A 113,022-nucleotide genomic window follows, 5' to 3' on the forward strand; every position below is an offset into this window, starting at 1 on the left:
CCGGACCGCCGAGCTTGCCGCCCAGCGCGCTTTCGAGTGCGCTCCTGAATTCGATATCGCGTGCCTTGTAGTGCGGCGTATCGGCGTTGGCGATGTTCGACGCCAGCTGCTGCTGGCGTGCGGCACGCACGCCGAGGGCGGCTTGATGCAGGTTGAGATGTCGGTCGAGAGGTGTCGGCATGATGTGCAGTCCATTGCAGCTATCGTGCCAATGACTTTAAGCGCCGAGGTGCGGCCGGAAACGGCAAAAAAGGACTGTTCGCACCCCGCCTTTCCTCGTCTTCTGCCGCCCCTGAGCGGCAAGGTTTGCCGTACGAACCAGCGCAACCCGCCTTCAAACCCTTGCCGGAAAAGGATTTTCGCGGCGGCAGTGGGCGCACGGCTCGCGCCCGGCACGGCGCAGCGGAACAGAACCGTGCTTCACCCGCTATTTCCGGCATCGACCTTGCAAGCAGCGTGATCGAATGCGTCCATCGCCAGGAGATCCGCCCATGTTCCGTCGTCCTCTGCTCATGCTGCTGCTTGCGCTGTGCTCCAACGCGCAGGCACAGACCTCACCGGAGGCGCTGCGCGCTACCGTGAGCCAGTTCCTGACCGCGCAGGCGGCAAGCATGCCGGGCAAGGCCGTAGTCGAAGTCGGCCAGCCGGACGCGCGTATCGCGCTGGCTGCCTGCACGGCGCACGAGGCCTTCCTGCCACCAGGCGCCCGGCCCTGGGGCCGCGTCAGCGTCGGCGTACGCTGCGTCGCCGGCGCCAGCTGGACCGTCTACATCCCGTCACGCGTGCGCATCGAGGGTGACTATCTCGTCGCGGCGCGCGCACTGGGCCGTGGCCAGGTGGTGGCCGACGGCGATTACGCCTTCATGCGCGGCGATCTGACGGACCTGCCGCCGAACATGATCACCGATCCGCAGCAGGTCATCGGGCAGTCGGTGAACGTCGCCATCGGCGCCGGCCAGCCGCTGCGCGCCGACTGGCTGCGCGCACCGGTCGCCGTGCAGCAGGGCCAGATCGTAAAGCTGTTCGCACGCGGCAACGGCTTCTCGGTCAGTCACGATGGCCGCGCGCTGGCCACCGCGCAGTCAGGCCAGACGGTGCAGATACGCACCGGCAGCGGCCAGGTGGTGAGCGGCGTAGCACGTCCGGGTGGTCTTGTCGAAGTGATGTATTAGGGTCTGTTGCCATTGAATCGCGAACCGCGTTTGCAGCGCGCGAGGCACGGGCAAGGCGTGCGACGAAGTCGAGACTGGCCGTCTCGACAAGGAGCGCAACGCAGTCCGTGCCTCGCACGCTGCAAACCCGAAGGGCGCGAGTCCCGATGCGCCCAGCTCCGCGTTGGGCCTCCTGGCCTGACGGCCAGTCAGCCGGCGTCGGCCCGCCTTGATCTGGACGCATCGGGATTCGCGCGCGGCACGCGATTCAACGGCAACAGACCCTATGGGAACTGTTCGACGGTCAGCCGCGTCGGTGCTTGATATAGTGCTCATCAAGCATCGGTGTAAGACGGCTCCCTACAAAAAGTTCTAAAGTTTTGTCGTGTCGTCGTCGTAATACCGATCGAACGTCTTCTGAAAGGGTTCATCGTGAAAATCGACGGAACTGGAAAGCCGCTTGGTCCGACTTCAACTTCGACCACGCGCAACTCGTCGGGCAACACCCCGACCAATTCGACTTCGGCCACGCCTTCCGCGGGTGCCCAGGTCGATGTTTCGAGCACCTCCTCGCGTCTGCGCGAGCTCGAATCGACCATTGCCAATGTGCCGGTGGTCGACAGCGCTCGCGTCGATGAAATCAAGCAGGCCATTGCCGACGGTCGCTTCAAGGTCAACGCCGATCGCGTGGCCGACAGCCTGATCGAAAGCGTGCGCCAGATGCTGAATACGCGCCCGGCGACCTGATGACCCAGAACGAACTGGCCGCGCAGATTTCCGCGCGACTGTCCGTACTGATGACCGAGGAGGTCGCGTCCTTGCGCGCGGCCATCGGCCATCTCGATGCCGAGCGCCGCGCGCTCGAATCCGGTGACGTCGATACCCTGCCCGTGCTTGCCGCACGCAAGTCGGAGGTCTACGGCCGCCTCGCGCAGTTGGGCGATGCGCGCACGGCGCTGCTCGCGCGTGCCGGCGTGAAGCCGGCGAAGGCCGACATCGACGCACTGTTCGCCAGCGGACCGGAATGGACCGCCTGCCGCAAACCTTTTGCCGACCTGCTCGAATTGGCCCGCGAAGCGCACGACGCGAATCTGGCGAACGGGTTGATGATCCGGGCGCAGATGAAGTCCAGTCAGCAGGCCCTCGCCGTGCTGATGTCGGCCGCCGAGCAGGCATCGACCTACGGGCCTGACGGTCAGTCGATGGCACGCACCAGCCGTCGCTCATTCGGCAGCGCCTGAGCACGGCGGGGCGCAACACCCGCTTACACCCGCAAAACGTGACTTGACCCGGCGACACAGCGTGTTTGCCGGTGGCTGTCATCGTGGCCGCCTGTTCCACAGCCCAGGCCACATGCCATGCCCGTTTCCCGCACCCTTCCGCTGCTCAGCCTCGTGCTGCTGATGACCGCCTGCGCCTCCGCGCCAGACGACGACTTCGACCGCTCACGACGCGGGCCTCCGGCCGAGGCGCACAACGGCGGCAGTGCCGGTGTCGTCGACGATCTGCAGACGCAGTTGGCCGAGGTGGAGCAGCGCTTGTCGCTGACACCGCTGCAACAGCCCTTGTGGGAGCGCTACCGCGAGACGATAGGCGCGCTGATGGCGGACCAGCTGCGACTGGACCCGCGTCCCGTCACACGCATCGACGCGGTGAAGCAGATAGGTCGCAAGGTCGATGTGGTTCGCAACCGCCTGGTCGCGATGGAAGACATCGCCGAGGCGGCGGAACTGCTGTACGGCACGCTCGACGCCGACCAGCGTCGCGTCGCCGACCGACTGCTGCCAGGCACGGTGCCGGCGCTGTACTCCGGCCTGCCGGGGCGGGGAGCAGAGGACGGGTCGGCGCGCGACCGCCGTGGCGAGCGCGGAGGACCACCGCCGGGCGGACGCCGCGAGCGGGCGCAGTGATCAGAGCCTGGGGAAACTCGAGCCGAGGCTGCCCTCGGGCACCTCGACCGGTGCGTTCGCCGGTGCGCCATTGAGCGCTGCGCGGTCGGTCGAGTATGTTTCGATGCGAATGGACACGCGACGATTCTTCGCCCGCCCCTCTTCGGTTTCGTTGCCGGCAATCGGCCGCTGGTCGGCAAGACCTGCCGCGGTCAGCCTTGCCGGAATGATGCCCTGCTCCTCGAACACCTGGGTCACCGCCGCCGCGCGCAGCGCAGACAGCGACCAGTTCGACATGCCGCGCCCGGTGGCTGGCACGTTGTCCGTGTGTCCTTCGATCACCAGCGGAAAATCGCTGTACAACAGCACGCCGGCCACCGCGGCGATGATGTCGCGCGCCGCCGGTTCCAGCGTCGCGTCGCCGCGGCCGAACAGGAAGGTGGCGTCGAGATCGACCGTGATGCCGAGCGCGCCGTCGGTGACGGTGGCCTGGCCGTCCCGCGTCAGTGCCGACAGCGCCTGCGTCAGCTCGGTCATCGTGCGCTGCGCACGTTCGCGCCTCTCCTTTTCCTTCGCTGCGGCACGCGCCTGACGGACCTGGTCGAGCTCGATCTGCAGCGCACTGCGCGGCGGCGCCACCGCCGGCAGCTCGATCAGCTGCACGCCGTCGCGGGCCGAAAACGCGCTGTTCAGCGACGCACTCAGCACACGGTACTTGCTCTCGCTGACCTGGGAAATCGCGTACATGACGACGAAGAAAGCGAACAGCAAGGTGACCAGATCGGCGTACGACACCAGCCAGCGGTCGTGATTCTCGTCCGACTCCGGCACGTAGCGACGCTTGCGTGGCGCGCTCACTCCGGCACCTGGGCAACGTAGCCGAGCAACCTGCCCTCGATAATGCGCGGGTTGTCGCCGTTGGCGATGCCGACCAGGCCATCGACGAAGATTTCGCGCACCGCGATGAGCTGTGACACGTGGGTCTGCAGCTTGCGACCGATAGGCAGGAACACCAGATTGGCCGCACCGACGCCGTAGATGGTGGCGACGAAGGCGGTGGCGATGCCGGCGCCAAGCCGGGTCGGGTCACCAAGGTTCTCCATCACGTGGATCAGGCCCAGAACCGCGCCCATGATGCCTATGGTCGGCGAGTAGCCGGCGGCCGAATCCCACACCCGCGCAGCCTGGCGCAGCGTGTTCTCGTAAGTGGTGATCTCGACTTCCATCACCTCGCGCAGGCGGGTCGCATCGGCGCCATCGACCAGCAGCTGCACGCCCTTGCGGAAGAACGGGTCGGATTCGTTGCTGACCTGCTTTTCCAGCGCCAGGATGCCCTCGCGCCGCGACAGCTGAGCCCAGGCGACCAGTCTGCGGATCATGTCGTCCGGCACCTGGGATGGCGCGACGAAGGCCCAGCGCCCCATGCGCATGCCGCGCATGAAGATGGGAAAACGGGTCTGCAGCATGGTCGCGCCCAGCGTGCCACCGAGCACGATGACGAAGGCGGCCGGCTGGAACAGCGAAGACAGGCTGCCGCCCTCGAGCACCTGCCCGAGCATGATGGCAGCCAGACCGAGCAGCAGGCCGGCGATGCTGATGCGATCGACGCGCACGCGTACTCCGCTCAGCCGCGCGCCGCGATGCGGCTGCGCAGGCGGGCGATCGCCTGACTGTGCAGCTGGCAGACGCGCGATTCGGACACGCCGAGGATTTCCCCGATCTCACGCAGGTTCAGGTCTTCTTCGTAATAGAGACCCATCACGGTCTTTTCACGGTCCGGCAGATCGCCGATGGCACGCACCAGCACGTCGCGCATGTTCTTGTCGAGCAGTCGTTCGAGCGGATCGAGGTCTTCGGTGCCGACGCTGTGGCGGTCGAGGTAGTCATCGTCGTCGCCGTCGGTGAAGTCCTCGAAATAGACCAGCTGATAGCCGCGCGCTTCCTGCAGCATCTTCTGGTACTCGGGCAGCGGCATGCCGAGCGATTCGGCCAGTTCGCCTTCGGTCGGCTGACGGCCCTTCTGCTGTTCCAGCGTGTGGATGGCCGTTTCGATGCGCCGCATGTCGCGGCGCAGGCTGCGCGGCAGCCAGTCGTTCTCGCGCAGGCCGTCGAGCATGGCGCCGCGGATGCGCTGCACGGCATAGGTTTCGAACTGCGCGCCCAGCCCTTCCTCGTAGCGGCTCATCGCGTCGAGCAGGCCCAGCATGCCGTTCTGGATGATGTCCTCGACCTGCACGCTGGCCGGCAACTTGGCCATCAGGTGGTAGGCAATGCGCTTGACCAGCGGCGCGTAGTGCTTGGCAAGCTGATCACGGTCCAGTGTTCCGGATGCGGTGTACATGTTTCGTCCTCTGCTGCGGGTCGCTTGTGCAGTCAGGCCACTTGGGCCGGGAATCCGTCTGCACGCCCTCCCCGGTCGCTGCGGTCACCCGCGAGCGCGTCGTCCAGGGCCGACAACATACCGGCTTTCTCCGCCTCGCGGGTCACGAAAAGCTTTTCGGCAAGATCGCGCCCGATCTTGAGGGCATCGTCACCCGCGGTGGCGAAAACCGGGCGCTGGTAGCCGCTCGGCAGGCAGCCCAGCCAGTGCAGCGCACTGCCCAGATGTTCGCTCACCACGCCATTCAGGCTGGCAAAGGCCTGACGGGCGTCGGCCACCGAGCGCGCGCGGCTGACGCCGACATGCACCGGCCGGGCCGCGCCGCCGGTCACCGGCGCATTGCCGGCGAGGTGACGCTTGATCAGCGCGTAGGCGGCGGTGATGCTGACGCCGGAGGCGGCGGTGATCACCGCCAGCCGGTCGGCTCGACGGGCCAGCGCCGACAGCTGACCGTCGTCGAGCGCGCAGTCGATCACCAGCAGTTCGGTATCTCGGGTCAGTTCGACCAGCGCTTCGTCCAGCGCCTCGGTCTGCAGGCGGTTCAGCTGTTTCGACGCAGCGGCGAGACGGGCTGCCGGCACCACGGCCACGCCGTGTTGCGAGGCGATGCGCACCGAGGCGAGCGCGACGTCGCGGTTGATCGCCTGCAGCAGGTCGATGCGCGAGGTCAGACCCAGCCGCGCGGTGGCCGAGCCGGCGCCCTGGTGTTCGTCGATCAGCGTCACGCGCAAGCCGCTGCGGGCCGCTTCGATCGCGGTCGCCAGTGCGATCGAGGTGCTGCCGACGCCATCCATCGCGCCGGCGAAGGCGACGCGCTGCGTCGGGTAGCGGCGGAACATGGCGCGCAGGCCGGCCGCCTGGTCGTGCATGAAATCAGCCACGGCTCACCTCGCTGCGCATGTCGCGACGCGAGGCAGCCATCAACAGGCCGGCGTCCTGCGGTGAGAGGTGTTGCGACGATTCCTCGCCGGCTGCACGCAGCGCGCGGTGCATCAGGTAGGCACGGTTGGGCAGGTGCAGATCTTCCGGCACGCGCTGGCCGTTGGCGACGTAGTAAAGCGGCAGTTCGTGGCGCATCAGCACATCGAGCACCGGGCCCAGCGTGACCGATTCATCGACCTTGCTGATGATGGCGCCGGCCAGATCGGCGCCGCCATTCGGCGACGAATAAGCGCGCACCACATCGTCCAGCGCGTCAGCGCGGGCGACCGAATTCAGCAGCAGCAGACGGCGTACGTCGCCACTCGACGACAGCATGGCAATCTGCTCGGCGACGGCGCGATCGCGCTGGCTCATGCCGACGGTGTCGATCAGCACCATGTGCTTGTCGCGCAGCTCGACCAGCATGCGACGCAGGTCGGAGGCGTCGCGCACCGCATGCACCGGTACGCCGAGGATGCGGCCATAGATGCGCAGCTGTTCATGGGCGCCGATCCGGTAGCCGTCGGTGGTGAGCAGCGCCACCTTGTCGGCGCCATGGCGCACGACGCAGCGGGCGGCAAGCTTGGCAGTCGTGGTGGTCTTGCCGACGCCGGTCGGGCCGACCAGCGCATAGACGCCGCCGCGGTCGATGATGTCGGCGTCGGAATTCAGCGTGATCAGGTCGCGGCCGATCAGCGTGCGCAGTTCATTGCGCGCGGCAGCCAGCGAGTCGGAACTGCTGAGCTGGTCGAGCAGACGGTAGGTGGTCACTGCGCTGAAGCCGGATTCGAGCATTTCGGCCGCCAGCGTGGTCTTGATCGGCGAGCTGCGCGACATTTCGCCCCAGGCGAAGCCGGCCAGCTGCTGTTCGAGCATGCGGCGGATGCTGCCCAGTTCCTCGCGCAGTGCGGCGTCGAGCTGCGGCGCCGGCTCGGACGCTTGCGCGGCGTGACGCGGTGCGGTCTCGACAGCCGGTGCGGCACGACGCTGCGGCACTTCAGCGTGCGCGTCGAGGTGCTCGTTGGCCGGCGCCTGCTGACGGCCGCGCGCCAGATCGCGCAATTCGCTCGGCGTCGCCGGACGCGGCTTGTACGGCTGCCAGGGCTTAGGCGCCCGCACTTCCTGTGCCGGAGCCGGCGCCGGCGCCGGTGCGACCTTGCGCGCAGCCACGCTGCTCGACAGCGTCACCTCGAAATCCTCGTCGCCGTAGGGCCGGGACGAGGTCTGAAATGCCGGCGGCGCCTCGGCGCGCGCGACGGGCTGCGCAGCAGCGCGCGCCACCGGTGCCACCGGCGCTGCAGCCGGCTTCTTCGTCGGTGCAGTCATGGCCTCCAGCGCATTCGCCGGCAGCGCGAGTATTTCCACGCCGCCCTCGACCGGTCGGTTCGACAGCACGATGGCGTCGGGGCCGAGATCTTCCTTGATGCGGCGCAGGGCGTCGCGGGCGGAGGCAGCGAGATATTTGCGAGGCGTCATGATTTGACTCCGATGACAGAGGTCACCTTGATGGTGCGTGTTTCAGGAACTTCGGAATTTGCGAGCACCTTCAGGCTGGGCACCGCCCGGCGCAGGAAGCGCGACAGCAGCCAGCGCAGCGGCGCCGGCACCAGCAGCACGGCGGGCAGACCCATTTCTTCCTGGTTCTGCGCGGTACGCGCCACTTCATTCATCAGCGTGTCGGCCAGACCCGGTTCGATCACCGACCCGTCGCCGCCGCCACCGAGCGCCTGACCGATCAGGCGCTCCAGACCCGGGTCGAGCACCATCACCTGGACGTCGGTGTTGCCCGGGAACAGCTGCTGCACGATGGCGCGACCCAGCGCCACGCGGACGCGCGAGGTCAGTTCGAGCGGGTCCTGCGTACGCGGCGCGTACTCGGCCAGCGTCTCGACGATGGAGCGCATGTCGCGGATCGCCACGCCCTCCTCCAGCAGGCTCTGCAGCACGCGCTGCACCACCGCCAGCGGCAGCGCCTTCGGCACCAGATCCTCGACCAGCTTGGGTTGTTCGCGACCGACGTGTTCCAGCAGCGCCTGCGCTTCCTGACGGCCGAACAGTTCGGCGGCGTGGGTCAGGATGAGATGGTTCAGGTGGGTGGCGATCACAGTGGCCGCGTCGACCACGGTGTAGCCAAGCGCGTGCGCCTGTTCGCGCAGGCCCTGTTCGATCCACACCGCCGGCAGACCGAAAGCCGGATCGCGCGCTTCGCGGCCCGGCAGCGAGCCGGCCACGCGACCCGGGTTGATCGCCATCAGGCTGCCCGGATAGGCCTCGCCGCTGCCGACATCGACACCCTTGAGCGTGATGCGGTAGCCGTTGGGCTTCAATTCGAGGTTGTCGCGGATGTGCACCGGCGCGGTCAGGAAGCCGATCTCCGCCGCAAACTTCTTGCGCAGGCCGCGGATGCGCTTCAGCAGTTCGCCGTCCTGGCCGCGATCGACCAGCGGAATGAGGCGGTAACCGACCTCGAGACCCAGCGTGTCGACCGGCACGACATCGGTCCATGCCGCTTCCTGCTGCTCGGGCGGCGTGACCGACTGCGCCGCCGCCTGCTCGGCCGCCTTCTTCTCCGCCGCCTCCTTCACCTTGGGCGACGCCGCCTTCTGCACTCCGTGCCAGGCGAGGTATCCGAGGCCGGCGGCGATCAGCAGGAAAACGAAATTGGGCATGCCGGGGATCATGCCCATCAGGCCCATGATGCCGGCGGAAATGCCGAGCACGCGCGGATCGCCGAACAGCTGACCGATCACCTGGCCGCCCACATCGCCATCGTTGCCGACGCGCGACACGACCAGACCGGCGGCGATCGAAATCACCAGCGCCGGGATCTGCGCGACCAGGCCGTCGCCGATGGTAAGCATCACGTAGGCCTTGGCGGCGCCGCCGGCGGTCATGTCGTGCTCCATCACACCGATCAGCATGCCGCCCACCATATTGATGAGCAGGATGAGGATGCCGGCGATCGCGTCGCCACGCACGAACTTGGACGCACCGTCCATCGAACCGTAGAAATCCGCTTCGTCGGCGATTTCCTTGCGCCGCCGGCGCGCTTCGTCCTCACCGATCAGGCCGGCGTTCAGGTCGGCGTCGATCGCCATCTGCTTGCCGGGCATCGCATCCAGCGTGAAGCGGGCGCCCACCTCGGCGATCCGGCCAGCGCCTTTTGTAACGACGACGAAGTTGATGACGGTCAGGATGATGAAAACGATGATGCCGACCGCGTAGTTGCCGCCGACCAGGAAGTGGCCGAAGGCTTCGATCACCTTGCCGGCCGCATCCGGGCCGGTGTGACCTTCGAGCAGAACGACCCGGGTGGAGGCCACGTTCAGCGACAGGCGCAGCAGCGTGGTTACCAGCAGGACCGACGGAAATACCGAGAAATCAAGCGCCTTTGTCGTATAGAGCGCCACCAGCATCACCATCACCGACATCGCGATGTTGAACGTGAAAAACACGTCCAGCACGAAGGTGGGCAGCGGCAGCACCATCATCGACAGGATGAGGACGATGAGCAGCGGCGCGGCCATCTGGGCGATGTTCGGGGAACCGATGACCTGACGGAACGAGAGGGACGTAGCCATGACGACATTTCATCGCAGGTGACGTCCATCAAACCGGAGAAAGAAGAGGGGTTTTCCCCGGCTATTGGGTCGACTGGATTGTTACGCAGCGCAAAACGCCCTTACAAACAGGGGGCGCTCCTGTTCACGTCGGCGTGCGTTACTTGCACTGTCGCACCCCAGTCCCAGGAGACTACAGATGAACGCCCCGGCCCGTGCCGCTTCAGCCAGTTCGCTTCACCCCGCTCTGTGGGTGGCCGCTGTCTCGGTCACCGCCTTCAGCGCAGTCGGCATCGCCAAAATGTCCGGCTTGTTCGAGCCGGCCACGCCGGCACCGGTGGTCGCGGCCGCCGCACAGACCGGCACGACGCCGGCTCCGGCAATCCAGGCTGTCGCCGCCGCCGAACCCGCTCAGCCGGTCGCCGCCGCCGCTGACAAACCCACCGATAAGCGCAGCGAGAAGCCGGTCGTCAAGGCTGTGGCAGCGAAGAAGGTGCATGTCGCCGACGCTGGCGAAGCAGGTGTGGTCAAGGTCGCGGAGCGGACCTACGACTCGGGCATCGATGTCATTCCGGCGCAGCCGCGCACTGCCTACGAGCAGACGCTGCCGCGCAGCGAGGCCGATTACCGCGCTCCGGCGCCGGTTTGTGCCGACTGCGGTCTGGTCGAATCGGTACGCGAGGTGAAGGCGCCGGCCGACCCCAGCGGTCTGGGTGCTGCCGCCGGCGGCGTGGTAGGCGGTCTGCTCGGCAACCAGGTCGGCAAGGGCAGCGGGCGCACGATCGCGACGCTGATCGGCATTGCCGGTGGCGCCTATGCCGGCCACCAGGTCGAAAAGACGCAGCGCACGACCTCACGCTGGGAAGTCGGTGTGCGCATGGAAAACGGCGAGTACCGCACGGTCACGCTGGACGCGGAACCGGTCTGGCGCACCGGCGACAAGGTCAGACTGCAGGGCAACCGGCTCGTCATGGCCGACTGAACACAGGTTTCCTCCTTCCTCTCTCTGAGGACCCCTTTCGGGCACCCGCGTGGTGCCCGTTTTTTTGCCTGTTCGCCCGAGTGCTGCCCGGCTCAGGCCGCCGTGCGGAAGCGGCTCACCTCGCCCTGCAGCTGTTCGGAGAGGCTGGCCAGCTCGCTTGCCGAGCTGGCAACCGACGCCGCCGCACTGGCGTTCTCCTCGACCACCTGCACGATCTGCTCGACGCGCCGCGCCAGATCCTGGCTGGCTACGGCCTGCTCCTGCAGGCCGCCAGACACCTCGCCTATCGTGCCGGCGACCCGCCGTGCGTGCGCATCGATGTCCAGCACCTTGGCCCGTCCCTGCTCGGCCGTCGCCAGACCCGCGTGCACCCGCTGAACCGTGCTCTGCATGGTGCTCGACACCTCGGTCGCGCCGCTCTGGATGCGCGTCACCATATCGGTGATCTCGGTGGCCGAGCGCGCCGACTGTTCGGCCAGCTTGCGCACTTCGTCGGCGACCACCGCAAAACCCCGCCCCATCTCACCGGCGCGCGCGGCCTCGATCGCCGCATTCAGCGCCAGCAGATTGGTCTGGTCGGCGACGTCACGGATCACGTGGACGATGCGGGTGATGTGCGCCACTTCGCTACCCAGTTCGAGCGCGCGCTGGGCGCTGCTCTCGATACCCTCGGTCACCTCACGGATCTGCCCCACCATGCGGCCGATGTCGCCAGCGCCGTCCGAGGCGTGCTCACCGGCCACGTGCGAGGCGTCGCGTGCTTCGTTGCTCAGCTCGCTGACGTGGGTGATCGAGGTCGACAGCTCCTCCAGCGAGGCGGCCATCGCGGCCGCCAGTTCCGCCTGCGAATCCGAGGCGAGCCGCACCTGCTGGGTGGCGCCGGACAGGTGGGCGGCCGAGTCACCGAGCTTGCCGGTGGCCTCGCCTATCGTGCGCACCATGCCGCGCAGCGACTGCTGCATCGACTGGACCGCGCGCAATACCTGCGCGGGCTCGCTTTCGCCCTCCGGTCGCAGATCGGTGGTCAGGTCGCCGTCGGCGATCCGCCGCACCGCCGACAAGGTATGGCCGAGCTGGCTGGAAATACTGCGCGTGATGATGAGCGAAACGACGATTGCAGCCACGATGAACAGGGCACCGGCGATCAGCACGGCGCGCGTCAGTGCGTTGGCCGAGTCTTCGAGCGCCGCGATGGCGCTGTCGTTGCGCAGTCGAACGCGCTCGCGCAGCGCCATCGACGCCTCATTCAGGGCAATCGCCGCCGGGCCATGCGTCGAATGCAGCAGTTCGTTCGCCTCAGTGTTGCGATTGACCAGTCCCAGGGCCAGCACCTCCTGCGAAATGCCGCGGAAGGCCTGCAGGCGCTGTTCGAGCTGGGCAAACAAAGCCCGCTCGGCCTCCTCGCTGCCAGGCAAGGCGACCAGTGCGCCGAGGCGCTTGACCGCCTCGTCGGCCTTGCCGACGTAGCCCTCCAGCTCGACACGCACCTTCTGGATCGCGGCGTCTTCGGTTTCGATGATGGCGCTGCGCGAATAGACGCGCACCCGCTGTACCGCGTCGTTCAGATCGGCGATCGCATCGACCTTGGGCTGGGTCAGCGCGCGGATTTCGTGCGCGCTGGCACTCATGCGCACCGACTGGATTTCAATGAAAACGGCCACCGCAATGAAGATCAGTGCGATCAGACCGAAGCCGAGCGCAAGACGGGTGGAGATTCTCAGGTTCTTCATGGAGAGTCCCTCAGGAGCTGATTGTGTGCATGAAACTCAATGACTTAACGGCTGCTGCACACAGCGCTTGAGGCGAGAATTCATCTATTCGACATACGGTCGGGCAGGACCCTTGTACGGCAGGTCAGTCGCTGCCCGGGTCCATGTCTTCCGGCACCGGCAGGTCGCCGGGCATCTTCGGAATGTCGCCGCCGCGGGCAAAGGCGTCGTTGAGCTGGTACACGTAGGCCAGCACCTCGGCCACCGCGCGGAAAAGCCGCGCCGGCACTTCCTGCTCAAGTTCGCAGTGCTTGTGCAGCGCGCGCGCCAGCGGCGGTGCCTCGACCAGCGGCACGCCGTGCTCGCTGGCGACGGTACGGATGCGCAGCGCCATCTCGCCCGCCCCCTTGGCGACCACGCGCGGCGCACCGCCGCGTGCCGCGTCGTAGCGCAGCGCAACCGAGTAGTGGGTCGGGTTGGTCACCACCACGTCGGCCTTCGGCACATTGGCCATCATCCGGCTGCGCGCCATTTCGCGCTGTTGCTGGCGAATGCGCCCCTTGACGTGAGGATCGCCTTCCTGCTCCTTGAATTCCTGGCGCGCCTCCTCCTTGGTCATCTTCAGTTCGGAGTGGTAGTGCCAGAGCTGGAAGGGCACGTCGATGGCGACGATGAGCGCCATGCCGGCGACCAGCAGCAGGGTGGCCGTCATGATGAGGTCGCCGGTGGCGCCGAGCGCAACGTCGACCGGCGCACCGAACAGTGCGAACAGCTTCTCGTGGTCGCGCATGACCACCCAGGCGGCGACGCTACCCACCAATGTCGCCTTGCCGATGCTCTTGCCCAGCTCGACCGCCGCCGTGGACGAGAACATGCGCTTCAGACCGGCAGCCGGATTCAGTTTCGAGAATTTCGGTTCGAGTGCCTTCGGCGCGAAGTTCCAGCCCGCCATCAGGAAAGGCGACACGAAGGCGGCCAGCATCAGCGCGATGAACAGCGGCGCCAGCATCAGCAGGGCATCGGTGGAGCGCTCGATAAGCAGCGCGAACATCGCCGCCGGATCGAAGATCGCGCGCCGGTCTATGGTCAGGCCGTCGCGCAGCAGATCGGCGCTGCGCGGCCACATCCAGCCGGCGAGCGCAGACATGCCGGCGACACCGGTGATGGTGACGAGAAAGGTAGCCAGTTCGCGGGAGTTGGGCACCTGCCCTTCTTCGCGCGCCTTTTCCAGTCGTCGCTGTGACGCTGGTTCTGTCTTTTCGAGATCGCTTTCTTCTGCCACGTGCGCAGACCCGGTTCGGCAATGCGCAGGATGATGCGCCGGAGGGACCAGCGGCAATCGGCGGAACAGCGGCCGAAGATCACCCCATCTGCGACCGCGGTCGGGTCAGTCGTGACAGGAATGTGTGTGGAGTGGGCGGCGCGAAGCGGCAGCCCGGAGCCTGCGTCGCCAGCCCTGCAGTACGCGCCGGGCCGGCCGGAAGACGCGCCTGCGGGGGCCGACTCAGGTCGAGCCGCGCAATCCCTGACGCAGCGAGGTCTGCAGCGCCGACGTTTCTCGGTGCAGCGCCATCAGGCGCTCGGACAGCGCGAGCAGGTAGTCCTCCATCATGCGCGACAGCTCGCGCACCGACTGATTGGGTGAGCCCGCCATCGCCCGGCTGGCATCGATGCGAACCTGCAGGTCGCGCAGAACTGCCTGCTTGTCCGGCGGGCAGGTATTGATGAATTGTTCGATCACGCGCCGTCGCTCCGCGAAATAGGTCTGGGGATCTGAATGGGCCAGTTCCTTCCAGACGTCAAAATCGAAGTCCTGCTCAGGATTTTTCGACACTCGGTGTCCTCGCCTGCATCAATCGTGCTTCGGCGATTGGAACAGACAGTGATCGATCTCAGCGCGGCAGCGTTTCACGCGCCGCAACCAGGCGTGCCGCCTGCTCGACGCCCTGATAGGCGAGCTGACCCGACAGGTCGGGGCACAGCGCATCGGTATTGACCATGTCGAGCGTGGTCTGCACCCAGGCGCGCACTTCCTGCGCGCGCATGAAGAGGCCTCGTGCGTCGGCTTCGGCAGCTTCGCCGGCGAGATTCATCGCGGTCACCATCGCCTCGTTGCCGAGCGTTTCGATCGCATCCATCAAACGCATGATTTCAGCGTGATGGGCCTGGATGCTGGCCGCAGGCAGCATCGCGGCGGCGGGGAACGGCGACGAAATCGGCTGGATCAGGGTAGCTTCGGCCATGGTTTGACTCCCTCTGTAGCGATCGGCGAAGTGCCGGGTATGCTTTCTTATCGACCCTCGAACTGAAGTCTTTAGGGGCAGAGAGATTGCGAGGCAGACAGCCCTGAAACCCAGGCTGGAAAAGGAAAAGAGCCCGCCCGGACCAGGCCCGGGCGGGCTCCTTGAAACAGCGTTGAAACAGTGGTCGTCAGGCGGCGCGGGCGACGTGACCGATCAGGCTGGAACGCGACACACCGCGCGTGTCGCCCATCGAGCCCAGCAGCTCCTTCATGTCGAGGATCAGCACGATCTGGCCGTTCGACAGCGTGGTCACACCAGCCACGCCCTTCGGACGGAAGTCGTCCAGACTCTTGATCACCGCGTCCTCGCGGCCGGCGAAGTTGTCGATCGCCAGGATGAAGGACGACTCGGCAGACTGCATCAGCACGCCGTACTGCGGGTGATTCTTCTGCGGCCAGCCGAGCAGGCGGGCCAGCGGCAGCACCGGCATCACTTCGCCGCGCACCACCATGGTGGCGCGACCACCGACTTCCTGGATGTCTTCGTGCTGGATCGGCAGGATTTCGCGCACCATCGACAGCGGCACCGCGAAGTGCTGCTCGGCCAGACGCACCAGCAGCACCGGCAGGATGGCCAGCGTCAGCGGCAGCGAGATGACGAAGGTCGTGCCCTTGCCCTGCACCGAGCGGATTTCGATCGAACCGTTCAGCTTCTGGATGTTGGTCTTCACTACGTCCATGCCGACACCGCGGCCGGACACGTCGGACACGGTGGCGGCGGTCGAGAAGCCGGGCAGGAAGACGAGGTTCAGGCTCGAACGCTCGTCCAGCGTGTTCGCTTCCTCATCGGTGATCAGACCCTTCTCAAGCGCCTTGGCACGCAGACGCTCGGCATTCATGCCGCGGCCGTCGTCGGCCACCATGATGACGATGTGGTCGCCTTCCTGGCGCGCTTCGAGGCGTACGACCGACTTGCCCGGCTTGCCTTGGGCCATGCGCTCATCCGGCGTCTCGACGCCGTGATCGACCGCGTTGCGGATCAGGTGGATGATGGGATCGGACAGATCCTCGATCATCGTCTTGTCGATTTCGGTCTCTTCGCCGACCAGCGCCAGCTCGACGTCCTTGCCCAGGTTGCGGGCGAGGTCGCGGGCGATGCGCGGGTACTTCTGGAACAGGCGACCGATCGGCTGCATGCGGGTCTTCATCACCGCGTTCTGCAGATCGGACACCAGCAGGTCGAGCTGGCTCACCGCGGCATCGAGTGCGTGCAGCGTGTCGCTGTCGCTCTTGCCGGCCAGGATGTCCGCGCGCAGCGAGGTCAGGCGGTTCTTGGTCAGGCCGATCTCGCCCGAAAGGTTCAGCACTTGGTCCAGACGCGAGGTATCGACGCGGATCGAATTGTCGCGCCCCTTCTCGGCGTCGCGACGGCCGCTCGGGGCGGGTGCGCCCGGACGGTCGCCAGCGCGGCGACCGAAAGCGGCGTTGACCACGGCGGCCACTTCACCGTCGTTGGCAGAACGGGCTGCGGCCGGCTCGGGCACCGCCTGCGGGGCGGACGGCACGACGCCGGTCACGGCCTGATGCAGCGCCACCCAGTCGGGTTCGGCGCCCACCGGGGCCGGCGCGGCAGTCGCGACCGGCTTCGCCACCGGGGCAGCCGGTGCGGCAGCCTTGGCAGGCTCGGCAGTCAGTTCGCCGGCCAGCGCGGCGCGCAGGCGGGCCATCAGGTCGGGATCGGCAGCGGTGGGCTGCATGCCGCGCTCCAGCGCGCCGAACATGTCGCGCACGATGCCGGTGGCGTCGAGAATGACGTCCATCAGCACAGGCGTCACGTTCATCTCGCCGTTGCGCAGCTTGTCGAATAGATTCTCGGTCAGATGGCAGAGGGCGACCAGTTCCGCGGCATTCAGGAAGCCTGCACCGCCCTTGATGGTGTGGAAACCGCGGAAGATCTCGTTCAGCAGGCCGCGGTCGCCCGGGGTCTTCTCGAGATCGACCAGCTTGTTGTCCACGCCGGACAGCAGGTCGGTTGCCTCGACCAGAAAGTCCTGCAGCAGATCTTCCATTCCCTGAAAGTCACTCATCTTTCGCTCCTGTGGCGACCGGATCATCGATCCGTCCGCCCAACTGCACCTGTTGTCACGGTCCGGCAGAAACGGCGTTCTGCCTCACCGACCTTGTTGTGCGTCCATCCTTCGCCAGTCTCAGAAGCCGAGGCTTTCGAGCAGGTCGTCGACCTGTTCCTGGCTGGTCACCACGTCGCTGCGGCCTTCCGAATTGATGACCGGTCCGTTTAGCAACCCTTCCGGCGCTGCGGCGCGCTTCTCCGCCGGCATGGCTTCGATCAGCACCTGCAGCAGGCCGCTCTCCAGCTGTTGCGACATTTCTACGATTTTCTTGATGACCTGACCGGTCAGATCCTGAAAATCCTGCGCCATCATGATTTCGTTCAACTGCGCACGCGTGTCGCGGGCGAAGCCCGGCACGTCGCCGAGGAAGCCTCGCGTTTCGGTCGCCAGCGCCTTGAACTCATCGACCGACAGTTCGTTGCGGTAGAGCTTTTCCCAGCGGTCGTGCAGCGCACTGGAGCGCTTCTCGACGTCGTCCTGCAGCGGGATCGCCACGTCGGTCGCGTTGAGCACGCGACTCGCCGCGTTCTCGGTCATCTGGGCGACGTAGTTCAGGCGGCTGCGGGCATCCGGCATCTGCTGCGCCACATCCTCCAGCGCATGGTCGTAGCCGAGCTGGCGCAGCGTGTCGTGCAGCTGGCGGGCGAGATGTCCGACCTTGTTGAACACGTTTTCGCAGCTGTGTTCGAGTTCATGCGACTCGTCGACGGCGTGCGAGGTGGTGTATTCGGTCGCTACGGTGTCGAACAGCGCCTCCAGGTCGGCGGAATCGCCGCCGACGCTGTTTACCGCCTCGGGTACGACTTCGAGACGCACCTTCTGCGGCGTCTCGCTGGCAATGCTGTCGAACAGGGCCTGCAGATCGTCGGAATCGCCAGTTTCGTCAAGCTTCAGCTTCTTCACGGTTTCCTCTCCCGATGCAGGCTCAAGCGGCCTTCTGGTTCATCTTCTCGAAAATCTTGTTCAGCTTTTCGCTCAGCGTGCCGGCGGTGAAGGGCTTCACGATGTAGCCCGACGCACCGGCCTGGGCAGCCTCGATGATGTTTTCCTTCTTCGCTTCGGCCGTGATCATCAGCACCGGCAGGGCTTTCAGCGCGGCATCGGCACGGATGGCGCGCAGCAGCTCGATGCCGGTCATGTTCGGCATGTTCCAGTCGGTCACCACGAAGTCGAATTCGCTGGCCTTGAGTTTCTGCAGCGCAATCACGCCGTCCTCGGCCTCGTCGACATTCGTGAACCCGAGTTCCTTCAGCAGGTTGCGCACGATGCGGCGCATGGTCGAGAAGTCATCGACAACGAGAAATTTCATCTTGGGATCAGACATGGGGCCTACCTCTCTCAGGCTTTATGTGTTGCCAGCAGCGGACGCAGCGTGTCGGCCAGTACTTCGGCATCGAACTTCGCCACGTATGCGTCCACCCCGACGCTCTTGCCCATCGCACGGTTGGCTTCCGACGACAGCGACGAGTGCATGACTACCGGTATGTCGGCAAAACGAGGGTCATTCTTGATATTGCGGGTCAGCACATAGCCGTCCATCTCAGGCATTTCGGCGTCGACCAGGATGAGGTCGATCTCGTCGGTCAGCGGAGCGCCGGTGGCCGACGAATGCGCCGCCATGCCCTGCAGCCGGGACCAGGCCTCGGCGCCGTTGGTGGCGTGCTTGTGTTTGATGCTCAGCCGGTCCAGCACTTCGGCGATCTTCTTGCGGGCAACCGCCGAGTCATCGACGAAGAACACGTTCGGCTCGTAGTTGCCGCCCAGCGGCGGTATGTCGGTGATGGCGGCCTCTCCGAAGGTGCCGGCCATGATGCTTTCGACGTCCAGGATGGACACCAGGCGGCCGTCGTCCAGTTCGGTGATGGCGGTGATGTAGAGCTGTTCGCTGGTCACCACGGACTCAGGCGCGCGTACGCGGTCCCAGTCGACGCGGATGATGCGATCGACCTCGTGCACCAGGAAGCCCAGCGTGCGCTTGCTGTACTCGGTCACCATCATGGCGCCGCCCATGCCTTCGGGCGCACCGTCCAGATTCATGATGCGCGCCAGCGACAGCACCGGAATCACGTTGCCACGCAGCGAAATGAGGCCTTCGACGCCGCCCGGCATATTGGGGGTCGGCGTTACGGTCGGGGTGCGGCTGACTTCACGTACCTTGAACACATTGATGCCGAACAGCTCGTGCGTGCCGAGCGAGAACAGCAGGATTTCCATCTTGTTCGAACCTGCCAGCTTGGTGCGGGCATCGACTTGTTCGAGCAGGTTCTGATCGGTTCTGTCCATCGTCTGTCTCCAGTCTCGTTCAGGCGGCGGCACGGTCGCCACCGTTGCCGCGGCGGATCAGGCGGCTGATCGTTTCCGCCAGGCGCTGCGCCTCGAACTTCGAAACGTATTCATCGACGCCGACCGAGCGGCCCAGCTGCTGGTTGGAACCGGAGGACAGCGAGGAATGCATCACCACCGGGATGCCGGCGAAGCGCGGATCGGCCTTGATGTGCTTGGTCAGGATGTAGCCGTCCATTTCCGGCATTTCGACGTCGGTCAGGATCATGCTCACCAGATCGCTCACCTTGCGGCCGCTGGCATCGGCGTACGAAGCGATCTTCTTCAGTTCGGTCCACATCTGCGCGCCGTTGATCGCGCTGACGTAGCGCACGCCCATCAGGTCCAGCGTGCGGGTGATCTGGTTGCGGGCGACCGGCGAGTCGTCGCAGAAGAAAACGGTGGCGCCTTCGATACCCAGCGGCTCGATGTCCTTGAACGCGAGGTCGTTGTCGATATCGGCGGTTTCCGACAGGATCTTCTCGACGTCCAGCATCATCACCAGACGGCCGTCGGCCAGTTCGGTGACGGCGGTCACCAGGCCACCGAGATTGGCGGTCAGCATGGCGGGCGGCACGCGCATCTGCGACCAGTCCAGGCGCAGGATGGTATCGACCGATTCGACCAGGAAGCCCTGGGTGTGACCGTTGTATTCGGTCACGATCATCACGTCGCGCGGCGTTTCGCTGGGGAACTGGGCGAACTTGGCCAGATCGACCACCGGCACCAGCGCGCCACGCAGGCTCACCATGCCTTCGACGGCCGGCGGCATTTCAGGCGCCGCGGTCACCCCCGGCGTACGCATGACCTCGCGCACCTTGAACACATTGATGCCGAAGGTTTCGCGCTTGCCCGTTCGCGTATCGACGCCGAGCGAGAACATCAGGATTTCGAGCTTGTTGGTACCCGCGAGCTTGGTGCGGGCATCGATATTCTTGAGCAACTCTGACATGTCGGCCTCGTCTGTCTGGTCAGTGGCACGAAAAAAGCGGGGGTGATGCTGGGTTTACGGCAGGGGTCGGAAAGTCTTGAACGCAAGGTGACGATGCGGTGACGGGCACGCCGACGGTCAATCCCAGTCGGCGCGCAGCCCTGCTTCACCCATCGACGACCGACGAGAACTTGCTGACCGCCTGTACGACCTCACGCGCACCGTTGCTGATGCGTTTGATCGCCTGTCCGGCGCTACCGGCCAGTTCGACGCCGCTGCCGGCTTTCACCAGGCTGGATTCCATGCTCACGATGGCGCTGCGCGTGCCATCCTGTATGCGCTGCACCATGCCGCCAATTTCGGCCGTGGACAGGCTGGTCCGCTCGGCCAGCTTGCGCACCTCGTCAGCCACCACGGCGAAGCCGCGGCCCTGCTCGCCGGCACGGGCGGCCTCGATGGCGGCGTTGAGCGCCAGCAGATTGGTCTGGTCGGCGATCTCGCGGATGGTCTTGACGATGCTGGTGATCTGGTCCGATTGCTTGCCCAGTTCCCCCACCCGCTCTGAAGTGAGCTGCACAGTTTCCGCAATGGCCTGCATTTCCGAGGATGCCCGCTCGATGATGGCCGCGCCCTCGGTCGCGATGGCATCGGTTTCGGTGGACACACGCCAGGCAACGCGCGCGCTCTCCTGCTCCGCCAGTTGCTGCACCTTCTTTTCGGTAACGTCGGCAGCGAATTTCACCACCTTGTAAAGCTTGCCGTTCGGATCGAACACCGGGTTGTAGCTGGCCTCCAGCCATACTTCACAACCATCACGCGTGACGCGCCTGAAGTCGCCTGCGACGAACTCGCCGGCGTTCAGACGCAGCCAGAAGGCCGCGTACTCGGGTGATTCCGTCAGCTCTGCCGCGCAGAAAATGCGGTGGTGGCGGCCGACGATCTCCTCCTTGGTGTACCCGACGGTCTTGAGGAAGTTGGCATTGGCGTCGAGGATGGTGCCGTCGGGGGTGAAGGAAATGACTGCCATCGAACGATTGATCGCGTTGAGCAAGGCGGTGGCTTCGCTCTCGGCCCGCACCTTGTCGGTGATGTCGCTGGCCACCTTGACCACCTTCACCACCCGGCCGTCGGCGCCCAGCACGGGGTTGTAGCTGGCTTCGAGCCAGATTTCACGACCGTCGCGGGCGACCCGCGGAAAGCGGCCGGACACGAAATCACCTCGCGCCAGGCGGGCCCACATGTCGGAATAGGACTTCGACGACGCATATGAGGGCTGACAGAAGCTCCGGTGGTGCATGCCCGGAAGCTCGGACGCTGCATAGCCCATCACACGGGCGAAGTTGGCGTTCGCTCCGATCACCTTGCCGTCCGGTTCGAACTCGATGATGGCCATCGAGCGGTCGATGGCATCGATCAGTGCTTTCGCCGCAGCCGCCCGTATTTCACATTCACCGAGACGCGCTTCAAGTTGCCTGCCTTTGTTCCCGAACATGTTCTTTTCTCCCCTGTCGTCTCCAGCATGCTGGACGTATGAAGTTGCCCGGGCTCACCGGACACGGTCGGCGCAGAACTGCGATCGCAAGGGAATAACGCCCTCAGGGTGTAAGACTTAAGTTATATCCCTGCTCGAAGTAAGGAAATTTCACGGTACCTGCCGGGCACGCACCTCGGAAAGCAGAAAAGCCCGTACCGGCAAGCCGGCACGGGCTTTTCGCGATGTTGCGATGCACTCAGACGCGGAAGCGTGCGCCCGCCTCTTCCAGCCCCATCGCCAGTGCGCGCAGGTGCTGCGCCTCGCTGGCCATGGCGGTGATGGCCGAGCTGTTCTCTTCGCTCATCTGCGCGATCTGCTCGACCGAGCGCGCCACGTCGTGGCTGGCGATGGTCTGTTCGCTGACCGATTCGGCGATGCCGGAAATGCCCTGCGAAGTCGAGGCCGCCGCGTCGGCAGCACGACCGAGCGCGCCGACGACCTGCGACAGCTGGTTGCGTGAATTGTCGATCGCCTGCACACCACGGCGCACCACGCTCTCGACGCCGCCGGCGCGGGCGTCGAGCGCGCGCGTCACTTCTTCGATCTGCTGTGCCGACACCGCCGACTTCTCGGCCAGCTTGCGCACCTCGTCGGCCACGACCGCGAAGCCGCGGCCCTGCTCGCCGGCCCGCGCCGCCTCGATGGCCGCGTTCAACGCCAGCAGATTGGTCTGTTCGGCGATGTCCTTGACCTGGCGGGTCATATCGCCGATGGCACGGGTGCTTTCGATGAAGGCGCCGGCCGCCTGCGAAATCTCGCCCACCACGTGGCCGACCGCATCCAGTTCGTGGCTCACCGCATCGATCGCATGGTGGCCCTGGGCCGCTTCTTCGCGGCTCGATTCGGCGTGGCGGCGCATTTCCGCAGCACTGTCGGACACGCTGTTGATCGACACCGACAGTTCCTCGATCGTGGCTGCCATGGCCGACGCCGACTGGCTCTGGCCGGCCGAGGCCTCGCTGATCTGCTGGGTTGCACTGGCCAGCGCCATCGTGACCTGGCTGACCTCACCGGCCGACGACTTCACGCGGGCGATCAGACCGGACAGGCTGTCGGCCATGCTGTTGAAACTGTTGGCGATGTCGCCGAACTCGTCCTGGCTGGCGACCCGGATGCGCGCCGTCAGATCGCCTTCGGCCAGACGGCGGCCACCGTCTATCGTGTGGCCGATCGCATCCTTCAGCGACGCGTACAGGCCGAGCGCCAGATAGACCGACAGCAGCAGGCCGGCGGCGAGCAGCACGCAGGTCAGCGTCAGATCGACCATCAGTCGCTCCGAATGCGCATTGATGCCGAGGTCGGCGGTGTCGAGCAGTACGGTCATGGTGCCGACCGACGCCTCGACCGGCACCGAAGCCCGGGCAAACACCTCGGCCGGCGGCAGATCGAAGCGCTGCGCCTTCAGCGACGCATTCAGCATTTCGGCGGTCGAAGCAAAGGCGGCCCGCAGCTTGTCGATCTCGGCAGCAACGCGCGGCGCGTGTTCGGGCGCGAAGCTGCGTACGCGTTCATTCACCCGATCCATCGCAGCGACGCGGCGGGCGGCCAGCTGCAGCAGCGCGCCCAGCTCGATCGCCTCGTCGGGCGTCACCGTGCCGCGCGCACTGATAGACGCGGCACGGCCGCGCAGCCGTGCCAGATTCTCGACGGTGAAGGGCGCGACGTTCACCGCGGCCTCGACCAGCGTGAAGGTATCGGGATAGGGATCGAAGCTCATGCCCGACCGATCGGATACCGAGCGGAAGTCATTCAGCAGCGTGTCGATCATCGTCGAGTGGCGGGCGAAATTGGCCGCGCCGGTCGAACCGCTCATCTGCTGCCGCACCGCCGTCCACTCCCCGGACAGGCGTTCGATCTGCGCCTGCTGCACGAGCAGTTCCGGATGGGCGGCATTCAGCGCCTTCAGCGCGTCGAGGCCGCGTGCGACCTCGGCCGCCTTGGCGTCAACCTTGGGTGCCTGCGAGGCGTCGCCATTGAGCATTGCCGACGACAGTCCGCGGTGCTGCTGCACGGCGGTCATCGTGACCAGCAACGCACGCAGATACTCGGCGCCGATGTGCTCGCGTTCCATCATGCGCAGACTGTCCAGACGGGACATGGCGACAGTGGTGGCAAGTGCCGCCAGCATGGCCAGCAGGATGCCCATCACGAGCATCATCTTCGGAGCGAACCGCAGGCGCGACATCAGGGCGCGGGCGGGGAAAAGCAGGGCGTTCATGGTTTCTCCTCGGTCGGCCGGGGCGCGCGGCACTGCGTGCATTGGCCGGATACGGTGTCGAGGCGGGCTCCCCGGGGTCGACACCCCTTCACGACCCGCCTGAGTCAGTTACGGCAGCGTGATACCCGGGTTGAGGGGACTTTCTGCAATGCAGCATTCATTTGACGTGAATCAAATGCAACGGGGCGCCCGCAGGCGCCCCGTCGTCCCTACCGCGTGCCGGCGGCGGTTCAGGCCGCGTAGCCGATGCGGAAGCCGCCCCATTGCCGACCGCCGACGAAGATGGGTGCCGAAATGTCGTGCACCACCTCGCCGGTGTCGCGGCGATAGGTCTGGATCAGGAAAGGCTGGCTGTGCGCACCGCAGCGACGTCCGACCGGGTCGTCGAAGATGCGCTTGGTGCGGTTGCCGGCGATGTCCTTCTTCTCGTCGCCGGTCAGCGGCTGCGAGAAGCGCTTGTTGTGCGTCGGGAAATAGCCCTTGCGGTCGACCGCACCGGCGTAGATCAGGCCGGCGTGCCGGTCGAGCAGCGGTTCCTGGATCGCCGGGAAGAGTCGGTCCGTCAGCGCGTCGAACTTGGTGCTGTACTTGGTCGGCTTGGTACCGGCGATGGGCTGGTAGTTCTCGTCGAACAGGTCTTCCATCCTGATTTCGCCGCGCTTGACCGCCGCCTCCAGGCAGGCACCGATCCGCTGCGCCGCATCGGCCACGATGTCCGGCATGCGGGCATGCGCAGCCACGGCCTGTTCGCCGTAGCTGCCGAGACGGAACACCTGCGACAGCTCGGCCAGATTGCTCGACAGCACGTCCAGCCGCGACGCCTCGGCGGCGGTCGAACTGGACACCTCGCGGTTCGATTCCGCCATCGCGAAAATGCGCTGCACGTGCTGCTCGACCTGTTCGCCCAGCGCCCGGTTCTGACGCATGGCTTCGACCGTGCCGCCCACGCGCTCCAGCGTCGCGTCGGCACATTCGCGGATGCTTTCCAGCGTGGCCACCGCCTCGCTGGTCAGGTCAGCGCCGGTGCGCGCCTCGACCGCGCTGGCGCGGATGACCGACGCGGCGTCGGCGGTTTCGCGCTGCACGGCGGAAATCATCGAATGGATCTGGCCGGTGGACGCCGCCGTCCGCTCGGCCAGCTTGCGCACCTCGTCGGCCACGACCGCGAAGCCGCGGCCCTGTTCGCCGGCACGTGCCGCCTCGATGGCCGCGTTCAGCGCCAGCAGATTGGTCTGGTCGGCGATCTCGCGGATCACCTGCACGACCGAGCCGATCTCCTCCGAGCGCTTGCCCAGATGTTCGATCTGGCGCGCGCTTTCCGACACGCTGCCGGCAACGCGGGCCATTTCCTCGGCGACGCGACTGACCACCTGCGCACCCTTCTGCGACAGCTCGCGCGATCGGGTCGCATCGTCCACGGTGCCGGCGGCCGCTTCGGTCGCCGTCTCCATGCTCATCTTCATGTTGCCGACGTCGCCGCTGGCCGCCTGCGAGGCAGCGCATTGCTGCTCGGCCGAGCCAGCGACGCGCTCCGCCCCCTTGCCGAGGCCGCTGCAGGTGTCCTGCAGGCGCTGCGAGGTGAACAGCATCTTGGCCATCGCCGCGCTGAACTCGGTGACCAGGCGGTTGTAGCTCTCTGCCAGTCGCGGCAGCGCACCGCCGCCACGCGCGTCGAGACGATAGGTGAGATCGCCAGACATGCGGGCTTGTTCGAGACCGGCGACCATGGTTTCGAGCGGACGCTCGAACATCAGGACGGCCGTTGTGCGTGCAATGAAAGCCCCCGTCGCGGCCAGGGCCGCGGCAATCAGTGCGCCGCTCAGGGTGAAGGCCGATGCGCTGTACGCGTAGAGGCCGAGGTGGGTGATCAGCAGTGCGGAAAAAAGGCCCAGCCAGGGCAAAATGCTGCGCGTCGCTGCGCGCTTGCTTGTTGTCATCGTTCCTCTCCTGTCCGGTAAGGGTCTTTCCGCGTCGCGCAAGCCCCATCGCCCGCGCGGCATGGTCGGACCCTGGGCATCGTGTGCCTGTCCGTGGTGAAGAGAGTTACGACCTGAAGCGTCCGAACTTGAGACGCTTGGCGTGGCAAGGCCTCGGCTAAGGTCCGGCCAGCCTCAGGTGATGGTGAACAGCTTCTGGAAATTGGCGACCTCGATGACCTGGCGTACCGGCGCACTGCAGTTCACGAGCCGCACCACGCAATGGGCGGCGCGTGCCTTGTCGCGCAGCATCAGCAGCATGCCCAGGGCCGAGCTGTCGAGATAGGTCACCGCAGAGAGGTCGATTTCCAGCGTGTCGATGGCGTCGCCCGCCATCATGCGCTCGGTGGTTTCACGGAATGCGCGATGCGAAGAGAAGTCGAAGCGGCCACCCAGCGAGATGCGGGCAAGTCGGTCGATGACGGAGGTGCGGATTTCCATGCGTGGTCTTGATCAGTGAGTGGTTGAATGAACGACGCGGCGATGGCTCATCCGTGAGCCGCGAGCCGGCGCCCGCCCTGCAATGCGGCGACGATGCGCTCGGCCACCTGGGTCAGTGGCGCCACCTCGCAGCAGGCGCCGATCTGCGCTGCCTCGCGCGGCATGCCATATACGACGCAGCTTTCCTGGTCCTGCCCTATGGTCCATGCGCCAGCGCGGCGCATGGCCAGCATGCCCTGCGCGCCGTCCTTGCCCATGCCGGTCAGCAAGGCGGCGACCGCACTGCCGCGAGCGTGCTGGGCAGCCGAATTGAACAGCACGTCCACCGCCGGCCGGTGCCTGTTGTAGGGCGGCGTCTGCAGCAGTTCGCAGACATAGCCGGTGCCACTGCGGCGGATTTCCAGATGCGAATGCCCGGGCGCCAGATAGGCATGGCCGGGCAGGATTCGTTCGCCCTGCTCCGCCTCCTTGACGCGGACACGGGCCAGCGAATCGAGGCGGCGGGCGAAGCTCGCGGTAAACATTTCAGGCATGTGCTGCACCATCACGATGCCCGGCATGTTCGCCGGCAGGCGGCACAGCACTTCCTTGATCGCTTCGGTGCCACCGGTGGAGGCGCCTATGCAGACGATGCGGTCGCCCCAGGCCGACGTGGCGGCGGCGGGCGCTGGCCGGGCAGCAGCAGCGGGCGCGGGCTCGGCCGGCGCGGCACGCAGCACTTTCAGTCGCGCGCCGTAGGCCGCGCGGATCTTCTCGTGTATTTCCTGCGCGTAGCTGACCGGCAGCCCGGCCAGCGATCCGCGTGGTTTGGCCACGTAGTCGACGGCGCCCAGTTCGAGCGCCTGCAGCGTCGTTTCCGATCCCTGCGCGGTCTGGCTCGAAATCATGATGACCGGCATCGGACGCAGCCGCATCACCTTGTCGAGGAATTCCAGGCCGTTCATGTTCGGCATTTCGACGTCCAGTGTGAGCACGTCGGGCGACGTTTCCTTCACCTTCTGCCGGGCCACCGCCGCGTCGGGCGCCGTGCCGACGACTTCCATGTCGGGCGCCTGATTGATGATCTCGGTCAGCACCGCCCGCATCACCGCGGAATCGTCGACCACCAGAACCCTGATCTTCATTCCATGCTCCTCCGTGCCCCCGATCAGGAGAACAGCTCGATGTCGCCCGAGGCGTCGTCGCGGGCGAGTCTTTCCTGGTACTCGCGTTCGCGGCGCGCCAGCGTATCGTTGTTCACGCGGGCAAGCTTCTTCATCAGCACACGCCCGGCGTGCGGGAAGAAGTAGATCTTCCGGGCATGACTGTCCAGCAGATCCTGCGCCAGCACCGGAATACCCTCGTTGGCCAGATAGTCGAGCACGAAATCGGCATTGCGCTCGCCGACGTTGGCATTGGCCAGCGTTGCCATCACGCGCCCGCCACCGAACACCTTGGCCTGCAGCGCCGAGCGACGTGCTCCGGCCTTGATCAGTTCGTTTACCAGCAGTTCCATCGCGTAAGCACCGTAGCGTGCCGAGCGGCTCATCACGCCGCTGCCGGCATCCGGCAGCATGAAATGATTCATGCCGCCGATGCCGCGCTCTGGATCGCGGATGCAGGCGGCGACGCAGGAGCCGAGCACCGTCACCAGCAGCATGTCACGGGTGGTGACGAAGAACTCGCCCGGCAGGATCTTGACCGCCTCGCGCGAGAAGTTGCGGTCGTAGTAGCGCTGCGCCGCCTGATGCTCGATCAGGCCCGGGCCATGGCTATCGACCGCCGTCAGCGCGCGCATATACCGTCCTACCCAGATTGCGGAACAGGTCGACCGCGTGCGAGAAGCTCTCCGAGTGGCCGGCAAACAGCAGCCCGTCGGGTCGCAGCAGCGGCACGTAACGCTTGAGGATGCCGTACTGCGTGGGCTTGTCGAAATAGATCATGACGTTGCGGCAGAAGATGGCTTCCAGCGGCCCGCGCACCGGCCAGTTCGGTTCGAGCAGGTTCACCCGGGTGAAGCGGATCAGCCGCTGCAGTTCCGGACGCACCCTCACCTCGCCGGAACGGCTGCCGGTGCCGCGCAGGAAGTATTTGCGCACCAGTTCCGGTGACAGCTTCTCGATGCGCTCTTCGCCATAGACGCCCGCCTGGCCCTGCGCCAGCACCTGGGTGTCGATGTCGGAGGCGATGATTTCGACTGGCGGCGTCATCGAGCCGTACAGCTCGCAGCAGGTGATGGCGATCGAATACGGCTCCTCGCCGGTCGAGGCGGCGCTGCACCAGATGCGCGCGTTGGGCTTGCCCAGCTTGGTCAGGTGCTGCTTCAGCAGATCGAAGTGGTGGGCCTCACGGAAGAAGGAGGTGAGGTTGGTCGTCAGCGAATTGACGAAGGTTTCCCATTCGGTGCGGTCGTTGCGCTCCAGCCGGCGGATGTAGTCGGCAAAGGTTGCGTCGCCGGTGGCGCGCAGCCGGCGGGCCAGCCGGCTGTACACCATGTCGAACTTGATCGGCGACAGCGAAATGCCGGCGTACTGGTGAATCATCTTCGCGATGCGATCGAAGTCCTCACGCGTGAAGCTGAACTCGCGCGTGCTGCCGGTCAGTGTCTTCACTTCGGACAGCTGGCGCGTGATCTGCGCTGCCGAGTGCGTGGTCATGCTTGCCTTGCTGCCTGTGTTCACGATGCAGATTCCATGTGGAACGACGATTCAGTGACTGCCTGCGTTCAGAACTCTTCCCAGTCCTCTTCGGCCAGGGCCGACTGCGCCGTCGGCGCAATGCGCTTGACCTTGCCCAGCGCACCGCCGCGCGAACGCGGCAGCACCGGCTCGCTGTTCGCCGCCTCGCGCGCCGCCTCGAACGACGCGGTCACACGACCGCCTTCGTCCAGCTTGAACTGGCCCACCGCGCGCATCAGCGAACGCGCCTGCTCTTCCAGACTTTCCGCCGCCGCCGCCGCCTGCTCCACCAGCGCCGCGTTCTGCTGCGTGACGCCATCCATCTGGCTCACCGCCTGCGTCACCTGCGCGATCCCCGACGACTGTTCCTGGCTCGCCGATGCAATGTCCGTCACCAGTCCCGTCACCTGACGGAAGCTGTCGACCACCTGTTCCATCGTCGCGCCCGCCTCGGCCACCAGCTTCGCACCGCCATCGACACGCTCGACCGAGTCGGCGATCAGACCCTTGATCTCCTTCGCCGCCTGCGCGCTGCGCTGCGCAAGGTTGCGCACCTCGCTCGCCACCACCGCGAAGCCCCGACCCTGTTCGCCCGCGCGCGCCGCTTCCACCGCCGCGTTCAGCGCAAGGATGTTGGTCTGGAATGCGATCGAGTCGATCACGCCGATGATGTCCGCGATCTTCCGGCTCGAGTCCTGGATGTCCGACATTGTCAGCACCACCCGCTTCACCGTTTCCGCGCCGCGCATCACCGCTTCGTTGCTCTGATGGCCCAGCTGGTTCGCCTTCTGCGCACTTTCCGCGTTCTGCTTCACCGTCGCGTTCAGCTCTTCCATCGAACTGGCCGTCTCTTCCAGCGAGCTCGCCTGCTCTTCGGTGCGCGAACTCAGGTCCGCGTTACCCGCCGCAATCTCCCGCGCCGCCGTGTTGATCGCTTCGGTCGAATCCTTGATCCGGCCCACCACCTCCCGCAACTTCTCCACCGTCGTGTTCGTGTCGTCCTTCAGCTGGGCGAAGGTGCCGGCGTATTCGCGCTCGATCTTGCGGTTCAGGTCGCCACTGGCCATTGCGTTGAGCACATTGGCGACATCGCTCAGACCGTCGGAAACCTGCTGCACCAGTCCGTTGAGACCTTCGGCCAGCTGGCGGAAGAAGCCCTGCTTGCCGTCCACCGTCAGGCGCTGCGAGAAATCGCCTTCGCCGGCGCTGCGCACCAGATCGGTTACCTCCTTCTCGATCGCCACCTCGTCGGTACGGTCCAGCCACTCACCGACCGAGCCGAGGCGCTGGCCTGCGGCATTGGTGATCGGGCTGGTGGTGAGCTGGTAGAGGCGACCGCCGATGACGATCTCGCTCCTTACCGTGCTGGACAGCGAAGCGAGGCGGCGACGCGCCGCTTCCGGATCGTCGTAGAACACGGTGATGTCGCTGCCGATGAAGCGCTCGGCCGAAAACTGCGGCAGCTTCCTGCGGATGTCCGCTTCGGTGCGGCGCAGCGTGTCGATCAGCGTCTTGTTCGCATACAGCACCTTGCCATTCGGATCGGCGATGCGCACATTGGTGGTGACCGAATCGAGCGCCTCGCGGATGCGCAGGTTCTCGTCGGCCACGCGGCGCTCCTCGGCCATGTCGGCGCCGAGCTTGATCTTCATCGTCTTCATCGCGTCGAGGATGGCGACCATCTCGTCGCGGCGCGTGGTGTCGACATCGACGTCGAGCCGGCCCTCCGCCATGCGGCGGACGATGGCTTTCACGTCGGCGATCGGCCGCAGTATCGAGCGCAGCAGCAGCCAGGCGCCGACCGCTGCGATCAGCACGCCCATGGCGAGCAGCGCCGCCATGACGGCGAAGGCCGACGACGATTCGCTGCGCACGTGCTCGATCTCCGAGCCGGCGACGCGGATCTGCAGATCGACCAGTTCGCTGATCTTGCCGGAGATCGGATCGATCACCGGATACAGGTCCTGCACCGTGTAGGCGGTCAGCGCCGCCATGTCCTTGCTCGCCATGATGGCGGCCAGCCGCTCGATCGACGCGTCGGCGGTCTTCATCAGCGGCACGGCCTGATCGACCAGCGTCTTTTCCTCCGCCGTCATCTGGCTGGCGCGGTAGCTGTCCCAGTTCTTTCCGATGGCATCGCGCGCCTGCTCGAGATTCTTGCTGCCGGCGGCGAAGTCGATGTTGCCGTTGCGCACCTTGTGCGCGGTATCGACGATGTTCACCGCATACATATCGGCAACCACCTTGAGCTGCTGGGTCGGCACCACGCGATCGTTGTAGACCACCTTCAGGGTCGCTTCGTTGTTCTGCAGCGCCCGCATGCCGGTGGCGGCTATGCCGGCCATCGCCAGGCCGAGAATGCCGACGATGGCGAACATGCGCGCCTTGATGCTCAGATCGGCAACAAGACGTGTCGACGAGAAACCGCTCCGGACCACCACGCCGTCGCGGATTGCCAGCCCCTTTGCCTGACCTTCGCGGAAAGCACGGTAGGCGCTCTCGGCCGCGGCGATCTGCTCGCGCGAGGCGCGTGTGCGCACCGATATGTAGCCGGTCACGACGCCGCTCTCCAGCAGCGGCGTGGCGTTGGCGAGCACCCAGTAGTGATCGCCGTTCTTGCAGCGGTTCTTGACCAGACCGGTCCACGGGCGCTCCGCCTTGAGGCAGCGCCACATGTCGTCGAAGGCTTCGCGCGGCATGTCCGGGTGGCGCACGATGTTGTGCGGCTGGCCGACCAGTTCGGCCTCGTCGAAGCCGCTCACTTCGACGAAATCACGGTTCGCGAAGACGATCCGGCCCTGCAGATCGGTACGCGACACGAGATTGTGTCGCTCGGTCAGTTCGACCTCACGCCCGGTCACCGGCGAATTGTTGCGCATGACGTACTCTCCTGCCTCCCTGCTGATCGATGTGTCGCGTGGTCTGGCCGCGCGTTCAGAACTCTTCCCATTCCTCTTCGGCGAAGGCCGCCTGCGCCGTCGGCGCAATGCGCTTGACCTTGCCCAGCGCACCGCCGCGCGAACGCGGCAGCACCGGCTCGCTGTTCGCCGCCTCGCGCGCCGCCTCGAACGACGCGGTCACGCGACCGCCTTCGTCCAGCTTGAACTGGCCCACCGCGCGCATCAGCGAACGTGCCTGCTCTTCCAGACTTTCCGCCGCCGCCGCCGCCTGTTCCACCAGCGCCGCGTTCTGCTGCGTGACGCCATCCATCTGGCTCACCGCCTGCGTCACCTGCGCAATCCCGGACGACTGTTCCTGGCTCGCCGACGCGATGTCCGTCACCAGACCCGTCACCTGACGGAAGCTGTCGACCACCTGCTCCATCGTCGCGCCCGCCTCGGCCACCAGCTTCGCGCCGCCATCGACACGCTCGACCGAGTCGGCGATCAGACCCTTGATCTCCTTCGCCGCCTGCGCGCTGCGCTGCGCAAGGTTGCGCACCTCGCTCGCCACCACCGCGAAGCCCCGACCCTGTTCGCCCGCGCGTGCCGCTTCCACCGCCGCGTTCAGCGCAAGGATGTTGGTCTGGAATGCGATCGAGTCGATCACGCCGATGATGTCCGCGATCTTCCGGCTCGAGTCCTGGATGTCCGACATTGTCAGCACCACCCGCTTCACCGTCTCCGCGCCGCGCATCACCGCTTCGTTGCTCTGACGGCCCAGCTCGTTCGCCTTCTGCGCACTTTCCGCGTTCTGCTTCACCGTCGCGTTCAGCTCTTCCATCGAACTGGCCGTCTCTTCCAGCGAGCTCGCCTGCTCTTCGGTGCGCGAACTCAGGTCACTGTTGCCCGCCGCAATCTCCCGCGCCGCCGTGTTGATCGCCTCGGTCGAATCCTTGATCCGGCCCACCACCTCCCGCAGCTTGTCCACCGTCGTGTTCGTGTCGTCCTTCAGCTGACCGAACAGGCCGCTGTACTGGCGATCGATGCGCCGCGTCAGGTCGCCGCCCGATACACCGCTCAGTACCGCCGCCACGTCCGACAGGCTGACCGACACCTGTTCCACCAGACCATTGAGTCCCTCGGCCAGCTGGCGGAAGAAGCCCTGCTTGTCGTCGACCGACAGCCTTTGCGTGAAATCGCCCTGCCCGGCAGCCACCACCACGTCGGTCACCTGCCGCTCGATGGCCACCTCTTCTGTGCGGTCTATCCATTCGCCGACGGTGCCGATGCGTTCTCCGGATGCGCCGATGATGGGTGTCGATACGTAATCGAATACGTGATGACCGATTACCAGTTCAGCTTGATTACCGCCCCCGACGGTCGTACGCGACTTGCGCACGAACTCGGGATTGGTGCAGATGGCGGTGATATTGCTGCCGATGAAGTTTTCGAGCGAGAAGCCGGGAACATGACGACGCAATTCATCGGCGATGCGGGTAACCGTACCGAGCATCGCGCGGTTGGCGTACAACACCTTGCCGTCGTTGTCGGCAATGCGCACATTGGTGGTGACGAAGTCGAGCGCGGTGCGCGCGCGCAGATTCTCCTCGGCGATGACCCGCTCGCGCTCCGCGCGCGCCTGCAGATCGGTGCGCATGCGCTCCAGCGCCGACATCAGCTGACCGACTTCATCCTGCGTGCCGGCGTCGATATGGCGGTCGAGCACGCCTGACGCGATCTCGTTGGCGTGACTGCCTGCAATGCGCAGGCGGCCGGCGATGCTGCGGCCGAGTCGCACGCCGATCACACCGATCACCGCGGCGATCAGCAGCGCGATCAGCGCGACACGGAGCGCTTCCTGCAGCACCAGCGCATTCACGTCATCGACATAGATGCCGGAGCCGACGATCCAGCCCCAGGGCTCGAACTGGCGCACATAGGACACCTTGTCCACCGGTTTGTCGGCACCCGGCCGCGGCCACTGGTAGTCGACGAAGCCGGCGCCACCCACCTTGGCCACCGCGACGAATTCGACGAACAGCGCCTTGCCGTTCGGGTCCTTCGACCCGCTGAGATCCTTGCCGTCGAGTTCAGGCTTGGTCGGGTGCATGACCATGCGCGGACCGAAGTCGTTGATCCAGAAATAGTCCTCGCCGTTGTAGCGCATCGTGCGCAGCGTGTTCATCGCCTGCTTGCGCGCCTCCTCCTGCGTCAGTTCGCCGGACTGCGCGCGCTTGTGGAAGGCATCGACGACGCCCCAGGCCGATTCGACCGCGAAGCGCGCGGCATTCTTGCGGTCCTCGATCATGGTGCTGCGCATGCCGGCCAGCAGTACCGCGGCCAGCAGCAGGATGCCGGCCAGGCTGGCGGCAACGATGACCATCAGTCGCTGCTGGACGGTCAGGCCGCGCGCGGCGGCGGGGGATGCGGAGTGGGAATCCATGTATGCCACCTTCAGTGAACCTGATCGTCGACCAACGCCATGTCGGCCGACAGCATGAGCTTTTCGATATCGACGACGATGAGCATGCGCTCGTCGATGGAGCCGAGACCGTGGATGTAGCGGGTGTCGAGGCTGGACGAGAATTCCGGCGCCGGCAGGATCTTCGACGATTCGAGCGCCAGCACGTCGGATACCGAATCGACCACCATGCCGACGACGCGACCGCCGACATTGAGGATGATGGTGACCGTGAACGGGGTGTACTCGACGACGCCGACACCGAACTTGATGCGCAGGTCGACGATGGGAACGATGGTGCCGCGCAGATTGATCACACCCTTGATGAAGGGGGGGGCGTGCGCGATGCTGGTGACCGTGTCGTAGCCGCGGATCTCCTGCACCTTGAGGATATCGATTGCGTACTCTTCCTCACCCAGCGTGAAGGTGAGGTACTCCTGGGCGTAACTACCATCCGTGCCGTCGTCCGGCCGGTGCGACACCGCCTGCGCCGCTTGCATCATCGTGAACTCCCTCGCTGCGATTACTGAAGTTGTAACGGCATGCAAGACTGGCGCCTTGAGGCTGGGAAGCACCTAATTTTGCGGTGCGCAAGGCGGGAGAACGACGAGGACGCCCCCGCCCGACCACTGGCCGGCGGGGCATCGGGGAGGACGCGGATCAGGCCGCAGCGGCCAGACGCCCGCGTGCCGATTCGACCAGCGACGGCACGTCGAGAATGAGTCCGACGTGACCGTCGCCCATGATGGTGGCGCCGGAAATGCCGGCCACCTTGCGGTAGTTCGCTTCCAGGCTCTTGATCACCACCTGGTGCTGACCGACCAGTTCATCGACGAACAGCGCGATCTTGTCGCCATCGGCCTCGAGCACGACCAGGATGCCGCGTTCGAGATCGGTGGTGCCGCCGGCGAGGCCGAGCGCGTCCTTCAGCGTCAGGATGTTCAGGTACTCGTTACGCACCTGCACCAGCCGCGGCTCGCCGCCGACGCTCTTGATCATCGCCGCGGTCGGCTGCAGCGATTCGACCACGTAGTTCAGCGGCACGATATACGTGTCAGCGCCGACCGCGACCGACATGCCGTCGAGGATGGCCAGCGTCAGCGGCAGGCGCACCGTCATGCGGGTGCCGACGCCGGTCATCGACTCGATGTCGACGCGACCACCCATCGCGGTGATGTTCTTCTTCACGACGTCCATGCCGACGCCGCGACCGGACACCTCGGTCACCTGGTCGGCGGTCGAGAAGCCTGCTTCGAAGATGAGCCCCCAGACGTCCTGGTCGCTCATGCCGTCGCTGACCGGCAGGCCGCGCTCGCGTGCCTTGGACAGGATGCGCTCGCGGTTCAGGCCGGCGCCGTCGTCACCGACTTCGATGACGATGTTGCCGCTCTGGTGCGAAGCCTTCAGCGTGATCGTGCCCTCGCGCGGCTTGCCGCGCGCCTCACGCACATCCGGCGTCTCGATGCCGTGATCCAGGCTGTTGCGCACCAGATGGGTGAGCGGATCGGCAATGCGCTCGATCAGCCCCTTGTCCAGCTCGGTCGATTCGCCGGCGAGCACCAGACGCACCTGCTTGCCCAGCTTCTGCGACAGGTCGCGCACCACGCGCGGAAAGCGCGAGAACACGGTGGACATCGGCATCATGCGGATGGACATGACCGATTCCTGCAGGTCGCGCGTATTGCGTTCGAGTTGCTGCACGCCATTCATCAGGCGCTCGAACTCGACCGGATCGAGCTTGGATGCAGCCGACGCCAGCATGGCCTGCGTGATCACCAGCTCGCCGACCAGATTGATGATCTGGTCCACCTTGTCGACGCCGACACGGATGGAGGTGTCGCCGCCCGTCGTCTTGGCGGTCCGCGTTGCTGCCGCGGGCTTTGCCAGCTCCGGCGCACTGTCGGCAGCCGGTGCGCTCGGGTTTGCCACCGGCTGCGCCGCCAGCGGCAGCACCGCGGCGGATTCGACCGGCAGCGGCTCGAACAGTCCGAAACTGTCGTCCGCCGCAGCCGTTGCCGGCGCGACCGTGGTCGGCACACCGGGTGCCGCGTCGAAGAAGCCGAAGCTGTCGTCCTGCGCATCCGCGGCAACAGGTGCCGGAGCATCGAAGAAGCCATAACTGCCGTCGCCGGCATCGTCTGGCGTGGCCGGCGTCGCGTCGAACAACCCCCACGCGTCATCGACAGCAGCAGCCGGTGCGGACGCCACTTCGCCTTCGGCGTAGCTGCCCGGGCTGGCGATGAACTCGACGATGTCGCGCACTGCGGCGGCGTCGACGCTGTCGCCCAGCTGGCACTGCCAGCGACCGGCGGCGTCGATCGACACGTCGACGACGCGGCTGCCGAGCGCCTCGAGCTCGGCGCGCATGTTCTCCATCACACCGGCCGCATCGGCGCAGCTCTGCGGCAGCAGGAAACTGAAACGGAAACTGGACGGCAGTGCCGACGCCGGAACCGGCTGCGGATCCTCGTCGGCAACCGATACCGGATCGGTATACAGCCGCTTGATCGACGCACACACCTCGGCCACACGTGCCATGTCGGCCGCGCCCTCGCCACGATGCGCCGCCACCAGGTCGCGCAGCAGGTCGCCTGCTTCGAGCGAAGCGTCGACCATCGCCGCGGTCATCACGACCTCGTGCTTGCGCACGCGGTCGAGCAGAGTTTCGAGTTCGTGCGTGACCTGGGCGAGGTCATGGAAGCCGAAAGTGCCTGCACTGCCCTTGATCGAATGCGCGGCACGAAAGATCGCGTTCATTTCCTCGTCATCGATGCTCTGCAGATCGATGTCGAGCAGCATCTGCTCCATGTTCGCCAGATGCTCCGCCGCTTCCTCGAAGAACACCTGGTAGAACTGGCTCATGTCCACCGTCATGGACTGTCTCCCCGCGCCAGGTAAGGGTGGATCAGCCGATGACCTTCTTCACCACTTCGACCAGCTTCTGCGGGTCGAAGGGTTTGACCAGCCAGCCGGTCGCACCGGCGGCGCGCCCCTGGGCCTTCATCGCGTCGGACGATTCGGTGGTCAGCATCAGGATGGGCGTGGCCTTGTACTGCGCCATGCTGCGCAGGTTGCGGATCAGCGTCAGGCCGTCCATGCGCGGCATGTTCTGGTCGGTCAGCACCAGGTTGACCGACTTGGCCTTGGCCTTGTCCAGACCGTCCTGGCCGTCGACGGCCTCGATCACCTCGTATCCCGAGCTCTTCAGCGTGAATGCCACCATCTGACGGATCGACGCGGAATCGTCGATCGCAAGCACGGTTTTTGCCATGGTACTTCTCCTTCAGAACAGTTCTATTTCGCCTTCTTGGTAGGCCTTCTGGGCCACCGGATTCGTGCTGTCTACAACCGCCAGATGCGCCAGCGCGTCATCGACACGCTGTGCAAGTTCGGGTGATGCATGGCCCAGCGCCGCCGCACGGGACAGTTCGCGCACGCTGGCGCACACGCCGTCGATCGCGTCGATGCGCTTCTGCACGTGGCCGATCAGCTGCGCGGTCATGTCCTGGAACTGCAGCGAGGTCACGGCGTGCGCCACCGCCTGATCCACACGCTCGACCGACGCGCCGAGGTCGACGATGGACTGCTGGCGACGTTGGTGCAGCATTTCGAGGCCGCGCACGACGGTTTCGACGCGCGTCTTCGACTCCAGAGCGAAGGTCATGTCCTGGCCGGCCATGTTGGCCAGCGCGGACTCTGTCATCTTCACGTTGGCCTGCACGCGATCGACCAGGGTGACGATCTGCTGGCTGAAGTCGCTGGTGCGCGCCGACAGGTCGCGCACTTCGTCAGCCACCACCGCAAAACCGCGTCCAGCCTCGCCGGCGCGCGCTGCTTCGATCGCCGCATTCAGTGCGAGCAGATTGGTCTGTTTGGAAATGCCGCCGATCTCGCCGAGCAGTGCGCGCACGCCCTCGGTTTCGCGGGCAATGCCCTCGGTCAGCTCGACCAGTTCCATGCCCAGCTTGCTGTTGTGGACCACGCTGTCGACGACGCGCTGCATGGTGCCGGAGGTTTCATCGACGAAGCGCGCGAAGTCGAACTGCTGACTGCCGTCGCCGCCGGTCAGCGCCATCGCCGTCTCGCGCTGGCTCGTGGTTTCGCCGTGCATGTTGTGGAAGCTCTGCGTGAGTCCGGCAATCGCCTCGCACAGCAGTTGCTGCACGCGCGTCAGTTCCTCGTTCATCCGGCTGCATTGGTCATGAACCGAGTCGGAGCTGCCCACCACGCGCTGATGCGCAGCGTCGGGTTCGGCCCTGACGCTGTGCGCCTCTTCCGGTGCGTCCGGTGTCGGACGACCGGACAGCAGCACCGTCAGCGTCCACAGCATCGCGGCAGCGGCAACGGACGCCAGCACGGGCAGCATGGACTGCGGCGCCAGCAGGGCGGCGGTGCCCGCACACACTGCGGATCCGGTCCAGGCGGCAAGAAGAGCGATCGGTTTTATTTTCATGACATCGGGCATCGATAGGCAACGATACGGACTGACTTCGATCTTTACGGCGGTACCGGGCGAAACTTGATCAAGGTGGCGTCACCGCGCCCGCCGCCCCGGCCACGTCCTCCACGTTGACCGAACGTCCGTCCGACAGCATCGCCTGCTCGGTATCGCGGTTCAGCACGATGATGCTGATGCGACGGTTGATCGGGTTGAACGGATCGTCCTTGTCGAACGGAATGATGGAGCTCATGCCGACCACCCGCAGCACCTTGTCCGGGTCCATGCCGCCGGCGATCAGTTCGCGCCGCGACGCGTTCGCCCGGTTGGACGACAGCTCCCAGTTCGAGAATCCGCCGATGCCGCCGGCGAAGGGCTTGGCATCGGTATGCCCGGACAGGAAAACGCGGTTGTCCACCTGATTCAGGATGAGGCCGATCTCGCGCAGGATGACCTGGGTGTAGGGCTGCAGCCGGTCGCTGGCCGAGGCGAACATCGGCCGGTTCTGCTCGTCGACGATCTGGATGCGCAGTCCCTCGGAGGTCACGTCCAGCATGAGCTGGTTGCGGAAGGGGCGCAGGTCGGGATTGGCTTCGATGCGTGCCTCGATCTGGCTTTTCAGCTCGATCAGCTTGACGCGCTCCTGGCGCTGCTGCTCACGCTTCATCTCCTCCGCCTTCTGGTCTTCGCTGCTGGCGCTGAGATTGATCGACCGCTGCTTGGTCTCCACCGCGCCGTACTTCACCTGACCGGACTGCCGGGTCAGATCGCGGCCGCCGCCCTGGATGACGCTCGAACTGTCGCCGGAGCCGGAACCGCCCTGCTGCGCCACCTTCAGCGGGTTCTCGAAATACTCGGCGATCCCTTCAAGGTCGCCCTGTGCCGTCGAGCCGAGCAGCCACATCAGCAGGAAGAAGGCCATCATCGCGGTCACGAAGTCCGCGTATGCGATCTTCCAGGCGCCGCCGTGCGCACCGCCGCCGCCCTTCTTGATCTTCTTGACGATGATTGGCTGCTGGGTATCGTCGGACATGATTCAACCGGTGAATGAGGGAGTCAGTAGAAAGGGGCTGGGCCCGCTCACTTGCCCTTGCGGCTCTTCACTTCGTCCTCCAGCTCCTTGAAGCTGGGGCGGTCCGGCGAGTACAGCACCTTGCGGCCGAACTCGATCGCCACCTGCGGCGCGTAGCCGTTCATGCTGGCCAGCAGCACCACCTTCATGCATTCGTAGATCTTGCCGCCCTCCTGCATCTTCTGTTCGAGCTGCGATGCGATCGGCGCGACGAAGCCGTAGGAGAGCAGGATGCCGAGGAAGGTACCGACCAGCGCGCCGCCGATCATCTTGCCCAGCACCGCCGGCGGCTGGCCGACCGAGCCCATCACGTTCACCACGCCCATCACCGCGACGACGATGCCGAAGGCCGGCACACCGTCGGCCATCTTGGACACGCAATGCACGGCGACATGCTGTTCGGAGTGGTGGGTTTCGATCTCGGCGTCCATCAGGTCGGCGATCTCGAAGGCGTTCAGGTTGCCGCCCACCATCATGCGCAGGTAGTCGGTCAGGAAATCCACCGCGTGGTGGTCGGCGAGGAAGTTGGGGTATTTGGAGAAGATGGGGCTCGATTCGGGATTCTCGACGTCGGCTTCGATCGACATCAGCCCTTCCTTGCGCACCTTTGCCAGGATTTCGTACAGCATGGCCAGCACGTCCACGTAGAAGGCCTTGTTGTAGGACGAGCCCTTGAACACCGACGGCAGCGCTGCCACCGTGGCCTTGATTGCAGCCATGCCGTTGCCGGCCACGAAGCCACCGATCATCAGACCGAAGATGGCGACGTACTCGGCGGGCACCCACAGCGCGGCCAGACTGCCGTGCAGTGCGTAGGTGCCGACCGAAGCGGCAAGGATGATCACGTAACCGATGATCAGAAACATGGAATTTCCCTGTGTATGACGGATGTTCGGGGCATCAATCACTGCGTGCCTGTTGGTCTAACGGCACCACCTCAGGAAACTTGACCAAGTCTGCTGCGCAGGTGAACAGCACCCGACGCACAAAAAAATGCCGCTGCGGGTTGCCCCGCAGCGGCGAGCTCCTTGCTCGCGCAAGGAGGAGGTCAGACAGGAGAGAGAAAACGGATCAGGCAGCGATCAGCGCCTCGCGGGCACGGCGCGTCTTGCCGGCGCGTGCGGGAATGTTGCACAGGCCGCAGACATAGCTGGCCTTCGGGTCGTAGGCATGCGCCACGAAGTGGCCGCCGCAGCAGGTGCACTTCGTGTGCTGCAGCAGCTTGGCGTCGAAGAAGCGCACCAGCGTCCAGGCGCGGGTCAGGCTCAGCACCTCTTCCATATCGTGCGTCTGCACGTGTTCCTGGTAGAGCTTGAACGCCTTGACGATGCAGTCCAGCTGGTTGAGACCGGTGTTCTGCTTGAAGAAACTGAAGAAGGACATGAACAGCGAAGCGTGAATGTTCGGCTGCCAGGTCATGAACCAGTCGGTCGAGAAAGGCAGCATGCCCTTCGGCGGCGACACGCCCTTCACTTCCTTGTACAGCTTGAGCAGGCGCTCACGCGACAGATGGGTTTCGGCTTCCAGCAGCTGCAGGCGGGCGCCCAGCTGGATCAGGTTCACCGCAAGCGCGATTTCGCGACCTTCGGAAACGATGCTCTTGTTTTTCATGACCTTGACCCCCTGGCTCAGGAAACCGCTTCGACCGGCTGCGCGCAGGCCAGGATGGTCGCGTGCAGGTGGGAGGTCGATGCATCCCGACCGTGGCTGGACAGCAGGCCGAGCAGGACGCGGTCGTCGAAACGCAGGCGGCACAGCATCATGTTGGCGCTGGCCATCTTCAGCACCTGCGCCGGGGAGAGCGACTCGATCATGCCGGCGACTTCCTCGCTGACACCGAGGCGGAACATCGCTGCATCACGGTCCTCGCGGATCATCTGCTGAGCGAGCATCAGATAGGCAAGATTCAGTTCGCGAATCTCGTTGAGCAAGCCGGTCGTCTTCATGCCTCGATCCCTCCTTGGAGCAGGTGCAGAGTGCGCCTGTGTGTGGGATGCATTCTGCCGAGAGGGGCGCCGATGCCCAATCAGGGGCTGGCGAAACTTGCTGTACGAAGGGACGAACGGAACCCTGTAAGAAAAATTCTTACATTTCGGACGTGTACGGGGAGGTGCCACCCAGAAAACCGGGCGGACAGGGCAGGTAACGGCAGCGCCGGGAAAAACTTAAATCAAAAGTGAGCCGTCCAGGATGCGGGCGCAGAGCACGTCGGCGTCCACCGGTCGCGAGAAGAAATAGCCCTGGAAGCGGTCGCACTGTTCGCGCATCAGGAAGCCAAGCTGTTCAGGCGTTTCCACGCCCTCCGCCACCGTGGTCAGACGCAGGCTGCGGGCCAGCGCGATGATGACGCGGATGATTGCGGCGTCGTCCTCGTCCTCGTTGATGTCGCGGACGAAGGACTTGTCGATCTTGACGATGTCGATCGGAAAGCGCTTCAGGTAGGACAGCGACGAATAGCCGGTGCCGAAGTCATCCATCGAAATGCGGACGCCCATGTTCTTCAGCGCCTTCAGCATGCCTATCGTCGTTTCGGCGTCCTTCATCAGCACCGACTCGGTGATTTCCAGCACCAGCTTGTCCGGCGGAAAACCGGTGTCCTCCAGCGTGGTGCGCACGGTTTCCAGCAGCCGCGGCTGGGCGAACTGCACGGCCGACACATTGACCGACATCGACAGGTCGGTCATGCCCTGCTCGTGCCACAGCCTGCCCTGGCTGCAGGCTTCGCGCATGACCCAGGCGCCGATCTCGACGATGAGTCCGGATTCGTCAGCCAGCGGAATGAAGCGGTCCGGCGACACGACGCCGCGCTGCGGATGCTTCCAGCGCAGCAGCGCCTCGACGCCGGATGGACGACCGGTCAGGCCATTCAGGATGGGCTGGTAGTTCAGGAACAGTTCGCCGCGCTGCACCGCGTGCCGCAGGTGCGTCTCCAGCACCAGCTTCTCGGCCGAGCTGGCGCTCATTTCGCGCGCGTAGAAACTCATGCCGTTGCCGCCGGAGCGCTTCGCGCTGGCCATCGCCGCTTCGGCATTCATGATCAGGGACTGCGCATCGTCGCCGTCGTCCGGCGTCATCGCCACGCCGACCGAAGCGGTCAGGAACAGTTCGAGGCCGTCCTTGATGATCGGGGTGGAGAAGGCGTCCATCAGCCGCTGCGCAAGTGCCGACGCCAGCGCACGCGTGGTGCAGGCCGGCGCGAACACGCAGAAGCGGTCGCCGCTGAGGCGGGCGATCATCGCGCCATCGCCGGCGCGCTCTATCAGCCGGCGCACCGCTTCACGCAGCACCGCGTTGCCCGCCTCGTAACCGAAGCTGGTGTTGATGCGCAGGAAGCGGTCGATGTCCACCACCATCAGCGTGGCGTGACTGGCTTCGACGCTGCGGCGGGCGGTGTCGAGCCAGTCGTCGATCTGCGCGCGCAGCAGGGTCTGATTGGGCAGTGCCGACAAAGTGTCGAAGAAGGCCAGCGCATGGATGCGCGCATCCGCCGTCTGCACCGCGCGCCGCGTCTCGACGCCGCGCAGTTCGCGTTCGATCACCGGCACCAGACGGGCGATATTGCCCTTCTGGACGTAGTCGGCGACGCCGTTGCGCATGGCCGAGAAGGCCATGTGGTCGGAAATCTTGCCGGAGTAGATGATGAAGGGAATGTCGCGCCCGCTGCGGCGCACGACCTCGAGCGCGGACGCCGAGTCGAAGCCGGGCATGGCGTGGTCGGAAATGACCAGATCCCATTCGCGCTCTTCCAGTGCACGGGCGAGATCGCCGGCGCTGTCGACGCGCTCGGAATACGTGTCGAGCCCGCGCGCGCTCAGTTGAGCGTTCAGCAGGAAGACATCGTCTTCATTGTCCTCGACCATCAATACCTTGATGGTTCTGAACCCTCCCATCTTGTCAGAGTGACGGTCCATCCACTTCATTCCGGGTCGTGAGCACGATCAACGGGATCAATGGACGGCAAGATCTGCCGAAACTTGAGCGACGACTTTTGCCGGATGCGGGCAAAAGTCTCTCTTTACCCTTTCGGTTGAGGGGGGATTAGGACCTGTTCACCGCCCATTCCGCCGCGTGTGCCCGGTTGCGTCCGGCACTCTTGGCGGCGACCAGTGCCTGGTCGGCGAAAGTGAGCAGCGCGTCGGCGTCCGGCATGGCGGGCAGGCGCTCGGCCACGCCGATGCTGATCGAACTGGTCAGGCGCAGGCGACCGGCCTGCACCGGTGCCGCCGCGACGCCGGCGCACACGCGCTGCGCGCAGGCCATGGCCTGTTCGAGATCGGTGTCCGGGCAGATGATCAGGAACTCGTCACCGCCGGTGCGGCACACCACATCCTGCGCACGCATGCATTCGCGGATCGCGCGCGCTGTCTGTTCCAGCACCTGGTCGGCGACGTCCCGACCGTAGGTTTCATTGATCTGACGGAAGTGATCGATGTCGATCAGCAGGCAGGACAGCGGGCGCTCGCTGCGTTGCGCGATCGCCCATTCCTGAGCGACGCGGCTCATCGCGTAGCGGCGGTTCGGGAAGCCGGTCAGCGCGTCGGTCAGCGCGACCTCCTGCAGGCGGCGGTTGCTCACGCCCAGTTCAGCCGCGTAGCGGCGAATTTCCTCGCGCTCGCTCTCCAGTTCGCGCTGCATGCGCACCAGCCGCTGACCGGCGCGCAGTCGCGCTTCGAGCACGCGCGGCCGCAGCGGCTTCACCATGTAGTCATCGACGCCCGATTCGAAGGCCTCGATCAGGCGCTGATCCTCTTCGTGACTGGTGAGCAGGATGATGTAGATGTTGCGGCCCATGCGGGTCTGACGCAGCGTGCGCGTCAGTTCGAGGCCATTCATCTGCGGCATCACCCAGTCGACCACCATGATCTGCGGCTGGAACTCGAGCGCCAGGTCCATGCCGCGCACGCCGTCCTCGGCCACCGCGACCTGATAGCCGCCGCGCACCAGCAAGGTCTGCAGCGTCAGCCGGGTGGACATGTCGTCCTCGACCACCAGCACCCGCAAGCCTTCGCTGCCCGGCGCGTCGTTGGCCGCCTGCTGCGCGGACGGCGCCGGCGCAGCGGCCGGGATGGGCGGCGGAGCCGGCACCAGGGTGTCGGCCAGACCGTCCAGGCTGGGCAAGGCATAGGCATCGACCGGCAGCATCTGCGACCAGTCCTTCCAGTCGAGGGCGACTTCCTCGCACAGCGCGGACACCTGCTCCGGCACCCACTCCATGCGTGCCGCCAGCGCACGTGCGGCGTCCAGGCTCTGCGCCCGGCTGGCTTCGTCGGCCATGCAGGCGCTTTCGATGGCGCGGGCCAGGCCCAGCGCCATCGTCAGTCCGTATTCGCGCGAGCCGGGATCAACCGGCGTGCTCAGCGCCGACTCGTGGCCCAGCACCGCGGCGACGAAAAAGCGCGGCATGCCCCAGTCGAGCAGCATCGCCGCACTCAGTTCGACGTGGGTCATCGCGAACGCCTGACGCTCCTGTTCGAGCAGACAGGCCGCGTCGCCGCGCGCTTCGTCGAGTACGCGCGAGTACTGCACCGGGAACACGCTGGCCAGACCGAGGGCACCGACGCCTGACAGCAGGCCGACGCTGAAGCTCTCCTCGACACCGGCGCTGCGCAGTCGCATGACGATCTTCTGCATCGCGATGGCGCGGATGACCGAACCGGTCCAGAAGCGGGTGTAGGGGAAGCTGCGGCAGAGACCTTCGCCGTTGCTCGAAATCAGCGAGAAGCCCAGCGCGAGGTTGCGCACCGCCGCCATGCCGAGCACCGCCAGCGCATCGCGCAGCGCGACCACCGGGCGCGAGCCCTGCGGCAGCGTACCGTTGGCCGCACGTACCAGACGCCCGACCAGTGCCGGATCGCCCTGGATCAGTCGAGCCAGCTCGGCCAGCGACGCGTCACCGCGCTGACTCATGCGGGCAATCGACAAGGCGATGCCCTTGGGCGACGGCAATTCGCCCGCGGCCTTTATTTCCTGGAAGCGGCGTGTATCGATCAGGTCATTCATTCGTGAATCCGGGCTGTGCAGCAACCGTTTCAACGGGGCGACGCGCGCGTAAGCACCCCGAATCAATCGGCATTGTCTTTCCTTACGGCCGGGGAGTCTCCCGACTTGAGGGCAGCGACAAAAGTCGGCACCCCCTGCGCATCGGGCGAGCGCGGCGCTACACTCGCGAACTGCTCAGCAACGCGGCATTGCCACCCGAAACATGAAGTACTGCGCCCATTGCGGCAGCGAGGTCGAACTGCGCGTTCCGGCCGGCGACAACCGCCCGCGCCACGTCTGCCCGACCTGCGGCAGCATTCATTACCAGAACCCGCGCATGGTGGTCGGCACGCTGCCGGTGTGGGAAGACAAGGTGATGCTGTGCCGGCGCGCGATCGACCCGCGCCATGGCTACTGGACGCTGCCTGCCGGCTTCATGGAGAACGGTGAGAGCGCCGCCGAGGGCGCGATGCGCGAGACGCGTGAGGAAGCCTGCGCGCGGGTCGAACTGCTGGCGCCCTACACGATGGTGAGCGTGCCCTTCATCGACCAGCTCCACCTGCTGTTCCGCGCCCGGCTGCTCGACCTCGATTTCGCGCCGGGCACCGAATCACTGGAGGTGAAGCTGTTCGACGAGGCCGACATCCCGTGGGACGAACTGGCCTTCCGCAGCGTGTCGCTGACCTTGCGCACCTTTTTCGAAGAGCGCCGGCAAGGCAGCTTCGGCGTCCATCACTTCACGCTGCCCGCAGCGGCCGGCTGAGCGCGCCTGCGCCGGCTCAAGCCTCGACCGCCTCGGCGGCGGCGCCGAAGCTGAAGCTGAAGGTCGCCCCCTGCCCCGGCACGCCCTCGGCCGCGACGCGGCCACCATGCAGCCGGATGATGCGTTGCACGATGGCCAGACCGATGCCGCTGCCGTCGTACTCGCGGTTGTTGTGCAGGCGCTGGAAGGGTGCGAACAGGCGCCCGACGTACGCCATGTCGAAGCCGGCGCCGTTGTCGCGCACGTAGTAGGCGGTCTGTTCGCCCAGCCGGGACTGTCCGATCTCGATGCGCGGCTGCGGTTGCAGCCGGGTGAACTTCCACGCGTTGCGCAGCAGGTTTTCCAGCACGATGCGGGCGAGGCCGGGATCGGCGTCCACCCACAGGCCTTCCGGAATCACCCACTGCACCTGTCGTGACGGTGCCTCGGCGTCGAGTTCGCGCGCGATGTCGCGGGCGACATCCGACAGATTGGTCAGCGTGCGGCGCACCTCGGCGCGTGATACGCGCGACAGTTCGAGCAGATCGTCGATCAGCTCGCCCATGCGCTGGCTGTTGCGTCGGATGCGCGCGAGGTATTCGCGCCCCTGCTCGTCGAGCAGATCGCCGTAGTCCTCGACCAGCAGTCGCGAGAAACCGTCGAGCGCACGCAGCGGCGCGCGCAGGTCGTGCGACACCGAATAGCTGAAGGCCTCAAGTTCCTTGACCGCCGCTTCCAGCGCCGCGGTGCGCGCGCCGACGCGTCGTTCCAGTTCGTCGTTCTGCGACTGCACGCTCTGCACGTGTTCGGCCTGTATGCGCGCCGCCTCCCGCTGCGCGGTCACGTCGCGGCGTACCGACACCAGACCATTGAAGGCGCCGTCGTCATCGACCAGCGGAATGATGGAGACGTCGTAGACGCGCGGATCGTTGCCCGCCAGGTCGACCACCTGCTCCTCGAAGTGCGGCTTGCAGGTGCGGGCGACCTCCTGCGCGATGGCATGGTTGTGCAGCAGCACCTCGGACAGCGAAGGCAGATGCGCCGCAAGTTCCTCGCTGGTCGCGCCCAGCCAAGCGGTCTTCTTCAGGCAGCGCGTATCGAGCAGCGCGCGGTTGGCGAGGCGCCAGCGCAGGTGCCTGTCCTTCAGCACGATGAGGTCGGGCAGCGCATCGACCAGCGCGCGCAGACGGAACTCCTCTTCGCGCAGCGCCTCGCGCGCCTGCATTTCGGCGGTGATGTCGCGGCTGACGCCGCGATAGCCCGAGAATGCGCCGGAGGCATCGAATACCGGTTCACCGGACGAGGCGAGATAGCGCCAGCGCGAACCGTCGCGGCGACGCGACAGGAAATCGCGGAAGGCTTCGTGCCTCTCCAGCGTCTGCCGCAGCAGGCCCCAGGGCTGGGTCAGCGCTTCCTCGCCGGGAATTTCCCACGGCGCGCAGCCGTCCAGTTCGGTGTCGCCGAAGTGCGCGTCGGTCAGTTCGTCCGGCAGCCGGTGGTAGCGCAGTTCGGCGTCCAGTTCCCAGTGCCAGTCGGCCGACAGCAGGGTCAGTGCACGGAAATGCGATTCGCGCTCGCGCAGTGCGCGCCGCGCCGCCTGCTTCTCCGACATCGCGGCGCCGATGAACAGCGCGGTGGCGGCGGTCAGCATGATCAGGCCGTGCAGCACCAGCAGCTGCACCTGCATCGGATGCGGACTGAACGGCGACGTGCCGTTGGCGGTGCCGGCCAGCGCCATCATCGAAGTGATCAGGAAGGCGGTCCAGCCGACGCGCGGCGGGAAGCGCAGCGCCACCCATACGACCAGCGGCAGCGCGACGTAGAGCTGCAGCATCGGGTCCGGCAGCAGCGCGACGCCGGCGAAAGTGACGCTGAGCAGACCCATCAGCGCACCGACAACGACGATCTGCTCGGGCAGGCGGCGCTTGAGCTGCTGCAGCGGCCGGCGCGCGCCCCAGGCCAGCAGCGGCAGCACGGTGACGATGGCGCCGAGCGCGTCACCGAGCCAGGCGGTGGAGCCGATCTCCAGCCAGCGATCGGGCGGAACACCGTGCGCCAGCACACTGCCGGCCAGCGTCGCCACGGCGCTGGGCACCGCCATCAGGTAGATCACGGCGATCAGCTTGAGCGCGCCGTCGGTGCGTTCGAGCAGATCGGTCGGTCGCGCGGTCAGGCGCCGCAACAGCGCCGCACCGGCCCACGGCGCAAGTATCTGGCCGGCGGAGAACAGCACGATCATCGCCGCACCCTGACGCGCCAGCACCGCCGACGCAAGCACGCCAACGACCACGCCGGGCAGCCAGCGCGTGCCGCCCTGCAGCAGCGCGAACAGCGCGAGCCCCATCGGCGCCCACATCGGCATCTGACCCGACACGACGTCGCGCAGCCGGAAGCTGAGTGCGGCAAGCAGGCAGTAGGCGACGGCGATCAGCAGATTGATGACCACACCCTGGCCCGGCGCGCGGGCGCGCCCGGCCGACGGATCGGCCTGCTCCGACGGCGCCTGCAGCGACTGCGGCGGCGTGCTCAATTCTGTCTCCGGCCGGCTTGACTACCGCGGCGGCACTTTCTAGTTTTCAACGACTGCCGCACGAATGTTTCCTGTGGAGCGTGATGATGGAAAGACGCAGCTTTATCGCCGCGTGCAGCGCCGCCTGCGGACTGGCCGGACTGAACCTGCCCGCGCGAGCCGCCGTGGCGCGGGAGTACCCGCGCAGCGTGCTGACCGACGGCGAAGGTCGCCCGCTGAAGGCGTCCTCGCTCAAGCCGGGCGTCAATTATGTATTCCAGTGGCCGTATCCGGCCACGCCCTGTTTCCTGCTGGATCTGGGCAGGAAGGTCGAAGGCACGACGAAGCTGCGTACCGCTGACGGGCGACAGTACGACTGGCCCGGTGGCGTCGGCCGCGCCCAGTCCATCGTCGCCTACTCGGCCATATGCTCGCACAAGCTCACGCATCCGACACGGGACATCAGTTTCATCTCCTACCGTGACGAAGCGACTGCACACAGCCGCCGCGCGCGGGTGATCCACTGCTGCTCCGAACACAGCCAGTTCGATCCGGCCGCCGGCGCGCGCGTACTCGAAGGCCCGGCGCCGCAGCCGCTGGCCGGCATCGTGCTCGAATACATGGCGGAACGCGACGAACTGGTGGCGGTCGCCACGCTGGGCGCCGACGTGTTCGACCGCTTCTTCCAGAGCTTCGGCTTCCGGCTGGCACTGGATCACGGTGGCGACCGCGCGATGAAGCCGGTCGGCGCAACCACGCGGGTGGTCGCGATGGACAGCTTCTGCCGCCAGCAGGTGCGCTGCTGACGGTGTCGAGGGTTCAACCGGGTAGCGGTGGCTCGGCATCATCGGAACGGGCGGCATCTCCCGCTTCCAGCTCGAGTTCTACGGTAAACCCGTGCGCCGGAAGCGACGTCGGTATTACGGCCCGCCCGGCCGCTGCCTTGAAGGCGGCCAGCACCGCCGCGTCGACCTCGTCACGGCCGCTGCTGCGCGCGAGGTCGACACCGACTACCCGTCGCGCCAGCACATGCAGCTGCACCGACATCGACGCGGCGCGCCCATCGGTCGCCCATCCATCGGCGACTACCACCCGCGCCAGCGCATAGCGCAGCGCCCGCAGCGCGTCATCGCCCGGCGCCGGCAGCGCCGGCTCGGCGGCGGCAGGCGGCGTCGGTGCAGCCGCGACGGTCGTTCCGGTCGCCGAAACCGGCGCCGGGCGCGGTTCGCCCACCACCACGCCCGGGCCCCCGGTCGCGCTGTCCTGCGCCGGCACGGCGCTCCGGTCGTCCGGCTTCAGTGCGAGCCGGAGCACGCTCTGGCTGGGCTGCGGTGCCACGGACGGCAGCGGCCAGAAAATCAGCAGATGCAGCAGGGCCGACAGCGCCAGTGCGCAGCCCATCGGACGATGCTTCGCAAATGATTGACGCGGTTGCAAATTCATCTTCCTTTGCTAAAGTGTCCGAGCACCTTGCGCGGCAACGTTTCCCGCGTCGCCGGGCGGATGCGTGACGACACACGTTTCACTTCGACTGACCGATTTCAGACCGAGGACGCGTAAGACGATCATGCTGGAGCACCCACCCCGGAGCATAGTTTACGAAGTGCGACGCCCGTCGCACCCGTGGATACTGACCCTCGACGCCAACGGCGTACCGCACCGCTGGGTCAGCTGGCAGCATGCCGTTTTCTATCACTCCAAGGACCTGGTGGCCTGGGTGGCCGGCAGCCACGAGTTCGAGATCCGCGGCGGCATCAATCGCGTCACCGGCGAGCAGTCCTTCATCCGCACCAACAGCATCATCGCGATCAAGGGTCGCAGCCACGCGCACAAGCTGCAGACGGCGGTGCCGCCGCTGAACAACCGCGAGCTGTTCCACCGCGACCGCTCGATCTGCGGCTACTGCGGCGGCGAGTTCTCCTACCAGAAACTGACGCGCGACCACATCGTGCCGGTGTCGCAAGGTGGGCGCGACCTGTGGATGAACGTCGTGACCTGCTGCCGGCCCTGCAACCAGCGCAAGAGCGGCCGCACGCCCGAGCAGGCGCGGATGCAGCTGATGTACGCGCCCTACGTGCCGAACAAGGCCGAGTACCTCATCCTCAGCAACCGCAACATCCTAGCCGACCAGATGGATTTCCTCGCCCAGCATGTGAACGCCAACAGCCGCTGGAAGGCGGCCTGACGGTCAGAGCTGAACCGCCGCCGCCGCCGGGCGACGGGTGGTGCGCGGCAGCAGCAGCTGGAACACGGTGCCCTGACCGACCGCGCTCTTGCACGACAGCGAACCGCCGAGCGAGCGGGCCAGCGCCAGCGCGTGCGCCGGCGTCGCCCGGTTGACACCGCTGCCGTCCGGCGCAAACAGCGCCGACACACGTGCGGCATCCATGCCGCGGCCAAAATCGCGCACCCGGACCTCGACGAACAGCGAGCCATTGAGGTTGAGGCCCTCTGCCGTGCTGACCGCGATGCGACCGGAGGTGCCGACCTGTTCGGCGCTGATCGCCAGCAGCGCGTGCAGCAGCTCGCGCAGTTCGCGCAGCGGCAGATGCAGCGGCGGCAGCGCCGCGTCGAGATGCAGTTCGGTCGAGATCGAGCGGGCGCGCAGCACGCGCTCCTCGACCTCGGCCACCGTCTGTTCCATCAGCTGGTTGAGGTCGATGCGCTGGGCGTCGGCCGACACGTCGGGCGGACGGCCCTCGAACTGACGCAGCACGGTGTCGATGCGATCGATCTGGTCGCCGAACACCGTCAGTTCGGAATCGACCATCGCATCGGCACCCATCTTCAGGCGCATCGACTTGATCTGATGCCGCATCAGGCCGAGCGGCGTATGCAGGTCGCCGCGCAACTGGCGCGCATGCACGGCGTACTGCTCGACCATACCCTGTCGCAGTTCGCCCAGTTCGCGCAGACGCAGCTGCTGCTGGTGCAGGGCGCGAGCCGCGCCTTCGGCCAGCGCGTGCAGTTCGTCGCTGCGGCGCATCAGCGCGGGCGTGAAACTGGCCGGGAAGTGGTAGAGCGCGAGCGCCTCGACACCCGCTTCGCTGCATAGCGGCTGGATCAGGCCGGTCTGCCTGGGCGACACACGCAGCAGGCGCTGCAGGCTGACCGGCAGCGCAGCGGCCTCGCGCGCGTCGCTGCACAGCCAGCCCGCGCCCGACGAAAGCTGGCGCCAGACGCCCTCAAGCCCTGGCTGCGCGAGGTCGATGTGCGGTGCGTTCTCGCCCTGCTCCGCGATGGGCACGAAGGCGCTGCCGCCCTGCCCGGCTCGCAATATCTGCGGCGCCGGCAGGTCGAGCAGCAATGCCGACGCCAGCTTCAGCATGGTCCACAGTGCGGACTCGTCGCCGCGCGCATACACCTGACCGAACAGCCCGGCGCGTGCAAAGCCGGTCAGCGCGGCGCTGTCGTCCGGCTGTGCGTCGGCGACGCCGAAGCCTGGACGATAGGGCGCACCGGCCGGGAACAGCGTGTCTGCGGCGTCCACCTCGATCAGCCGGCAGCGCTCGAGCGCGCGGCTGTGCGCCGCCTGCAGCGCGCTGTCGAGCGCATCGGCCGACAGCCCGGCCAGGCGTTGTGCGAGCGCCCGTTGCTGCGTCGTGTCGGCAGCACCGCCACCGGCCAGTTCTTCGACAGCGCGCGCCAGGCGCAGATGCTCAGGCGCATCGACGAAGAGCGCGCCGTCGGCGTGGGAGAAACGCAGTGCATCGGCCAGTCCGGCCGACCAGTCGGCAGACAGCAGCGCTGCGCCGACCTCGCCGTGATGTTCGCCGCCATAGGCGGTTTCGAGCGTGGCCAGTTCGTGTTCGGTCGGCCGCTGCGCGTGCCGCTCGCCACCACCGGGTGCCGCCGCCAGCAGCGGCAGTGCGACGTCGAGCAGCAGGCCCGCGATGAAGCTCTCGTCCGGATCGCAGCGACCGCCCGCAGCAGCAAGTTCACGGGCGATTTCGGCGCTCAGTATGGAGTGCGCCCAGAAGGCGTGATGCCCGGCAAGATCGACACCGCTGCGCTGAACGCGCCCGCGCGCGTCGAGCAGCGCCACCTGTATCAGCGCATTTCCGCAGGCGTCGATCACCGCGTCGATGCGCCGCCCTGCGCCGCCGTCGCCGGCGGGCGTGGCGATCAGCTGCGACGCGCGCAGCAGACGCAGCACCCAGGCCGGATCGAGGCGCAGCAGCGCATTGAGGGACGGAACGCCGGCCGGCAGCGCACGCAGTCCGAGTGCCACGTCCGCAAGAAGCGGCAGCGAAGGCAGACCGGACAGCATGGCACAGTCGATCGCGCGGGCGGCGGGGGCTGTCATGCGGACTGGACGATGTTATTGGACGCCGGGCCTGAGCCCGGCGCTGACCTCTTTGGTTTATCGGCCGTTCTTGAGACGGTATCTGCGATTGATCATACCGCAGCGAATCGACGGAAACCCGCGCCAATACTGGGATGCGGCGTGGGTCACGGCGTCGTTGCAGAGCAACGTCGCCCATTTCGCCCGCAACTCGAACGCCGGTGCCGGAATCGCGTTCGGGGCGTCAACCTTTACAAATGGTTACGCCACTCGAAATCAGGGTTCACAGCAGCGGCACAAGCTGGCTTCGCTGCCGGAGCGTTCCGGCGAATGGAGATACCGAACATGAAAACCCCTGAAAAATCATCTGTCCGCGGCCGCTGGTTTGCCGGACTTGCCAGCGCCGGTGCGCTGGCCGGATTGATTGCCGTGAATGTGCCGGCACAGGCGCACCCGGGCGCCGACGGCGGCGCCCACCCGGTCAAGCACGGCGAGCGCCACCACGGCCCGGAAGCGATGGGCAAGCGGATGGAACAGATGGTTGAGCGCGTGTTCACGAAGGTCGGCGCCAGCGAGGAACAGAAGGCGCGCGCCCGTGACATCGTCAAGGCGTCAGGCGAGGAAATGAAGAAGCTGCACGCTGGCCGCGCCGACGACCGTCAGCAGATGCTGGCACTGCTGTCGGCCGACACGATAGATCGCGGCCAGATCGAGCAGCAACGCGCCGCCCGCCATGCGCAGATGGATGAAGCATCGAAGGTGATGACGCGCACGATGGCCGATCTGGCCGAAGTGCTGACGCCGGCACAACGCAAGGAGGCAGCCAAGTCGCTGGCCGCCATGGGCGGCCGCCACGGTCACCACGGCAAGCACCGCCACGGCGACGGTCCGCGCCCGCCGGAAGCAACGCGCGGCTAAAGTCCGCTCAGGCGGTGCCGAACAGGCGCGCCAGCTCGGCCCCCGGGTCGGCGGCGCGCATGAAGGCTTCGCCGACCAGGAAGGCGTGCACGTCGCGGGCCCGCATGGCCGCGACGTGTTCCGTTGCGAGGATGCCGCTTTCGGTGATGACCACGCGGTCGGCCGGAATGCGCTCAAGCTGCGACAGCGTGAAATCCAGCGACACTTCGAAGGTGCGCAGGCTGCGGTTGTTGATGCCCATCAGCGGCGTATCGAGCTGCAGCGCGAGGTCCAGTTCGCCGGCGTCGTGGCTTTCCACCAGCACCGCCATGCCCAGTTCCTTCGCCAGCGACTCGAGCGCGCGCATGTCGGCGACCGCACGGGCCCGCTGCGCCGCGTCGGCTTCGCCCGAGGGCGGCAGGAAGGCGGCGACGATGAGCAGGATGCAGTCCGCGCCCATCGCCCGCGCCTCGACCACCTGATAAGGGTCGATGATGAAATCCTTGCGCAGCACCGGCAGGCTGCAGGCGGCACGCGCCTCGACCAGATAGTCCGGACTGCCCTGGAAGTACTGACGGTCGGTCAGCACCGACAGGCAGGCCGCGCCGCCTGCCTCGTAAGACCGGGCGATATCGGCCGGCCGGAAGTCGGCGCGCAGCACGCCCTTGGACGGGCTGGCCTTCTTCACTTCGGCGATCACCGCCGGCTTCTTCGCCGCCACGCGCGTGTTCAGCGCCGCGACGAAATCGCGCGTCGGTGCCTGCACATCGGCGCGCGCGCGCAGCGCTGCCATCGTTTCCGTGGCAAGACCGGCGGCGATTTCCTCGCGCTTGGTGGCGAGGATTTTCTGCAGGATGTCTGACATCAGCGACCTCAGTTCGCGAACGAGCGCGACAGCTCGACCAGCTTGTCGAGACGCTGCCGCGCCGCGCCGGATTCAATGGCTTCGCGCGCCCGATCGACGCCGTCGCGCAGGCTGTCCGCCACGCCCGACACATAGAGGCTCGCGCCGGCATTGAGCAGCACGATGTCGCGCGCCGGCGCGAGCGTGCCGTCAAGTGCGGCCAGCAGCATGTCGCGCGAGGCCTGCACATCGGCTACGCGCAGCGTGTCGAGCGCGTGCACCGTCAGCCCGAAGTCCGACGGATGCACGGTGTATTCCTTCACCTCGCCGTCGCGCAGTTCGCCGACGAAGGTGTCGCCGCTGATCGACAGTTCGTCCAGCCCGTCGCGGCCATGCACCACCATCACGTTGCGCGAGCCCAGCTCCTTCAGCACGCGCGCCAGGATGCCGACCAGGTCGGCGTGGAACACGCCCATCACCTGGTTGGCCGCGCCGGCCGGATTGGTCAGCGGACCGAGGATGTTGAACATGGTGCGCACGCCCAGCTCGCGCCGCACCGGTGCGGCGTGCTTCATCGCGCTGTGGTGGTTGGGCGCGAACATGAAACCGACGCCCACCTGTTCGATGCAGGTCGAAACCTGGGCCGGCGTCAGGTTCAGATTGACGCCCAGAGCCTCCAGCACGTCGGCCGAACCGCTCTGCGACGAACTGGCGCGCCCGCCGTGCTTGGCCACGCGCGCACCGGCCGCCGCGGCGACGAACATCGACGCGGTGGAAATGTTGAAGGTGTGCGCACCGTCGCCGCCGGTGCCGCAGGTGTCGACCAGAGTCTGGGTGTTGTCCACCGGCACCTTCATCGACAGTTCGCGCATCACCATCGCCGCGGCAGCGATCTCGCCCACCGTTTCCTTCTTCACGCGCAGACCGATCAGGATGGCGGCGATCAGCGTCGGCGACACCTCGCCGGTCATGATCTGGCGCATCAGCGCGGTCATTTCGTCGCGGAAGATTTCGCGGTGCTCGATCACTCGCTCGAGCGCCTGTTTCGGGGTGAACGTCATGCGCCGGCCCTCCACTCGTCGAGGAAGTTCTTCAGCATCTGGTGACCGTGCTCGGTCAGGATGGATTCCGGATGGAACTGCACGCCTTCGATCGCCAGCGTCTTGTGCCGCATGCCCATGATTTCGCCGTCGTCGGTCCAGGCGGTCACTTCCAGGCAGTCCGGCAGCGTGTCGCGCGACACCGCCAGCGAGTGGTAGCGGATGGCGGTGAAGGGGTTGGGCAGGCCGCGGAACATGCCCTTGTCCAGATGGTGGATGGCGGCGGTCTTGCCGTGCATCACCACCTTGGCGTGCACCACGTCGCCGCCGAAGGCCGCGCCTATGCTCTGGTGGCCGAGGCAGACGCCGAGGATGGGGTACTTGCCGGCAAAGGCCTTGATCAGTGGCACCGACACCCCCGCCTCGTTGGGCGAACAAGGGCCGGGCGACACCACGATGTGGTCCGGCTTCAGCGCGTCTATCTGTTCAAGCGTGATCTCGTCATTGCGGAACACGCGAACGTCCTCACCGAGTTCGCCGAAGTACTGCACGAGGTTGTAGGTGAAGGAGTCGTAATTGTCGATCATCAACAGCATGGTGGCTTCTTCCGATGGCCGTGTTTCGGAGCATTCTCAACCTTCGCGGCATCCGGCGCACGGACAGATACGGCCGGCGACGACGGGCGGATGGTGAAGGGAGGGCTGGGGCGCACGCAGGGCGTGCCGGGAGGGCGGTTCAGGCGGCAGGCTTGCGCCAACGCAGGCCGGAATACGGAGCAGGAATGATGATCGTCGGGCGCATGCCGCGGATTATGGCGTGCGGCGTGGCCTTGTACAAGGCGGCGCCACAGCTTCGCCCGCCTACATGTCCGCCGTCAGATCGCGCAAGCTCTGGACGGTCACGCCTGCAACCTGCAGATTGGCGCTCAGCACCGGATCGACCTCGGGAGCGATCGCCACGTACTCGACCGTCCAGCCAGCGAAACGCGGGTGCGCCTGCAGAAACCGCCCGGCGCTGGTCCGTAGCCCCTCGACCGAGGCGAGCAAGCGTAGCGGGTTGCGTTTGCACGAGCCAAAACGGATACGGCATTCATCCTCGTTGATCGCGACCAGATCGATTTCGACGTCCGATCGGTCCCAGTAGCCCTGGATACGCTCGCTCAGCGGGAAATCGCCCATGCCACGACGGCTGCGTTCTTCGTATATCTGACCGACCAGATCTTCGAGCGCATGGCCTTCGACCTCCGCGAGCCGCTCGTCGGCCTGATCGATCAGGCCCTCGACCGGTCGGAATGCGACGGCAGACACCGGGCGCTGCAGGGCCGACAGCCAGGCGCGAAGGAAATTGTCGCGGATGTAGTAGCGGCCGCTTCGCGCCCTCGGCGGGGCGAATATGGGCAGACGCCGCTCTATCATGCGATAGCGCTCGGACAGTATCTTCAGATAGCCGCCGACCTGACGCACCTCGCCGGGGCCGGACAGATCCGCCATCGCCGCCTCGATGTCGGCGTTGGTGCATCCGGGGTGCTTCGCCAGGAACTGCAGAACCATGTCGTAACGGCCGCGCAGCTCGCGCAGGAACCAGTTGTCGGCCTCGTTGCGCAACGGCGATGAACTGGAAAAGAACAGGCTGCGCAGCACTGTCCTCCGGTCCGCTCCCAGAACGCCCTGCTCGAACGCATCGCGATAGAACTTCGGCACGCCCTCGAACAGATTCCACAGGAAGAGCAGGCGCCAGGGATCGTCATCGGAATGTGCACGCAGGATTTCCAGCACCGATGCGATATCGAGGTGCCCCAGTTCCAGTGTGTCCGTCGTCCGGTTGAATAAGGGCGCGTCCCTGTCCTCGAGCAGGGCCGTCATTTCTGCGTGCAGGGAGCCGAGCACGATCAGGCCGCCGGGCACATCGGCCGCTTTCGCGGCCAGGCGGTCGACCTCAGCCTGCAGCAGCGAGCAGAAGTCGGCGAGCTGCTTGCGATGGAAATACTGAAACTCGTCGAGAGCGACGACGAAACCCTCTTCCGCAAGTCGTCCGATCAGCAGGGCCAGCTCGCCAAGGCTGGTCACCCGCCCTTCGATGCCGAAGGTTTCGAGATAGCCGTTGCACGCGGCCACCACGCCAGCCGGGTCCGAGTCGGGAATTTGGATGTACAGCGTCCGTGCGACGCCAGCGGCGCGCAAGGCTTCCTGTATCAGAGCCGTCTTGCCGATGCGACGACGCCCTGAAATCTGCAGGAAGAACCAGCGGCGGCGTTCGAGAATGCTCTGCATCTGCTGCAGCTCGGCTCGACGCCCGTAAAACGACCATGCCGTCCGAACGCTCATGTCCAAGGTCGAAAACTTAATATAAAAGTTTTTACCTTAACGGAAGGTGCAATTCAACCCCTTGTTTTATTGAACGAACTCGGCATTCTCATAAACACAAACGCCCGCCTCACCCTGTTTCATTGCACCGGTTGTGCCGCCAGCTGCCTGACCGACGCCACCAGGTCGGTGAAGCGCTCGCCCTGCACCTGGATGTGACCACGGATGCGGTCGGCGGCCAGGTCGCCATCGCCGGCGACGATGGCGTCGACGATGGACTGGTGCTCCGAATAGGAAACCTTCATCCGGTTGCGCACGCGCAGCTGCAGCCGGCGGTAGGGACGCAGCCGGCGGTGCAGGCTGATCGCCTGTTCGGCGAGGAAGCCGTTGTGGCTCGCCATATAGATATTGCGGTGGAACTGCTCGTTGAGCCAGTAGTAGGCGTCCGGGTTGTCGGCGTCGCGCGCCGCCTCGCAGGCCTGGTGCGCCGCCCGCAGCGACGCGATCTCGTCCTCGGTGATGCGGCGCGCCGCCAGCCGCGCGCACATCGCCTCCAGTTCCGCCATCACATCGAACATTTCGCACAGGCGGTGTGGCTCGATCTCCGCCACCACTGCGCCGCGCCGCGGGCGCGTGTCGACCAGCCCGGCCGACGCCAGCTGGATCAGCGCCTCACGTATCGGCGTGCGCGACACGCCGAACTCCGCCGCCAGCTCCTGCTCGTCGAGCCGGGCGCCGGGACGCAGCGCGCCAGTGACGATCTGTTCCTCGATCTTTTCGCACAGCTGTTCGGACAGGCGCAGTGGCGCCGGGGCGTGATCCATGTGGGGCTCCTTGCTCATTACAAAAAAGTATAGACAAAGCTTGACTCTGAATACACCGAATCCTATCGTGTATACACGTTTGACTTTTCTACATACATGAACTGATCTGACGTATCCGCCGCGAAGGAGCCCCCAGCGAACAGAACAAGGGGGTGCGGCATCACCACCATGCATCCAATCGACTGGAGGAGACTTGCATGAAATCCCAGCGCCGTTCCGTCCTGCGCGGCTTTGTCGCGACCACCCTTTCCGCATCCCTGCTGGCCATCGGCCTGGGCGCAGCCCAGCCTGCGCTTGCCCAGACCACCCTGAAGCTGTCGCACCAGTTCCCTGCATCCACCACACCCGACGGTGACTTCCGCGACCGGCTCGCCAAGCAGTTTGCCGCCGAAGTCGAGAAGCGCACCCAGGGTCAGGTCAAGATCACCGTCTATCCCGGCAATTCGCTGATGAAGACCAACACCCAGTTCGGCGCGCTGCGCAAGGGCGTGCTGGACATGTCGGTCCTTCCGCTGGCCTACGGCGGCGGCGAAGTGCCGGAAGTGAACCTGACGCTGATGCCGGCGCTGATCACCTCCTACGAGCAGGGCCTGCGCTGGCGCACCTCGCCCATCGGCCAGCGGCTCGAAAAGCATCTGGAAGAGAAGGGCATGAAGATCCTGACCTGGGTGTGGCAGGCCGGCGGCATCGCCTCGGCCGGACAGCCCATGGTCACCCCGGCAGACGTGAAGGGCAGCAAGTTCCGGGGCGGCAGCCGCGAAATGGACGTGATGCTGAAGGAAGCCGGCGCCGCCATCACCAACGTGCCGTCGAACGAGATCTACAGCGGCATGCAGTCCAAGGTGCTCGACGCCGCTCTGACCTCCTCCACCTCGCACATCAGCTTCCGCCTGTACGAAACGTCGAAGTCCTTCACCACCGGTCGCGATCACAGCTTCTGGTACATGTTCGAGCCGCTGCTCATTTCGATGAACACCTTCAACAAGCTCACGCCCGAACAGCAGAAGGTGCTGGTCGAGGTCGGCCTGAGCCTGGAGAAGTTCGCGATGGAAGAGGCGAAGAAGGACGACGAGCGCGCCGCCGAAGTGTTCGCCAAGGCCGGCATCAAGGTGGTGGACATGGACGAGGCCGCGTTCAACCAGTGGCGCGCGCTCGCCCAGAAGACCTCGTGGAAGGACTTTGCCGAGAAAGTGAAGGACGGCAAGACCTGGATGGACATGGCCACTTCGGTCAAGTAACGCGACCGGCCTGGGGAGGGTTCCATCATGTTCTCGCTGATTGCCGGCGCGCTGCGCCGGTTCAACCGGCTTGCCGCCTATCTGTCGGGCGCCGTCATCATCGTGGCGGCCGGCATCCTGGTGTGGCAGGTCGCGGTGCGCTACTGGCTCAAGTGGCCCACAGACTGGGAAATCGAGCTATGCGTCATGCTGCTCATCATTTCCACCTTCATGAGTGCGGCCCACACCCAGGCCGAACGCGGCCATGTGGCGATCGACCTGCTCGACACCATGCTGCCCGCCGGTATCAACCGGCTGCGGCAGCGGCTGGCCGACGTACTCACCTTCGCCTTCTGCGGCTTCGTCGCCTTCAACGCCTGGGAGTTCTTTCACGAGGCCTGGGCCGACGGCAAGACCAGTCCCTCGCTGTGGGGCCCGAAGCTGTGGATTCCGTATCTCTTCGTCGCGCTCGGCATGACCACGCTGACACTCGAACTGGCGCTGCAGACGCTGCGCCGCAAGGAGGCCTGACATGGACATGCTCACGCTGTCTCTGCTGTTCGCCGTCGCCACCTTCGTCGGCCTGTTCTCGGGCATGCCGATCGCTTTCGCGCTCGGTGGCGTGGCCCTGCTGTTCATGCTGTTCTTCATGCCGCTGTCGTCGCTGGCGCTGGTGACCGAAACCATCTACGCCGAACTCGACAACTTCACGCTGCTCACCATCCCGCTGTTCGTGCTGATGGGCGCGGCGATCGGCAAGTCGCGCGCCGGCGAAGACCTCTACGCATCGCTGAACCGCTGGCTCTACCGCGTACCGGGCGGCCTCGGTGTCGCCAACACGCTGGCCTGTTCGGTGTTCTCGGCGATGTGCGGCTCCAGCCCGGCGACCTGCTCGGCCATCGGCAGCTCGGGCATTCCGCAGATGCGCAGCCGCGGCTACTCGGATGGCCTGTCCACCGGCCTGATCGCCGCCGGCGGCACGCTGGGCATCCTGATCCCGCCCAGCCTGACGCTCATCCTGTACGGCCTGGCCACCGAACAGTCGATCGGCAAGCTGTTCATGGCCGGTGTCGGCCCGGGCCTGCTGCTGACGCTGCTGTTCGCGCTCTACGTCATGTGGCGCTACAAGAAGGAAAAGGCGCAGGCGCGCGCGTCGGCCGACGCCGGTGGCGACGGTTCGCACGCGCTGCTGCAGGAGGAGCATTACAGCTGGGCGGAACGTCTGGAATCGCTGCCGCGCTTCGCGCCCTTCCTCGCCGTCATCGCCATCGTCATGATCGCGCTGTACGGCGGCTGGGCGACGCCGTCGGAAGTGGCCGGTATCGGCGCCTTCTTCTCGCTGCTGATGGTGATGACCATCTACAAGTGCTACCGCTGGGCCGACCTGAAGGTCATCCTGAACGGCACGGTGAAGGAAAGCTGCATGATCATGATGATCATCGGCATGTCCTTCCTCTACACCTGGGTGATGAGCAATCTGAACATTACCCAGGAAGCGGCACAGTGGCTTGTGACGCTGCCGATAGGCAAGTGGGGCTTCTTCCTCGCGGTGTGCGTGCTGCTGCTGGTGCTCGGCTTTTTCCTGCCGCCGGTGGCCATCATCCTGATGGTGACGCCCATCATCCTGCCGGCGCTGAATACGCACGGCTTCGACCTGATCTGGTTCGGCGTCATCATGACCATCATGCTGGAAGCCGGTCTGGTCACGCCGCCGGTCGGGCTGAACCTGTTCGTCATCAACGGCATCGCACCCGACATCCCGCTCAAGGCCATCATGAAGGGCGTGCTGCCCTTCATCTGGCTCATGCTGCTGGCGGTGCTGCTGCTGTGCCTGATGCCGGGCATCGCGATGTGGCTGCCCGACCACTACCAGGGGAGCTGAAGATGGGCGCGCCCTGGAATCAACGTGCGGCGCGCCGGGCGCGCCGGCTCGAACGGCTGGCGCCGCTCACCCGCGGCCGCCAGATCGCCGCGGCCGACATCGTCGCCGCGCTGGAAGCGGCGATCGAGCCGGGCGACCGCGTCTGCCTCGAAGGCAACAACCAGAAACAGGCCGACTTCCTCGCCGAATCGCTGGCCGACTGCTCGCCCGAGCGCCTGCACGATCTGCACATGGTGCAGTCGGTGCTGGCGCTGCCGGCGCACATCGACGTGTTCGAGCGCGGCATCGCGAACCGGCTCGACTTCTCGTTCTCCGGCCCGCAGGCGAACAGGCTGGCACGGCTGGTCGAGGAACGGCGCATCGCCATCGGCGCCATCCACACCTACCTCGAACTGTTCGGCCGCTACTTCGTCGATCTCACCCCCGACGTGTGCCTGATCGCCGCGCAGGCGGCGGACGCCGACGGCAACCTCTACCTCGGCCCGAACACCGAGGACACGCCGGCCATCGTCGAGGCGACCGCCTTCCGCCACGGCCTCGTCATCGCGCAGGTGAACGAAAAGCTGGATCGCCTGCCGCGCGTCGACATCCCGGCCGACTGGACCGACGCCTTCGTGGTCGCGCCGCGGCCCAACTACATCGAGCCGCTGTTCACCCGCGACCCGGCACAGATCACCGAAATCCAGGTGCTGATGGCGATGATGGCGATCAAGGGCATCTACGCCGAGTACGGCGTGCAGCGCCTGAATCACGGCATCGGCTTCGACACCGCGGCGATCGAACTGCTGCTGCCCACCTACGCCGAATCGCTGGGCCTGCGCGGCAGGATCTGCAGCCACTGGGCACTGAACCCGCACCCGACGCTGATCCCGGCGATCGAGGCGGGCTTCGTCAAATCGGTGCACAGCTTCGGCTCCGAAGTCGGCATGGAGAACTACGTCGCCGCCCGCTCCGACGTGTTCTTCACCGGCCGTGACGGCAGCATGCGGTCCAACCGCGCCTTCTGCCAGACCGCCGGCCTCTACGCCTGCGACATGTTCATCGGCTCGACGCTGCAGATCGACCTCGCCGGCAACAGTTCGACCGCCACGCTGGGCCGCATCGCCGGCTTCGGCGGCGCGCCGAACATGGGTTCGGATGCACGCGGGCGGCGCCACGCCAGTCCGGCCTGGCTGCGCGCCGGCCGCGAGCGCGCCGGCGACGCCATCGCCACGCGCGGCCAGAAGCTGGTGGTGCAAACGGTCGAAACCTTCCGCGAACACATGGCGCCGGCCTTCGTAGATCGGCTGGACGCCTGGCAGCTGATGGAGGACATGGGCATGGACCTGCCGCCTATCATGATCCACGGTGACGACGTGACCCACATCGTGACCGAAGAGGGCATCGCCAACCTGCTGCTGTGCCGCAGCGCCGCCGAACGCGAACAGGCGATACGCGGTGTGGCCGGCTACACGCTGGTGGGCCGCGCGCGCGATGCGCGCATGGTCGAGAACCTGCGCGACCGCGGCGTCATCCGCCGCCCCGAAGACATCGGCATCGACAAGCGCGACGCCACACGCGACCTGCTCGCCGCACGCAGCATCAAGGATCTGGTGCGCGCCTCCGGCGGCCTGTACGACCCGCCGCGCCGCTTCCGCAACTGGTGACCGGAGACCCGACATGGAACGTTTCACCCTTTCGTTGCCGAGTGCGCCCTGCGCGCGCGCTGACGCGGCCGCCGCGCTGTGCGGCGTCGTGTCCTCCGGCAATCTGGAAATCCTGGTCGACCGCGGCAGCATGGCCGACCGCTGCGACATCGAAGTGAACACCTCTGCGCACGGCTTCCGCGACACCTGGGAGGCGGTGCTCGCCGACGCGGTCGCCCGTCACGCCGCCGGCGGCCTCGCGCTCGCGATCAACGACGCCGGCGCGACACCGGCCGTCGTTAGCCTGCGCCTCGACCAGGCGCTGGAAGCGCTGGAGGACCGCGCATGAGCCGCCTGCAACGACATTCCTGGTTCGAAGCCGACGCCCGCGCCCGCATCGCCGGCCTGGTCGACGCCGGCAGCTTCCGCGAGCTGTGCGGTCCGCACGAACGGCTCACCAGCCCGCATCTGGCCGCGCTCGATCTGCCGGTCGCCTTCGACGACGGCGTCGTGGTCGGCGAAGCCACGCTCGACGGCCGGCCGGTGCTGGTCGGCGCCCAGCAGGGCGAGTTCAACGGCGGCGCCGTCGGCGAAATCCACGGTGCCAAACTGCGCGGCCTGTTCGAGCGCGCTCGCCACACACGGCCGGCGGCAGTGCTGCTGGCCATCGACTCCGGTGGCGTGCGACTGCACGAAGCCAATGCCGGGTTGATCGCGATTTCAGAACTGATGCGCGCACTGCTCGCCGCACGCGCCGACGGCATCCCGGTCTACGGCCTGATCGGCGGATCGTGCGGCGCCTTCGGCGGCATGGGCATCGTCGCCCGGCTGTGCGACGCGCTCGTCATGTCGGAAGAGGGCCGTCTCGGCCTGTCCGGCCCCGAGGTGATCGAGACGGTGAAGGGCGTCGATGAATTCGATTCGAAGGACCGCGCTCTCGTGTGGCGGGTGACCGGCGGCAAGCTCAGGCGCAGCCTCGGCGACGCCGCCCTGCTGGTGGACGACGACATCGCCGCCTTCCGCGACGCCGCGCGCGCGCTGCTCGCGCGGCCGGTGCCGACGCGCGACCTCGCCGCGCTCGACGCCGACCAGCGGGCGCTGACGCTGCGCGCTGCGCGCCACGCCGATGCGCGCGACGGCCTGGATATCTGGCGCGCGCTCGGCCTGCCCGATCCCGCGGTCATCCCGATGCTGGACGCCGCCGATTTCAACCGCCTGCTCGCTCCTCTTTCGCCGACGGAGGCCGCATGAACGCCCTGCTCGACCGCCTGTTTCCGACCGGCCACACGGTCGCGTTCGACGGGCACAACCTCGCCGGCCACGCCGAATCCGCAGCCGGCCGCGTGCACGTGATCGGCACCCGCGACCGCGCAGCGCTCACCACCGACATGGCGCTGAAACTGTCGCAGGCAGTGCTCGACGCGGTGCGCGCCGATCAGGTGAGCGGCGACCCGCGCCCCATCGTGTTCATCGCATCGACCCAGGGCCAGGCGCTGTCGCGCCATGAGGAGCTGCTGGGCCTGAACGGCTATTTCGCCCACATGGCGCGCTGCGTCGACCTCGCCCGCCGCAGCGGTCACCGGCTGGTGACGCTGATCCACGGCGAAGCGGTCAGCGGCGGCTTCCTTGCCTTCGGCCTGCTGGCCGACCGCATCTGCGCGCTGCCCGATGCCCAGGTGAAGGTGATGGATCTGCGTGCGATGGCGCGCGTGACCAAGATCGCGCCCGAGCGACTGGAAGCGCTGGCGCAGAGCTCGCCGGTGTTCGCGCCGGGCGCCAGCAATTACGCGCGCATGGGCGCCATCCACGCGCTGTGGTCCGACAGCGACGACTGGCCGCAGGCGCTGCAGCAGGCCATCGCCGAAGCCGGCGGCGAGGACCGCCGCGCCGCACTCGGACGCGAACGCGGCGGCCGCACGCTGGCGCAGCCGGTGGCCGAGCGCGTCGCCGGCGTACCGCTCGACGCCTGACCATGCACCGCCTGCGCCGTCACGACCTGGTCTGGCTGCGCGCCGGCGCGGCGGTGACTCCCGCCGCCTGCAGCGCAGCAGCTGCCGCCGATGTCGAAGCCTGGCGCAGGGCCGGCAGACCGCTGGTCTGTGCGCGCAGTGACGACCTGCCGACCGAGCGCGTGCGCCTCGGTCTCACCTTGCCCGGCACTGGGGTGCGCCGTCGCGTATCGCTGACGGCGGCGCGCGCCGACGTCGAACGCAGCACGCCACCGCCACCGCTCGCGTCGTTGCTCGACGCACTGCCGGCCGCTCACCGGCCGTCGCTGCATGCGTTCGCCGAGCGCTGCACCGCGCTTGGCATCACGCCGCGCGTCTACGGTTCGCTGCTGTGGCAGTCGCTCAGCGGCAAACCCTGTCTGCGTGACGACAGCGACCTCGACCTGCTGTTCGACCTCGAAGACCCCGCACCGCTGCCCGCGCTGCTCGCGCTGCTGCGGCACGCCGACGGCGCGCTGCGCCTCGACGGCGAAATCCGCTGCGGTGCGCACGCGGTGGCCTGGCGCGAACTGGCGGCCGCACTCGACGGCCGCAGCCCGCGTCGCGTGCTGGCGAAATCCGATGAAGGCATTGTGCTGATCGACGTCGGCGATCTGTGGCCGGCACGGAGCTGCGCCGCATGAACGCGCCCGCCCGGATCACTCCGGCCCCGGTCGCCGACTGCGAACGCATCGGCCGGCTCGCCGTGCGCAGCCTCTACCGCGAGGTCGCGCTGGCGCCCAAGCCGGGGCTGGTCAGCCCGATCGACAACGGCAGCCACGACGACATGGACATGTCGATCTTCTTCCGCAGCCTGTTCGCGCTGCGCCACTATTTCCGCGACATCGCCCGCGCTGGAGCCGACGGCGCCGGCTTCGCCACGCTGCAGTCGCTCGGACTGGCCGCCGAAGCGCAGATGCTGGCCGCCACCGGCGGCATCAACACGCACCGCGGTGCCATCTTCAACCTCGGCCTGCTGTGCGCCGCCGCCGGACGTGTCGCGGCGCTGAGCGGAACGGCCGACGCCGCGCACGTCGCGCGCACCGTCGCCACCTGCTGGGGCGCCGACATCGTCGCCGCACGACCCGCCGATGGCACGCCACATGCGGACAGCCACGGCCTGCGCGTCGCCCGCCGCCACGGTACCGGCGGTGCGCGCGAGCAGGCGGCCGCCGGCTTTCCCGATGTGATCGACGCGGCACTGCCGGCGCTGCGCGCGGTACTCGCCGCGCCCGGTGACGACCGCCAGAACCGCGCCGCGGTGCAGGCGCTGTTCGTGCTGATCGCGCGGCTGGACGACAGCAATCTGCTGTGGCGCGGCGGCCGCATCGGTCTCGACTACGCGCAGGGCACGGCGCGCAGCTTCATCGCGGCGGGCGGCGTGTTCGCCGACGACTGGGCGGCGCAGGCGCAGGCCACGCACGAGGCCTTCGTCGCCCGCCGGCTCAGTCCGGGCGGCGCGGCCGATCTGCTGGCGGTGACGCTGTTCCTGCACGAACTGGAGGGTGCGGCGTGCGGCTGATCGTGCTGTTCAGCGGACAGGGCGGACAGACGGCGGAGCATCTGTCCGAACTGCGTGCCGACGCCAAGACGCGCGCCTGGCTGCCGGCTCTCGACGCGCTGCGCAGCAACGATCTGGCCAGCAACGTCACCGCACAGGTCTTGATCAGCGCGCTGCACGCGCTGCGCTGGCGCCGGCTCGCGCCGCGGCTGCCGCGACCGCTGCTGTTCGCCGGCTACTCGCTGGGCGAGTTGAGCGCGTTTGCACTGGCGCGCGGTCTGCCGCTCAAGGACTGGCTCGCACTGGCTGCACGGCGCGCCGCATTGATGGACGCCGCCACCGCGCAGCCGTCCGGCCTGCTCGCCGTGCAGGGCCTGACAGAAGCAGTACTGCGCGCTGCGCTCGAAGGCAGCGGCTGCAGCATCGCCATCCGCAACGGCGACGCCCACTTCGTCGTCGGCGGCGCAAGCACTGCGCTGATCGAGCTGGAACACACTCTGCCCACGCGCGGCGCCCGTCGCTGCGTGCGTCTCGCGGTGCACACGCCGTCGCATACACCGCTGCTCGCCGCCGCGCGGGCACCGCTGGCCGAAGCGCTGGCGCCGTGGGCAAGCGGTCGCCTGTCCGTGCCAGTCATCGCTGGCATCGACGGCCGCGCGCAGCGCGACGCTGCCGATGCCGTCCGCGCGCTGACTGCCCAGGTCGCACAGACCATAGACTGGTCCACCTGCATGGACACCGTGCTCGAATACGCACCCGACGCCGTGCTCGAAATCGGCCCCTGCAACGCCCTCGCCCGCATGCTGGCCGAGCGTGCGCCGGAGTTGCCGGTGCGCGCGGTCGACGACTTCAGCGGCGACACCGCGGTGGTCGACTGGCTGGAGCGGATGGCCGGATAGGCGCGCCACGCGCCAACCACCGCCGCCGTCGGGGTCAGAAGACCCCTCCCACAGAATCCCGGCGCCGCGTACTGCCCACCGCCCCTGTCGGGGTCAAGACCTCTCCCACAAACCCTGGCCCCCGCGACCGACCGCGCGCGATTCCTTTGGAAGCCATGTAAGGTTGCCCTCTGCCTCCCGGTCTTCAGGGTTGTCAGCGCACACACGGACGATGTCGTGATACTCGGATTCAGCAAACGCAAGAGCTTCGAACAGGCGGTGCGGGCCTTCAGCCCGGATCTGTACCGCTTCGCCTGGTGGCTGTGTCGCGACAAGTTCGTCGCCGAGGACCTGGTGCAGGAAACCTTCGCCCGCGCCTGGAAATCGTGGGACGACATCAAGGACTCCGCCGCCACCAAGAGCTGGCTCATCACCATCGTGCGCCGCGAACACGCGCGGCTGTACGAGCGCAAGCAGTTCGACTACGTCGACGTCGAACTGGAAGACCTGCAGATCGCCGCCGACCACGAACCGATAGAGCTCTTCGAAATGGAAAACCTGCTCGGCAGCCTGCCGCTGACGCTGCGCGAACCGCTGGTGCTGCAGGCGCTGGGCGGCTTTTCGTGCGCAGAGATCGCCGACATGCTGGACACCACCGAAGGCGCGGTGATGACCCGCCTGACCCGCGCCCGTCAGGCACTGCGTAGCGCACTGACCGGCCAGCCGGCGCGGAGGGCCGAATCGTGAGCAGCCTCGACGACAAGACCATGACTTTCAACTGCATCGACTTCCGCCGCGAAAAGCTGGCCGATCCGCGCCGCCTGACCGAGGCAGCCGAGGAACACCTGATCGCCTGCCCCGCGTGCCAAGCCTTCTCGCGCCGCGTGAACGCCGGCGAACGCATGCTGCAGCAGACGGTGGCGATCGACGTGCCGGACGGTCTGGCCGAGCGCATCCTGGTCGGCAGCCGGGCGCGCACCCGCTCGCCGCTCAAGCTGTGGGCGCTGGCCGCCAGCATGGTGCTCAGCCTCGGGCTGGGCGTGCAGTACTGGCACACCGCACCCGACCGCGAGCGCGTCGCGCTGGCGGTCGAGCACGTGATGCACGAACCGGAGGCATTGATGAGCACGCGGCTGATCGAGCCGCAGCGCGTGTCGCAGGTGCTCGAAAGTTTCGGTGCCGAAGTGAAGGTGCCGATGACCGCCGTGCGCTACGTGAAGCTGTGTCCGGTGCCCGGCGGCACCGGCTGGCACATCGTGTTCGACACGCCTAAGGGCCCGGCCACGCTGCTGCTGCTGCCGCAGAAGGACGAGCGCGTGCGCACCATCACCGCCAGCCACCGCGGCATGGGGGTGCATGTCGAAGCAGGCGGCCAGGGCATGGTCGCCGTGGTGGCCGGCGACACCGACCTCGCGCGCGAGGCGGCCGGCATGCTGCACCAGCACGTGAGCTGGGCGCCTTCCGCGGCGCTGACGGTGAATGAGCGGGGTGTCCGGCCGCGCAGCTGACACCGCAGTTTCATGGCACGACGGGGCGCAGGGTTTACAATCCTGCGTCCATTTTTTTGGCTGCCGTGCCTCGCCCGCGATGGAACTGACCCGCCTGCTGTCCCAGCTCGACAACCGGATGCTCGGAGAAATGTTCTCCGAAGACACCATCGTGCGCGGCAGCCAGTACGTGACGCGGGTCGGCGACATCGACGTGCAAGGGCCGACGCTGCGCGCGCTGGTGCGCGGCACCCGGCCGCAGCCCTACCAGGTGACGGTACGGCTGGAACGGCGCGAGTACTTCGGCGAGCGCACGCTGGAAATCGCCACCCGCTGTTCCTGCCCGGTCGGCAACCGCTGCAAGCACGCGGTCGGCCTGCTGCTGGCGGCCAAGAAGCAGGGCGAACTGATCGAGCGCCCGCGCGCCGAGGTGCTGCGCTGGGCGCAGACGCTGCAGAAGCGCCTGAGCGAAGAACCGACGGGCGCCTCGCGCAAGCGCGCCGCACCCAAGGAATCGATCGCCTACCTGATCACGCCGCGCGGCAGCCAGCCGGCCGACCTGCGCCTGCTCAAGGCCAAACTTACCGACCGCGCCGGCCGCGACAGCACGCCGGGCGCTGACAGCCAGCCCTGGTTCAACTTCGAGCAGGCGCTGCTGAAGCCGCCTTCCTTCGTGCAGGACAACGATCTGCCGGTGTTCCGCACGCTGCGCGACGCGATACGCAAACGCGCGACCAGCGTGTTCGTGCCCTTCGAACTGCGCGGCGCCGACGGCCTCGCCGTGCTGCGCGCCGCGCTCGACACCGGTCGCTGCTTCGTGCGCGCCGACGAGGGCAGCGACGACGCGCGCGCGCTGAAGCCGGGTGAAGCGCGCGCCGGTCAGCTCGAATGGCAGACCGAAAAGCTCGGCGTGCGCGCCCTGCTCGCCTGCACGCCGCCGGCCGACTGGACGCTGCCGACCGACCCGCCCTGGTATCTCGACGTCGCCCGCGGACTGGCCGGCGAAATCACACACCCTGCGCGCGAAGCGGTGCAGGCGGTGCTCGAGCTGCCACTGCTCACCACCGCCGAACTGCCGCTGGTGGCCGAGGCGCTGGCCCAGGCCGCGCCCGCGCTGCCGTCGCCGCTGGGGCGCGACGCAGCCAGCCTGCCGCTGATCGAAGAGGCGCTGCGCCCGGTGCTGAAGTTCGCCAGCCTGCCGGTGTGGCACGTGAAGCCGCACCGCCGCTACGACAAGGCGCTCGGCCACGCGCTGTACGACATCGCCACCGTCGCGCTCAGCTACGGCCAGGCGAAGTTCGCCGCCACCGACAGCTCCGACCTGGCGACGCTGCCCAACGGCCGCGCGGTACGCGTGAAGCGCGACAGCGCGGCCGAACAGGCGGCGCTGGCCTTGCTCGGCGAAGTCGGCTTCGCGCCGGTGCAGGCGCGCTGGCTGCAGATGTACGAATCGCTTCCGGTCGGCGCGCTCGGCCTGGAGAGCGAAGAGGCCTGGGCGCGCTTCTTCGGCGACGCCGCCGGCCGCCTCACCCGCGCCGGCTGGCAGATCGAGTGCCCGCCGGACTTCCGCCACCGCGTGCTGGTGGTCGATGAGTGGCACGCCGAACTGGACGAGAACGAGAACGGCTGGCTCGAACTGTCGCTTGGCATCGACGTCGGTGGCCGCCGGCTCGACCTCGCGCCGCTGCTGCACGCGCTGTTCAAGCGCGACGGCCGCTGGCTGGACCCGATCGCGCTCGACCGCATGCGCGACGAGGACACGACCGATCTGTTCACCGCCGAAGGCGAACGCATCATCGTGCCGGCCGGCCGCATCAAGCCGCTGGCGCGCACCCTGGTCGACCTGTTCGACAGCCCGGCCGGCGGTGCGCTGCAGGTGTCGCGCATGGACGCGCCGCGGCTGGCCGAAGCGCTCGATGCGAAGTGGACGCGCGAAGGCTTCAAGTCGCTCGAACAGTGGGTCGAACGCCTGCGCGGCATGCACGGCGTCGCGCCGGTCGACGCGCCGGAGGGCTTCGGCATCGAACTGCGCCCCTACCAGCGCGAAGGTCTGGCCTGGCTGCAGCACCTGCGCGCGCACGATCTCGGCGGCATCCTGGCCGACGATATGGGCCTGGGCAAGACCGCGCAGACGCTGGCCCACCTGCTGCTGGAGAAGCGCGCCGGCCGGCTCGACCGCCCGGCGCTGGTCGTGCTGCCGACCTCGCTGGTATTCAACTGGCAACGCGAAGCCGCCCGTTTCGCACCCGAACTGCGCGTGCTCAAGCTGCACGGCCCGGACCGCGGCGAACGCTTCGCCCAGGTGCCCGAGCACGACGTCTGCCTCACCACCTACCCGCTGCTGTGGCGCGACCACGAAAAGCTGGCCGAGCACGACTACCACCTGCTCATCCTCGACGAGGCGCAGACGGTGAAGAACGCCGGCAGCCAGGCGGCGAAGGCTGTGCGCCTGCTGCGTGCGCGGCACCGGCTGTGCCTGACCGGCACGCCGCTGGAAAACCATCTGGGCGAACTGTGGGCTCAGTTCGACTTTCTGCTGCCCGGCTTCCTCGGCGAACAGAAGGACTTCACGCGCACCTGGCGCACGCCGATCGAGAAGCACGGCGACCCGATCCGCCGCGAACTGCTGGCGCGCCGCGTGGCGCCCTTCATCCTGCGCCGGCGCAAGGACGACGTCGCCGCCGACCTGCCGCCGAAAACCGAAGTGCTGCGCACGGTCGAACTGACCGGTCGCCAGCGCGACCTCTACGAAACCGTGCGGGTGGCGATGGACAAGCGGGTGCGCGACGAGATCGCCAGCCGCGGTTTCGCCCGCGCGCGCATCGTCATCCTCGACGCGCTGCTCAAGCTGCGCCAGGTGTGCTGCGACCCGCGCCTGCTGAAGACCGACGCCGCCGCGCGCGTGAAAGAGCGGGCCAAGCTCGACCTGCTGATGGACATGCTGGAAAACCTGCTGGCCGAAGGTCGCAAAGTGCTGGTGTTCTCGCAATTCACCGGCATGCTGGACCTGATCCACGAACAGCTGGTCGAAGCCGGCATCGGCTGCGTCATGCTGACCGGCGACACGCAGAACCGCGAAGCGGTCGTCCGCCGTTTCCAGGAAGGCACCGTGCCGGTCTTCCTGATCAGCCTGAAAGCCGGCGGAGTCGGCCTCAACCTCACCGCCGCCGACACGGTGATCCACTACGACCCCTGGTGGAACCCCGCCGCCGAAAACCAGGCCAGCGACCGCGCCCACCGCATCGGCCAGGACAAGCCGGTGTTCGTCTACAAGCTCATCGTCGCCGGCAGCATCGAAGAACGCATCGTCGCGCTGCAGGAAAAGAAGGCCGCCCTGGCCGAAGGCATCCTCGGCAACGACGAAGCGGCGCTGGAGAAATTCGGCGAGAACGAACTGGCCGCGCTGTTCGAGCCGCTGGCGGAGTAGGCCGCTTCAGTGCGGCGCATCGGTTGCTCGGACGATGGATGCAGTGCGGCTGTCGATGCAAAGTCATTTCGACGGCCGTCGCGGAGCCATCTGCAATCTGGCAGGAAGCGCGGGGGCCGCGAAGAGAACTGCATCATCGCGGGTCCGCACTCTGCGCCATGACGCGGACGAACACATGCGCACACAAGATGGGATGGTCCCCGTCTGACGCCCGGCTGGCAGTCGCCGCCGGCGACCCTTCCGGCATCAACCGCGCTCTCGGGACATCGCCCGAACCATAGACATCGACCAGATCGTCCGCAACACCGGTACTTGCGACGAAGGCCCGTCACATACGTCTTGACGATACAGCTCAGACAAAAGGCTGATGGAGATGCCGAAGGCATCGCTTCATGATGCAATGGAATTTTCATCTCGCCACAGGCAGATCCGAATCATCTCTCCAGCGCCGGGCTATGGCTGAGATCATCGGCTCGCCACAACAAGGCCCATCGGACTGCTGGATCACGATGGGGCTTGAACGTCAGCCTGAGCGACGAAGACATTCATTCGAGAACTTAAATGTCAAACGTACCCGACGAGGCCAAATGTGAACAGATCATGTATCGCAGCACTCCTTTTTCTAATCGCTATCAAGGCAAGTGCAGCACCCATTACGTGGCAACTTGTTGATTTCCGGTTCGACGACGGTGGAACGGCGTACGGCTCGTTCACCTACGATAGCGACACAGACAAGTTCGGCGGCATTGACATCTACACCTCCAGCGGATCGATACACGGCGGAAGGCATTACCTTTCAACGGCCGGTGTCTGGGGTGCATCGCCGCAAACAGGCGTATTGGCCTTCAGCGATAACGCTGGTCCGGACTTCACGAACGCAGGCTGGTTCCGGATCGATGCATACGTTGACTTCAACGCATCCCCCGGGACCATCGTCAATCAATGGTTAGATGTCGGCGCAGAGAGCTTCTGCGTAAATTCGTCCTGCTGGACGGCAGCGAACGAGCTTACGCACCCGGGCAGCTCGCGTGACACGGTAGCGGGTTACCTGATTGCGCTCGCCCCTGTGCCGGAACCCTCCGTCGCTGTGCTCGGGGCCGCCGGGCTTGCTTTGCTTGTAACGCGAGTCACTTTAATTCGGCGAGAAAAATCGCGCTGTTAACATGCGGGGGACGATCCTCATTTCCTCTGCCAATCCGGGACAAACCACGGCCTCAATCGCCAAGTCGTCGACAACTTGGCCTTTCTCCGGTGATGCATTTCCAGGCCGTGAAAGAAACCGGAGCACGACGCGAACTGGAAACCCGCGTGGCGCCGTTCATCATCCGGACGGGGGACCTCGGACTTCAGGGTGGCGGGCGTCACGGGGACCAATGGAAAGCCTGTTGCCAAGCACATAGTCCGAAAAGCAGGAAATCGATCCGATGAACGCCAAACCGAATCGCTGGGTCGCGGTGCTGCTGGGGGTATTCCTGCAGCCGGGGGCCATGCTCTATGTCGCACGGCCCGGGTGGGCGCTTTTCTACTTCCTGCTCGCCCTGACGATGGGCGTGTTGGGCGAGATCTATTCCAGCGCCCCGTCCGGCGAATACCTGATCACGTTGATCCAGTTCGCCATTCCTCTCGCGTGCGCGGTGCACGCCTACCATCTTGCGAGGACCTATCCGGACGGAAAGCGCCGTCCCGCCTACAGCCGCTGGTACGGCCTGCTCGGCGCGACGGCAGCGATAGTCCTGATTGTCATCACCGTTCGAGCGTTCGTCGGAGAGCCCAACAGGCATCCGTCTTCGGCAATGCTCCCCACCATTCCGCGGGGCGCCCTGCTGATCACCCAAAAATGGGGTTATGGAAACTACAGCTTCTTCGGCGTAAACCTCCACCGCTCACCGATCACTTCGCCGCTCGTTCGCGGCGACATCATCGTCTTCGAATTTCCGATGGACAGATCCGTGCCCTTCGCTCAGCGCCTGATCGGCCTTCCCGGCGACAAGGTGACCTACAAGAGCGGCCGTCTGGTGGTAAACGGCGAGGCGCTCGCCTTGCGCCAAATAGCCGACTTCATGGATCCGAAGACTTCGGAGCGGCTGCGCGCCTTCGTGGAATCACAGGGCGACATCGAATATTCGATCATCCGGCAGCAGGAAGCCCGCGACACAGCCTCGATGGTCGTCAACTTTCCGCATCGTGACCGGTGCATCTACGAAGCGGACGGACTCACGTGCGAGGTGCCGCCAGACCACTACTTCGTGATGGGCGATAACCGAGACCAGAGCGCCGACAGCAGGGTGTGGGGTTTCGTACCCGCCGACCACATCATCGGAAAAGTCCGCTACATCATGCGCTGATGTGACCACCACCGGCGCTTGTCACGACTGCACGGCGCAGGGGAAGGCTTCGTCGCGCGGCCGGAAACGAGAACTGCGCCGGACGAGGGCTGTCCCGGCAACGACGAAGCCGCGCCGCTGGAGCCGCTGGCGGGAGAGCCACCACGACTTCAGCACATCGGAATTTCGGCCGATGTCAGCCTGAGCACGGTCACCGGACAATCCGTAAGCCCGAATCCCTGCTATCGGCCGCGGTGCCGCCCCCCCCCGGCGGCAGTCCTTTCGATTGCCCGAATGTAGCCCAAAAGCTACACTCTTCTGTGAAATCATGCGTATCGAAAAGACCGACGAGTACCGCGACTGGATCGACGGCCTCAGGGACGTGGCCGGCCGCGCACGGATACTGATGCGCGTCGACAGGCTGATCCATGGCAATCCGGGCACGCATCGGAATTTGACCGAAGACGTGTCCGAACTGAAGGTCGATGTCGGCCCCGGCTATCGCGTCTATTACTGCCAGCGCGGAAACGTCCTGCTTCTGCTGCTGGCCGGCGGCGACAAATCGACGCAACAGAAGGACATCGAACGCGCAATCCATCTGGCCCATGCCTGGGGAGAAGAAGCATGACCGCAGTAAAGAGAACCGCACCGCCGCAGCTGCGCACTTCGCCCTACGACGTGGCCGAACACCTGCGCACGCCGGAAGAAATGGCCGCCTACCTCGACGCCTGGCTCGAGGACGCCGCCGACGACATTTCCGGCGTCACCCGCGCTCTCGGCGACATCGCCCGGGCCAAAGGCATGAGCCAGGTCGCCCGTGACACCGGCCTGAGTCGCGAGAGCCTGTATCGGGCACTGAGCGAGAATGGCAACCCAAGCTTTGCGACGGTGCTGAAGGTCGCGCGGGCGCTGGGGGTGAGGCTGCATGCGCGAGTGATATGACGACTGCGATCGAATGACGGTCACCCGCTCATCTCGCATGACTCCACTCCTCGAAAAATTCCTTGCTGGACTGTTTGTCTTCTGCATTGGCCTCCTGTTGCGCCACTTCGACAAACTTAAGGAAAAAGAAACGCAACGAGAAATTGAGCAGTTCCGCCGACGCTTCGAGAACGATAGCAAGCGAGTCATGTTCATGGATTTCATGCACGCCCTGCTGGGTTCGTACGGGCCGCGAATTGCGCAGCTCGTCGTCTCGCCAGTGCTCGCATGGATTCTGATCATTGGCGGCGCGTTAAGGATGGGCGACTCCATCATTCTTTTGTACTGGCCGAATCCATGACAGTCTGGCGGGGCTTTTTTGCGTTGAATCCCGGCTGCGCTCACGCAGCGGATTTTTGCCGCCCGACAACGCTTCGATACTGAGCGCCGTCCTTTCCTCGAGGCCGTAGTCATGCCGACCGAGACCAGTGACCTGCCCGACGATCCGAAGGCTCGGATTGCGTCAGCTGCGAAGCGCACGAGGGACGCGACCGATGCATTCACCCGCCAAGCAATCGCCAAGAAGCCAGCGCGGTCAACTCGGCAGAGGAGCGTTACGCGCTCGTCGTTGCGTCAGGCAAGACGATTCAGTGGCAGGAACTGCGTCGCCACCTGATTGCTCACATCGCAGGCGTAGCATTCCCGCTACGGACACCGCGCAAACTGATGCGGTAATCGCCCTCCCATTCTTCTGCATCGTTGCCCCCGGAGCCCCCATGCCGCACCTCCTCCACATCGAATCCTCCCCCCGCAAACAGCGCTCGTCGTCCATCGAAGTCGCGCACGCCTTCATCGACGCCTGGCGGGCGGCGCATCCGGACGGCACGGTGGATGTGCTGGACGTATGGTCAGAGCCGATGCCTGAGTTCGATGGCGCCGCGCTGGATGCGAAGTACGCCGGCCTGACCGGTACGCCGCTGACCGACGCGCAGGCAGCGGTGTGGGCGCAGATCCGCGCGCTGGCGGCGCGCATACAGAAGGCGGACCGGCTGGTCATCAGCGCGCCGATGTGGAACTACTCGATCCCGTACAAACTGAAGCAGCTGATCGACGTGGTATCGCAGAAGGACCTGCTGTTCACCTTCGACGAGCGCGGCCAGCTCGGTATGCTGGGCCACTGCAAGGCGGTGCTGGTGCTGGCGCGCGGCGTCGAGGTGGGTGACGCGCCGGACGCGCTGAAGTCGTCGGAGTGGGATCTGCAGCGCCAGTATCTCGACCTGTGGCTGCGCATGGTGGGCATTACCGATGTCGGCCACCTCATCGTGCAGAAGACGCTGTACGGCCCCGAGGTCGACGCCGGCTCGCGCGCCGAGGCGGCGGCGCGGGCCCGGGCGATGGCGGCGACCTTCTAGCCACGGCTGCAATCCACCGGCGGAGCGCGCGATGACCACTCCCACACCGCATGTCCGTTCGACCGGCGCTGGCCCGGCGGTGATCTGCCTGCACGCGAACGCAAGCACGTCGTCGCAGTGGCGCGATCTGGGCGACGCGCTGTCCGCCCGTCACCGGGTGCTCGCGCCGGACCTGTACGGCGCCGGCCGCAGTCCGGACTGGCCTTCGGACAGCCGGATCGCGCTGCGCGACGAAGTCGATTTCCTGAGGCCGGTTTTCGACGAAGCGGGCGAATCTTTCGTGCTGGTCGGCCACTCCTACGGCGCCGCGGTGGCGCTGATCGCCGCCCTGACCTGCCCCGAGCGCGTGCGCGCGCTGGCGATCTACGAGCCCACGCTGTTCGCGGTGGTCGACGCGCAGCAACCGCAGCCGAACGGCACCGAGGGCATACACGCTGCAGTAGCGGCTTCGGTGGCTGCGCTGGAAGCCGGCGACCTGCACGAGGCGGCCCGCCATTTCATCGACTACTGGATGGGCGACGGCAGCTTTGCGGCGATGCCCGAGCAGCGCCAACAGCCGGTCGCCGAATCGATGCGCAATGTGCGACGCTGGGCGCACGCGCTGACCACCGAGCCGACACCGCTTGAGGCCTTCGCCGCGCTGGATATGCCGTTGCTCTACATGCTCGGCGCCTCGTCGCCCGAGTCGGTGCACGCGGTGGCGCGTGCTCTGATCCCGCGACTGCCGAAGGTGGAGGTAGTCGAATTCGCCGGGCTGGGGCATATGGCGCCGGTGACGCATCCCGACATCGTCAATGCGGAAATCGTGCGCTTCGTTGCGGCGATGGCGCCATGATGGTGGCTTCTCGCGGTAGCACGGCCGCATCGCGGTCAGAAGACCGCTCCCACAGGGATCGTGCCTGATTCTTGACTGGAGTCAGGGCGGGGGTTCTGTGGGAGGGGTCTTGACCCCGACAGCGGCCTGCGTCGAGGCCCGAGGACCGCAAAGGCCCTGTCGCGGCAAAGGCCGCTCCCCCAGGGATCGCGCCTGATTCGGGGCTGGAGTCAGGGCGGGGTTCTGTGGGAGGGGTCTTGACCCCGACAGCGGCCTGCATCGAAGCCCGAGAACTGCAGAGACCCTGTCGCGGCCAAGGCCGCTCCCACAGAGAACCCGCTCCGTCGCCATCGTGAGCGCCCGGACCGGGGTGCAGCCGATCGCGATGTCGTCGTCGCGTCGCCGTTCTCACCGCCGCTCAGGCCCTGCCGCCGCCCGCACCAATGATCAGATTGAACACCTCGCGCGCCAGCAGCAGTTCCACCGGCGCGCCGCCGCGCAGGGCACTGATCGGGCGGAACACGCCGCCGTGAGCTTCGAGTGCTGCCTTCGGTGCCTCGAAAGTGGTGAAGCGCAGCAGATGCACGCGGACCGGACCGGAGTCGGTCGATACCTGGTGATCGAAGTCGACGGCAAGTTCCAGCTCGGCCGGGTTCAACCCCAGGCGGGCGACAACCGCCGCCTTCACTGCATCGCCATCCTTGATCGCGGCCGTCCCGCCGATTGGAGCAAGCGCGGCTGCCGACGGAGGCAGGGGGGCCGGCGCCAGCAAGGTGTCGCCCCACTTCGCGAACACCAGCGCCGCGCTGTAGCTGTCGAAATGCACCAGCATCGCGCGATTGGCGATCAGTACATCGTCCTGTGTATCCACGGTCCGCTCCCTTGGTGCAGCGGGCGATACGGTGCACGCGACGTGGGCGCGCCCGACCGCACTGCCTGTGTCATGACAACTTCGTACGCCAGCATCGACCAGGCCCCGCTTCGACACTGCACAGCACTGGCGGGGAGTATGGCCCGGCGGAGAAGCAGTGCAGCGTCGCCGTCGCCAATCCTGAGAACATCGGCGCGCCGCAGGGTGACGGTCGACGCGCAAGGCTGTTAGCATGAAGTCGCCTGACCCGGCTTCACGCCGGATGCATCGCCCGCCCCCACGCGCAGCACCGGGCTCTCGCCCGGGTTTCACGTGCATCCCCGGGGGCCTCACTCATCCGCAAAGAGAGGAGTCCGCTATGGGCCTGTTCAACACCATTCTGGAAAAGCTCGGTTTCGGCAAGAAGGACGATGCACCTGCGGCGGCTGCACCCGCACCCGCACCCGCACCGGCACCCGTAAGTACGCCCGCCGCACCGGTCGCCGCTGCACCGGTCGCCATTTCGCAGGTCGATGTCGTATCGAAGCTGGAGGCGCTGGCCGCGGCCAGTACGCAGAAGCTGAACTGGAAGGTGTCCATCGTCGACCTGATGAAGCTGCTCGGCCTGGACAGCAGCCTCGACGCGCGCAAGACGCTGGCGACCGAGCTCGGTTGCCCGCAGGACAAGATGGGCGACTCGGCACAGATGAATATGTGGCTGCACAAGACCGTGCTGCAGAAGCTGGCGGAGAACGGCGGAAATATCCCGAAGGAATTGCTCTGAGGTCTGCTGGCATTCAGGCTCATCGGCCCGGCGCTTCCGTCGCGAAGACCGGGCCGCACCGCGAGGAGATCTGCATGAACTACACCGGAAGCTGCCACTGCGGGCGGATCGCCTTCGAGGTCGATGGCGAACTCGCTGGCGAACTGACGGGCGCCGTCGCCTGCAACTGTTCGATCTGCCGGCGCAAGGGCGCGCTGATGTGGTTCGTGCCGCGCGCGGCGCTGAGGCTCAGGACGCCTGCGTCCGACATGGCGAGCTACACCTTCAACAAGCACGTGATCAAGCACCGCTTCTGTCCGCATTGCGGCATCCACCCGTTCGGCGAGGGCAGGCGGCCGGACGGCGTCGAGAGCGCGGCAATCAATGTGCGCTGTCTGGACGACGTCGACATCGAGTCGCTGCCGGTCAGGCATTTCGACGGCCGCGCGCTGTGAAGCCGCGCATCACGCTGATCACGCTGGGCACCGACGACCTGACGCGCGCCGTCGCCTTCTACCGCGACGGTTTGGGCTGGCCCACCGAAGGCATCGTCGGCGCCGAGCACGAACACGGCGCGGTGGCCTTCTTCGAGCTGCAGCCCGGGCTGAAGCTCGCGCTGTGGCCGCGCACCAGCCTCGCTCACGACGCCGGCATCACCGCCAGTGCAACCGACCCGGCCGGCTTTTCGCTGGCGCACAACGTCGCATCGAAAGCCGAGGTCGATGTGCTGATGACCGAAGCGAAGGCCGCCGGTGGCCGCATCGTCAAGCCGGCCCGCGACACCTTCTGGGGCGGCTACGCGGGTTACTTCGCCGATCCCGACGGTCATCTGTGGGAGGTGGCCTGGAACCCGCACTGGGAACTGCCGGAATGACCGCCCCGCTGACCGCTCAGCTGACCACACTCCCCGCCGACCTGCCGGCGCCCGCCGACGACGGTGCTGCCGCCCACCTCGAAGGCCTGCTCCTGCCGGCGCTCGCGCTGCCGGCAACCGACGGCTGCACGGTGCAGCTGTCGACGCTGCCCGGCCTGCAGGTGATCTACATCTACCCGATGACCGGCCGACCCGGCGTGCCGCTGCCCGAGGGCTGGGACGCGATACCGGGTGCGCGCGGCTGCACGCCGCAGTCCTGCGCCTTCCGCGATCACCACGCGGAACTGGCCGCACTCGGCGCCGGCGTGTTCGGCCTGAGCACGCAGGACAGCGACTATCAGCGCGAGGCGGCCACGCGTCTGCATCTGCCCTTCCCGCTGCTCAGCGACAGCGACCTCGCGCTGCGCGACGCACTGTCGCTGCCGGTGTTCGAGGTCGACGGTCGCCTGCTGTACCGCCGGCTCACGCTGATCGCCGACGCGGCGCGCATCGTCAAGGTGTTCTACCCGGTGTTTCCGCCGGACCGCAATGCGGCCGAGGTGGTGGCTTGGCTGCGCGCGCGGCGGCAGCCATGAAGGTCACGCCCGCCCTGGTGTTCGCGCTGCTTTCGGCCACGGCGCTCGCCGCGCCGCCCGCGCTGACGCCCTGCCCCGACAAGCCGAACTGCGTGTCGACCGAAGCATCGGGCAAGGCGCAGATGGCACCGATACCGTTTTCCGGCACGGTGGCCGAAGCACAGGACGCACTGCGCCGTGCGCTCACCGCCCAGCCGCGCAGCATGATCACGCGCGACGAGCCGGGCTTCGTCGCCGCCGAGTTCCGCTCGCGCGTGTTCGGCTTCGTCGACGCCGCGGAATTCGTCATCGATGCCGATGCGCGCGTCGTCCGCTATCGCAGCGGGGCGCGCAGCGGCCATTACGACTTCGGCGTAAACCGCGAGCGGATGGACGCGCTGCGCGCCGCGCTCAGCCCGCAACGCTGAGCGGTCGCGGCGCCGGTTCGAGCGTGAAGCACACGCAGCCGTCACGGTTGAGCGCGAGCCGCAGCACAAAGCCGGCTGCCTGTGCCTGCCTGGCCGCCTGGTAGAGCCCCACGCCCAGACCCGCCGCGGAGCTGACCGGCTCACGCAGCAGGACGTCGGCGAGCGCCGGCGCGATCGCGCTGCCGTTGTCCTCGACCGACAGGCGCTCGCCGCCCAGGCGCATCACGATGGCGATGCCCGGCTCGGTCTGCCGCTTGTGCAGCGCATTGGCGATCAGGTTTTCGGCAACCGTCGTGTACAGCGCGCCGGGCAGCCAAAGATCGGGCTCGGTCGCGCCCTCGACCGCCACGCCGTCACCGGCGAAACGGGCCGACATCGACTGCAGCCACTCCGGCGCCGGCATCCATTCGCCGTCGGCCGGCTGTGGCCGACGCAGCTTCTCTAGCGTCGCTTCGAGCCGCGCGGTGATCACCGGCAACTGACGCGCCAGCAGCGCGTTGGCGCGCTCCGCGGAGTCCGGACCGTCGGCTTCGCGCGCGGCATAGCACAGCGTATTAAGCGACTGCAGCAGGTTCTTCACGTCGTGCGTGAGGCGGGCGCCGGTGTCGTGTATCGCGGACAGATAGCTCAGGCGGCGCAGTTCCTCGGCGCGCAGGCGGGCCTGATAGAACTGGCCGAGCAGTTGCACCAGCAGATTGAAATGCCACACCAGCCCGCCGGACAGCGGCCGCTGCGTGAAGATGGCCAGTTCGAGCAGCGGGTGCTCGAAGTCGTAACGCTGGGCACCGCGGCGGCCGAACTGACCTTCATGCGCGCGACTGCCGCCGCGCGTGCGCCACTCGCCGCCGGCAACCAGCGGCAGTGCCGACAGGCGGTTGGCGGCGCGGGCGACGAAATCCTCCGGTCGGCCGTCCTCTTCCGCCAGCGCGGCCAGGCTCTCCAGCCATCGTTCGTAGGGCAGCGCCAGCGACAGCACGTAGCGGGTGAAGGCCACGCCCAGGCCGCCGAAGCCGCCGCGCGGATTCCACGCCCAGCTGAGCAGCATCAGCATCGCGGCCAGCACGGTCAGCGTGCCGAGCAGGGCACGCAAGTAGTCGACGCCAGCGATCAGCATCGCGGCCAGCGTACCCAGCGCCAGCACGGCCAGCAGCAGCAGCACGAACAGGCCGGACACGAAATCCAGCACTTCGCGGTCGCGGTCCGCGCGTTCGTGACCGGGCACGGCGAGCATGACGGTCAGCGCCAGCGGCGACAGCCACAGGCCCAGCGTGTCGATGCCGGCTGGCAGCGACAGGCCGGGCGGCAGCGCGCGCGGCAGCGCAACGGTGAACAGCGCAGTGATCAGGTAGGCGAGCGCGCCGAGGTAATAGATGCGCGGCCCGCGCGAGGTCGAAAAGAACACCTTGCCGCCGACCAGTCCGGCCAGCAGCAGCATCCACAGGCTGAGCACCGCCGGCCCATAGAACACGACCATTGCCAGCACCGCGACCGCGAGCAGGATGAGCGCGCGGGCGTTCAGCCTGCTCTGCGCGCCGACCAGCGGCTGCCACATCAGCAGCAGGCCGATGTGCGACAGCAGCGCGACGCGCCCCAGCGTCACGTCGTCGCCTATCCACAGCAGGCCGTGCAGGCTGGCCAGCACGCACAGCAGCAGCCAGGGCCGTACGCGCGTCAGCCAGTCGAGCAGGCGTGGCGTCTGCGGCGCCGCTTCGCGCGGGCTCACCGCTGCGTCCTGCCCGTGCGTCGGCGCCCGGCCGGGCCGGCACGCAAGTGACCGGAACGTGACGGAACTGTCGAGAAGCGGTCAGTTCGGAACGGCCGCGCGGCTCCGGTTGGCTTGTCTGCGCGGCCCGTTCGCCCCGACAAGGAAAAAAACTGTATCGGATTCAGCATGATGCACACCGCCGCTGCAGAAAGGCGGCAATGGGCACGGATCGTGCAGTGGGGTGGCTATCAAGGAGGACTTTCATGAGATCCACGCAAAACGGTTTCACACTGGTCGAAATCGCCATCGTTCTGGTCATTATCGGTCTGCTGCTCGGCGGCGTGCTCAAGGGTCAGGAACTGATCAACAGCGCCAAGGCGAAAAGCCTGGTCAATGATTTCCGCACGATATCGACCGCCGTGTACGCCTACCAGGACCGCTTCCGCTTCATGCCGGGCGACGACCCGGCAGCCGGCCAGCATGTCGGCGGTGCGAACGCCAGCAGCCCGTCCGGCGAAGCCCGCGGCAACGGTCGCGTCGGCGGCAACTGGAACTCGACCACCACGACCGACGAATCCTTCCTCGTCTGGCAACACCTTCGCATGGCCAATCTGCTGACCGGCACCAGCGACACCAGCGATACCAGTGCCACCAGCAATTACTACCCGCGAAATGCCGACAACGGCCGCATCGGCATCACCGGCGCCGTGCCGATCTCCGTACCCAGCACCTCGGCAACCTCGCCCAGTTCCGCCTCGGTGCCGATGACCGGCGCCTTCTTCATCTGCTCGGACGGCATTTCCGCCCGACTTGCCCGCCAGGTCGACTCGACCATGGACGACGGCGCCACCAACACCGGCAATGTGCGCGCGATGGCCCAGGTCAGTGGCGCTGGGGCGGCCACCGGTACCGCGATCGAAATCACGCCGGACCTCGAACGCACCAGCAGCGATCTGTACACGGTCTGCGTCGCCTACTGACCGACCCGCCGGGCGGCGTCCGCCGCCCGTTTCCTGCCTCGACTACCCCTTCAGCAGCTTCGATTCCGCCCGCGCCAGTTCGGCCGGCTCACCGAGCAGCACCACCACGTCGCCGTTCTCGAAAGCCAGGTCGGAACTCGGTTCGAGCGCGCGGATGCCGCGCCGGCGTATTGCGCTCACCTCGACCCGCACGTCCTCGAAATGGAATTCGTCGATGCGGTGGCCGATGGCCCAAGCACCGGGCGCCAGCGCGACCGAGTGCAGCCGCTTGTGCTGCGCCTCGCTGACCGCCTCTTCGGCCAGATGTTCTGCACCGCGATACAGGCCGCGCAGCAGGTGGTAGCGGTCGCCGCGCAACTGGCGGATGCGCTTGAGCACCCGCGCCAGCGGCACGCCCAGCAGCACCAGCGCGTGTGTGGCCAGCATCAGTGACGACTCCAGCGATTCCGGCACCACTTCGGTGGCGCCAGCGGCCGACAGCTTGTCGTAGTCGCGCTCGTCGAAGGTGCGCACCACCACCGGCACGTCGGCGCGCAACTCGTTGGCCAGACGGATCACCCGCATCGCCGCGTCGGTATCGACGAAGGTGACGACGACGATGGACGCGCGCGCGATACCGGCGGCGATCAGCGTTTCGCGCCGGCCGGCGTCACCGAACACCACCGTCTCGCCGGCCGCCGCCGCCTCGCGCACGCGCTCCGGGTCGAGGTCGAGCGCGATGAAGGAAATGCCTTCGTTTTCGAGGAAGCGGCCGAGGTACTGGCCGTTGCGGCCGTAGCCGCAGACGATGGCGTGGCCGTCGGTGGCCAGCGACTGGGCGGCGATCGAGGTGAGCTGCATCGAGCGCAGCAGCCACTCGGACGGCACCAGTCGCAGCACGATGCGGTCGGCGTAGTGGGCCAGTATCGGCGCGACGAGCAGCGTGAGCAGCAGCGAGGCGAGCACGATCTGCAGGATGCGGTCGGGAATCAGGTGGGCGGAATCGGCCAGCGCCATCAGCACGAAGCCGAATTCGCCACCGGCGCACAGCCACAGTCCGACGCGCAGCGCGTTGCCGGGCGACGAGCCGAAGAAGCGCGACGCCGCGGCCGCCACCGCGAACTTGCCGACCAGGATGAACAGCACCGTCACCAGCACGAAGAACAGCTCGGAAAACACCAGCGCGAGGTTGAGCTTCATGCCGATGGTGACGAAGAACAGCCCGAGCAGCACGTCACGGAAGGGCTTGATGTCCTCCTCCACCTGGTAGCGGTACTGCGTTTCCGAAATCAGCATGCCGGCGAGGAAGGCGCCCAGCGCCAGCGACAGCCCGGCCACCTCGGTGGCGAAGGCCATGCCCAGCGTCACCAGCAGCACATTGAGCATGAACAGCTCGGGCGACTTGCGCATCGCGACGATGTGGAACCAGCGCTGCATCAGCCGCGGGCCGAGATAGAGGATGAGGGTGAGCGCGACCGCCGCTTTCACCGCGGCCAGCCCCAGCGCCTCGACGCTTTCCTCGGCGCCCAGCGCCAGCACCGGAATGACCACCAGGAAGGGCACGACCGCCAGATCCTGGAACAGCAGCACGCCCACCACCTGCCGGCCGTGCGCGGAATCAAGTTCCAGCCGCTCGACCAGCAGCTTGATCAGCACCGCGGTCGACGACATCGCGATGGCGCCGCCGACCGCGATCGCGCCCTTGAATCCGAGACCGAACAGCCAGGCGAAGCTGACTACGCCGAGCACGCTGAAGGCGACCTGGGCGGCGCCGAGGCCAAACACCAGCCGCTTCATCGAGAACAGCTTGGGCAGCGAGAATTCGAGCCCGATCGAGAACATCAAGAAAACGATGCCGTACTCGGCAAAGTGACGCGCTTCGTCGGTGTCGGGAATGAAGGCCAGTGCGTGCGGCCCGGCCAGCGCCCCCACCAGCAGATAGCCCAGTATCGGCGGCAGGCCGATACTGCGGAAGAGGCCGACCACCAGCACCGAAGCGGTGAGCAGCAGAAGAACCAGCTCGAGGGCAGACATGGTGACGATGTGTTCGACCGTCCGCGCTTTCCGGGAGCGGCCGCCTGTCGGAGCAGGTTGTTATAATCCGCGCCGATCATAACCGATCGTTCCTGCGCCCGTAGTACGGGCGATTACACGCCTCCGCACACCCCGCCCCGCGCATGACACAGCCCGCCCCACCGAAGAACGAAGATATCCTGGCCTGCGCCCGCCGCGTGCTCGCCATCGAAGGCAGCGCGCTCGAAGCACTGTCGGCGCGCCTCGGCGACGAATTCGCTAGGGCGGTGCGCCTGATCCTCGACAGCCCGGGCCGCGTCATCGTCAGCGGCCTCGGCAAGTCCGGCCACATCGCGCGCAAGATCGCCGCCACCATGGCCAGTACCGGTACGCCGGCCTATTTCGTCCATGCGGCCGAAGCGCTGCATGGCGACCTCGGCATGATCCACCGCGACGACGTGCTGATCGCGCTGTCCAATTCCGGCGAAACCGCCGAATTGCTGGCCATCGTGCCGCTGGTGCGCCGTCAGGGCGGCCGCACGATCGCGATGACCGGCAAGGCGACATCGACGCTGGCCACGCTGGCCGACGTGCATCTGGACGCCGGGGTGGCGATCGAAGCCTGTCCGCTCAATCTCGCCCCGACCGCCAGCACCACCTGCGCGCTGGCGCTGGGCGACGCGCTGGCGGTCGCGCTGCTGGAGGCGCGCGGCTTCCGCGAAGACGACTTCGCGCGCAGCCACCCGGGTGGCGCGCTCGGCCGCCGCCTGCTTACCCATGTGCGCGACGTGATGCGCGCCCGCGACGCGGTGCCCAGCGTCGGTGTCGGCGCCACCGTCACCGAAGCGCTGCTGCAGGTGACCCGCGGCGGCATGGGCATGACCGTGGTGCTCGACGACGCCGGCGCCGTGGCCGGCGTGTTCACCGACGGTGACCTGCGTCGCGCCATCGACCGCCTGGGCGACGTGCGCACCGTGCCGGTGGCCGACGTGATGAGCCGCCACCCGCGCACCATTCCGGCTGGCCGGCTGGCGGCCGAAGCGGCCGACCTGATGGAGACGCAGCGCGTGAACCAGCTGCTGGTGCTCGACGAACACGGCGCGCTGGCCGGCGCGCTGACCATGCACGACCTGATGCAGGCCAAGGTGATATGAGCGAAACCTCCGTACTCGATGCCGCCCGCAACGTTCGCCTGATGGGCTTCGACGTCGACGGCGTGATGACCGACGGCACCATCTGGTTCGGCCCGGACGGCGATTCGCTGAAGGGCTTCAACACGCTGGACGGTCACGGCCTGAAGATGCTGGCCGGCGCCGGCGTCGAGGTGGTCATCATTTCCGGCCGTTCGTCGCCCGCGGTGCGTCACCGCGCCGCCAACCTCGGCATCACCACCGCGCTGCTCGGCGTCGAGAACAAGCGTGAGGCGATGCGCGAACTGGCGGCCGAACGCGGCATCGCGATGGAACACTGCGGCTATATGGGCGACGACATCGTCGACCTGCCGGTGCTGCGCGCCTGCGGCTTCTCGGCCGCACCGGCCAACGCCCACTTCTTCGTGCGCCAGCACGTCGCCTGGGTGGCTGAAGCCGACGGCGGCCGCGGCGCCGTGCGCGAAGTCTGCGAATACCTGCTCGACGCCCGCGGCGCGCTCGACGCGCTGCTGCAGGACTGCCTGCGTTGAACCTTCAGCGCAACGTCCAGCAGGCACTGCCGCTGCTGATCCTGATCCTGCTGGTCGGCCTGACCATGTGGCTGGAGCGCGCCACGCGCGTCGATGACCGCCCGTCCTCGGGCAAGCTCAGGCACGACCCGGACGTGATCGTCGACAACTTCACCGTGCGCCGCTTCGACCCGAGCGGCCAGGTGCAGCACACGCTGACCGCGCAGCAGCTGCGTCACTACCCGGACGACGACAGCACCGAACTGGACATGCCCCAGCTGCTCTACCGCGGCAAGCAGTCGCCGACCCATATCAGTGCCGACCGCGCGCAGTTGCTGAAGGATGGCAAGGAAGCCATCCTGCGCGACAATGTGCGCGTGCTGCGCGAAGCCAGTCCCGGCAATCCGGAGATGACGCTGGAGACCAGCGTGCTGAACGTCTACCCGGACGACGAGATTGCCCGTACCGACAAGCCGGTGAAGCTGACGCAGGGCAAATCGGTGGCACACGGTGTCGGCATGGTCGCCGACCGCGTCAAACAGACCTACATACTCGAATCGCGCGTCAAAGCCACCCTCGAAAGAACCCGCCGCCCATGACTCTGCGCCCTGCCCTCACCGGCCTGATCCTGCTCAACCTCGTGCTGGCCGCCGGCCTGAGCACGCCCGCCCGCGCCGAGCGCGCCGACCGCGACAAGCCGGTCAACCTCGAAGCGGACAAGGTGACGGTCGATGACCGCACCCGCACGCACACCTTCGAAGGCAATGTCGTGTTCACGCAGGGCACGCTGACCATCAAGGCCAACCGCGTCGTGGTGACCCAGGACGCCACCGGCTACCAGAAGGGTGTGGCCACTGGCGGCGAAGGCGGCCTCGCCCGCTTCCGCCAGAAGCGCGAGGGCCAGGACCTGTGGATGGAGGGCGAGGCGGAGCGCATCGAGCACGACGCCAAGACCGAAATCACCCGCTTCTTCGTGCGCGCCCACGTGAAGAGCGGCGGCGACGAAGTGCGCGGCCAGTACATCGAGTACAACTCGATCAGCGAGAACTACACGGTTACCAATTCGGGCGATGCCAAGTCGGTGCCGTCGGCCGGCGACCAGTCCAAGCGAGTGCGTGCCATCATCCAGCCGAAGTCGGCGCCGAAGGAGTGAGGCGCCGCCGGGTCATGAAAATCATGACCCGGTTTTCAGCGGCGGCTGGAGGTCGCACCTTCGCTTCCTGTCCATACTCTGATCCAGACACGGCAACCGCTGTGTCTTTCAAGAAGTACAACATGACGGAGAGAGATATGAACTGGGAAACCCCGAAGGCCACCGACCTGCGTTTCGGCTTCGAAATCACGATGTACGTTGCCAACCGCTGATACGCGGCTGCAACAGGAAAAAACGGCGGCGTTCCCGCCGTTTTTTTTCGCCCGTACATCCCGTGCGGGGCGGGAACTGCATCGTCCGCAGGTGTTCCGATATCAGCGAACCGTGATTAACATGCCGAAGGCTTAGGGTCTGTTGCCATTGAATCGGGAATCGCGCGCGGCCCGTGATTCAATGGCAACAGACCTTGGGGCCTGATCACAGGAGACGATGGTGACGGACGCAGACCAGGGCGCGGGGCGGACGACCAGACAGACCATACTGGTTGCCGACGACACGCCGGAAAACATCGACCTGCTGAGCGCCCTGCTGCGCCAGGACTACCGGGTCAAGGTGGCCACCAGCGGCGAGAAGGCGCTGGCCATCGTCAATTCGACCGAGCCGCCCGACCTCATCCTGCTCGACATCATGATGCCCGGCATGAACGGTTACGACGTATGCCGCCGCATCAAGGCCAACCCGGACCGGCGCGGCATTCCCATCATCTTCGTCACCGCGATGACCTCGATCGAGGACGAACGCCTCGGGCTGGAGGTCGGTGCCGTCGACTACATCACCAAGCCGATCAGTCCGCCCATCGTCAGTGCGCGCGTGCGCACCCATCTGGCGCTGTACGACCAGACACGGGCGCTGGAAGACCGCGTACGCGAGCGCACCGCCGAACTGTTCGCATCGCGCCAGCAGATCATCCGCCGGCTCGGCCGCGCCGCCGAATTCCGCGACAACGAAACCGGCAATCACGTCATCCGCATGAGCTATTACGCGCGGCTGATCGCGCAGGCGATCGGCCTCGGGCCGGAGGCGACCGAACTGCTGTTCAACACGGCATCGATGCACGACATCGGCAAGATCGGCATTCCCGACGCCGTGCTGCTGAAGCCGGGCCCGCTGAGCAAGGCGGAGTGGGCGGTGATGCGACAGCACCCCGAGATCGGCGCCGAAATCATCGGCGAGCACGACGACGAACTGCTGCAGACCGCGCGCACCATCGCCCTCACCCACCACGAGCGCTTCGACGGCAGCGGTTACCCGCGCGGCCTGATCGGTGAGAACATTCCGCTGTTCGGCCGCATCGTCGCCATCGCCGATGTGTTCGACGCGCTGATGACCGCGCGACCGTACAAGCCGGCGATGCCGATCGACGAAACGCTGCAGGTGATGGGCCGCAACACCGGCCTGCATTTCGACCCGGCCCTGATGGAGGTGCTGCCGTCGGTACTGCCGGACATGCTGCGCATCAATGCCACCTACGCCGACACGCACGGCCCGATGACCGACGTCGACGTGCCGGTGGCCGAACCGGGCGACAGCGGCGAGGGCGCCGCCCTGCCGGCCTGAGGCCTCAGGGCTGGACGCCGGCGCGCTCGTACAGCGCGGTCAGCCAGGCGTTCGCCTGTTCGAAGTCGTAGCGCTTCAATGCATCGCCGAGCGAGGCGGCCAGCGACTCCAGCGACGATCCGGCGAGCATGTGCTGCAGTTCGAGCGCACGCGCCACCGCTTCGGCGTCGCTGTCGGCGATCAGTTGCGCCAGTGCGCGCAGGGGTTCAGCCAGCTGACGAGGGTCCGGGGGGGCACCGTCGGCGACGACCTCGTCGGCCACCCAGGGATGCGACAGCAGTGACCCGATCAGCGCATCGAGCTCGCGCGTGAGCGCCGTCGCCGCGACGTCGATGTCGGCGTCGGCCGACTCGCGCGTCAGCAGTCCTTCCAGTTCCGACGCAAGACCGTGCAGCGTGTGCGCGCCGACGGTGCCGGCCAGGCCGCGCAGCGTGTGCGCCAGCCGCGCCGCCGCCTGCGCGTCCGGTCCGCGGCGCGCCTCGTCGAACTGCGTGGCGAAATCGCGCTGACCGCGCAGGAAGGCGCGCAACACGCGCCTGTACAGCTGCGGCTTGCCCATGCAATGCGCCAGCCCGGCCGCGGTATCGATGCCGGGCAGCGCGGGCACCACGTCGTCGGACGTCGCCGGGGCCGCCGCGCCGGACTGCCTGTCGGTACCGGGCTGCGGATGGACCCAGCGTGCCAGCGTGGCGAACATCTGCGGCACGTCGAGCGGCTTGGGTATGCAGTCGTTCATGCCGCAGTCGTACATGCGCGCGCGGTCCGCCTCCAGCACGCTGGCCGTCATCGCGATCACCGGCAGGTTCTGCAGTCCGGGCAGGCCGCGCAGCGTACGGGTGGCGGTATAGCCGTCCATCACCGGCATCTGGCAATCCATCAGCACCGCATCGAAACGGCTGCCGCCCGCCAGCACGTCTACCGCCTGCTGACCGTCGCCGGCGATCACCACCTCGACGCCGGCGCGCTCGAGCAGGTCGTGCGCCAGTTCCTGGTTCAGTTCGTTGTCCTCGACCAGCAGCACGCGGGCGCCGGCCACCGCCGCCATGCTGGCTTCCAGCCGTTCGTCGCCGGGCGTCGGGGCGTGTGCGTCGGCGCGCCGGCCGTAGGCCTGCGACACCGCGTCGAGCAACGCCGACGGGGTGACCGGCTTATGCAGCACCGCCTCGAAATGGCGGCCGGCCGACTGCGTGGCGACGTCGTCGCGGCCCAGCGCGGTGACCAGGATGAGCCGCATGCTGCGCTGCGGCCAGCGACGGCGCAGTTCCTCGGCAAGGCGTACGCCGTCCATGCCCGGCATCTTCCAGTCGATCAGCATGAGACCGTGCCGTCCTTCGTCGGCGGCCAGCATGTCCAGCGCCTCGTCGCCACCGGCGGCGGTGTCGACGTCGAGGCCGATGCCGCGACAGAGTGCCGCCAGCACCTCGCGTGCGCCCGGGTGGTCATCGACCACCAGCACGCGCGAACCGGGCACCGTACCGGGCAGGCGCTCGGGTACGGCGTCGGCGCCGGCCTGCAGGCCGAAGCGGGCGGTGAAGTGGAAGGTCGAGCCGCGGCCGGGTTCGCTGTCCACCCAGATGCGGCCGCCCATCAGTTCGACCAGCTGGCGCGAAATGGTGAGGCCCAGTCCGGTACCGCCGTAACGGCGGGTGATCGAGCTGTCGGCCTGGGTGAAGGGCTGGAACAGGCGCGCAATCTGCGCCTCGTCCATGCCGATGCCGGAATCGCGCACCGTGAAGTGCAGTTCGACCGCGCGTTCGTCGCGCGCCCCCAGTTCGACGCCGATGATGACGTCGCCGTGCTCGGTGAACTTGATCGCGTTGCTGCCGAGGTTGATCAGCACCTGACCGAGCCGCACCGGGTCGCCGATCAGCGCCGTGGGCAGCCCGGGTTCGGCGCTGAACAGCAGTTCCAGCCCCTTCTCCTCCGCCCTGACGCCGATCACATCCACCATGTGGTTGATCACCGTGTCGAGCCGGAAGTCGATGTGCTCGATGTCGAGGCGGCCGGACTCGATCTTCGACAGGTCGAGGATGTCGTTCAGGATGGCCAGCAGACCGTGCGCCGAGCGGTGCGCCTTCTCGATGTAGTTGCGCTGGCGCGGCGACATGTCGTCGCGCAGCGCCAGATGCGTCATGCCGAGGATGGCATTCATCGGCGTGCGGATTTCGTGCGACATGTTGGCGAGGAAGCTGGACTTCAGCTGCGCCGCCGCCTCGGCGGCATCTCGCGCGCGCAGCATCGCCGCCTCGGCTTCCTTCTTCAGTGTCACGTCGTGCGCAATCAGGCAGTAAAGGCGGCGCGCGCCCTGCTGGATAGGGATGACCGCCAGTTCGACCGTAAAGGCGCGCTCGCCGGCGCCGGCAAACTGCCATTCGCGCATCTGCGGCCGCCCCGCCTCGCTGGCGTCCGACAGCAGACGGCGCGCGGCGACGGCGCTCGATTCACCATCAGGCTGGCGCTCCGGCGACAGCGGCGTGTTCCACGGCACGCGGCCACGCAGCGCCTCTTCCGACGGCAGGCCGAACAGCGCCAGCGTGGCCGGGTTGCAGCTGATGACGCCATCGTCCTCGTCGTAGAAGAAATAGCTGTCGAAGGAGTGCTCGAACAGCGCGCGGAACTTGGCTTCGCCGAGCTTGCGCTCGGTGATGTCGAGCCAGTAGCCGTTGTAGATCGTACCGCCGCGGCCGTCGGGCATAGGCGTGCTGTCCACGCGCAGCCAGCGCGGACCGGACGGCGTGCGCACCTGCAGTTCGGTCGAACGTACCGGCGGGCTGTCGTCGTCGATGCCGCAGGCGCGCCACAGCGCGCCCGGGTCTTCAGCAACCTGCTCAGCCGTCCGCCCGAACAGTGCCTCGACGCCATGGCCGAGGAAGGCGAAGCGACCGCTGCGGCCGAGCGGGCGGTGGAAGCGGAATACGGTGAGCGGCAGCGCATTGGCCAGTTCGAGCAGTTCGCGGCGTGCGCGATGGGTATCGATGTTCTGCCGCTCGCGTCGGAACCACAGCGCGATCAGCGCCAGCCCGAGCAGGCCGACCACGAGGCCACCGGCGATGTGGCGCCGCCACAGGGCCGCCTCCTCGCGCAGCGGGAGCAGCACCCAGACGGTGTAGGGCGAGTCGTCCATCGCGCGTCCAAGCACCAGGTGACGCAGGCCGTCCACCACCTGCAGATGTGCCGTCGTGCCGTCGCCGAGCCGGGTTTCGTCGCCGCGCCACGGCAGCACCGGCGGTACCACGCCGAAGCGCGCCTTCAGGGTGGCATCGTCGATCGGATCGTCGATCGCCGGCGCGAAGCGCTTGAGCACCAGTTCGGGCGGCGACGCCAGCACGATCACGCCGTTGTTGTCGGCCATCAGTGCGAACTGGTCGTAGCCGCCGAACAGATGGCGCATCGTCTCGGCGTCCTGCTTCAGCACGAGTACGCCGGGCGGGCGCCCGACCACGTCCACCCGCGCCGAGAAGTAGAAGCCGGGCACATTCGTCGTGCGCCCCATCAGGTACTGCAGGCCAATCCCGCCATCGACCGCCTGACGGAAATACTCGCGATCGGCGTAATTCAACCCGAGCACCGCGTACGGCAGGTGGAATCCGCTGTCGGCGATGGCATTGCCGTCGGCGTCCAGCAGATAGACCAGCCCGAGATTGAAATCCTGTGCGACGGCGTTGAGCAGGCTGCTCATGCCGAGCGCGTCGCGCCGTTCCATCAGATACTGCCTGAGCGCCGGACCGGGCGGCAGCGCTCGGATCGCCTGCTCGCCCGCCTGCGCCGCCAGATACTTCTGCAACGCGTCCTGCCGCGCCAGGGTCACCGGCAATGCGGCCAGCTGACGGAAGGTGGACGATAGCGATTCGTTCAGGCTGTCCAGGCGCAGCGCGCTGCGCGCCTGCGCGTCGAGCAGGTATTCGTCGCTGGCGTTGCGCGCCGCGAACAGCGTAACCAGCGCGCAAAGGACGAGCCAGATCGCGACCAGCGCGACGAAGCGGCGCTGGAAGGCAACGGTGTCCTGTTCGAACGGTGGTTCCTGCATCGGCTGTATTCTCTTTGGCGCGGGGGCTTCCGGTGTCGGATCCGTCGATCGGATGGGCCTCCCGCGTGCGCACCGGTGACCCATCGTTATCGGCCGCCGACCGCACATCTTGACCGGGGCACAGCCTACGCCTTCGGCGCCCTCTCCGGGGCACGATGGCCCCTGTGGCACGGTCCAGGGTGACCTAGGTTACCGATCGCAAGGCCGCAGGCGGGCTATACATCGTCCCGTACCGCCGGCGCAGCGCAGCGCCGTACGGCATTCCGGCCGCACTTTTGGAAGAACGGACCCATGACCCGAGACAGCCTGCAGATCGAAAGCTTCTTCGACGCAGCGACCAACACGGTGAGCTACATCGTGTTCGATCGCTCAACCCACGCCTGCGCCGTGGTCGACAGCGTGCTCGACTACGACCCCAAATCGGGGCGCACGTCGACTGCGTCGGCCGATCGCATCATCGCCCGCGTACGCGAACTGGGCGCGCGACTGGAATGGATACTGGAAACCCACGTCCATGCCGACCACCTTTCGGCCGCACCGTGGATCAAGCAGCAGCTGGGCGGCCGGCTGGGCATCGGCGAGCACATCGTCACCGTGCAGCAGGTGTTCGGCAAGCTGTTCAACGCCGGCACCGAGTTCGAGCGCGACGGCAGCCAGTTCGACCATCTGTTCCGCGATGGTGAAACCTTCACGATAGGCAGCCTGCAGGCGCGTGCACTGCATACGCCGGGGCACACGCCGGCCTGCATGTCCTATCTGATCGAGGACGCGGCCTTCGTCGGCGACACGCTGTTCATGCCCGACTATGGCACCGCGCGCTGCGACTTCCCGGGCGGGGATGCGCGCACGCTGTATCGCTCCATCCGCACGCTGCTGGCGCTGCCGCCGGAAACCCGGCTGTTCATGTGTCACGACTACATGCCGGACGGCCGCGCGCCGTGCTGGGAAACGACGGTGGCCGACGAGCGCGCGCACAACATCCACGTGCACGACGGCGTATCGGAGGAAGACTTCGTCGCCATGCGCACCGCGCGCGACGCGACGCTGGACATGCCGGTGCTCATCCTGCCGTCGGTGCAGGTGAACATGCGCGCCGGCCATCTGCCGCCGCCTGAGGACAATGGCACGCGTTATCTGAAGATTCCGCTCGATGCGCTCTGACGCGAAGGCCACCGGGCGCGGCACAATCGACGTCGTGAACACCGGAACTTCGCACACCGACGGCCAGGCCACCCGGAACAGCGCACACGCACCGGCCCGCCGCGTCCGCGGTCTGGCGCGCTGGCTGCCGGTGCTCGACTGGGCACCGCGCTACGACCGCCCGGCCTTCGGCGCCGACCTGCTGGCTTCGCTCATCGTGACGCTGATGCTGATCCCGCAGAGTCTGGCCTACGCCCAGCTCGCCGGCCTGCCGCCGCACATCGGTCTGTACGCCAGCATCGCACCGCTGTTCGCCTATGCGCTGTTCGGCAGCAGCCACGCGCTGTCGGTCGGCCCGGTCGCGGTGGTGTCGCTGATGACGGCGGCCGCCGTTGGCGGGCTGGGCATCGCCGACGAGGCGGCGCGGCTGCAGGCGGCGCTGACGCTGGCCGCGCTGTCCGGCCTAATGCTCGTCGTGATGGGCGTGCTGCGGCTGGGCTTTCTCGCCAGCTTCCTGAGCCACCCGGTGGTATCGGGCTTCCTCACCGCGTCGGCGCTGCTGATTACGCTGAGCCAGCTCAAGCACCTGCTGGGCATACGCGCCGACGGCGACACGCTGCCGGAACTGCTGCCGCCTCTGCTCGCCGGGCTGCCCGCCATCCACCTGCCGACCGCCGCACTCGGCACCGGCGTACTGGTGTTCCTGTACTGGACGCGCACCCGCCTCAAGCCGCTGCTTGTCCGGCTCGGCGCTGGCGCGCGCACCGCCGACACCTGTGCCAAGGCCGGGCCGGTGCTGGCCGTGCTCGGCAGCACATTGCTGATGTGGGCGCTGCGACTGGACGAAGCGGGTGTGCGCAAGGTGGGCGACATTCCGGCCGGCCTGCCGCCGCTGACCCTGCCCTCACTCGATCCGGCACTGCTGTCGCAGCTGGCGCTGCCGGCGCTGCTGATCAGCATCATCGGTTTCGTCGAATCGGTGTCGGTGGCGCAGACCTTCGCCGCCAAGCGCCGGCTGCGCATCGAACCCGACCAGGAGCTGATCGGCCTTGGCGCGGCCAACCTGGCAGCAGCGGCAACCGGCGGCTATCCGGTGACCGGCGGGCTGTCGCGTTCGGTGGTCAATTTCGACGCCGGTGCAGCAACACCGGCAGCCGGCGCCTTCACCGCGGTCGGCATCGCGCTGGCATCGCTGACGCTGACGCCGGCGTTGCACTACCTGCCGCAGGCCACGCTGGCCGCCACCATCGTGGTCGCCATCCTGACGCTGGTCGATGCCGACACGCTGCGCCGCACCTGGCGCAGTTCGCCGCCCGACTTCCTGGCTGCCGCCACGACGCTGGTCGTCACCCTGCTGTTCGGCGTCGAAGCCGGCGTCAGCGCCGGCGTCGTGCTGACGTTGCTGAATCACCTGTGGCACGCCAGCCGTCCGCACATGGCGGTGGTCGGTCGGGTGCCCGGTACCGAGCACTACCGTAACGTCGAGCGCCACGCGGTCGATACCGATCCGTCGCTGATCGGCCTGCGCGTCGACGAAGGTCTGAACTTCATGAACGCCCGCCAGGTGGAGGACCGCATCCTGGCGCTGGTCGCCGCGCAACCGTCGGTGCGCAACGTGGTGCTGATGTGTTCGGCGGTCAACGACATCGATGCCAGCGCGCTCGAAATGCTGGAGAGCGTGGTGCACCGTCTGAAGGACATGGGGGTGCTGCTGCACCTGTCCGAAGTGAAGGGCCCGGTGATGGACAAGCTGGAACGCACCGACCTGCTGCCCCATCTGGGCGGCCAGGTATTCCTGTCACATCACGCGGCGGTTACTGCGCTGACTGCCGGAGCTTGTCCACCTCGGCCCTGAAGCGGCGGCGCAGTTCTTCGGTCGGCTGACCTTTCGCCTGCGCCGCCTGGATGGCGCGCAGGATGTCGACCGCGCCGGCGTCCTCGGCCAGGGTCTGCACCGCTGGCGTGGCCGCACCGGCGACCAGTTCGGCGCGCTCGGCACCGGCCTTGCCGCGTTTGGCCGAAATGACCAGCGCCGACGGCGCCGCCTTCACCGTCTGTTTCGCCGACGTCTTGCGATGGCGCTCGACCGCCGCCATGAACTGGCGACGCAAGGCCTCGGTCGGCTTGCCCTGGGCCTCGGCCTGACGCAGCTTGTTCAGCAGTTCGCTCACTTCGGGCGGCGCCGGGATCGATGCCTGCGGCGGCGGCGCCGGTGCGGCCACCGGCGGTGCGCTGACCGCCTCGGCCACGTTCTCCGGCGGGGCCACCAGCGTCGCGATCTTCAGCCGGTTGTAGCGCAGCGCCCAGGCCAGCGCGTTCTCGCCACGGTCGGACACCGCGGTGGTGCTGGCGCCAGCGTCGACCAGCGCTTTCACGATGCCCTCGTTGCCCTCGCGCACCGCCATCATCAGCGGCGTCGCCAGATTCGGCGCCCGTGCGTCGAGCTTCGCGCCATTGCGCAGCAGCAGATCGACGATGCGCGTCTTGCCGGCGAAAGCGGCGTAATGCAGCGCGCTCCAGGTCTTGTCCGGCGGATTGAGCGAGGCGCCGCGCTCGATCAGCCACTCCACCGCCCGCTGGTGGCCCTTCCACGCCGCCAGCGCGATCGCCTGCTCGCCGATGCGGCTGACGTAGTCGATATTGGCGCCGCGCTCGACGAACAGCTCCATCAGCCGGATATTGCCTTCGGCCGCAGCGATCATCAGTCCGCTGCCAGTGACGTCGGCCTCGAAATCGGGCGGCAGCCCTTCGTCCAGCCAGCGGGACGCGGAACGGATGTCGCCCATTTCCATCGCCCGTCCGAAGCGTGAAGGATCGGGCAGTTCGGCCTGTGCCGATGCCATGAAGAAGGCTGCGCTGACGGTGATCAGCGCGCGTGCGGCCGCATTCAAATCGTGAGTCCTTGTGAGAGCCGCCGTCGCGCCGGCGCGGCTGCGGCAAAATGGGGAGGAGTTTACCGACCCCACCTTACGGTTTGTCCCGCCTGAAACTTCCTTTCGCACTTGCACTGTCCGCACTGCTGCACGCCGCTCTGCTGTTCTGGCCCCGCACGTCCGACGCCCCGGCCGCGCCGGCGGTCGAGCGGCTGCAAGCGCGCCTGCTCGCGCCGCGTCCGGCCGAAACGCAGCCGGACGTACCGGTAGCCACACCGCTGCTGAAGGACACGCGCAGCGAGCGCGCCGACGAGGCGCCGCCGGCGCCGGCCGTCGTGCCCGCGCCGCGCGCGGCTCCGGTCGCCACCGCACGAGCGCGCGAACGCGCGCAACGGCAGCTGAACAGGCATGTGTTCTATCCGCAGGAAGCGATAGACGGCGGCCTCGAAGGCGAAGTGAAACTGCGTCTGCTGCTCGACGGCTCGGGCCACGTGATCGACGCCGCCGTGCTGGCCGGCAGCGGCCACCCTCTGCTCGACCGCGCCGCCCTCGACGCCGCCCGCCAGATCGGCCGTATCGACGCTGGCGGCGCGCGAGAACTGCTGCTGCCGGTGGTGTTCAGGCTGGAGTAGCCCGTATCGACGGCGAATCGAGCGTGCTTCTGTGGACACTGCCTTGGCCGCGACCCGGCCGTTGCCGTCCGCAGGCTGCGATTCAGGCAGCTGTCGGGGTCAGAAGACCCTCGCACAGGAACCTGGCTCAGGCCGGGTCGTCGTCCTGCGGCAGTTCGGGCGTGGTGTCGGGGACGCGGTATTCCTCGTTCGCCCAGGCACCGAGGTCAATCTGCTTGCAGCGCATGCTGCAGAAGGGCCGCGCCGGGTTGGAGGGCGCGTACAGCGCTGGTTCGCCACAGCGCGGGCAGACCACCATGCGGCCGGCGGGGGGTGTTGCGGACGTGCTCACAGATTGCAGAAGGTCAGTTCGAAGCCGACGTCGGTGTCGGTGACGCGCGGACGGGCGTGGCCGCCGTGCGCGATGAAGCGGATGTTCAGCGCGTACTTGTTGGCGCTGATCTCGGGTGTGAAGGGCTCGTTCAGCGGCACGCGCAGGCGCAGCATCTGTGCCGACTTGCCGCCCATCATCATCTGGAAGGCGCCATTGCCGGCGATCTGCCTCTCCGGCCGGCCGCTGGCGCGCAGCAGGCGCAGCACGATGGTGAGGCCGTCACGGATGGGCAGCATCGGGTTCAGCCAGCTCGCCAGGTCGGCCTGCCGCGCTGACGCCTCGCGATGCCGCCAGTAGTGGTAGGACGGCAGATCGAACTCGCACAGCCCGCCCGGAATCGCGGCACGGCTCTTGATGCTCATCAGCCACTCGTTCTCGCGCAGGTACTGACCGATCTTGCCAGCCATCGCGAGCAGTGCGGCACTGGCCTGCTCGATCTCGTACAGCGCGCCGGACAGCGCCTCTTCGGAAATGTCGGGATTGTTGCGGAAGGACATCAGCGTCTGGCGCTGGCGCTCGAGCTCCTGCACCAGATCGACCTTCAGATCGGCCCGCGACGCCACTTCGAGGATTTCGAACAGGCTCACCAGCGCGACATGGTGTTCGTGCGCCCCGTCGCTGCGCATGAAGTGCTGCGTGCGCTCGAACAGATCCTCCAGGCGCAACAGCGTGCGTATGCGCTCGTTCAGAGGATATTCGTAAGTGATCACAGGGGCTTGTCCGGCACAAGTTCAAGCAAATTCTGATGATTCTGACCGAAAAGCCGCACAGTCACAACGCTCCGGCGGGCTTTTCTGCTGCAGCCAGTGTCAGATAGCGGCGGTGCAGCGCGTCGACCCGGGCCGGCAGCGCCTGCGCCGGACCGCTGTTGTCGATCACGTCGTCGGCCGCCGCCAGCCGCTGCGCCCGCGTCGCCTGGGCGGCGATGATGCGGTCCGCCTCCTCGGCGGTCAGGCCGCTGCGCGCCATCGCGCGCGCGCGCTGCTGCTCGACCGGGCAATCGACCACCAGTACGCGGTCGCAGCGTTCGCGCCAGTTGCCGGCCTCGACCAGCAGCGGCACCGCCAGCACGACGTAAGGTGCGCCGCTGGCCTCGACCCGTCGGCGGGATTCGGCGCGGATCAGCGGATGCAGCAGCGCTTCGAGCTGGCTGCGCGCCGACGGGTCGGCGAATACATGGGCACGCATGCGGGCGCGGTCGAGCGCGCCGTCGGCGGCGATGAAGTCGTCGCCGAAGCTCGCGCGCAGCGGCTCGATCGCAGCGCCGCCCGGTGCGGTCAGCGCGTGCGCGATGGCATCGGTATCGACCAGTCCGGCGCCATGCGCGACGAACAGATCGGCCACCGTCGACTTGCCGCTGCCGATGCCACCGGTCAGACCCACCACGAAGGTCATGGGCAGTCCGCCGCCTCGACGCCCTCGACGGTCGCCTGCGGCTCTGCAAGCAATGCCGTCAATTCGGTGTCGCTGCCGCGCAGTTCCACGCGCAGGCGTCCGGCCTTGCCCTCGCGCATCGCGATGCGCGCGCTGCGCACCCCCTGCCCGTTCAGGCTGGACATCAGTTCCTTCGCCGCCGTCTCGGTCTTGAACAGCCCAAGCGAGATGGCGAACTTCTGACCGTCGGCGTCCGGCATCAGCGCCATCTCGCGCACGCCCAGCGCGCGCAGTTCAGCCTGCTTGCGGTCGGCCAGCTGGCGTGTCGCGAGATCGGGTATATGCACCCACCACGACGGGCTGCCCGGCTGCTCGCTTTCAGTGACTTGCACCGCCGGGTAGGCCTCGCGCGCGCGGGCGACGAACGGGTCGGCCTGCTCGCGGGTGAAGCCGGCCAGCACGCGACAGACGGCGGCCGGCGTCGCTTCGGCGTCTGTGGCCGGCTCGCTCGCGACGACCGGCGCAATGGCCACCACCGGCGCCGCTGCGCCACCACCGACCGGAACGATGCGGATGCGCTCGGGATCGATCTGGCTGGTCAGGCGCAAGGGCTCGGCGCCGTCATTGCCCAGCGCCAGCATGCCGGACGCAAAGGGCCACAGCGCGATATTGATCAATAGCAGGAGGAGGAAGGCGAGACGCATCGGTATCAGTGCAATGACGGACGCAGCGCGAAGCAGTGATCCGTCATTTCATCACATCCGCCGCGACGCGGGCCAGCCCGCGCAGCACCAGATTGTCGACGCGGCGATGGGCGCAGGTCAGATAGGGCGACAGCGCCTCGGCACCGCCACCCGACAGCAGGATGGTGGCATCGGCGCCCAGCCGCGCCTGCACGCGCTCGATCAACGCCGCCTGGGCGCCGGCGCAGCCGTTGTGGATGGCGTCATCGGTATTGCGCGGCCACTCGACCGGCGCACCCTGTGCGTGCGGCAGACCGGCCGTGTTGCGCGCCAGCGACTCGAGCATCAGGTGCAGGCCAGGCAGGATGTAACCACCGAGAAAGCGGTCGTCGGCGTCGAGCACGTCGACCGTGGTGGCGGTACCCGCGGTCGCCACCACGAGCGGACCGGCCGCCAGCGTGCGCGCGCCGATCAGCGCCGCCCAGCGGTCGGCGCCGAGGCGCGACGGTGTCGCATACATATTGGTGATGCCGCAGGCGGCCGACTGCGACTGCACGCGATGCGCCACACAACCTTGCGGCAGTGCGGCGCGCAGCGCGGCATCGACCGCGTCACCGGCGACGCAGGTATAGACCGCGGCCGTCGCGTTACGCCAGGCCGAGGCGAGCGGCGCGCCGTCGATATCGGCGACGTCGATGCCCGATTCGCTACCCGGTGCGTCACCCTGCAACCACGCCCATTTGATCCGGCTGTTGCCGGCGTCGATCAGCAGCACCATGGACTCAGTTCCGGACCGGTGCGCGCAGCGACACATCGCCCGCCAGCACGCGCTCTATGCGGTCACCACAGTCGAGCAGCAGTGCGCCGTCGGCATCGGCACCGATACACAAGCCGCCCAGCGCGCGCATTTCACCCTCGACCTCGACCGCGCAGCCGGCATGCAGATTGAGTCGGTTCCAGCGTTCGACGAAGGCAGAGAAACCCTGCGCGGCGAATACCGGCAGTGCTGCGGCCAGCGCGTCGAGTGCGGCGGCGGCGATGCGCAGCCAGTCCTGCTGCCGCGGTGTGCCGTCGAACAGCGCGGCCGGTGGCAGCGCATAGTGGCCGGACGGCGGCGGCGCCAGATTGATTCCGACGCCGATTACCGCGTCGGTGTGTGTTGCCGCCGACGCCAGTTCGATCAGTACGCCGCCCAGCTTGCCGGCGCCTTGCCCGTTTGCGCGCATCAGGTCGTTCGGCCACTTCAGTGCCAGCCCGTCGAAACCTTGCGCCGTCAGCGCCTCGGCCAGCGCGACGCCGACCGCCAGGCTGAGGCCGGACAGCCGGTCGGCGCGGCCGTCGAAGCGAACGCGCAGCGAGAAGGTGAGGCTGTCGCCGGGCTGCGCCGTCCAGCTGCGGCCGCGGCGGCCGCGGCCGCCGGTCTGTGCCAGCGCAAACAGTGCGCACGGCACGCCGTCGCGGCGCTCCAGCAGGTCGCTGTTGGTGCTTCCGGTGCGCGCACAGACATCGACGCGCCAGTCGGCAGGTACGGAGGGTGCGCGATCGCGCAGTGCTTCGGCGAGAGTGGCGGCGTCGTCGGCAGTCATGCGGCGGATTGTAGCTGCGCCGCCGGGCCGACGCCCGGCTGCGACCTCACTCGCTGTCGCCGTCGGCGTCGCGCCCGCCTTCGATGTTCAGCTCCTGGATCTTGCGCGTGATGGTGTTGCGACCGATGCCCAGCAGCTGCGCTGACTCGATGCGGCGGCCGCCGGTACTGGCCAGCGCGCGGCGGATCAGCGTGCGCTCGAACTCCTGCACCAGATGGTCGAACAGCGCCGGCTGCTTCAGCGCGATCAGGCGATCGACCTCGGCGGCGAGCGAAGCGACCCAGTCGCCAGTCACTTCGCGCGCCGGCTGGGCGCGCAGTTCGGCCGGCAGGTCCTTCACGTCCACCGTCTGGCCGGGCGCCATGACGGTGAGCCAGTGGCACAGGTTCTCCAGCTGGCGCACGTTGCCGGGGAAATCCAGCCCCTGCAGGTAGCGCATCGCCGGCTCGGACAGGCGCTTGGCATCGACGCCCAGTTCCTGCGCGCTCTTCGTCATGAAGTGCTGGGCCAGCAGCACGATGTCCTCGCGCCGCTCGCGCAGCGGCGGAATGCGCAGTCGGATCACGTTCAGCCGGTGGAACAGATCCTCGCGGAACAGCCCCTGCTTCACCCGGTCTTCGAGGTTCTGGTGGGTAGCCGCAATCACGCGCACATTCGACTTGATCGGCGAATGGCCGCCGACGCGGTAGAAGTGGCCGTCGGACAGCACGCGCAGCAAGCGGGTCTGCAGTTCCGGCGGCATGTCGCCGATTTCGTCGAGGAAGAGCGTGCCGCCGTCGGCCTGTTCGAAGCGGCCGCGTCGGGTCGCGGTAGCGCCGGTGAAGGCGCCGCGCTCGTGGCCGAACAGTTCTGATTCGAGCAGGTCGCGCGGAATGGCCGCGGTGTTGATCGCGATGAAGGGCGCTTCGCGGCGCGGACTGTGCCGGTGCAGCGCGCGCGCCACCAGTTCCTTGCCGGTGCCCGATTCGCCGTTGATCAGCACGGTGGCGTGACTCTGCGCGAGCCGTCCGATGGCGCGGAACACGTCCTGCATCGACGCCGCCTTGCCGAGGATTTCCGGCGCCATGTCGGCTTCCGCCGGCGCCCCACCCTGGTGCATGCTTTCTTCGATTGCACGCCGGACGAGTTCGATCGCGTGATCGACGTCGAAAGGCTTGGGCAGGTATTCGAAGGCCCCGCCCTGGAAGGCGGCGACCGCGCTGTCGAGATCCGAATACGCCGTCATGATGATGACCGGCAGACTGGGGTGACGCGCCTTCACTTTCTCCAGCAGGGACAATCCGGACTCGCCCGGCATGCGGATGTCGGAAACCAGCACCTGCGGCTGGCCGCCGGCATCGAGTGCGTCGAGCGCCTCCTGCGCGGTGGAATAGGCTTCAAAGGGAATGGACTCGCGTGCAAGGGCCTTTTCCAGCACCCATCGTATCGAGCGGTCGTCATCGACGATCCAGACCGGATTCATGGTTTCTCCGTCGTGCCCTGCTTGAAGGGCAGAAGTATTGTGAAAACTGTGTGGCCGGGCCGGCTCTGCACCTCGATGGTGCCGTGGTGCTGGTGCACGAAGCTCTGCGCCAGCGTCAGCCCGAGGCCGGTGCCGCCATCGCGGCCGGACACCAGCGGATAGAAGATGCGATCGAGCAGTTCCTCCGGGATGCCGGGGCCGTTGTCGATCACTTGCAATTCGAGTGCCAGCTTGTGGCGCCGCTTCACCAGCGTGGCCTGACGGTAGGCGCGCGTACGCAGCCGGATCACGCCGTCGCCCTGCATGGCCTGCGCCGCGTTGCGGGCGATGTTGAGCACCACCTGGATCAGCTGTTCGCGGTCGGCCACCAGATCGGGCAGGCTGGTGTCATAGTCGCGCTGCACCGTCACCTTCGGGAATTCGGCACCGATCAGCAGGCGCACGCGTTCCAGCACCTCATGCACGCTGACCGAACTGACCTGCATCGCGCGGTGCGAATGCAGCAGCCGGTTCATCAGATCCTGCAGCCGGTCCGATTCCTTGATGATGACCTGCGTGTACTCGCGCTGGTCGGGCCGCTCAAGCTCGCCCTCGAGCAGCTGTGCGGCACCGCGGATACCGCCCAGCGGATTCTTGATTTCATGCGCGAGGTTGCGGATCAGCTCACGGTTGGCCTGTTGCTGCTGCAGCAGCTGTTCCTCGCGCGCAACGCGCAGTTGCTGGTCGATAGGCCGGAACTCGAGCAGGATGCGAGCGGCATCGGCATGCACCGGCGACACCGTGCAGTCGAGCTGCAGCGGACCGCCGAGCAGACGCTGCACCGTGAGGTTGTGGCCGGTATAGCTCCAGTCCTTGGCCAGCGCATTGTCCAGTGCGGTGTCCAGGCCGTGCTCGGGGCCGATCAGGCGTTCGCAGTGCTTGCCGACCAGCTTGGACGAACTGACCGCGAACAGGTTTTCCGCGGCCGGATTCAGATAGACGATGTTGCGTTCCGCGTCGAGCAGCGCGACCGCACTGGCGAGAAGTTCGAGCCCGTTGAAGCGGTCGGGCCAGACGCGGGTGGGGGTACGGGGCGAGGGCAGGCTCATGGCGCCAGATTACGCAAGAAGCGCGCCAGGGCCGATGCGCCGGAGCGCACAGGACGCTCAGGGCAGTTTGGAAATCTCCTTGCGCAGCGCGTCGACGTTGCGTTCGTGCAGAGCGACATTGTCCTTGAGCCCCTGGATGCGATCGAGATACTTCTGGTAGTTGCGCTCATCGCCCAGTCGCACCGCTTCGCCCTCGGTGAGCGCCTTGCGCGCCGCTTCGAGATTCTTCGTTTCGGTGTCGAGCTCGGCTTCGAGTATGCGCCGGCGTTCGCTGTCGCGCGCCTTCTGCTGGTCGCCGCTGACGCTCGGGAAGCCGCCTGACGGGGCTGCCGGCTTGGGCGTAGTCGCCGCCGGCCCGGGCACCGAACTGACCGGCATTTCGCTGGACAGCAGCTTGCAGCCGCGCGCACGCGACTTGTCGTTGGTATAGGTGACGTGACCATCGGCATCGACGCACTTGTAGACGTCAGCCGATGCCGGCAGCGCCGCAAGCGCGGCCGCGGTGGCAATCAGGATGCGGTTGAAACCTCGGAACATGTGGGTCACCAGAACGGATCGGGTCATTGCCGGGCGAGTGTAGGACGCCCGCCCGCGCAGTGACAATGAAAAAGGACGGCAAGTTGCCGTCCTTTTTCTCGGGCCGGAACGCACATGCCGTCCCGACCTTCAACGCCACGCGTGCGGCTTGCGCCGACACGCGTTCCGGAAAACCGGATCAGAGGCTGTAGTACATGTCGAACTCGACCGGGTGGGTCGTCATGCGGGTGCGGTTGACTTCGCCCATCTTCAGCTCGATGTAGGCAGCGATGAAGTCTTCCGAGAACACGCCACCCTTGGTCAGGAAGGCGTGATCGGCTTCCAGCGCGGCCAGGGCTTCGTCCAGGCTGGCGCAGACGGTCGGGATGAGCTTGTCCTCTTCCGGCGGCAGGTCGTACAGGTTCTTGTCGGCCGGGTCGCCCGGGTGGATCTTGTTCTGCACGCCGTCCAGGCCCGCCATCATCAGCGCGGCGAAACACAGGTAGGGGTTGGCCAGCGGATCCGGGAAGCGGGTTTCGATGCGACGAGCCTTGTCCGACGCGACGTGCGGGATGCGGATCGAAGCCGAGCGGTTGCGCGCCGAGTAGGCCAGCTTGACCGGTGCTTCGTAGTGCGGAACCAGACGCTTGTACGAGTTGGTACCCGGGTTGGTGATCGCGTTCAGCGCCTTGGCGTGCTTGATGATGCCGCCGATGTAGTACAGCGCGAACTCGGACAGGCCGGCGTAGCCGTTGCCCGCGAACAGGTTCTTGCCGTCCTTCCAGATCGACTGGTGCACGTGCATGCCGGAGCCGTTGTCACCGACGATGGGCTTGGGCATGAAGGTCGCGGTCTTGCCGTAGCTGTGGGCGACGTTGTGCACGATGTACTTCAGGGTCTGCGTCCAGTCGGCGCGGCGGACCAGCGTGTTGAACTTGGTGCCGATCTCGTTCTGGCCGGCGGTCGCCACTTCGTGGTGATGCACTTCGACCGGGATGCCGACGGCTTCCAGTGCCAGCACCATGGCGGCACGGATGTCGTTGTGCGAATCGACCGGCGGAACCGGGAAGTAGCCGCCCTTCACTGCCGGACGGTGACCGGTGTTGCCGCTCTCGAACTTCTCGCCCGACGACCAGGCGGCTTCTTCCGAGAAGATCTGCACACGGCAGCCCGACATGTCGATGTTCCACTCGACGCTGTCGAAGATGAAGAATTCGGGTTCCGGACCGAAGTAGGCGGTGTCGCCCAGGCCGGAGGACTTCAGGTAGGCCTCGGCACGCTTGGCGATCGAGCGCGGGTCACGGTCGTAGCCCTTGCCGTCCGACGGTTCGACCACGTCGCAGCTGATGACCAGCGTGGTTTCGTCGAAGAACGGGTCGATGAAGGCGGTTTCCGGATCCGGCATCAGCAGCATGTCGGAAGCCTGGATGCCCTTCCAGCCGGCGATCGACGAACCATCAAACGCGTGACCTTCGGTGAACTTGTCTTCGCCGAACGCGCTGATGGGCACGCCGACGTGCTGTTCCTTGCCACGGGTGTCGGTGAAACGGAAGTCGACGAACTTGACTTCCTTTTCCTTGATGATGTCGAGAACCTGCTTCGCGGTGGTCATGAATCTCTCCTACGAGGTATGTATGTGCAACAGTCGGCTTGAAGGGTCACGACGAGCCGTCGCCGGTGTCCGACGACAGCTCCGGCGCAGCCATGGCGAACGACCCCATCGAGGGTACGCCCCGGCTGCGACTTTTCCTGCTGCGCGGCCTGAAGCAGAACCCGTGCCACGCGATCATTTCAACCTTGTGATTGTGCCACATGCGGGCTTGCGGCCGGTGACATGCACAAAACAGGCGCAGCGATGCACCAACACAGGGATATCGACAAACACAGAGCACCACTTTGGTGCTTGCCTGCCCACGGGAAAGGCGCGCTATATACTTCTGCCCATTCAATAGATGGGCGCACGCCATGGCAACACTCGGACAAATCCTCGGACTCGCGCGCGAGCGCGCGCAGCAGCTGCAACTGCCCTATGCCGGCGCGGTCACACCGGCCGAAGCATACGAACTGTTGAAACTGGCCCCCGGCGCCCGCATCGTTGACGTGCGCACGTCGGCCGAATGGCAATGGGTGGGCGAGGTGCCGGATTCGGTGCAGATCGAATGGAATATGTCCAACGGTCAGCGCAATCCCGATTTCCTGACCCAGCTGAAGCACCAGGTCGATCCGGAGGCGCTGGTCATGTTCCTGTGCCGCAGCGGCGGACGTTCGCACGGCGCGGCCGCGGCTGCCGCCGAAGCCGGTTACAGCAACGCCTACAACATCCTCGAAGGCTTCGAGGGTGACGCCGACGCCAACGGCCACCGCAATACGGTCGGCGGCTGGCGCAAGGCCGGACTGCCCTGGCACCAGGGCTGAACGCAGTTCAAGGACACCCCATGCAAGTCGCCACCATCAGTTTCGACCGCTTCAACACACTTGCCGACGAACAGGCGCAGGCGCGCATCCTCGCCGCGCGCGAAAAGCTGGGCAAGCGCGCGGTCATCCTCGGTCACCACTACCAGCGCGAGGATGTGTATCGCCACGCCGATCTGACCGGCGACTCGCTCAAGCTGTCGCGTCTGGCCAGCCAGACCGATGCCGAATACATCGTGTTCTGCGGCGTGCACTTCATGGCCGAGGTGGCGGACATCATGTCCAAGCCGGAGCAGATCGCCATCCTGCCCGACCTCGCCGCCGGCTGTTCGATGGCCGACATGGCCAACCTCGCCAAGGTCGAGCGCTGCTGGCGCGAACTGCGCGGCCTGCTCGGCGACGACCCGGACAACACCTTCACGCCGGTCACCTACATCAACTCGGCGGCCGATCTGAAGGCCTTCTGCGGCGAGCACGGCGGCATCGTGTGCACCTCGTCGAACTGCGGCAGCATTCTCGAATGGTCGCTGGCGCGGCGCGAGAAGGTGCTGTTCTTCCCGGACCAGCATCTGGGCCGCTGGACCGGCTACAACATGGGCATTCCGCTTGAGGACATGCTGGTGTGGGACCCCGACCTGGAGAACGGCGGCCTCACCGCCGAACAGGTGGCGAAGGCGAAGATCCTGCTGTGGAAAGGTCACTGTTCGGTGCACCAGATGTTCCAGCCCTCGCACATCCTGCGCTGGCGCAACCAGAATCCGGACGGCATCGTCATCTCCCACCCGGAAAGCGCTTTCGAGGTGTGCCGCCAGTCGGATTTCGTCGGCTCGACCGAATACATCCTGAAGACGGTGAAGGCCGGCGCGCCCGGTACCAAGTGGCTGGTCGGCACCGAACTGAATCTGGTGAACCGCCTCGCCGACGAAGTAAAGCACGAGGGCAAGACGGTGCAGTTCATGGCGCCCACCGTGTGCATGTGCTCGACCATGCAGCGTATCGACCCGCAGCATCTGGCGTGGACGCTGGAAAACCTGGTCGAGGGCAATGTCGTGAATCGCATCAGCGTGCCGGCGCACGAAGCCGTGCCCGCCAAGCTCGCGATGGACCGCATGCTGGCTGCCTCGCCATAAGGTCTTCCTCATGGACTGGATGCAGGCCTGGGAACTTGCCAGCTATGTCGTGACGACACTGGGCCTGCCGCTTGCCGTCATCACCTTCATCTATCAGCAGCGGCGCGAGCGCGACAACGAAGACGAAGAGGCGTACCAGATGCTGTCCGACGCCTACATCGACTTCCTGAAGATCGTGCTCGCCAACCCCGACCTGCCGCTGCGCGAGAACCATGCCCCGGAGCAGCTCAGCGAAGAGCAGCGCCGGCGCATGCAGACCATCCACCAGATGCTCATTTCGCTGTTCGAGCGCGCCTATCTGGTCGCCTGGACCGACGAGCCCGACGGGCTGGCTGCTCGGCGCTGGGCCTCGTGGGACGACTACATGCGCGAGTGGCTGGCGCGCGACGCCTTCCATGCCGAACTGCTGATGCTGCTGCGCGGCGAGGACCCGGCATTCTGCCGCCACATGTTGAAGCTGGCCGACGAAGTGCGCGGCCACCCGCTCACCTCATGACCGAACTGCGCATCTGCACCTGGAACATCCACAAGGGTTTTTCGCAGTTCAATCGCCGCATGGTGATCCACGAACTGCGCGAACGCCTGCACGCGTTCGGCGCCGATCTGGTGTTCCTGCAGGAGGTGCAGGGTCAGCACCACGGCCACGCCGAGCGCCACGCCGACTGGCCGACCGAGCCGCAGTACGAATTCCTCGCCGACCAGATGTGGCCGGCCACCGCCTACGGCCGCAACGCGGTCTATGACCACGGCCACCACGGCAACGCCATCCTGTCGCGACACCCGATATCGCAGAGCGGCAATGTCGACGTGTCGGCGCATCGTTTCGAGCAGCGCGGCCTGCTGCACTGCGTGATCGAACCGGACGGCGCCCACCGCGTGCACGCGCTGTGCGTACACCTCGGCCTGACCGCGCGCGGGCGACGCCAGCAGTACGCGATGCTGGCCGAGCACATCCGTCGCACCATCCCGGCGGAGGACGGCCTCATCGTCGCCGGCGACTTCAACGACTGGTACAACCGGGCCGAAGAGCAATGGTCGCGCGCGCTCGGTCTGCATGAAGCGCACAGCGTGATACACGGCCGCCCCGCGCGCAGCTTTCCCGCCGCCTTTCCGCTGCTGCGGCTGGACCGCATCTATGTGCGCGGCGTCGACGTACGCGAGGTGAAGCTGCACTCCGGTCCGCCCTGGTCGCGCGTATCCGATCACGCCGCGCTGACCGCACGTCTGGTCCTGCCGGCGCGATGACCCGTCTGCTGCCTGGCAACGACATCCAGCTGCTGGTCTGCGGCATGCAGTACTTCCCGGCGCTGGAAGAGGCGATCGACCGCGCGCACAGCGAAATCTTCCTCGAAACCTACATCTTCGACGACGACGACACCGGGCGCCGCATCGCCACGGCACTGGCACGCGCGGCACGACGGGGCGTGCGGGTTCGCGTGCTGGTCGACGGATTCGGCGCGCGCGACTTCGAGGACACGCATCAGAGCGCGCTCGAAGCCGCCGGCGTGCATGTGCTGATGTTCCGCCCGGAGGTCGGCCGCATGAGCTTCCGCCGCAACCGACTGCGCCGCATGCACCGCAAGATGGTGGTGGTCGACGCGCAGACCGGCTTCGTCGGCGGCATCAACATCATCGACGACATGCACACGCCCGGTCACACGCCGCCGCGCTTCGATTACGCGGTGCGCGTGCGCGGGCCGCTGGTGGCGCGCATGCATCTCGAATGCCAGAAGCTGTGGGAGCGCGTCGCCTGGGCGACGCTGCAGTTCCGGCCACGCCTGCCGCGCACCAGCCGCTACGCCAACCGTCACACCGGGAAGATGCGTGCGGCGCTATTGGTGCGCGACAACCTGCGCCACCGGCACGACATCGAGAACGCCTACCTGCAGGCGATAGACGGCGCCTTCGAGGAGGTGCTGATCGCCAACGCCTACTTCCTGCCCGGTCGCCGCTTCCGCCAGGCCTTGATCGCCGCCGCCGCGCGCGGCGTCAAGGTGACGCTCATCCTGCAGGGGCGTGTCGAGTACGCGCTGCTGCATTACGCCTCGCAGGCGCTGTATGGCTCGCTGCTGTCGCAGGGCATACGCATCTTCGAGTACAGGCGCAGCTTTCTGCACGCCAAGGCGGCGGTGGTCGACCAGCACTGGGCAACCGTCGGCTCCAGCAACATCGACCCCTTCAGCCTGATGCTGGCGCGCGAAGCCAATATCGTCGTGCACGACATCGGCTTCGCCAACGAACTGCGGCAGAGCCTGCGTGCCGCCGCCCGCCACGGCGGGCGCGAATTGCGGCATCGCCAGTGGAAGACCCGCCCGCTGCACGAGCGGCTGCTGCGCTGGATCGCTTACGGCATGGTGCGGCTGATGATCGGTCTGGCCGGCGAACGGGTGAGCCGGCACATGCTGCGCAAGAA

The 113,022-nt window shown here is 66.8% G+C and carries 108 protein-coding genes (2 of these 108 only partly in view); 50 read left to right on the forward strand and 58 right to left on the reverse strand.

The genetic code is table 11. The features are described 5' to 3' along the window. Positions 1-181: the 5' end (the start) of a flagellar basal body rod protein FlgB gene (gene flgB, locus METRZ18153_RS0114745; RefSeq protein WP_020165453.1), read on the reverse strand. 227 nt of this gene lie to the left of the window's left edge; only the first 181 of its 408 coding nucleotides appear in the window; the start codon lies at positions 179-181; the stop codon falls past the left edge of the window. A gap of 310 nt (positions 182-491) precedes the next feature. Here flgB and flgA point away from each other — a divergent pair, with 310 nt between their 5' ends. The 4 genes from flgA (at position 492) to METRZ18153_RS0114765 (ending at position 3,061) form a co-directional block, all read left to right on the forward strand. Beyond that, on the forward strand, positions 492-1,172 hold the full coding sequence (gene flgA / locus METRZ18153_RS0114750; RefSeq protein WP_020165454.1) for a flagellar basal body P-ring formation chaperone FlgA: 681 nt from the start codon (positions 492-494) through the stop codon (positions 1,170-1,172). A 411-nt stretch (positions 1,173-1,583) separates the two neighbouring features. Then, entirely contained in the window at positions 1,584-1,898 is a 315-nt protein-coding gene (gene flgM, locus METRZ18153_RS0114755; RefSeq protein ID WP_019917298.1) for a flagellar biosynthesis anti-sigma factor FlgM, read from the forward strand. After that, positions 1,898-2,392 (forward strand): flagella synthesis protein FlgN, encoded by a 495-nt coding sequence (locus tag METRZ18153_RS0114760; protein WP_020165455.1) that lies wholly within the window; start codon positions 1,898-1,900, stop codon positions 2,390-2,392. Before flgM ends, METRZ18153_RS0114760 begins: the two co-directional genes overlap by 1 nt. A 117-nt stretch (positions 2,393-2,509) precedes the next feature. After that, a complete protein-coding gene (locus tag METRZ18153_RS0114765; RefSeq protein ID WP_020165456.1) occupies positions 2,510-3,061 on the forward strand; it encodes a Spy/CpxP family protein refolding chaperone in 552 nt (183 codons plus the stop codon). Here the strand turns inward: METRZ18153_RS0114765 and METRZ18153_RS0114770 are convergent, their stop codons facing one another. From METRZ18153_RS0114770 to flhA, 6 genes are read right to left on the reverse strand one after another with little or no spacing between them, the layout of a single operon-like run. Then, on the reverse strand, positions 3,062-3,898 hold the full coding sequence (locus tag METRZ18153_RS0114770) for a flagellar motor protein MotB (RefSeq protein WP_029143799.1): 837 nt from the start codon (positions 3,896-3,898) through the stop codon (positions 3,062-3,064). After that, positions 3,895-4,653, reverse strand: a complete 759-nt coding sequence (locus tag METRZ18153_RS0114775; RefSeq protein WP_020165458.1) for a flagellar motor protein — start codon at positions 4,651-4,653, stop codon at positions 3,895-3,897. The genes METRZ18153_RS0114770 and METRZ18153_RS0114775 overlap by 4 nt, the downstream gene beginning before the upstream one ends. 11 nt (positions 4,654-4,664) lie before the next feature. Continuing rightward, the gene (locus METRZ18153_RS0114780; RefSeq protein WP_019917293.1) at positions 4,665-5,381 is read right to left on the reverse strand and encodes an RNA polymerase sigma factor FliA; all 717 of its coding nucleotides are present in this window, start codon (positions 5,379-5,381) and stop codon (positions 4,665-4,667) included. A 32-nt stretch (positions 5,382-5,413) separates the two neighbouring features. Next, positions 5,414-6,301 (reverse strand): MinD/ParA family ATP-binding protein, encoded by an 888-nt coding sequence (locus tag METRZ18153_RS0114785; protein ID WP_020165459.1) that lies wholly within the window; start codon positions 6,299-6,301, stop codon positions 5,414-5,416. Next, on the reverse strand, positions 6,294-7,817 hold the full coding sequence (flhF, locus tag METRZ18153_RS0114790) for a flagellar biosynthesis protein FlhF (RefSeq protein WP_020165460.1): 1,524 nt from the start codon (positions 7,815-7,817) through the stop codon (positions 6,294-6,296). The genes METRZ18153_RS0114785 and flhF overlap by 8 nt, the downstream gene beginning before the upstream one ends. After that, the gene (gene flhA, locus METRZ18153_RS0114795; RefSeq protein WP_020165461.1) at positions 7,814-9,922 is read right to left on the reverse strand and encodes a flagellar biosynthesis protein FlhA; all 2,109 of its coding nucleotides are present in this window, start codon (positions 9,920-9,922) and stop codon (positions 7,814-7,816) included. Before flhA ends, flhF begins: the two co-directional genes overlap by 4 nt. A gap of 178 nt (positions 9,923-10,100) precedes the next feature. Between flhA and METRZ18153_RS0114800 the strand changes: the two genes are divergently transcribed. Next, on the forward strand, positions 10,101-10,883 hold the full coding sequence (locus METRZ18153_RS0114800; RefSeq protein WP_020165462.1) for an outer membrane lipoprotein: 783 nt from the start codon (positions 10,101-10,103) through the stop codon (positions 10,881-10,883). 92 nt (positions 10,884-10,975) lie between these two features. Here the strand turns inward: METRZ18153_RS0114800 and METRZ18153_RS0114805 are convergent, their stop codons facing one another. From METRZ18153_RS0114805 to METRZ18153_RS0114940, 28 genes are all read right to left on the reverse strand, one after another. Beyond that, positions 10,976-12,613 (reverse strand): methyl-accepting chemotaxis protein, encoded by a 1,638-nt coding sequence (locus METRZ18153_RS0114805; protein ID WP_020165463.1) that lies wholly within the window; start codon positions 12,611-12,613, stop codon positions 10,976-10,978. A 124-nt stretch (positions 12,614-12,737) separates the two neighbouring features. After that, positions 12,738-13,874 carry a flagellar biosynthesis protein FlhB gene (flhB, locus tag METRZ18153_RS0114810; RefSeq protein WP_020165464.1) on the reverse strand — a complete coding sequence of 379 codons (1,137 nt, stop codon included), beginning with the start codon at positions 13,872-13,874 and terminating at the stop codon, positions 12,738-12,740. 222 nt (positions 13,875-14,096) lie between these two features. Continuing rightward, the gene (locus METRZ18153_RS0114815; protein ID WP_020165465.1) at positions 14,097-14,426 is read right to left on the reverse strand and encodes a DUF3135 domain-containing protein; all 330 of its coding nucleotides are present in this window, start codon (positions 14,424-14,426) and stop codon (positions 14,097-14,099) included. Positions 14,427-14,484: 58 nt separating this feature from the next. Continuing rightward, on the reverse strand, positions 14,485-14,835 hold the full coding sequence (locus METRZ18153_RS0114820) for a hypothetical protein (protein WP_020165466.1): 351 nt from the start codon (positions 14,833-14,835) through the stop codon (positions 14,485-14,487). Between the two features lie 187 nt (positions 14,836-15,022). Continuing rightward, entirely contained in the window at positions 15,023-16,903 is a 1,881-nt protein-coding gene (locus tag METRZ18153_RS0114825; RefSeq protein ID WP_020165467.1) for a chemotaxis protein CheA, read from the reverse strand. A gap of 138 nt (positions 16,904-17,041) precedes the next feature. Then, on the reverse strand, positions 17,042-17,869 hold the full coding sequence (gene cheZ / locus METRZ18153_RS0114830; RefSeq protein ID WP_020165468.1) for a protein phosphatase CheZ: 828 nt from the start codon (positions 17,867-17,869) through the stop codon (positions 17,042-17,044). Positions 17,870-17,891: 22 nt separating this feature from the next. Next, positions 17,892-18,290: a chemotaxis response regulator CheY gene (gene cheY / locus METRZ18153_RS0114835; protein WP_024300868.1), complete on the reverse strand. Its 399-nt coding sequence runs from the start codon at positions 18,288-18,290 to the stop codon at positions 17,892-17,894. Between the two features lie 14 nt (positions 18,291-18,304). Continuing rightward, the gene (locus METRZ18153_RS0114840) at positions 18,305-19,249 is read right to left on the reverse strand and encodes a chemotaxis protein (RefSeq protein ID WP_020165469.1); all 945 of its coding nucleotides are present in this window, start codon (positions 19,247-19,249) and stop codon (positions 18,305-18,307) included. Between the two features lie 19 nt (positions 19,250-19,268). Continuing rightward, a complete protein-coding gene (locus tag METRZ18153_RS0114845) occupies positions 19,269-20,240 on the reverse strand; it encodes a chemotaxis protein (protein ID WP_020165470.1) in 972 nt (323 codons plus the stop codon). Between the two features lie 145 nt (positions 20,241-20,385). After that, a complete protein-coding gene (locus tag METRZ18153_RS21235) occupies positions 20,386-21,711 on the reverse strand; it encodes a methyl-accepting chemotaxis protein (RefSeq protein WP_020165471.1) in 1,326 nt (441 codons plus the stop codon). A gap of 238 nt (positions 21,712-21,949) precedes the next feature. After that, entirely contained in the window at positions 21,950-23,971 is a 2,022-nt protein-coding gene (locus METRZ18153_RS0114855) for a methyl-accepting chemotaxis protein (RefSeq protein WP_020165472.1), read from the reverse strand. Positions 23,972-24,201: 230 nt separating this feature from the next. Beyond that, entirely contained in the window at positions 24,202-25,908 is a 1,707-nt protein-coding gene (locus METRZ18153_RS0114860; protein ID WP_020165473.1) for a methyl-accepting chemotaxis protein, read from the reverse strand. Between the two features lie 174 nt (positions 25,909-26,082). Next, positions 26,083-26,388, reverse strand: a complete 306-nt coding sequence (locus tag METRZ18153_RS0114865) for an STAS domain-containing protein (RefSeq protein WP_020165474.1) — start codon at positions 26,386-26,388, stop codon at positions 26,083-26,085. Positions 26,389-26,435: 47 nt separating this feature from the next. After that, entirely contained in the window at positions 26,436-27,512 is a 1,077-nt protein-coding gene (locus METRZ18153_RS0114870; RefSeq protein ID WP_020165475.1) for a protein-glutamate methylesterase/protein-glutamine glutaminase, read from the reverse strand. Positions 27,513-27,535: 23 nt separating this feature from the next. After that, entirely contained in the window at positions 27,536-28,165 is a 630-nt protein-coding gene (gene cheD / locus METRZ18153_RS0114875; protein ID WP_020165476.1) for a chemoreceptor glutamine deamidase CheD, read from the reverse strand. Beyond that, the gene (locus METRZ18153_RS0114880; RefSeq protein ID WP_020165477.1) at positions 28,140-29,024 is read right to left on the reverse strand and encodes a CheR family methyltransferase; all 885 of its coding nucleotides are present in this window, start codon (positions 29,022-29,024) and stop codon (positions 28,140-28,142) included. Before METRZ18153_RS0114880 ends, cheD begins: the two co-directional genes overlap by 26 nt. Positions 29,025-29,092: 68 nt before the next feature. Continuing rightward, on the reverse strand, positions 29,093-31,924 hold the full coding sequence (locus tag METRZ18153_RS0114885) for a methyl-accepting chemotaxis protein (RefSeq protein WP_020165478.1): 2,832 nt from the start codon (positions 31,922-31,924) through the stop codon (positions 29,093-29,095). Between the two features lie 55 nt (positions 31,925-31,979). Then, positions 31,980-34,370, reverse strand: a complete 2,391-nt coding sequence (locus METRZ18153_RS0114890; RefSeq protein WP_020165479.1) for a methyl-accepting chemotaxis protein — start codon at positions 34,368-34,370, stop codon at positions 31,980-31,982. Between the two features lie 11 nt (positions 34,371-34,381). After that, positions 34,382-34,891 (reverse strand): chemotaxis protein CheW, encoded by a 510-nt coding sequence (locus METRZ18153_RS0114895; protein ID WP_020165480.1) that lies wholly within the window; start codon positions 34,889-34,891, stop codon positions 34,382-34,384. A gap of 157 nt (positions 34,892-35,048) precedes the next feature. Continuing rightward, entirely contained in the window at positions 35,049-37,262 is a 2,214-nt protein-coding gene (locus METRZ18153_RS0114900; protein WP_020165481.1) for a chemotaxis protein CheW, read from the reverse strand. A 31-nt stretch (positions 37,263-37,293) separates the two neighbouring features. Next, positions 37,294-37,659: a response regulator gene (locus METRZ18153_RS0114905; protein WP_019917265.1), complete on the reverse strand. Its 366-nt coding sequence runs from the start codon at positions 37,657-37,659 to the stop codon at positions 37,294-37,296. Between the two features lie 12 nt (positions 37,660-37,671). After that, complete coding sequence (locus METRZ18153_RS0114910; protein ID WP_020165482.1) at positions 37,672-38,793, reverse strand: methyl-accepting chemotaxis protein; 1,122 nt, start codon at positions 38,791-38,793, stop codon at positions 37,672-37,674. 118 nt (positions 38,794-38,911) lie between these two features. Next, entirely contained in the window at positions 38,912-39,859 is a 948-nt protein-coding gene (gene motB, locus METRZ18153_RS0114915; protein ID WP_020165483.1) for a flagellar motor protein MotB, read from the reverse strand. 47 nt (positions 39,860-39,906) lie between these two features. Next, positions 39,907-40,764 carry a flagellar motor stator protein MotA gene (gene motA, locus METRZ18153_RS0114920; RefSeq protein ID WP_020165484.1) on the reverse strand — a complete coding sequence of 286 codons (858 nt, stop codon included), beginning with the start codon at positions 40,762-40,764 and terminating at the stop codon, positions 39,907-39,909. Between the two features lie 205 nt (positions 40,765-40,969). After that, positions 40,970-41,509 (reverse strand): flagellar transcriptional regulator FlhC, encoded by a 540-nt coding sequence (flhC, locus tag METRZ18153_RS0114925; protein ID WP_019917261.1) that lies wholly within the window; start codon positions 41,507-41,509, stop codon positions 40,970-40,972. 17 nt (positions 41,510-41,526) lie between these two features. Then, positions 41,527-41,844, reverse strand: a complete 318-nt coding sequence (flhD, locus tag METRZ18153_RS0114930) for a flagellar transcriptional regulator FlhD (RefSeq protein ID WP_019917260.1) — start codon at positions 41,842-41,844, stop codon at positions 41,527-41,529. 219 nt (positions 41,845-42,063) lie between these two features. Beyond that, positions 42,064-43,809 carry a putative bifunctional diguanylate cyclase/phosphodiesterase gene (locus METRZ18153_RS0114935; RefSeq protein WP_232416057.1) on the reverse strand — a complete coding sequence of 582 codons (1,746 nt, stop codon included), beginning with the start codon at positions 43,807-43,809 and terminating at the stop codon, positions 42,064-42,066. Positions 43,810-43,936: 127 nt separating this feature from the next. Continuing rightward, positions 43,937-45,898 (reverse strand): diguanylate cyclase, encoded by a 1,962-nt coding sequence (locus tag METRZ18153_RS0114940; protein WP_020165485.1) that lies wholly within the window; start codon positions 45,896-45,898, stop codon positions 43,937-43,939. Between the two features lie 202 nt (positions 45,899-46,100). Between METRZ18153_RS0114940 and METRZ18153_RS0114945 the strand changes: the two genes are divergently transcribed. After that, entirely contained in the window at positions 46,101-46,640 is a 540-nt protein-coding gene (locus METRZ18153_RS0114945; protein WP_020165486.1) for an NUDIX hydrolase, read from the forward strand. Between the two features lie 16 nt (positions 46,641-46,656). On the opposite strand, the gene METRZ18153_RS0114950 is transcribed toward METRZ18153_RS0114945, so the two are convergent. Then, on the reverse strand, positions 46,657-49,149 hold the full coding sequence (locus METRZ18153_RS0114950; protein WP_020165487.1) for an MASE1 domain-containing protein: 2,493 nt from the start codon (positions 49,147-49,149) through the stop codon (positions 46,657-46,659). An 86-nt stretch (positions 49,150-49,235) separates the two neighbouring features. Between METRZ18153_RS0114950 and METRZ18153_RS0114955 the strand changes: the two genes are divergently transcribed. Next, the gene (locus METRZ18153_RS0114955; protein ID WP_020165488.1) at positions 49,236-49,934 is read left to right on the forward strand and encodes a Rieske (2Fe-2S) protein; all 699 of its coding nucleotides are present in this window, start codon (positions 49,236-49,238) and stop codon (positions 49,932-49,934) included. Between the two features lie 13 nt (positions 49,935-49,947). Here the strand turns inward: METRZ18153_RS0114955 and METRZ18153_RS0114960 are convergent, their stop codons facing one another. Next, entirely contained in the window at positions 49,948-50,571 is a 624-nt protein-coding gene (locus METRZ18153_RS0114960; RefSeq protein ID WP_029143803.1) for a hypothetical protein, read from the reverse strand. Between the two features lie 160 nt (positions 50,572-50,731). On the opposite strand from METRZ18153_RS0114960, the gene METRZ18153_RS0114965 reads away from it, so the two are divergent. Then, entirely contained in the window at positions 50,732-51,313 is a 582-nt protein-coding gene (locus METRZ18153_RS0114965; protein WP_020165490.1) for an HNH endonuclease, read from the forward strand. 3 nt (positions 51,314-51,316) lie between these two features. Here the strand turns inward: METRZ18153_RS0114965 and METRZ18153_RS0114970 are convergent, their stop codons facing one another. Continuing rightward, positions 51,317-53,434 (reverse strand): HDOD domain-containing protein, encoded by a 2,118-nt coding sequence (locus METRZ18153_RS0114970; protein ID WP_157257247.1) that lies wholly within the window; start codon positions 53,432-53,434, stop codon positions 51,317-51,319. 324 nt (positions 53,435-53,758) lie between these two features. On the opposite strand from METRZ18153_RS0114970, the gene METRZ18153_RS0114975 reads away from it, so the two are divergent. Further along, complete coding sequence (locus METRZ18153_RS0114975) at positions 53,759-54,331, forward strand: Spy/CpxP family protein refolding chaperone (protein WP_232416058.1); 573 nt, start codon at positions 53,759-53,761, stop codon at positions 54,329-54,331. 7 nt (positions 54,332-54,338) lie between these two features. Here the strand turns inward: METRZ18153_RS0114975 and trpC are convergent, their stop codons facing one another. The 5 genes from trpC to METRZ18153_RS0115000 form a co-directional block, all read right to left on the reverse strand. After that, entirely contained in the window at positions 54,339-55,175 is an 837-nt protein-coding gene (gene trpC, locus METRZ18153_RS0114980) for an indole-3-glycerol phosphate synthase TrpC (protein ID WP_020165493.1), read from the reverse strand. Between the two features lie 8 nt (positions 55,176-55,183). Continuing rightward, entirely contained in the window at positions 55,184-56,215 is a 1,032-nt protein-coding gene (trpD, locus tag METRZ18153_RS0114985) for an anthranilate phosphoribosyltransferase (RefSeq protein WP_043363928.1), read from the reverse strand. Beyond that, positions 56,212-56,790 carry an aminodeoxychorismate/anthranilate synthase component II gene (locus METRZ18153_RS0114990; protein ID WP_019917246.1) on the reverse strand — a complete coding sequence of 193 codons (579 nt, stop codon included), beginning with the start codon at positions 56,788-56,790 and terminating at the stop codon, positions 56,212-56,214. Before METRZ18153_RS0114990 ends, trpD begins: the two co-directional genes overlap by 4 nt. 264 nt (positions 56,791-57,054) lie before the next feature. Beyond that, positions 57,055-58,464 carry an ATP-binding protein gene (locus METRZ18153_RS0114995; protein WP_020165495.1) on the reverse strand — a complete coding sequence of 470 codons (1,410 nt, stop codon included), beginning with the start codon at positions 58,462-58,464 and terminating at the stop codon, positions 57,055-57,057. A 173-nt stretch (positions 58,465-58,637) separates the two neighbouring features. After that, complete coding sequence (locus METRZ18153_RS0115000) at positions 58,638-59,321, reverse strand: GntR family transcriptional regulator (protein WP_020165496.1); 684 nt, start codon at positions 59,319-59,321, stop codon at positions 58,638-58,640. A 197-nt stretch (positions 59,322-59,518) separates the two neighbouring features. On the opposite strand from METRZ18153_RS0115000, the gene dctP reads away from it, so the two are divergent. The 20 genes from dctP (at position 59,519) to METRZ18153_RS0115095 (ending at position 78,818) form a co-directional block, all read left to right on the forward strand. Next, complete coding sequence (gene dctP / locus METRZ18153_RS0115005) at positions 59,519-60,559, forward strand: TRAP transporter substrate-binding protein DctP (protein WP_020165497.1); 1,041 nt, start codon at positions 59,519-59,521, stop codon at positions 60,557-60,559. A gap of 27 nt (positions 60,560-60,586) precedes the next feature. Further along, positions 60,587-61,069 (forward strand): TRAP transporter small permease, encoded by a 483-nt coding sequence (locus METRZ18153_RS0115010; protein WP_020165498.1) that lies wholly within the window; start codon positions 60,587-60,589, stop codon positions 61,067-61,069. Between the two features lies 1 nt (position 61,070). After that, on the forward strand, positions 61,071-62,420 hold the full coding sequence (locus METRZ18153_RS0115015) for a TRAP transporter large permease (RefSeq protein WP_020165499.1): 1,350 nt from the start codon (positions 61,071-61,073) through the stop codon (positions 62,418-62,420). Between the two features lie 2 nt (positions 62,421-62,422). Next, entirely contained in the window at positions 62,423-64,066 is a 1,644-nt protein-coding gene (gene mdcA / locus METRZ18153_RS0115020; RefSeq protein WP_020165500.1) for a malonate decarboxylase subunit alpha, read from the forward strand. A gap of 13 nt (positions 64,067-64,079) precedes the next feature. Next, positions 64,080-64,394 (forward strand): malonate decarboxylase acyl carrier protein, encoded by a 315-nt coding sequence (mdcC, locus tag METRZ18153_RS0115025; protein WP_020165501.1) that lies wholly within the window; start codon positions 64,080-64,082, stop codon positions 64,392-64,394. Further along, complete coding sequence (locus METRZ18153_RS0115030) at positions 64,391-65,296, forward strand: biotin-independent malonate decarboxylase subunit beta (protein ID WP_020165502.1); 906 nt, start codon at positions 64,391-64,393, stop codon at positions 65,294-65,296. The genes mdcC and METRZ18153_RS0115030 overlap by 4 nt, the downstream gene beginning before the upstream one ends. Further along, positions 65,293-66,015, forward strand: a complete 723-nt coding sequence (gene mdcE / locus METRZ18153_RS0115035) for a biotin-independent malonate decarboxylase subunit gamma (RefSeq protein ID WP_020165503.1) — start codon at positions 65,293-65,295, stop codon at positions 66,013-66,015. The genes METRZ18153_RS0115030 and mdcE overlap by 4 nt, the downstream gene beginning before the upstream one ends. Positions 66,016-66,017: 2 nt before the next feature. Further along, positions 66,018-66,677, forward strand: a complete 660-nt coding sequence (mdcG, locus tag METRZ18153_RS0115040) for a malonate decarboxylase holo-[acyl-carrier-protein] synthase (RefSeq protein ID WP_020165504.1) — start codon at positions 66,018-66,020, stop codon at positions 66,675-66,677. Then, positions 66,674-67,555, forward strand: a complete 882-nt coding sequence (gene mdcB, locus METRZ18153_RS0115045; RefSeq protein ID WP_029143805.1) for a triphosphoribosyl-dephospho-CoA synthase MdcB — start codon at positions 66,674-66,676, stop codon at positions 67,553-67,555. The genes mdcG and mdcB overlap by 4 nt, the downstream gene beginning before the upstream one ends. Continuing rightward, positions 67,546-68,433: an acyltransferase domain-containing protein gene (locus METRZ18153_RS0115050; RefSeq protein ID WP_020165506.1), complete on the forward strand. Its 888-nt coding sequence runs from the start codon at positions 67,546-67,548 to the stop codon at positions 68,431-68,433. Before mdcB ends, METRZ18153_RS0115050 begins: the two co-directional genes overlap by 10 nt. A gap of 216 nt (positions 68,434-68,649) precedes the next feature. Then, positions 68,650-69,159 (forward strand): sigma-70 family RNA polymerase sigma factor, encoded by a 510-nt coding sequence (locus METRZ18153_RS0115055; protein ID WP_019917232.1) that lies wholly within the window; start codon positions 68,650-68,652, stop codon positions 69,157-69,159. Beyond that, positions 69,156-69,920, forward strand: coding sequence for a DUF3379 family protein (locus METRZ18153_RS0115060; protein WP_020165507.1), 765 nt, complete (start codon positions 69,156-69,158; stop codon positions 69,918-69,920). The genes METRZ18153_RS0115055 and METRZ18153_RS0115060 overlap by 4 nt, the downstream gene beginning before the upstream one ends. Positions 69,921-69,999: 79 nt before the next feature. Beyond that, a complete protein-coding gene (locus METRZ18153_RS0115065; protein ID WP_020165508.1) occupies positions 70,000-73,326 on the forward strand; it encodes a DEAD/DEAH box helicase in 3,327 nt (1,108 codons plus the stop codon). 589 nt (positions 73,327-73,915) lie between these two features. Beyond that, entirely contained in the window at positions 73,916-74,488 is a 573-nt protein-coding gene (locus tag METRZ18153_RS20690; RefSeq protein WP_081629106.1) for a hypothetical protein, read from the forward strand. Between the two features lie 262 nt (positions 74,489-74,750). Further along, on the forward strand, positions 74,751-75,671 hold the full coding sequence (lepB, locus tag METRZ18153_RS0115070) for a signal peptidase I (RefSeq protein WP_020165509.1): 921 nt from the start codon (positions 74,751-74,753) through the stop codon (positions 75,669-75,671). A gap of 307 nt (positions 75,672-75,978) precedes the next feature. Further along, positions 75,979-76,278: a type II toxin-antitoxin system RelE/ParE family toxin gene (locus METRZ18153_RS0115075; RefSeq protein ID WP_020165510.1), complete on the forward strand. Its 300-nt coding sequence runs from the start codon at positions 75,979-75,981 to the stop codon at positions 76,276-76,278. Continuing rightward, positions 76,275-76,592: an addiction module antidote protein gene (locus METRZ18153_RS0115080; protein WP_020165511.1), complete on the forward strand. Its 318-nt coding sequence runs from the start codon at positions 76,275-76,277 to the stop codon at positions 76,590-76,592. Before METRZ18153_RS0115075 ends, METRZ18153_RS0115080 begins: the two co-directional genes overlap by 4 nt. Before the next feature lie 13 nt (positions 76,593-76,605). Then, positions 76,606-76,932, forward strand: a complete 327-nt coding sequence (locus METRZ18153_RS0115085) for a hypothetical protein (RefSeq protein ID WP_232416059.1) — start codon at positions 76,606-76,608, stop codon at positions 76,930-76,932. Positions 76,933-77,347: 415 nt separating this feature from the next. Continuing rightward, the gene (locus METRZ18153_RS0115090; RefSeq protein ID WP_020165513.1) at positions 77,348-77,983 is read left to right on the forward strand and encodes an FMN-dependent NADH-azoreductase; all 636 of its coding nucleotides are present in this window, start codon (positions 77,348-77,350) and stop codon (positions 77,981-77,983) included. A gap of 31 nt (positions 77,984-78,014) precedes the next feature. Beyond that, positions 78,015-78,818: an alpha/beta fold hydrolase gene (locus METRZ18153_RS0115095; protein WP_020165514.1), complete on the forward strand. Its 804-nt coding sequence runs from the start codon at positions 78,015-78,017 to the stop codon at positions 78,816-78,818. A 397-nt stretch (positions 78,819-79,215) separates the two neighbouring features. Here METRZ18153_RS0115095 and METRZ18153_RS0115100 read toward each other — a convergent pair whose 3' ends face one another. Next, positions 79,216-79,668, reverse strand: a complete 453-nt coding sequence (locus METRZ18153_RS0115100) for a hypothetical protein (protein ID WP_020165515.1) — start codon at positions 79,666-79,668, stop codon at positions 79,216-79,218. Positions 79,669-80,026: 358 nt separating this feature from the next. On the opposite strand from METRZ18153_RS0115100, the gene METRZ18153_RS0115105 reads away from it, so the two are divergent. The 5 genes from METRZ18153_RS0115105 (at position 80,027) to METRZ18153_RS0115125 (ending at position 82,266) form a co-directional block, all read left to right on the forward strand. Further along, entirely contained in the window at positions 80,027-80,431 is a 405-nt protein-coding gene (locus METRZ18153_RS0115105; RefSeq protein WP_020165516.1) for a DUF3597 domain-containing protein, read from the forward strand. 74 nt (positions 80,432-80,505) lie between these two features. Further along, complete coding sequence (locus METRZ18153_RS0115110) at positions 80,506-80,865, forward strand: GFA family protein (RefSeq protein WP_020165517.1); 360 nt, start codon at positions 80,506-80,508, stop codon at positions 80,863-80,865. Beyond that, positions 80,862-81,284, forward strand: a complete 423-nt coding sequence (locus tag METRZ18153_RS0115115) for a VOC family protein (protein WP_020165518.1) — start codon at positions 80,862-80,864, stop codon at positions 81,282-81,284. The genes METRZ18153_RS0115110 and METRZ18153_RS0115115 overlap by 4 nt, the downstream gene beginning before the upstream one ends. Further along, positions 81,281-81,859, forward strand: coding sequence for a peroxiredoxin (locus METRZ18153_RS0115120; protein ID WP_020165519.1), 579 nt, complete (start codon positions 81,281-81,283; stop codon positions 81,857-81,859). Before METRZ18153_RS0115115 ends, METRZ18153_RS0115120 begins: the two co-directional genes overlap by 4 nt. Further along, complete coding sequence (locus METRZ18153_RS0115125; protein WP_043364258.1) at positions 81,856-82,266, forward strand: DUF1499 domain-containing protein; 411 nt, start codon at positions 81,856-81,858, stop codon at positions 82,264-82,266. Before METRZ18153_RS0115120 ends, METRZ18153_RS0115125 begins: the two co-directional genes overlap by 4 nt. Here the strand turns inward: METRZ18153_RS0115125 and METRZ18153_RS0115130 are convergent. Continuing rightward, positions 82,250-83,989 carry an ATP-binding protein gene (locus METRZ18153_RS0115130; protein WP_020165521.1) on the reverse strand — a complete coding sequence of 580 codons (1,740 nt, stop codon included), beginning with the start codon at positions 83,987-83,989 and terminating at the stop codon, positions 82,250-82,252. The genes METRZ18153_RS0115125 and METRZ18153_RS0115130 overlap by 17 nt on opposite strands. Positions 83,990-84,234: 245 nt before the next feature. On the opposite strand from METRZ18153_RS0115130, the gene METRZ18153_RS0115135 reads away from it, so the two are divergent. Continuing rightward, positions 84,235-84,951 carry a prepilin-type N-terminal cleavage/methylation domain-containing protein gene (locus METRZ18153_RS0115135; protein ID WP_020165522.1) on the forward strand — a complete coding sequence of 239 codons (717 nt, stop codon included), beginning with the start codon at positions 84,235-84,237 and terminating at the stop codon, positions 84,949-84,951. A 42-nt stretch (positions 84,952-84,993) separates the two neighbouring features. Here the strand turns inward: METRZ18153_RS0115135 and METRZ18153_RS0115140 are convergent, their stop codons facing one another. After that, the gene (locus METRZ18153_RS0115140; protein WP_020165523.1) at positions 84,994-86,964 is read right to left on the reverse strand and encodes a monovalent cation:proton antiporter family protein; all 1,971 of its coding nucleotides are present in this window, start codon (positions 86,962-86,964) and stop codon (positions 84,994-84,996) included. Positions 86,965-87,107: 143 nt separating this feature from the next. Here METRZ18153_RS0115140 and METRZ18153_RS0115145 point away from each other — a divergent pair, with 143 nt between their 5' ends. The 6 genes from METRZ18153_RS0115145 (at position 87,108) to METRZ18153_RS0115170 (ending at position 91,313) form a co-directional block, all read left to right on the forward strand. Then, on the forward strand, positions 87,108-88,097 hold the full coding sequence (locus METRZ18153_RS0115145; RefSeq protein WP_020165524.1) for a KpsF/GutQ family sugar-phosphate isomerase: 990 nt from the start codon (positions 87,108-87,110) through the stop codon (positions 88,095-88,097). After that, the gene (locus METRZ18153_RS0115150) at positions 88,094-88,624 is read left to right on the forward strand and encodes a KdsC family phosphatase (protein WP_020165525.1); all 531 of its coding nucleotides are present in this window, start codon (positions 88,094-88,096) and stop codon (positions 88,622-88,624) included. The genes METRZ18153_RS0115145 and METRZ18153_RS0115150 overlap by 4 nt, the downstream gene beginning before the upstream one ends. Further along, positions 88,621-89,202: an LPS export ABC transporter periplasmic protein LptC gene (gene lptC, locus METRZ18153_RS0115155; protein ID WP_020165526.1), complete on the forward strand. Its 582-nt coding sequence runs from the start codon at positions 88,621-88,623 to the stop codon at positions 89,200-89,202. Before METRZ18153_RS0115150 ends, lptC begins: the two co-directional genes overlap by 4 nt. After that, the gene (gene lptA, locus METRZ18153_RS0115160) at positions 89,199-89,756 is read left to right on the forward strand and encodes a lipopolysaccharide transport periplasmic protein LptA (RefSeq protein WP_020165527.1); all 558 of its coding nucleotides are present in this window, start codon (positions 89,199-89,201) and stop codon (positions 89,754-89,756) included. The genes lptC and lptA overlap by 4 nt, the downstream gene beginning before the upstream one ends. A 137-nt stretch (positions 89,757-89,893) precedes the next feature. Then, entirely contained in the window at positions 89,894-89,968 is a 75-nt protein-coding gene (gene pqqA / locus METRZ18153_RS20255) for a pyrroloquinoline quinone precursor peptide PqqA (RefSeq protein WP_008060153.1), read from the forward strand. A 217-nt stretch (positions 89,969-90,185) separates the two neighbouring features. Then, positions 90,186-91,313 carry an HD domain-containing phosphohydrolase gene (locus METRZ18153_RS0115170; RefSeq protein WP_020165529.1) on the forward strand — a complete coding sequence of 376 codons (1,128 nt, stop codon included), beginning with the start codon at positions 90,186-90,188 and terminating at the stop codon, positions 91,311-91,313. A gap of 4 nt (positions 91,314-91,317) precedes the next feature. On the opposite strand, the gene METRZ18153_RS0115175 is transcribed toward METRZ18153_RS0115170, so the two are convergent. Then, positions 91,318-95,340: a response regulator gene (locus METRZ18153_RS0115175; protein ID WP_020165530.1), complete on the reverse strand. Its 4,023-nt coding sequence runs from the start codon at positions 95,338-95,340 to the stop codon at positions 91,318-91,320. A gap of 291 nt (positions 95,341-95,631) precedes the next feature. On the opposite strand from METRZ18153_RS0115175, the gene METRZ18153_RS0115180 reads away from it, so the two are divergent. Together METRZ18153_RS0115180 and METRZ18153_RS0115185 are read left to right on the forward strand one after the other, a co-directional pair. Next, positions 95,632-96,501 (forward strand): MBL fold metallo-hydrolase, encoded by an 870-nt coding sequence (locus METRZ18153_RS0115180; protein WP_020165531.1) that lies wholly within the window; start codon positions 95,632-95,634, stop codon positions 96,499-96,501. Between the two features lie 34 nt (positions 96,502-96,535). Then, positions 96,536-98,335, forward strand: a complete 1,800-nt coding sequence (locus METRZ18153_RS0115185; RefSeq protein ID WP_232416060.1) for a SulP family inorganic anion transporter — start codon at positions 96,536-96,538, stop codon at positions 98,333-98,335. Here the strand turns inward: METRZ18153_RS0115185 and METRZ18153_RS0115190 are convergent. Then, the gene (locus tag METRZ18153_RS0115190; RefSeq protein ID WP_020165533.1) at positions 98,295-99,371 is read right to left on the reverse strand and encodes an ankyrin repeat domain-containing protein; all 1,077 of its coding nucleotides are present in this window, start codon (positions 99,369-99,371) and stop codon (positions 98,295-98,297) included. The two genes, METRZ18153_RS0115185 and METRZ18153_RS0115190, sit on opposite strands and share 41 nt — an antisense overlap. An 83-nt stretch (positions 99,372-99,454) precedes the next feature. Here METRZ18153_RS0115190 and METRZ18153_RS0115195 point away from each other — a divergent pair, with 83 nt between their 5' ends. Beyond that, a complete protein-coding gene (locus METRZ18153_RS0115195; protein WP_020165534.1) occupies positions 99,455-99,985 on the forward strand; it encodes an energy transducer TonB in 531 nt (176 codons plus the stop codon). A 127-nt stretch (positions 99,986-100,112) separates the two neighbouring features. Here the strand turns inward: METRZ18153_RS0115195 and METRZ18153_RS0115200 are convergent, their stop codons facing one another. From METRZ18153_RS0115200 to glnA, 10 genes are all read right to left on the reverse strand, one after another. After that, the gene (locus METRZ18153_RS0115200) at positions 100,113-100,283 is read right to left on the reverse strand and encodes a DNA gyrase inhibitor YacG (protein WP_020165535.1); all 171 of its coding nucleotides are present in this window, start codon (positions 100,281-100,283) and stop codon (positions 100,113-100,115) included. A 29-nt stretch (positions 100,284-100,312) separates the two neighbouring features. Further along, positions 100,313-101,068, reverse strand: coding sequence for a cell division protein ZapD (gene zapD, locus METRZ18153_RS0115205; RefSeq protein ID WP_020165536.1), 756 nt, complete (start codon positions 101,066-101,068; stop codon positions 100,313-100,315). A 61-nt stretch (positions 101,069-101,129) separates the two neighbouring features. Next, positions 101,130-101,753, reverse strand: coding sequence for a dephospho-CoA kinase (coaE, locus tag METRZ18153_RS0115210; protein WP_020165537.1), 624 nt, complete (start codon positions 101,751-101,753; stop codon positions 101,130-101,132). Beyond that, complete coding sequence (locus METRZ18153_RS0115215; protein WP_020165538.1) at positions 101,750-102,436, reverse strand: SPOR domain-containing protein; 687 nt, start codon at positions 102,434-102,436, stop codon at positions 101,750-101,752. The genes coaE and METRZ18153_RS0115215 overlap by 4 nt, the downstream gene beginning before the upstream one ends. 43 nt (positions 102,437-102,479) lie before the next feature. Next, on the reverse strand, positions 102,480-103,193 hold the full coding sequence (locus METRZ18153_RS0115220; protein ID WP_020165539.1) for a type III pantothenate kinase: 714 nt from the start codon (positions 103,191-103,193) through the stop codon (positions 102,480-102,482). A 4-nt stretch (positions 103,194-103,197) separates the two neighbouring features. After that, positions 103,198-104,001 (reverse strand): biotin--[acetyl-CoA-carboxylase] ligase, encoded by an 804-nt coding sequence (locus METRZ18153_RS0115225; RefSeq protein ID WP_020165540.1) that lies wholly within the window; start codon positions 103,999-104,001, stop codon positions 103,198-103,200. A gap of 46 nt (positions 104,002-104,047) precedes the next feature. Continuing rightward, a complete protein-coding gene (gene ntrC / locus METRZ18153_RS0115230; protein WP_019917186.1) occupies positions 104,048-105,463 on the reverse strand; it encodes a nitrogen regulation protein NR(I) in 1,416 nt (471 codons plus the stop codon). Further along, positions 105,460-106,551 carry a nitrogen regulation protein NR(II) gene (gene glnL / locus METRZ18153_RS0115235; protein WP_020165541.1) on the reverse strand — a complete coding sequence of 364 codons (1,092 nt, stop codon included), beginning with the start codon at positions 106,549-106,551 and terminating at the stop codon, positions 105,460-105,462. Before glnL ends, ntrC begins: the two co-directional genes overlap by 4 nt. A gap of 57 nt (positions 106,552-106,608) precedes the next feature. Further along, positions 106,609-107,088, reverse strand: coding sequence for a DUF4124 domain-containing protein (locus METRZ18153_RS0115240; protein ID WP_020165542.1), 480 nt, complete (start codon positions 107,086-107,088; stop codon positions 106,609-106,611). Between the two features lie 178 nt (positions 107,089-107,266). Next, entirely contained in the window at positions 107,267-108,679 is a 1,413-nt protein-coding gene (glnA, locus tag METRZ18153_RS0115245; protein WP_020165543.1) for a type I glutamate--ammonia ligase, read from the reverse strand. 38 nt (positions 108,680-108,717) lie between these two features. Between glnA and METRZ18153_RS21000 the strand changes: the two genes are divergently transcribed. From METRZ18153_RS21000 to clsB, 6 genes are all read left to right on the forward strand, one after another. Further along, positions 108,718-108,870: a hypothetical protein gene (locus METRZ18153_RS21000; RefSeq protein WP_020165544.1), complete on the forward strand. Its 153-nt coding sequence runs from the start codon at positions 108,718-108,720 to the stop codon at positions 108,868-108,870. Between the two features lie 162 nt (positions 108,871-109,032). Beyond that, positions 109,033-109,482, forward strand: coding sequence for a rhodanese-like domain-containing protein (locus METRZ18153_RS0115255; protein WP_020165545.1), 450 nt, complete (start codon positions 109,033-109,035; stop codon positions 109,480-109,482). Positions 109,483-109,502: 20 nt separating this feature from the next. Next, positions 109,503-110,609 carry a quinolinate synthase NadA gene (gene nadA, locus METRZ18153_RS0115260; protein ID WP_020165546.1) on the forward strand — a complete coding sequence of 369 codons (1,107 nt, stop codon included), beginning with the start codon at positions 109,503-109,505 and terminating at the stop codon, positions 110,607-110,609. A gap of 10 nt (positions 110,610-110,619) precedes the next feature. Further along, positions 110,620-111,105 (forward strand): hypothetical protein, encoded by a 486-nt coding sequence (locus METRZ18153_RS0115265; RefSeq protein WP_019917177.1) that lies wholly within the window; start codon positions 110,620-110,622, stop codon positions 111,103-111,105. Next, positions 111,102-111,854, forward strand: a complete 753-nt coding sequence (locus METRZ18153_RS0115270) for an endonuclease/exonuclease/phosphatase family protein (RefSeq protein ID WP_020165547.1) — start codon at positions 111,102-111,104, stop codon at positions 111,852-111,854. The genes METRZ18153_RS0115265 and METRZ18153_RS0115270 overlap by 4 nt, the downstream gene beginning before the upstream one ends. Beyond that, a protein-coding gene (clsB, locus tag METRZ18153_RS0115275; RefSeq protein WP_020165548.1) for a cardiolipin synthase ClsB crosses the window boundary here: on the forward strand, positions 111,851-113,022 show its 5' portion. The gene runs 4 nt beyond the window's last position; only the first 1,172 of its 1,176 coding nucleotides appear in the window; the start codon lies at positions 111,851-111,853; its stop codon lies off the right edge, out of view. Before METRZ18153_RS0115270 ends, clsB begins: the two co-directional genes overlap by 4 nt.

The organism is Methyloversatilis discipulorum (assembly GCF_000385375.1).
GTDB classification, from domain to species: Bacteria; Pseudomonadota; Gammaproteobacteria; order Burkholderiales; family Rhodocyclaceae; genus Methyloversatilis; species Methyloversatilis discipulorum_A.

What these genes read in the sequence shown, in the direction of transcription:
- flgA (WP_020165454.1), top strand. Translation starts at nt 492, where the DNA reads ATGTTCCGTCGTCCTCTGCTCATGCTGCTGCTTGCGCTGTGCTCCAAC.
- METRZ18153_RS0114760 (WP_020165455.1), top strand. Translation starts at nt 1,898, where the DNA reads ATGACCCAGAACGAACTGGCCGCGCAGATTTCCGCGCGACTGTCCGTA.
- METRZ18153_RS0114765 (WP_020165456.1), top strand. Translation starts at nt 2,510, where the DNA reads ATGCCCGTTTCCCGCACCCTTCCGCTGCTCAGCCTCGTGCTGCTGATG.
- METRZ18153_RS0114780 (WP_019917293.1), bottom strand. Translation starts at nt 5,381, where the DNA reads ATGTACACCGCATCCGGAACACTGGACCGTGATCAGCTTGCCAAGCAC.
- flhF (WP_020165460.1), bottom strand. Translation starts at nt 7,817, where the DNA reads ATGACGCCTCGCAAATATCTCGCTGCCTCCGCCCGCGACGCCCTGCGC.
- flhA (WP_020165461.1), bottom strand. Translation starts at nt 9,922, where the DNA reads ATGGCTACGTCCCTCTCGTTCCGTCAGGTCATCGGTTCCCCGAACATC.
- METRZ18153_RS0114800 (WP_020165462.1), top strand. Translation starts at nt 10,101, where the DNA reads ATGAACGCCCCGGCCCGTGCCGCTTCAGCCAGTTCGCTTCACCCCGCT.
- METRZ18153_RS0114805 (WP_020165463.1), bottom strand. Translation starts at nt 12,613, where the DNA reads ATGAAGAACCTGAGAATCTCCACCCGTCTTGCGCTCGGCTTCGGTCTG.
- METRZ18153_RS0114820 (WP_020165466.1), bottom strand. Translation starts at nt 14,835, where the DNA reads ATGGCCGAAGCTACCCTGATCCAGCCGATTTCGTCGCCGTTCCCCGCC.
- METRZ18153_RS0114825 (WP_020165467.1), bottom strand. Translation starts at nt 16,903, where the DNA reads ATGGAAGATCTGCTGCAGGACTTTCTGGTCGAGGCAACCGACCTGCTG.
- cheY (WP_024300868.1), bottom strand. Translation starts at nt 18,290, where the DNA reads ATGTCTGATCCCAAGATGAAATTTCTCGTTGTCGATGACTTCTCGACC.
- METRZ18153_RS0114840 (WP_020165469.1), bottom strand. Translation starts at nt 19,249, where the DNA reads ATGGACAGAACCGATCAGAACCTGCTCGAACAAGTCGATGCCCGCACC.
- METRZ18153_RS0114845 (WP_020165470.1), bottom strand. Translation starts at nt 20,240, where the DNA reads ATGTCAGAGTTGCTCAAGAATATCGATGCCCGCACCAAGCTCGCGGGT.
- METRZ18153_RS21235 (WP_020165471.1), bottom strand. Translation starts at nt 21,711, where the DNA reads ATGTTCGGGAACAAAGGCAGGCAACTTGAAGCGCGTCTCGGTGAATGT.
- METRZ18153_RS0114855 (WP_020165472.1), bottom strand. Translation starts at nt 23,971, where the DNA reads ATGAACGCCCTGCTTTTCCCCGCCCGCGCCCTGATGTCGCGCCTGCGG.
- METRZ18153_RS0114860 (WP_020165473.1), bottom strand. Translation starts at nt 25,908, where the DNA reads ATGACAACAAGCAAGCGCGCAGCGACGCGCAGCATTTTGCCCTGGCTG.
- METRZ18153_RS0114865 (WP_020165474.1), bottom strand. Translation starts at nt 26,388, where the DNA reads ATGGAAATCCGCACCTCCGTCATCGACCGACTTGCCCGCATCTCGCTG.
- METRZ18153_RS0114870 (WP_020165475.1), bottom strand. Translation starts at nt 27,512, where the DNA reads ATGAAGATCAGGGTTCTGGTGGTCGACGATTCCGCGGTGATGCGGGCG.
- cheD (WP_020165476.1), bottom strand. Translation starts at nt 28,165, where the DNA reads ATGCGCGCGCTGACGGCGGTCGATAGCCATGGCCCGGGCCTGATCGAG.
- METRZ18153_RS0114880 (WP_020165477.1), bottom strand. Translation starts at nt 29,024, where the DNA reads ATGACCACGCACTCGGCAGCGCAGATCACGCGCCAGCTGTCCGAAGTG.
- METRZ18153_RS0114885 (WP_020165478.1), bottom strand. Translation starts at nt 31,924, where the DNA reads ATGCGCAACAATTCGCCGGTGACCGGGCGTGAGGTCGAACTGACCGAG.
- METRZ18153_RS0114890 (WP_020165479.1), bottom strand. Translation starts at nt 34,370, where the DNA reads ATGGATTCCCACTCCGCATCCCCCGCCGCCGCGCGCGGCCTGACCGTC.
- METRZ18153_RS0114895 (WP_020165480.1), bottom strand. Translation starts at nt 34,891, where the DNA reads ATGATGCAAGCGGCGCAGGCGGTGTCGCACCGGCCGGACGACGGCACG.
- METRZ18153_RS0114900 (WP_020165481.1), bottom strand. Translation starts at nt 37,262, where the DNA reads ATGACGGTGGACATGAGCCAGTTCTACCAGGTGTTCTTCGAGGAAGCG.
- METRZ18153_RS0114905 (WP_019917265.1), bottom strand. Translation starts at nt 37,659, where the DNA reads ATGGCAAAAACCGTGCTTGCGATCGACGATTCCGCGTCGATCCGTCAG.
- motB (WP_020165483.1), bottom strand. Translation starts at nt 39,859, where the DNA reads ATGTCCGACGATACCCAGCAGCCAATCATCGTCAAGAAGATCAAGAAG.
- motA (WP_020165484.1), bottom strand. Translation starts at nt 40,764, where the DNA reads ATGTTTCTGATCATCGGTTACGTGATCATCCTTGCCGCTTCGGTCGGC.
- flhC (WP_019917261.1), bottom strand. Translation starts at nt 41,509, where the DNA reads ATGAAAAACAAGAGCATCGTTTCCGAAGGTCGCGAAATCGCGCTTGCG.
- flhD (WP_019917260.1), bottom strand. Translation starts at nt 41,844, where the DNA reads ATGAAGACGACCGGCTTGCTCAACGAGATTCGCGAACTGAATCTTGCC.
- METRZ18153_RS0114935 (WP_232416057.1), bottom strand. Translation starts at nt 43,809, where the DNA reads ATGGACCGTCACTCTGACAAGATGGGAGGGTTCAGAACCATCAAGGTA.
- METRZ18153_RS0114940 (WP_020165485.1), bottom strand. Translation starts at nt 45,898, where the DNA reads ATGAATGACCTGATCGATACACGCCGCTTCCAGGAAATAAAGGCCGCG.
- METRZ18153_RS0114945 (WP_020165486.1), top strand. Translation starts at nt 46,101, where the DNA reads ATGAAGTACTGCGCCCATTGCGGCAGCGAGGTCGAACTGCGCGTTCCG.
- METRZ18153_RS0114955 (WP_020165488.1), top strand. Translation starts at nt 49,236, where the DNA reads ATGGAAAGACGCAGCTTTATCGCCGCGTGCAGCGCCGCCTGCGGACTG.
- METRZ18153_RS0114960 (WP_029143803.1), bottom strand. Translation starts at nt 50,571, where the DNA reads ATGAATTTGCAACCGCGTCAATCATTTGCGAAGCATCGTCCGATGGGC.
- METRZ18153_RS0114970 (WP_157257247.1), bottom strand. Translation starts at nt 53,434, where the DNA reads ATGACAGCCCCCGCCGCCCGCGCGATCGACTGTGCCATGCTGTCCGGT.
- METRZ18153_RS0114975 (WP_232416058.1), top strand. Translation starts at nt 53,759, where the DNA reads ATGAAAACCCCTGAAAAATCATCTGTCCGCGGCCGCTGGTTTGCCGGA.
- trpC (WP_020165493.1), bottom strand. Translation starts at nt 55,175, where the DNA reads ATGTCAGACATCCTGCAGAAAATCCTCGCCACCAAGCGCGAGGAAATC.
- trpD (WP_043363928.1), bottom strand. Translation starts at nt 56,215, where the DNA reads ATGACGTTCACCCCGAAACAGGCGCTCGAGCGAGTGATCGAGCACCGC.
- METRZ18153_RS0114990 (WP_019917246.1), bottom strand. Translation starts at nt 56,790, where the DNA reads ATGCTGTTGATGATCGACAATTACGACTCCTTCACCTACAACCTCGTG.
- METRZ18153_RS0114995 (WP_020165495.1), bottom strand. Translation starts at nt 58,464, where the DNA reads ATGCAGAGCATTCTCGAACGCCGCCGCTGGTTCTTCCTGCAGATTTCA.
- METRZ18153_RS0115000 (WP_020165496.1), bottom strand. Translation starts at nt 59,321, where the DNA reads ATGGATCACGCCCCGGCGCCACTGCGCCTGTCCGAACAGCTGTGCGAA.
- dctP (WP_020165497.1), top strand. Translation starts at nt 59,519, where the DNA reads ATGAAATCCCAGCGCCGTTCCGTCCTGCGCGGCTTTGTCGCGACCACC.
- METRZ18153_RS0115010 (WP_020165498.1), top strand. Translation starts at nt 60,587, where the DNA reads ATGTTCTCGCTGATTGCCGGCGCGCTGCGCCGGTTCAACCGGCTTGCC.
- METRZ18153_RS0115015 (WP_020165499.1), top strand. Translation starts at nt 61,071, where the DNA reads ATGGACATGCTCACGCTGTCTCTGCTGTTCGCCGTCGCCACCTTCGTC.
- mdcA (WP_020165500.1), top strand. Translation starts at nt 62,423, where the DNA reads ATGGGCGCGCCCTGGAATCAACGTGCGGCGCGCCGGGCGCGCCGGCTC.
- mdcC (WP_020165501.1), top strand. Translation starts at nt 64,080, where the DNA reads ATGGAACGTTTCACCCTTTCGTTGCCGAGTGCGCCCTGCGCGCGCGCT.
- METRZ18153_RS0115030 (WP_020165502.1), top strand. Translation starts at nt 64,391, where the DNA reads ATGAGCCGCCTGCAACGACATTCCTGGTTCGAAGCCGACGCCCGCGCC.
- mdcE (WP_020165503.1), top strand. Translation starts at nt 65,293, where the DNA reads ATGAACGCCCTGCTCGACCGCCTGTTTCCGACCGGCCACACGGTCGCG.
- mdcG (WP_020165504.1), top strand. Translation starts at nt 66,018, where the DNA reads ATGCACCGCCTGCGCCGTCACGACCTGGTCTGGCTGCGCGCCGGCGCG.
- mdcB (WP_029143805.1), top strand. Translation starts at nt 66,674, where the DNA reads ATGAACGCGCCCGCCCGGATCACTCCGGCCCCGGTCGCCGACTGCGAA.
- METRZ18153_RS0115065 (WP_020165508.1), top strand. Translation starts at nt 70,000, where the DNA reads ATGGAACTGACCCGCCTGCTGTCCCAGCTCGACAACCGGATGCTCGGA.
- lepB (WP_020165509.1), top strand. Translation starts at nt 74,751, where the DNA reads ATGAACGCCAAACCGAATCGCTGGGTCGCGGTGCTGCTGGGGGTATTC.
- METRZ18153_RS0115075 (WP_020165510.1), top strand. Translation starts at nt 75,979, where the DNA reads ATGCGTATCGAAAAGACCGACGAGTACCGCGACTGGATCGACGGCCTC.
- METRZ18153_RS0115080 (WP_020165511.1), top strand. Translation starts at nt 76,275, where the DNA reads ATGACCGCAGTAAAGAGAACCGCACCGCCGCAGCTGCGCACTTCGCCC.
- METRZ18153_RS0115085 (WP_232416059.1), top strand. Translation starts at nt 76,606, where the DNA reads ATGACGGTCACCCGCTCATCTCGCATGACTCCACTCCTCGAAAAATTC.
- METRZ18153_RS0115090 (WP_020165513.1), top strand. Translation starts at nt 77,348, where the DNA reads ATGCCGCACCTCCTCCACATCGAATCCTCCCCCCGCAAACAGCGCTCG.
- METRZ18153_RS0115095 (WP_020165514.1), top strand. Translation starts at nt 78,015, where the DNA reads ATGACCACTCCCACACCGCATGTCCGTTCGACCGGCGCTGGCCCGGCG.
- METRZ18153_RS0115105 (WP_020165516.1), top strand. Translation starts at nt 80,027, where the DNA reads ATGGGCCTGTTCAACACCATTCTGGAAAAGCTCGGTTTCGGCAAGAAG.
- METRZ18153_RS0115110 (WP_020165517.1), top strand. Translation starts at nt 80,506, where the DNA reads ATGAACTACACCGGAAGCTGCCACTGCGGGCGGATCGCCTTCGAGGTC.
- METRZ18153_RS0115120 (WP_020165519.1), top strand. Translation starts at nt 81,281, where the DNA reads ATGACCGCCCCGCTGACCGCTCAGCTGACCACACTCCCCGCCGACCTG.
- METRZ18153_RS0115125 (WP_043364258.1), top strand. Translation starts at nt 81,856, where the DNA reads ATGAAGGTCACGCCCGCCCTGGTGTTCGCGCTGCTTTCGGCCACGGCG.
- METRZ18153_RS0115135 (WP_020165522.1), top strand. Translation starts at nt 84,235, where the DNA reads ATGAGATCCACGCAAAACGGTTTCACACTGGTCGAAATCGCCATCGTT.
- METRZ18153_RS0115140 (WP_020165523.1), bottom strand. Translation starts at nt 86,964, where the DNA reads ATGTCTGCCCTCGAGCTGGTTCTTCTGCTGCTCACCGCTTCGGTGCTG.
- METRZ18153_RS0115145 (WP_020165524.1), top strand. Translation starts at nt 87,108, where the DNA reads ATGACACAGCCCGCCCCACCGAAGAACGAAGATATCCTGGCCTGCGCC.
- METRZ18153_RS0115150 (WP_020165525.1), top strand. Translation starts at nt 88,094, where the DNA reads ATGAGCGAAACCTCCGTACTCGATGCCGCCCGCAACGTTCGCCTGATG.
- lptA (WP_020165527.1), top strand. Translation starts at nt 89,199, where the DNA reads ATGACTCTGCGCCCTGCCCTCACCGGCCTGATCCTGCTCAACCTCGTG.
- METRZ18153_RS0115170 (WP_020165529.1), top strand. Translation starts at nt 90,186, where the DNA reads ATGGTGACGGACGCAGACCAGGGCGCGGGGCGGACGACCAGACAGACC.
- METRZ18153_RS0115175 (WP_020165530.1), bottom strand. Translation starts at nt 95,340, where the DNA reads ATGCAGGAACCACCGTTCGAACAGGACACCGTTGCCTTCCAGCGCCGC.
- METRZ18153_RS0115180 (WP_020165531.1), top strand. Translation starts at nt 95,632, where the DNA reads ATGACCCGAGACAGCCTGCAGATCGAAAGCTTCTTCGACGCAGCGACC.
- METRZ18153_RS0115200 (WP_020165535.1), bottom strand. Translation starts at nt 100,283, where the DNA reads ATGGTGGTCTGCCCGCGCTGTGGCGAACCAGCGCTGTACGCGCCCTCC.
- coaE (WP_020165537.1), bottom strand. Translation starts at nt 101,753, where the DNA reads ATGACCTTCGTGGTGGGTCTGACCGGTGGCATCGGCAGCGGCAAGTCG.
- METRZ18153_RS0115215 (WP_020165538.1), bottom strand. Translation starts at nt 102,436, where the DNA reads ATGCGTCTCGCCTTCCTCCTCCTGCTATTGATCAATATCGCGCTGTGG.
- METRZ18153_RS0115220 (WP_020165539.1), bottom strand. Translation starts at nt 103,193, where the DNA reads ATGGTGCTGCTGATCGACGCCGGCAACAGCCGGATCAAATGGGCGTGG.
- METRZ18153_RS0115225 (WP_020165540.1), bottom strand. Translation starts at nt 104,001, where the DNA reads ATGACTGCCGACGACGCCGCCACTCTCGCCGAAGCACTGCGCGATCGC.
- ntrC (WP_019917186.1), bottom strand. Translation starts at nt 105,463, where the DNA reads ATGAATCCGGTCTGGATCGTCGATGACGACCGCTCGATACGATGGGTG.
- glnL (WP_020165541.1), bottom strand. Translation starts at nt 106,551, where the DNA reads ATGAGCCTGCCCTCGCCCCGTACCCCCACCCGCGTCTGGCCCGACCGC.
- METRZ18153_RS0115240 (WP_020165542.1), bottom strand. Translation starts at nt 107,088, where the DNA reads ATGTTCCGAGGTTTCAACCGCATCCTGATTGCCACCGCGGCCGCGCTT.
- glnA (WP_020165543.1), bottom strand. Translation starts at nt 108,679, where the DNA reads ATGACCACCGCGAAGCAGGTTCTCGACATCATCAAGGAAAAGGAAGTC.
- METRZ18153_RS0115255 (WP_020165545.1), top strand. Translation starts at nt 109,033, where the DNA reads ATGGCAACACTCGGACAAATCCTCGGACTCGCGCGCGAGCGCGCGCAG.
- nadA (WP_020165546.1), top strand. Translation starts at nt 109,503, where the DNA reads ATGCAAGTCGCCACCATCAGTTTCGACCGCTTCAACACACTTGCCGAC.
- METRZ18153_RS0115265 (WP_019917177.1), top strand. Translation starts at nt 110,620, where the DNA reads ATGGACTGGATGCAGGCCTGGGAACTTGCCAGCTATGTCGTGACGACA.
- METRZ18153_RS0115270 (WP_020165547.1), top strand. Translation starts at nt 111,102, where the DNA reads ATGACCGAACTGCGCATCTGCACCTGGAACATCCACAAGGGTTTTTCG.